This window comes from Nocardiopsis sp. NPDC058631, assembly GCF_042716955.1.
Classification (GTDB): domain Bacteria; phylum Actinomycetota; class Actinomycetes; order Streptosporangiales; family Streptosporangiaceae; genus Nocardiopsis.
Genome location: NZ_JBHXQY010000014.1, coordinates 1 through 86,586 on the forward strand (window position 1 = coordinate 1; position 86,586 = coordinate 86,586).

85 protein-coding genes and 2 pseudogenes are annotated in these 86,586 nt (G+C 71.1%); 59 read left to right on the forward strand and 28 right to left on the reverse strand.

Going from position 1 to position 86,586, the window contains the following annotated elements; all coding sequences use genetic code 11:
• The 34 genes and pseudogenes from fusA to truA all read left to right on the forward strand — a co-directional run.
• A pseudogene (gene fusA, locus ACFWTE_RS07285) lies at positions 1-808 on the forward strand (elongation factor G); the annotation flags it as partial.
• A gap of 80 nt (positions 809-888) precedes the next feature.
• Positions 889-2,082 (forward strand): elongation factor Tu, encoded by a 1,194-nt coding sequence (tuf, locus tag ACFWTE_RS07290; RefSeq protein ID WP_330089891.1) that lies wholly within the window; start codon positions 889-891, stop codon positions 2,080-2,082.
• A 253-nt stretch (positions 2,083-2,335) separates the two neighbouring features.
• Positions 2,336-2,644, forward strand: coding sequence for a 30S ribosomal protein S10 (gene rpsJ, locus ACFWTE_RS07295; RefSeq protein ID WP_013156110.1), 309 nt, complete (start codon positions 2,336-2,338; stop codon positions 2,642-2,644).
• Positions 2,645-2,656: 12 nt separating this feature from the next.
• The gene (gene rplC / locus ACFWTE_RS07300) at positions 2,657-3,307 is read left to right on the forward strand and encodes a 50S ribosomal protein L3 (RefSeq protein WP_378778461.1); all 651 of its coding nucleotides are present in this window, start codon (positions 2,657-2,659) and stop codon (positions 3,305-3,307) included.
• 3 nt (positions 3,308-3,310) lie between these two features.
• Positions 3,311-3,982 (forward strand): 50S ribosomal protein L4, encoded by a 672-nt coding sequence (gene rplD / locus ACFWTE_RS07305; RefSeq protein WP_378778462.1) that lies wholly within the window; start codon positions 3,311-3,313, stop codon positions 3,980-3,982.
• On the forward strand, positions 3,979-4,269 hold the full coding sequence (gene rplW / locus ACFWTE_RS07310) for a 50S ribosomal protein L23 (protein WP_330089888.1): 291 nt from the start codon (positions 3,979-3,981) through the stop codon (positions 4,267-4,269). Before rplD ends, rplW begins: the two co-directional genes overlap by 4 nt.
• Before the next feature lie 57 nt (positions 4,270-4,326).
• The gene (gene rplB / locus ACFWTE_RS07315) at positions 4,327-5,166 is read left to right on the forward strand and encodes a 50S ribosomal protein L2 (RefSeq protein ID WP_378778463.1); all 840 of its coding nucleotides are present in this window, start codon (positions 4,327-4,329) and stop codon (positions 5,164-5,166) included.
• A gap of 12 nt (positions 5,167-5,178) precedes the next feature.
• Positions 5,179-5,457: a 30S ribosomal protein S19 gene (rpsS, locus tag ACFWTE_RS07320; RefSeq protein WP_053616300.1), complete on the forward strand. Its 279-nt coding sequence runs from the start codon at positions 5,179-5,181 to the stop codon at positions 5,455-5,457.
• Between the two features lie 72 nt (positions 5,458-5,529).
• Entirely contained in the window at positions 5,530-5,898 is a 369-nt protein-coding gene (rplV, locus tag ACFWTE_RS07325; protein ID WP_267950527.1) for a 50S ribosomal protein L22, read from the forward strand.
• Entirely contained in the window at positions 5,898-6,710 is an 813-nt protein-coding gene (gene rpsC / locus ACFWTE_RS07330; protein ID WP_378778464.1) for a 30S ribosomal protein S3, read from the forward strand. The genes rplV and rpsC overlap by 1 nt, the downstream gene beginning before the upstream one ends.
• Before the next feature lie 3 nt (positions 6,711-6,713).
• The gene (gene rplP, locus ACFWTE_RS07335; RefSeq protein WP_330089885.1) at positions 6,714-7,127 is read left to right on the forward strand and encodes a 50S ribosomal protein L16; all 414 of its coding nucleotides are present in this window, start codon (positions 6,714-6,716) and stop codon (positions 7,125-7,127) included.
• Positions 7,127-7,381, forward strand: a complete 255-nt coding sequence (gene rpmC, locus ACFWTE_RS07340) for a 50S ribosomal protein L29 (RefSeq protein ID WP_267946685.1) — start codon at positions 7,127-7,129, stop codon at positions 7,379-7,381. The genes rplP and rpmC overlap by 1 nt, the downstream gene beginning before the upstream one ends.
• Entirely contained in the window at positions 7,378-7,650 is a 273-nt protein-coding gene (gene rpsQ, locus ACFWTE_RS07345; protein ID WP_267946684.1) for a 30S ribosomal protein S17, read from the forward strand. The genes rpmC and rpsQ overlap by 4 nt, the downstream gene beginning before the upstream one ends.
• A gap of 107 nt (positions 7,651-7,757) precedes the next feature.
• On the forward strand, positions 7,758-8,126 hold the full coding sequence (rplN, locus tag ACFWTE_RS07350; protein WP_013156121.1) for a 50S ribosomal protein L14: 369 nt from the start codon (positions 7,758-7,760) through the stop codon (positions 8,124-8,126).
• A 3-nt stretch (positions 8,127-8,129) separates the two neighbouring features.
• Positions 8,130-8,435: a 50S ribosomal protein L24 gene (gene rplX, locus ACFWTE_RS07355; protein WP_267946683.1), complete on the forward strand. Its 306-nt coding sequence runs from the start codon at positions 8,130-8,132 to the stop codon at positions 8,433-8,435.
• Positions 8,435-9,010 (forward strand): 50S ribosomal protein L5, encoded by a 576-nt coding sequence (gene rplE / locus ACFWTE_RS07360; RefSeq protein ID WP_267946682.1) that lies wholly within the window; start codon positions 8,435-8,437, stop codon positions 9,008-9,010. Before rplX ends, rplE begins: the two co-directional genes overlap by 1 nt.
• Positions 9,011-9,023: 13 nt before the next feature.
• The gene (locus tag ACFWTE_RS07365) at positions 9,024-9,209 is read left to right on the forward strand and encodes a type Z 30S ribosomal protein S14 (protein WP_267946681.1); all 186 of its coding nucleotides are present in this window, start codon (positions 9,024-9,026) and stop codon (positions 9,207-9,209) included.
• A gap of 284 nt (positions 9,210-9,493) precedes the next feature.
• A complete protein-coding gene (gene rpsH / locus ACFWTE_RS07370) occupies positions 9,494-9,892 on the forward strand; it encodes a 30S ribosomal protein S8 (RefSeq protein WP_267946680.1) in 399 nt (132 codons plus the stop codon).
• Positions 9,893-9,908: 16 nt separating this feature from the next.
• A complete protein-coding gene (gene rplF / locus ACFWTE_RS07375) occupies positions 9,909-10,445 on the forward strand; it encodes a 50S ribosomal protein L6 (RefSeq protein WP_267946679.1) in 537 nt (178 codons plus the stop codon).
• A gap of 2 nt (positions 10,446-10,447) precedes the next feature.
• The gene (gene rplR / locus ACFWTE_RS07380) at positions 10,448-10,828 is read left to right on the forward strand and encodes a 50S ribosomal protein L18 (protein ID WP_378778465.1); all 381 of its coding nucleotides are present in this window, start codon (positions 10,448-10,450) and stop codon (positions 10,826-10,828) included.
• Positions 10,829-10,877: 49 nt separating this feature from the next.
• Positions 10,878-11,480 (forward strand): 30S ribosomal protein S5, encoded by a 603-nt coding sequence (rpsE, locus tag ACFWTE_RS07385; RefSeq protein WP_267946677.1) that lies wholly within the window; start codon positions 10,878-10,880, stop codon positions 11,478-11,480.
• 2 nt (positions 11,481-11,482) lie between these two features.
• The gene (rpmD, locus tag ACFWTE_RS07390) at positions 11,483-11,668 is read left to right on the forward strand and encodes a 50S ribosomal protein L30 (RefSeq protein ID WP_013156129.1); all 186 of its coding nucleotides are present in this window, start codon (positions 11,483-11,485) and stop codon (positions 11,666-11,668) included.
• The gene (gene rplO, locus ACFWTE_RS07395) at positions 11,665-12,129 is read left to right on the forward strand and encodes a 50S ribosomal protein L15 (protein WP_378778466.1); all 465 of its coding nucleotides are present in this window, start codon (positions 11,665-11,667) and stop codon (positions 12,127-12,129) included. Before rpmD ends, rplO begins: the two co-directional genes overlap by 4 nt.
• 282 nt (positions 12,130-12,411) lie before the next feature.
• Positions 12,412-13,725 carry a preprotein translocase subunit SecY gene (gene secY, locus ACFWTE_RS07400; protein WP_378778467.1) on the forward strand — a complete coding sequence of 438 codons (1,314 nt, stop codon included), beginning with the start codon at positions 12,412-12,414 and terminating at the stop codon, positions 13,723-13,725.
• Positions 13,726-14,391, forward strand: coding sequence for an adenylate kinase (locus ACFWTE_RS07405; protein WP_378778468.1), 666 nt, complete (start codon positions 13,726-13,728; stop codon positions 14,389-14,391). It begins immediately after the preceding gene.
• Positions 14,391-15,215, forward strand: coding sequence for a type I methionyl aminopeptidase (map, locus tag ACFWTE_RS07410; RefSeq protein ID WP_378778469.1), 825 nt, complete (start codon positions 14,391-14,393; stop codon positions 15,213-15,215). The genes ACFWTE_RS07405 and map overlap by 1 nt, the downstream gene beginning before the upstream one ends.
• Before the next feature lie 71 nt (positions 15,216-15,286).
• Positions 15,287-15,751 carry a DUF1707 domain-containing protein gene (locus ACFWTE_RS07415; RefSeq protein ID WP_378778470.1) on the forward strand — a complete coding sequence of 155 codons (465 nt, stop codon included), beginning with the start codon at positions 15,287-15,289 and terminating at the stop codon, positions 15,749-15,751.
• Positions 15,752-16,170: 419 nt separating this feature from the next.
• Entirely contained in the window at positions 16,171-16,392 is a 222-nt protein-coding gene (infA, locus tag ACFWTE_RS07420) for a translation initiation factor IF-1 (RefSeq protein WP_013156135.1), read from the forward strand.
• A gap of 54 nt (positions 16,393-16,446) precedes the next feature.
• Entirely contained in the window at positions 16,447-16,560 is a 114-nt protein-coding gene (rpmJ, locus tag ACFWTE_RS07425) for a 50S ribosomal protein L36 (RefSeq protein ID WP_082206327.1), read from the forward strand.
• Positions 16,561-16,776: 216 nt separating this feature from the next.
• A complete protein-coding gene (rpsM, locus tag ACFWTE_RS07430) occupies positions 16,777-17,157 on the forward strand; it encodes a 30S ribosomal protein S13 (protein WP_378778471.1) in 381 nt (126 codons plus the stop codon).
• Between the two features lie 65 nt (positions 17,158-17,222).
• Positions 17,223-17,627 carry a 30S ribosomal protein S11 gene (rpsK, locus tag ACFWTE_RS07435; RefSeq protein ID WP_053616319.1) on the forward strand — a complete coding sequence of 135 codons (405 nt, stop codon included), beginning with the start codon at positions 17,223-17,225 and terminating at the stop codon, positions 17,625-17,627.
• Positions 17,628-17,810: 183 nt separating this feature from the next.
• The gene (locus ACFWTE_RS07440; protein WP_267946670.1) at positions 17,811-18,833 is read left to right on the forward strand and encodes a DNA-directed RNA polymerase subunit alpha; all 1,023 of its coding nucleotides are present in this window, start codon (positions 17,811-17,813) and stop codon (positions 18,831-18,833) included.
• A 70-nt stretch (positions 18,834-18,903) separates the two neighbouring features.
• A complete protein-coding gene (gene rplQ / locus ACFWTE_RS07445; RefSeq protein ID WP_378778472.1) occupies positions 18,904-19,413 on the forward strand; it encodes a 50S ribosomal protein L17 in 510 nt (169 codons plus the stop codon).
• Between the two features lie 140 nt (positions 19,414-19,553).
• Positions 19,554-20,543 carry a tRNA pseudouridine(38-40) synthase TruA gene (gene truA / locus ACFWTE_RS07450; protein WP_378778473.1) on the forward strand — a complete coding sequence of 330 codons (990 nt, stop codon included), beginning with the start codon at positions 19,554-19,556 and terminating at the stop codon, positions 20,541-20,543.
• A 177-nt stretch (positions 20,544-20,720) separates the two neighbouring features.
• Here truA and ACFWTE_RS07455 read toward each other — a convergent pair whose 3' ends face one another.
• Complete coding sequence (locus ACFWTE_RS07455) at positions 20,721-21,683, reverse strand: hypothetical protein (RefSeq protein ID WP_378778523.1); 963 nt, start codon at positions 21,681-21,683, stop codon at positions 20,721-20,723.
• Between the two features lie 1,362 nt (positions 21,684-23,045).
• On the opposite strand from ACFWTE_RS07455, the gene rplM reads away from it, so the two are divergent.
• The 8 genes from rplM to ACFWTE_RS07495 all read left to right on the forward strand — a co-directional run bounded on the left by rplM (position 23,046) and on the right by ACFWTE_RS07495 (position 31,019).
• Complete coding sequence (gene rplM / locus ACFWTE_RS07460; RefSeq protein WP_378778474.1) at positions 23,046-23,495, forward strand: 50S ribosomal protein L13; 450 nt, start codon at positions 23,046-23,048, stop codon at positions 23,493-23,495.
• A gap of 37 nt (positions 23,496-23,532) precedes the next feature.
• Positions 23,533-24,042: a 30S ribosomal protein S9 gene (gene rpsI / locus ACFWTE_RS07465; RefSeq protein WP_378778475.1), complete on the forward strand. Its 510-nt coding sequence runs from the start codon at positions 23,533-23,535 to the stop codon at positions 24,040-24,042.
• A gap of 156 nt (positions 24,043-24,198) precedes the next feature.
• Positions 24,199-25,539, forward strand: coding sequence for a phosphoglucosamine mutase (glmM, locus tag ACFWTE_RS07470; RefSeq protein WP_378778476.1), 1,341 nt, complete (start codon positions 24,199-24,201; stop codon positions 25,537-25,539).
• Between the two features lie 159 nt (positions 25,540-25,698).
• Positions 25,699-26,727, forward strand: a complete 1,029-nt coding sequence (locus ACFWTE_RS07475; protein ID WP_378778477.1) for an ROK family glucokinase — start codon at positions 25,699-25,701, stop codon at positions 26,725-26,727.
• A gap of 237 nt (positions 26,728-26,964) precedes the next feature.
• The gene (locus tag ACFWTE_RS07480) at positions 26,965-27,738 is read left to right on the forward strand and encodes an SDR family NAD(P)-dependent oxidoreductase (protein WP_378778478.1); all 774 of its coding nucleotides are present in this window, start codon (positions 26,965-26,967) and stop codon (positions 27,736-27,738) included.
• Positions 27,739-27,747: 9 nt separating this feature from the next.
• On the forward strand, positions 27,748-28,512 hold the full coding sequence (locus tag ACFWTE_RS07485; RefSeq protein WP_378778479.1) for a crotonase/enoyl-CoA hydratase family protein: 765 nt from the start codon (positions 27,748-27,750) through the stop codon (positions 28,510-28,512).
• A 232-nt stretch (positions 28,513-28,744) separates the two neighbouring features.
• The gene (locus ACFWTE_RS07490; protein WP_378778480.1) at positions 28,745-29,758 is read left to right on the forward strand and encodes a hypothetical protein; all 1,014 of its coding nucleotides are present in this window, start codon (positions 28,745-28,747) and stop codon (positions 29,756-29,758) included.
• Positions 29,748-31,019, forward strand: a complete 1,272-nt coding sequence (locus ACFWTE_RS07495) for a DUF6716 putative glycosyltransferase (protein WP_378778481.1) — start codon at positions 29,748-29,750, stop codon at positions 31,017-31,019. Before ACFWTE_RS07490 ends, ACFWTE_RS07495 begins: the two co-directional genes overlap by 11 nt.
• 323 nt (positions 31,020-31,342) lie before the next feature.
• Here ACFWTE_RS07495 and ACFWTE_RS07500 read toward each other — a convergent pair.
• The 12 genes and pseudogenes from ACFWTE_RS07500 to ACFWTE_RS07555 all read right to left on the reverse strand — a co-directional run.
• A pseudogene (locus ACFWTE_RS07500) lies at positions 31,343-32,257 on the reverse strand (polysialyltransferase family glycosyltransferase); the annotation flags it as partial.
• Positions 32,254-33,228 (reverse strand): glycosyltransferase family 2 protein, encoded by a 975-nt coding sequence (locus tag ACFWTE_RS07505; protein ID WP_378778482.1) that lies wholly within the window; start codon positions 33,226-33,228, stop codon positions 32,254-32,256. The gene ACFWTE_RS07505 and the pseudogene ACFWTE_RS07500, both read right to left, overlap by 4 nt.
• Positions 33,229-33,343: 115 nt before the next feature.
• On the reverse strand, positions 33,344-34,255 hold the full coding sequence (locus ACFWTE_RS07510; RefSeq protein WP_378778483.1) for an N-acetylneuraminate synthase family protein: 912 nt from the start codon (positions 34,253-34,255) through the stop codon (positions 33,344-33,346).
• 5 nt (positions 34,256-34,260) lie between these two features.
• On the reverse strand, positions 34,261-35,418 hold the full coding sequence (locus ACFWTE_RS07515) for a cytidylyltransferase domain-containing protein (protein WP_378778484.1): 1,158 nt from the start codon (positions 35,416-35,418) through the stop codon (positions 34,261-34,263).
• Positions 35,419-35,781: 363 nt separating this feature from the next.
• Entirely contained in the window at positions 35,782-38,517 is a 2,736-nt protein-coding gene (locus ACFWTE_RS07520; protein WP_378778485.1) for a CDP-glycerol glycerophosphotransferase family protein, read from the reverse strand.
• Positions 38,518-38,557: 40 nt separating this feature from the next.
• Positions 38,558-40,582 carry a glycerophosphotransferase gene (locus tag ACFWTE_RS07525; protein ID WP_378778486.1) on the reverse strand — a complete coding sequence of 675 codons (2,025 nt, stop codon included), beginning with the start codon at positions 40,580-40,582 and terminating at the stop codon, positions 38,558-38,560.
• Positions 40,579-42,045, reverse strand: coding sequence for an SDR family NAD(P)-dependent oxidoreductase (locus ACFWTE_RS07530; protein WP_378778487.1), 1,467 nt, complete (start codon positions 42,043-42,045; stop codon positions 40,579-40,581). The genes ACFWTE_RS07525 and ACFWTE_RS07530 overlap by 4 nt, the downstream gene beginning before the upstream one ends.
• A gap of 815 nt (positions 42,046-42,860) precedes the next feature.
• Entirely contained in the window at positions 42,861-44,447 is a 1,587-nt protein-coding gene (locus ACFWTE_RS07535; protein WP_378778488.1) for an NCS1 family nucleobase:cation symporter-1, read from the reverse strand.
• A 214-nt stretch (positions 44,448-44,661) separates the two neighbouring features.
• The gene (locus ACFWTE_RS07540; RefSeq protein WP_378778489.1) at positions 44,662-45,681 is read right to left on the reverse strand and encodes a TIGR03842 family LLM class F420-dependent oxidoreductase; all 1,020 of its coding nucleotides are present in this window, start codon (positions 45,679-45,681) and stop codon (positions 44,662-44,664) included.
• Positions 45,682-45,700: 19 nt separating this feature from the next.
• Positions 45,701-47,107, reverse strand: a complete 1,407-nt coding sequence (hydA, locus tag ACFWTE_RS07545; RefSeq protein ID WP_378778490.1) for a dihydropyrimidinase — start codon at positions 47,105-47,107, stop codon at positions 45,701-45,703.
• Between the two features lie 18 nt (positions 47,108-47,125).
• Positions 47,126-47,968, reverse strand: a complete 843-nt coding sequence (locus ACFWTE_RS07550) for a nitrilase-related carbon-nitrogen hydrolase (RefSeq protein ID WP_378778491.1) — start codon at positions 47,966-47,968, stop codon at positions 47,126-47,128.
• Positions 47,969-48,353: 385 nt separating this feature from the next.
• Positions 48,354-49,178 (reverse strand): hypothetical protein, encoded by an 825-nt coding sequence (locus tag ACFWTE_RS07555; protein WP_378778492.1) that lies wholly within the window; start codon positions 49,176-49,178, stop codon positions 48,354-48,356.
• A 185-nt stretch (positions 49,179-49,363) separates the two neighbouring features.
• Here ACFWTE_RS07555 and ACFWTE_RS07560 point away from each other — a divergent pair, with 185 nt between their 5' ends.
• On the forward strand, positions 49,364-49,822 hold the full coding sequence (locus ACFWTE_RS07560; protein WP_378778493.1) for a flavodoxin family protein: 459 nt from the start codon (positions 49,364-49,366) through the stop codon (positions 49,820-49,822).
• An 82-nt stretch (positions 49,823-49,904) separates the two neighbouring features.
• Here ACFWTE_RS07560 and ACFWTE_RS07565 read toward each other — a convergent pair whose 3' ends face one another.
• A complete protein-coding gene (locus ACFWTE_RS07565; RefSeq protein WP_378778494.1) occupies positions 49,905-51,281 on the reverse strand; it encodes an aspartate aminotransferase family protein in 1,377 nt (458 codons plus the stop codon).
• Positions 51,282-51,518: 237 nt separating this feature from the next.
• On the opposite strand from ACFWTE_RS07565, the gene ACFWTE_RS07570 reads away from it, so the two are divergent.
• The 6 genes from ACFWTE_RS07570 (at position 51,519) to ACFWTE_RS07595 (ending at position 58,866) form a co-directional block, all read left to right on the forward strand.
• Positions 51,519-52,958, forward strand: a complete 1,440-nt coding sequence (locus tag ACFWTE_RS07570; protein WP_378778495.1) for a gamma-aminobutyraldehyde dehydrogenase — start codon at positions 51,519-51,521, stop codon at positions 52,956-52,958.
• Between the two features lie 131 nt (positions 52,959-53,089).
• Positions 53,090-54,244, forward strand: a complete 1,155-nt coding sequence (locus ACFWTE_RS07575) for an ABC transporter ATP-binding protein (RefSeq protein ID WP_378778496.1) — start codon at positions 53,090-53,092, stop codon at positions 54,242-54,244.
• A gap of 106 nt (positions 54,245-54,350) precedes the next feature.
• Positions 54,351-55,616 (forward strand): spermidine/putrescine ABC transporter substrate-binding protein, encoded by a 1,266-nt coding sequence (locus ACFWTE_RS07580; protein ID WP_378778497.1) that lies wholly within the window; start codon positions 54,351-54,353, stop codon positions 55,614-55,616.
• A gap of 10 nt (positions 55,617-55,626) precedes the next feature.
• A complete protein-coding gene (locus tag ACFWTE_RS07585; protein WP_378778498.1) occupies positions 55,627-56,481 on the forward strand; it encodes an ABC transporter permease in 855 nt (284 codons plus the stop codon).
• Complete coding sequence (locus ACFWTE_RS07590; protein ID WP_378778499.1) at positions 56,478-57,323, forward strand: ABC transporter permease; 846 nt, start codon at positions 56,478-56,480, stop codon at positions 57,321-57,323. The genes ACFWTE_RS07585 and ACFWTE_RS07590 overlap by 4 nt, the downstream gene beginning before the upstream one ends.
• Before the next feature lie 118 nt (positions 57,324-57,441).
• Entirely contained in the window at positions 57,442-58,866 is a 1,425-nt protein-coding gene (locus ACFWTE_RS07595) for an NAD(P)/FAD-dependent oxidoreductase (RefSeq protein WP_378778500.1), read from the forward strand.
• Between the two features lie 342 nt (positions 58,867-59,208).
• On the opposite strand, the gene ACFWTE_RS07600 is transcribed toward ACFWTE_RS07595, so the two are convergent.
• From ACFWTE_RS07600 to ACFWTE_RS07635, 8 genes are all read right to left on the reverse strand, one after another.
• Positions 59,209-60,774 carry a polyamine aminopropyltransferase gene (locus ACFWTE_RS07600; protein ID WP_378778501.1) on the reverse strand — a complete coding sequence of 522 codons (1,566 nt, stop codon included), beginning with the start codon at positions 60,772-60,774 and terminating at the stop codon, positions 59,209-59,211.
• Positions 60,775-60,846: 72 nt separating this feature from the next.
• Positions 60,847-61,275, reverse strand: a complete 429-nt coding sequence (locus ACFWTE_RS07605) for a DUF350 domain-containing protein (protein ID WP_378778502.1) — start codon at positions 61,273-61,275, stop codon at positions 60,847-60,849.
• 71 nt (positions 61,276-61,346) lie between these two features.
• Positions 61,347-61,718, reverse strand: a complete 372-nt coding sequence (locus ACFWTE_RS07610; RefSeq protein ID WP_378778503.1) for a hypothetical protein — start codon at positions 61,716-61,718, stop codon at positions 61,347-61,349.
• Complete coding sequence (locus ACFWTE_RS07615; protein ID WP_378778504.1) at positions 61,715-62,248, reverse strand: DUF2617 family protein; 534 nt, start codon at positions 62,246-62,248, stop codon at positions 61,715-61,717. Before ACFWTE_RS07615 ends, ACFWTE_RS07610 begins: the two co-directional genes overlap by 4 nt.
• Before the next feature lie 7 nt (positions 62,249-62,255).
• Complete coding sequence (locus tag ACFWTE_RS07620) at positions 62,256-62,861, reverse strand: DUF4178 domain-containing protein (RefSeq protein WP_378778505.1); 606 nt, start codon at positions 62,859-62,861, stop codon at positions 62,256-62,258.
• A gap of 233 nt (positions 62,862-63,094) precedes the next feature.
• A complete protein-coding gene (locus ACFWTE_RS07625; protein ID WP_378778506.1) occupies positions 63,095-63,946 on the reverse strand; it encodes a sulfurtransferase in 852 nt (283 codons plus the stop codon).
• Positions 63,947-64,021: 75 nt separating this feature from the next.
• Entirely contained in the window at positions 64,022-64,438 is a 417-nt protein-coding gene (locus tag ACFWTE_RS07630; protein WP_378778524.1) for a hypothetical protein, read from the reverse strand.
• A 1-nt stretch (position 64,439) separates the two neighbouring features.
• Entirely contained in the window at positions 64,440-64,802 is a 363-nt protein-coding gene (locus ACFWTE_RS07635) for a hypothetical protein (protein WP_378778507.1), read from the reverse strand.
• A gap of 720 nt (positions 64,803-65,522) precedes the next feature.
• On the opposite strand from ACFWTE_RS07635, the gene ACFWTE_RS07640 reads away from it, so the two are divergent.
• Positions 65,523-66,110 (forward strand): hypothetical protein, encoded by a 588-nt coding sequence (locus ACFWTE_RS07640; protein ID WP_378778508.1) that lies wholly within the window; start codon positions 65,523-65,525, stop codon positions 66,108-66,110.
• 193 nt (positions 66,111-66,303) lie between these two features.
• On the opposite strand, the gene ACFWTE_RS07645 is transcribed toward ACFWTE_RS07640, so the two are convergent.
• Positions 66,304-68,193, reverse strand: a complete 1,890-nt coding sequence (locus ACFWTE_RS07645) for a hypothetical protein (protein ID WP_378778509.1) — start codon at positions 68,191-68,193, stop codon at positions 66,304-66,306.
• Between the two features lie 154 nt (positions 68,194-68,347).
• Here ACFWTE_RS07645 and ACFWTE_RS07650 point away from each other — a divergent pair, with 154 nt between their 5' ends.
• The 3 genes from ACFWTE_RS07650 (at position 68,348) to ACFWTE_RS07660 (ending at position 71,081) form a co-directional block, all read left to right on the forward strand.
• On the forward strand, positions 68,348-69,847 hold the full coding sequence (locus ACFWTE_RS07650) for an NAD(P)H-hydrate dehydratase (RefSeq protein WP_378778510.1): 1,500 nt from the start codon (positions 68,348-68,350) through the stop codon (positions 69,845-69,847).
• Positions 69,848-69,961: 114 nt separating this feature from the next.
• Positions 69,962-70,495 (forward strand): hypothetical protein, encoded by a 534-nt coding sequence (locus tag ACFWTE_RS07655; protein WP_378778511.1) that lies wholly within the window; start codon positions 69,962-69,964, stop codon positions 70,493-70,495.
• Complete coding sequence (locus tag ACFWTE_RS07660; protein ID WP_378778512.1) at positions 70,482-71,081, forward strand: DUF3995 domain-containing protein; 600 nt, start codon at positions 70,482-70,484, stop codon at positions 71,079-71,081. Before ACFWTE_RS07655 ends, ACFWTE_RS07660 begins: the two co-directional genes overlap by 14 nt.
• 10 nt (positions 71,082-71,091) lie before the next feature.
• Here ACFWTE_RS07660 and ACFWTE_RS07665 read toward each other — a convergent pair whose 3' ends face one another.
• Positions 71,092-71,658, reverse strand: coding sequence for an NUDIX hydrolase (locus tag ACFWTE_RS07665; RefSeq protein WP_378778513.1), 567 nt, complete (start codon positions 71,656-71,658; stop codon positions 71,092-71,094).
• A complete protein-coding gene (locus ACFWTE_RS07670) occupies positions 71,655-72,326 on the reverse strand; it encodes a TetR/AcrR family transcriptional regulator (protein WP_378778514.1) in 672 nt (223 codons plus the stop codon). Before ACFWTE_RS07670 ends, ACFWTE_RS07665 begins: the two co-directional genes overlap by 4 nt.
• 104 nt (positions 72,327-72,430) lie before the next feature.
• Between ACFWTE_RS07670 and ACFWTE_RS07675 the strand changes: the two genes are divergently transcribed.
• The 3 genes from ACFWTE_RS07675 to ACFWTE_RS07685 all read left to right on the forward strand — a co-directional run bounded on the left by ACFWTE_RS07675 (position 72,431) and on the right by ACFWTE_RS07685 (position 77,128).
• Positions 72,431-73,396: a hypothetical protein gene (locus ACFWTE_RS07675; protein ID WP_378778515.1), complete on the forward strand. Its 966-nt coding sequence runs from the start codon at positions 72,431-72,433 to the stop codon at positions 73,394-73,396.
• On the forward strand, positions 73,393-74,694 hold the full coding sequence (locus tag ACFWTE_RS07680; RefSeq protein WP_378778516.1) for a methyltransferase family protein: 1,302 nt from the start codon (positions 73,393-73,395) through the stop codon (positions 74,692-74,694). The genes ACFWTE_RS07675 and ACFWTE_RS07680 overlap by 4 nt, the downstream gene beginning before the upstream one ends.
• A 241-nt stretch (positions 74,695-74,935) precedes the next feature.
• Positions 74,936-77,128 carry a PrsW family intramembrane metalloprotease gene (locus ACFWTE_RS07685; protein ID WP_378778517.1) on the forward strand — a complete coding sequence of 731 codons (2,193 nt, stop codon included), beginning with the start codon at positions 74,936-74,938 and terminating at the stop codon, positions 77,126-77,128.
• 209 nt (positions 77,129-77,337) lie between these two features.
• Here ACFWTE_RS07685 and ACFWTE_RS07690 read toward each other — a convergent pair whose 3' ends face one another.
• Positions 77,338-79,665 (reverse strand): molybdopterin-dependent oxidoreductase, encoded by a 2,328-nt coding sequence (locus tag ACFWTE_RS07690; RefSeq protein WP_378778518.1) that lies wholly within the window; start codon positions 79,663-79,665, stop codon positions 77,338-77,340.
• A gap of 160 nt (positions 79,666-79,825) precedes the next feature.
• On the opposite strand from ACFWTE_RS07690, the gene ACFWTE_RS07695 reads away from it, so the two are divergent.
• From ACFWTE_RS07695 to ACFWTE_RS07705, 3 genes are all read left to right on the forward strand, one after another.
• Positions 79,826-80,773: an HpcH/HpaI aldolase/citrate lyase family protein gene (locus ACFWTE_RS07695; RefSeq protein ID WP_378778519.1), complete on the forward strand. Its 948-nt coding sequence runs from the start codon at positions 79,826-79,828 to the stop codon at positions 80,771-80,773.
• 71 nt (positions 80,774-80,844) lie between these two features.
• On the forward strand, positions 80,845-81,543 hold the full coding sequence (locus tag ACFWTE_RS07700) for a response regulator transcription factor (RefSeq protein WP_378778520.1): 699 nt from the start codon (positions 80,845-80,847) through the stop codon (positions 81,541-81,543).
• A gap of 71 nt (positions 81,544-81,614) precedes the next feature.
• Positions 81,615-83,090 (forward strand): ATP-binding protein, encoded by a 1,476-nt coding sequence (locus ACFWTE_RS07705; protein ID WP_378778525.1) that lies wholly within the window; start codon positions 81,615-81,617, stop codon positions 83,088-83,090.
• A 115-nt stretch (positions 83,091-83,205) separates the two neighbouring features.
• Here the strand turns inward: ACFWTE_RS07705 and ACFWTE_RS07710 are convergent, their stop codons facing one another.
• Together ACFWTE_RS07710 and ACFWTE_RS07715 are read right to left on the reverse strand one after the other, a co-directional pair.
• Positions 83,206-84,516 (reverse strand): glycosyltransferase, encoded by a 1,311-nt coding sequence (locus ACFWTE_RS07710; protein ID WP_378778521.1) that lies wholly within the window; start codon positions 84,514-84,516, stop codon positions 83,206-83,208.
• A 372-nt stretch (positions 84,517-84,888) separates the two neighbouring features.
• Positions 84,889-86,586 (reverse strand): S1C family serine protease (locus tag ACFWTE_RS07715; protein WP_378778522.1); only part of this gene is annotated, 1,698 nt, incomplete at its 5' end.

Consider the following 86,586-nt stretch of genomic DNA (forward strand, 5'->3'; position numbering starts at 1 on the left):
CGCGGACGAGGACCCCTCGTTCCAGGTCGCCACGGACGACCAGACCGGCCAGACCATCATCTCCGGTATGGGCGAGCTGCACCTTGAGGTCCTCGTCAACCGTATGCGTGACGAGTTCAAGGTCGACGCGAACATCGGTAAGCCCCAGGTGGCCTACCGTGAGACCATTCGCAAGAAGGTCGAAGGCCACGTCTACACCCACAAGAAGCAGACCGGTGGGTCGGGCCAGTTCGCCAAGGTCAAGATCGACGTCGAGCCCCTCATCGTCGAGTCCGGCGACGCCTCCGGCTACGAGTTCGTCAACGCCGTCACCGGTGGCCGCATCCCGCGGGAGTACATCCCGTCGGTCGACGCCGGTGCCCAGGAGGCCGCCGAACTGGGTGTGCTCGCGCACTACCCGCTCGTCGGCGTCAAGGTGACGCTCCAGGACGGTCAGTACCACGAGGTCGACTCCTCCGAGATGGCCTTCAAGACCGCGGGTTCGATGGCCTTCAAGGAGGCTGTCAAGCTCGCCAAGCCGACTCTTCTGGAGCCGGTCATGGCCGTGGAGGTCACCACCCCCGAGGAGTACATGGGTGACGTGATCGGCGACCTGAACTCCCGTCGTGGACAGATTCAGTCCATGGACGAGCGTTCCGGTGTCCGGATCGTCAAGGCCCAGGTGCCCCTCTCCGAAATGTTCGGATACGTGGGTGACCTGCGCAGCCGTACCCAGGGTCGCGCCAACTACTCGATGGTGTTCGACTCCTACGCGGAGGTTCCGTCCGCTGTCGCCCAAGAAATTGTGGCGAAGGTTCGCGGCGAGTAGTCGCGAATACGTAACCGGCCCGCTCCCCGTTCACACGGGGTGCGAGCACCAGATAGCTCTGTACGTCTAGGAGACATCCAGTGGCGAAAGCAAAGTTCGAGCGGACTAAGCCGCACGTCAACATCGGCACCATCGGTCACATTGACCACGGCAAGACCACGCTGACCGCGGCCATCACCAAGGTGCTGCACGACGCGTACCCGGACCTGAACCCGTTCACGCCGTTCGAGGACATCGACAACGCTCCTGAGGAGCGCGAGCGCGGTATCACGATCTCCGTGGCCCACGTCGAGTACCAGACCGAGGCGCGTCACTACGCCCACGTCGACTGCCCCGGCCACGCCGACTACGTCAAGAACATGATCACGGGTGCGGCGCAGATGGACGGCGCCATCCTGGTCGTGGCCGCGACCGACGGCCCGATGCCGCAGACCAAGGAGCACGTGCTCCTGGCCCGCCAGGTCGGCGTGCCCTACATCGTCGTGGCCCTGAACAAGTCCGACATGGTCGACGACGAGGAGATCTTCGAGCTCGTCGAGCTCGAGGTCCGTGAGCTCCTCAGCGAGTACGAGTTCCCCGGCGACGACGTTCCCGTCACCAAGGTCTCCGCGCTCAAGGCGCTGGAGGGCGACGAGGAGTGGGGCAAGTCCGTCCTGGAGCTCATGAGCACGGTGGACACCTACATCCCCGAGCCCGAGCGCGACACCGACAAGCCGTTCCTCATGCCCATTGAGGACGTCTTCTCGATCACCGGTCGCGGCACCGTCGTCACCGGTCGTATCGAGCGCGGCATCGTCAACGTCAACGAGACCGTCGACATCGTCGGTATCAAGGACGACAAGCAGACCACCACCGTCACCGGTGTTGAGATGTTCCGCAAGCTGCTCGACCAGGGCCAGGCCGGCGACAACGTCGGGCTGCTCCTGCGCGGCATCAAGCGCGAGGACGTCGAGCGCGGCCAGGTCGTGATCAAGCCCGGCACGACCACCCCGCACACGGAGTTCGAGGCGAACGTCGTCATCCTGTCCAAGGACGAGGGCGGACGGCACACGCCGTTCTTCAACAACTACCGTCCCCAGTTCTACTTCCGCACCACGGACGTCACGGGCGTCGTGACGCTGCCGGAGGGCACGGAGATGGTCATGCCCGGTGACAACACCGAGATGACCGTCAACCTGATCCAGCCGGTCGCGATGGAAGACGGTCTGCGGTTCGCCATCCGCGAGGGTGGCCGCACCGTGGGCGCGGGTCGCGTCACGAAGATCCTCAAGTAGTACGCATGCCGGGGGCGGCCCCCTGAGGAGCCGCCCCCGGCGTGGTGGGCGACCGTGTCAGCACGGTTCGCCCACCGCACACACAAGACGTCATCGGGCACTGTGACGGTGACGCACCGCAGGGGCAAGCCCTGTTGCGGTTTCTCAAGGGAATAGGGGCTCACGGCCACACGGCGGATTCCGTCAGGCCTGGGCTTCTGTGACCGGGACAGCTCACCGTTACGGACACTGAAGCGAAGGACAAACAGGCCATATGGCGGGACAGAAGATCCGCATTCGGCTAAAGGCCTATGACCACGAGGTCATCGACAGCTCGGCGCGCAAGATCGTCGAGACTGTGACGCGAACTGGCGCACAGGTCGCGGGCCCGGTGCCGTTGCCGACGGAAAAGAACGTTTACTGCGTTATCCGATCGCCGCACAAGTACAAGGACTCGCGCGAGCACTTCGAGATGCGCACCCACAAGCGGCTGATCGACATCATCGACCCCACGCCGAAGACGGTCGACTCGCTCATGCGACTCGACCTCCCGGCTGGCGTTGACATCGAGATCAAGCTTTAAGGACGCACTGACATGGCCACCAAGCAGATCAAGGGAGTTCTGGGCGAGAAGCTCGGCATGACCCAGGTCTTCGACGACGCGGGCAAGATGGTGCCCGTGACGGTTCTGAAGGCCGGTCCGTGCGTCGTGAGTCGCATCCGGACTCCGGACACCGATGGCTACTCGGCCATCCAGCTCGGCTACGGGCAGATCAACCCGCGCAAGGTCAACAAGCCGCTCGGCGACTACCTGCGCAAGAACGAACTGACCCCGCGCCGGCACTACGTCGAGGTCCGCACCACCGACGCCTCCGAGTACACGCTCGGCCAGGAGGTCGCCGTGGACAGCTTCGAGAGCGGCGAGGCGGTCGACGTCACGGGCAAGAGCAAGGGCAAGGGCTTTGCGGGTGTGATGAAGCGCCACGGTTTCCGTGGTCTCTCCGCCTCGCACGGTACCCAGCGCAAGCACCGCTCGCCCGGTTCCATCGGCGGCTGCGCCACGCCCGGCCGCGTTTTCAAGGGCATGCGGATGGCAGGGCGCATGGGTAACGTGCGCAAGACCGTCCAGAACCTGACCGTTCACTCCGTGGACGCGGAGAAGGGCATCATCCTGGTCAAGGGTGCTGTGCCCGGTCCCAACGGCGGTCTGGTGCTCGTCCGCACCGCTGTGAAGGGGGACAAGTAAGCCATGGCCCAGATCGAGGTCAAGAACCCCGAGGGCGCCGCCCAGGGCAGTGTCGAGCTGCCTGAGAGCGTCTTCGCCCAGCAGGTCAGCATTCCGCTCCTGCACCAGGTCGTGAACGCCCAGCTGGCCGCAGGCCGGCAGGGTACCCACTCCACCAAGACCCGCGGCGAGGTTCGCGGTGGTGGCAAGAAGCCGTACCGCCAGAAGGGCACCGGCCGGGCCCGCCAGGGTTCCATCCGCGCCCCTCAGTACACCGGCGGTGGCACGGTCCACGGACCGCAGCCGCGCGACTACAGCCAGCGCACCCCGAAGAAGATGAAGGCCGCCGCCCTGCGCGCAGCCCTCTCGGACCGGGCCACGCACGGCCGTATCCACGTCGTCAGCCACTTCGTGGCCGAGGACGCGGGCAGCAAGCTCACGCAGAACGCTCTGAAGGCGCTCCGCCAGATCACCGAGTCCGACAAGGTCCTGGTTGTCCTGGCCCGCGACGACGAGCACAACCGGCGCGCCCTGCGCAACCTCGAAGAGGTGCACATCCTCGACGCGAACCAGGTGAACACCTACGACGTCCTCTACTCGGACGACGTGGTCTTCACCGAGGCGGGCTACGCCGAGTTCCTGGCCCACGCGGCCGGCACCTCCAAGGCCGCTCAGTCCGAGGAGGACGACCAGTGAGGATCGCTGACCACCGGGACATCATCGTCGAGCCGGTGATCTCCGAGAAGAGCTACGGGCTCATGGACGAGAACAAGTACACGTTCATCGTCAAGCCCGACGCCAACAAGACCCAGATCAAGATCGCGATCGAGAAGATCTTCGAGGTGAAGGTCACGAGCGTGAACACGATCAACCGGAAGGGCAAGCGCAAGCGGACCCGTTTCGGTTTCGGGAAGCGTCCTGACACGAAGCGCGCGATCGTCGGCCTCGCCGAGGGCGACCGGATCGACATCTTCGGTCGGTGACCTTTCCGGGTCTGACCGCTACACACCAAGCAACACGTAAAGGAATGCGCGAAGAAGATGGGCATTCGTAAGTACAAGCCGACGACACCGGGTCGTCGCGGTTCCAGCGTGAGCGACTTTGTCGAGATCACGCGCTCGGAGCCGGAGAAGTCCCTGGTGCGTCCTCTGCACTCCAAGGGCGGGCGTAACGGCCACGGCCGGATCACGACCCGCCACCAGGGTGGTGGCCACAAGCGCGCCTACCGCGTGATCGACTTCCGTCGTCACGACAAGGACGGCGTGCCGGCCAAGGTCGCTCACATCGAGTACGACCCGAACCGCACCGCCCGCATCGCACTGCTCCACTACGTGGACGGTGAGAAGCGTTACATCCTGGCACCCGCCGGTCTCAAGCAGGGCGACAGGGTCGAGAACGGCCCCCAGTCCGACATCAAGCCCGGTAACTGCCTCCCGCTGCGCAACATCCCCACGGGTACGTTCGTGCACGCGGTCGAGCTGAAGCCGGGTGGTGGCGCCAAGCTGGGCCGCTCCGCCGGTTCCCAGATCCAGCTCCTCGCCAAGGAGGGCCGGTACGCCACGCTGCGTATGCCCTCCGGTGAGATGCGCATGGTGGAGATCACCTGCCGCGCCACCGTTGGGCAGGTCGGCAACGCCGAGCAGTCCAACATCAACTGGGGCAAGGCCGGTCGTAACCGCTGGAAGGGCAAGCGCCCGACCGTTCGCGGTGTCGTGATGAACCCGGTCGACCACCCGCACGGTGGTGGTGAGGGCAAGACCTCCGGTGGACGACACCCGGTCAGCCCCTGGGGCAAGAAGGAAGGCCGGACCCGGTCGAAGAACAAGGCCAGCGACAAGCTGATCGTGCGGCGTCGGCGTAGCGGTAAGAAGAAGCGGTAAGGAGCACGTCTGATGCCACGTAGCCTTAAGAAGGGTCCCTTCGTCGACGACCACCTCATCAAGAAGGTGGAAGTTCAGAACGAGAAGGGGACCAAGAACGTCATCAAGACGTGGTCCCGGCGGTCCATGATCGTCCCGGAGATGATCGGTCACACGATCGCCGTCCACGATGGCCGCAAGCACGTCCCCGTGTTCGTGTCCGAGTCGATGGTCGGCCACAAGCTCGGTGAGTTCGCTCCCACGCGTACTTTCCGTAGCCACGTCAAGGAAGACCGCCGTAGCCGCCGTTAGCGGTTGCAGCAGGAGAAAGAACCATTTCTCCACGGTGAGTGGAGATGAATTTCCGTGAGCGAGGGAAAAGCGATGGGAACGAGGGCACAGGCACGGTTCGTCCGTGTTACGCCCCGGAAGGCCCGCCGGGTGGTGGACCTTATTCGCGGGTTGCCCGCTGACGAGGCACAGGCGGTGCTCCGGTTCGCGCCCCAGTCGGCGAGCGAGCCTGTTGGCAAGGTACTGGCTAGTGCCATCGCCAACGCTGAGCACAACGACAAGCTGGACCGCGAGACGCTGGTGGTCGAGGGCGCATGGGTGGACGAGGGTCCGACCCTGAAGCGCATTCGACCGCGAGGCTTCGGCCGCGCCTTCCGGGTGACCAAGCGTACGAGCCACATCACCGTGGTCGTCGCTGAGCGCTCGGGCGCCTCGTCCAAGACGAAGGAAAGGACCCGATAGTGGGGCAGAAGGTAAACCCGCACGGGTTCCGCCTCGGCATCACCACCGACTTCAAGAGCCGCTGGTACGCCGACAAGTCCTACAAGGACTACGTCAAGGAAGACGTTGCGATCCGTCGGATGCTGACCCGTGGCATGGAGCGCGCGGGCATCTCCAAGGTCGAGATCGAGCGCACCCGTGACCGTGTCCGCGTAGACGTCTACACCGCCCGGCCGGGCATTGTCATCGGCCGTCGCGGCGTTGAGGCCGATCGAATCCGGACCGACCTGGAGAAGCTGACCGCCAAGCAGGTTCAGCTCAACGTCTTCGAGGTCAAGAACCCCGAGGTTGACGCGCAGCTCGTCGCCCAGGGCGTCGCCGAGCAGCTGAGCAGCCGTGTGGCGTTCCGCCGCGCGATGCGCAAGGCGATGCAGAGCGCGATGAAGAGCGGTGCCAAGGGCATCCGTATCCAGTGCGGTGGACGCCTGGGTGGGGCCGAGATGTCCCGCTCGGAGTTCTACCGCGAGGGCCGGGTCCCGCTGCACACGCTGCGTGCGGACATCGACTACGGCTTCTTCGAGGCCCGTACGACGTTCGGCCGCATCGGCGTCAAGGTGTGGATCTACAAGGGTGACGCGCCCGTGACCCGCGCCGAGCGCGAGGCGGCCCAGGCCGCCCAGCGTTCCGCGGGTGGCGGCGGCGGTGGCGGCGGCGGTCAGCGCCGCGAGCGTCCGCAGCGTCGCCGTCGCGCCGGTGCCGGCGCCGGTGGCGGTCAGCCGCAGAACACCGAGGCCAAGGCTCCGGCCGAGTCCGCGAAGCCCGAGGGGAGCTGACCAGTGCTTATTCCTCGTAAGGTCAAGTACCGCAAGCAGCACCACCCGGATCTGCGCGGTAAGGCCAAGGGCGGAACGACGGTCAGTTTCGGCGAGTTCGGCATCCAGGCTCTGGAGTCGGCGTACGTCACCAACCGTCAGATCGAGTCCGCTCGTATCGCTATGACGCGTCACATCAAGCGTGGCGGCAAGGTGTGGATCAACATCTTCCCGGACCGCCCGCTGACGAAGAAGCCCGCCGAGGTCCGTATGGGCTCCGGTAAGGGTTCACCCGAGTGGTGGGTCGCGCCGGTCAAGCCCGGTCGCGTGATGTTCGAGCTGTCGGGCGTGCCCGAGGACATCGCCAAAGAGGCGATGCGCCGTGCGATGCACAAGCTCCCGATGAAGTGCAAGTTTGTTAAGCGGGAGGGGGAGTGATGGCGAAGTCCGTGACTGCCCATGAGCTCCGGGACCAGTCCGTCGAGGACCTGGTCGCCAAGCTCAAGGAAGCCAAGGAAGAGCTTTTCAACCTCCGCTTCCAGGCCGCCACCGGCCAGCTCGACAACCACAGCCGGCTGCGTACCGTCAAGCGCGAGATCGCGCGGATCTACACGGTCATGCGTGAGCACGAGTTGGGCATCGCCCCGCTGTCTGGTGAGTCGGCTGAGGAGACGAAGGAAGCAGCCGAATGAGTGAGAACCAGACCGCGACCCGTAACTACCGCAAGGTGCGCGAGGGCTACGTCGTCAGCGACAAGATGGACAAGACCGTCGTTGTCGAGGTCGAGGACCGCATCAAGCACGCCATGTACGGCAAGGTCATCCGTAGGACGACCAAGTACAAGGCGCACGACGAGGCGAACTCCTGTGGCGTCGGCGACCGGGTCCGCGTGATGGAGACCCGGCCGCTCTCCGCGACGAAGCGTTGGCGCGTCGTGGAGATCCTGGAGAAGGCTAAGTAACCCCAGCCTGCGTTTGGCGGCCGACACGTGTTGTCGGCCGCCAGCGCGAGGGGTGAGACCACCTAGCCGTGCGGCAGTGGACCGCACGCATCACATCAGGAGCAGACGTGATTCAGCAGGAGTCGCGACTCAAGGTCGCCGACAACACGGGTGCCAAGGAGATCCTCACCATCCGTGTCCTCGGTGGCTCGGGTCGGCGCTACGCCGGGATCGGCGACACGATCGTCGCCACGGTGAAGGACGCCCTGCCTGGCGCTGGAGTCAAGAAGGGCGACGTCGTCAAGGCCGTTGTCGTGCGCACCGTCAAGGAGCGCCGTCGGCCCGACGGCTCCTACATCCGCTTCGATGAGAACGCTGCCGTACTCATCAAGGACGGTGGGGACCCGCGAGGCACCCGCATCTTCGGCCCGGTGGGCCGCGAGCTGCGTGACAAGAAGTACATGCGCATCATTTCGCTGGCGCCGGAGGTGCTCTGAGCGATGAAGATCAAAACTGGCGACGAGGTCATCGTCCTCGCCGGCAAGGACAAGGGTGCCACCGGCAAGGTCGTCAAGGCCCTGCCGAAGGAAGACCGTGTCGTCGTCGAGGGCGTCAACCTGGTCAAGAAGCACAGGAAGGCGAACCCGGCGGGCGGCCAGCAGGGCGAGGTCGTCACGAAGGAGGCACCGATCCACGTGAGCAACATCGCGCTCGCGGAGGACGGCAAGCCCTCTCGGGTCGGCTACCGCTTCGAGGACGACGGAACCAAGGTTCGCGTCTCCCGTCGCACCGGTAAGGACATCTGATGACGGTTACCAACGACATCACGGCCCCTCCGATGCCGCGGCTCAAGGAGAAGTACCGTAACGAGATCGTCGCTGCCCTCAAGGAGGAGCACGACATCGCCAACATCATGCAGGTCCCCGGTCTCACGAAGATCGTGGTCAACATGGGTGTCGGCGAGGCGGCTCGTGACGCGAAGCTGATCCAGGGCGCGATCGCCGACATCTCGGCGATCACCGGCCAGAAGCCGCGGATCAACCGGGCCAAGAACTCCATCGCGCAGTTCAAGCTGCGCGAGGGTCAGCCGATCGGCGCCAGCGTCACGCTGCGCGGCGACCGGATGTGGGAGTTCCTCGACCGGCTGCTTTCGCTGGCCCTGCCCCGTATCCGGGACTTCCGTGGCCTTTCCCCGAAGCAGTTCGACGGGAACGGCAACTACACCTTCGGTCTGACCGAGCAGGTCATGTTCCACGAGGTGGACCCGGACAAGGTCGACCGGCAGCGTGGGATGGACATCACGGTTGTCACCACGGCCACGACCGACGAACAGGGCCGCAGCCTGCTCAAGCGGCTCGGTTTCCCGTTCAAGGAAGCCTGAGGGGTAAGCACATATGGCTAAGAAGTCCCTGATTGCCAAGGCGCAGCGGAAGCCGAAGTTCAGCGTCCGCGCGTATACTCGATGCTCACGGTGCGGTCGCCCGCGCGCCGTCTACCGGAAGTTCGGCCTCTGCCGTATCTGCTTCCGCGAGATGGCTCACCGCGGCGAGCTGCCCGGTATCACCAAGTCGAGCTGGTAGTTTCCGGCGGGGCCGACCAGGCGCTCACTCCCTGAGGAGGGCGCCCTGGGTTCGGCCCCCCGAACAGCCACCCCCCTTGGTGGCTCGACAGTGTCCATGACCGCCCGACGCGGTCATCGGTCCAGCAACATCCAACCATCAGGGCACGGCAGTCCCGCGAGGGACAGCGGTGCCCACGACCACGCCGTAGGTCCGTTTGTGCACCTCCACGGGGAGACCCGTCGGAGGGCAGGCTCTGGGAAAGCCCGCACTCGGAAACCGCGGTGAGGAAGGGCCAGTCGGCCATGACGATGACCGACCCGATCGCAGACATGCTCACGCGTCTGCGTAACGCGAATTCGGCTTACCACGACACCGTGGCGATGCCGTATTCCAAGATCAAGGCGCACATCGCCGAGATCCTCCAGCAGGAGGGCTTCATTCAGGGCCACCGGACCGAGGAAGCCCCTGTGGGCAAGAGCCTCGTCCTGGACCTGAAGTACGGCCCCACCCGAGAGCGTTCGATCGCGGGCATCCGCCGGGTTTCCAAGCCCGGTCTGCGGGTGTACGCCAAGAAGGAGAACCTCCCGCGTGTGCTGGGTGGCCTCGGTGTGGCGATCATTTCGACGTCCGGTGGCCTGATGACTGACAAGCAGGCCAAGAAGCGCGGCGTGGGCGGCGAAGTCCTCGCCTACGTCTGGTAGAGGGAGAGACTGAAGCATGTCGCGAATCGGTCGACTGCCGCTCTCGGTCCCCAAGGGCGTCGAAGTCACGATTAACGGGCAAGACGTCACTGTCAAGGGGCCGAAGGGCGAACTGAAGCACACCGTCGCCGAGCCGATCACCGTCTCTTTCGAGGACGGGGTCGTCACGGTTGCGCGTCCCGACGACAAGCCGGAGAACCGGTCGCTGCACGGTCTGACCCGTGCACTGGTCGCGAACCTCACCGAGGGTGTCTCCAAGGGCTACACGAAGACGCTGGAGATCCACGGCGTGGGTTACCGCGTCCAGGCCCGCGGCTCCAACCTGGAGTTCTCACTGGGCTACAGCCACCCCGTCGTGGTCGAGCCCCCTCAGGGCATCACCTTCCGCGTCGAGAAGCCGACGATCCTCCACGTGGAGGGCATCGACAAGCAGCTGGTGGGCCAGGTCGCCGCGAACATCCGCAGCCTGCGCAAGCCGGACCCGTACAAGGCCAAGGGCGTGCGGTACCAGGGCGAGCACATCCGCCGCAAGGCCGGAAAGGCTGGTAAGTAGCCATGGGTATCACCGTGAGCCGCAAGCGGACCGCCAAGAGCGCCACGTCCCGTGCGCGCCGCCAGTTCCGCGTTCGGAAGAAGGTCGTGGGCACCGCCGAGCGTCCGCGCCTGGCCGTGTTCCGGTCCTCGAAGCACATCGTCGCGCAGGTCATCGACGACACCAGGGGTCACACCCTGGTCGCCGCCTCCAGCGTCGAGGCCGACCTGCGCGGTGCCGAGGGCACCAAGTCCGACAAGTCCGCCAAGGTCGGTCAGCTCATCGCTGAGCGCGCCAAGGCCGCTGGGGTTTCCGCCGTCGTCTTCGACCGCGGTGGCAACCAGTACGCCGGCCGTATCGCCAAGCTCGCCGACGCGGCGCGCGAAGGCGGGCTGGAGTTCTAGCGATGACCTCTGTACTGGGCAAGATCAACCACGAGAAGAGGAACCACTGATGGCTGCAGCACCGCGGCGCGGCGCCGGTGGCGAGCGGCGTGATCGCCGTGACGATCGCCGCGGCGGCGCCGCAGACAAGGGTGTCTCCTACATCGAGAAGGTCGTGACCATCAACCGGGTCGCGAAGGTCGTCAAGGGCGGCCGTCGCTTCTCCTTCACCGCTCTCGTCGTCGTCGGTGACGGCAACGGGATGGTCGGTGTCGGTTACGGCAAGGCCAAGGAAGTTCCGGCCGCGATCGCCAAGGGTGTCGAGGAGGCGAAGAAGAACTTCTTCCGCGTCCCCCGCATCCAGGGCACCATCGTGCACCGGGTCCAGGGCGAGGACGCCGCTGGCGTCGTCCTGCTCCGTCCGGCCGCTCCGGGTACCGGCGTCATCGCCGGTGGCCCCGTGCGCGCCGTGCTGGAGTGCGCCGGCATCCACGACATCCTGAGCAAGTCGCTCGGGTCGTCCAACCCGCTCAACATCGTGCACGCCACCGTGGCGGCTCTCAAGGGGCTCAACCAGCCCGAGGAGATCGCCGCCCGTCGTGGCCTGCCGATCGAGGACGTCGCCCCGGCCGCCATGCTGCGTGCTCGTGCTGAGGCGAAGGCAGGAGCCTGACCATGGCCAAGCTCAAGATCACGCAGACCCGCTCCAAGATCGGAGGCAAGGTGAAGCAGCACGCTGCTCTCCAGTCGCTCGGTCTGGGTCGGATCGGCAAGTCCACCGTCCGTGAGGACCGCCCTGAGGTTCGCGGGCAGATCACGATCGTCGCGCACCTCGTCTCTGTCGAGGAGGTTGCCGAATGAGCGACTACAACCCCGACGAGCTGCTCAAGCTGCACCACCTGCGTCCCGCCCCGGGCTCCAACAAGGCCAAGACCCGCAAGGGCCGTGGCGAGGCGTCCAAGGGTAAGACCGCAGGTCGGGGCACCAAGGGTACGAAGGCTCGTAACACCGTCCGTCCCGGCTTCGAGGGCGGGCAGATGCCCCTCATCCGCCGGGTGCCGAAGCTCAAGGGCTTCAGCAACGCGCGGTTCAAGACGACCTACCAGGTCGTCAACCTGGACAAGCTGAGCGAGCTGTTCCCCGAGGGTGGCGAGGTCACCGTCGAGGCCCTGGTCGCCAAGGGCGCGGTTCGCAAGAACCAGCTCGTCAAGGTCCTGGGCACCGGTGAGATCACCGTCGCCGTTCAGGTGAGCGCCAACGCGTTCTCCGCCTCGGCGAAGGAGAAGATCGCTGCTGCCGGTGGCTCCGCCACCGAGCTGTAGGGGTCTTCCCCGAGATGCGCAACTGGGGGCGTCCGCCCGGCAGGTCAGTGAAAGACCAGCTGGCGGGCGCCCCCATGTGTTGTGAGGGGTGATCGTTATGACTCACGACCGCAAGTGGCACGTGAGGACTGTTACAGTGCCATCTGTTTGAGCTCACTGCTTGACGTACTGTGAATACTTCCGAGCAACGGGCGACTGCCCGCTGCTGACGTTCTACGACGATTCAGGATCGGCCGCGATGTCTGGAACCCGTTCCGCCGCCGAAGCCGCGCAGGAGGAGACGTGCTAGGTGCGTTCGTCCGTGCATTTCGCACGCCCGACCTGCGTAACAAGCTGCTGTTCACACTGTTCATCCTGACGATCTTCCGTCTGGGGTCGGTGATTCCCGCTCCGGGTATCGACTCCGCGGCGATCCGGGACCAGATGGAGGCGGTCACGGCCGCCGACCAGAGCGGTGTGTACGCGCTCGTGAACCTGTTCAGCGGCGGCGCGCTGTTGCAACTGGCGGTGTTGGCGCTCGGAGTCATGCCCTACATCACCGCGAGCATCATCATCAACCTGCTGACGGTGGTGATCCCCCGCCTGGAGGCCCTCAAGAAGGAGGGCCAGTCGGGGCAGAGCAAGATCACCCAATACACCCGCTACCTCACGCTGATGCTCGCGGTCCTCCAGGCCACCAGCATCGTCGCGATGGCCAGGACGGGGGCCCTGTTCCAGGGTGCCATCCCGGTCAGTACCTACATGCCCAACCAGGACATCATGACCCTGGTGACGATCGTGTTCGTGATGACCGCCGGCACCAGCATCGTCATGTGGTTCGGTGAGCTCATCACCGAGCGGGGCGTCGGCAACGGTATGTCGCTGTTGATCTTCACCCAGGTCATCGCGATGTTCCCCTCCTCCATCATGGGGCTCTTCGAGGAGCGCTCCGTCTGGGTCTTCACCCTGATCTGCATCGCGGGCCTCGTGCTCGTCGCCGCGGTCGTCTTCATGGAGCAGGCGCAGCGCCGCATCCCGGTGCAGTACGCCAAGCGCATGGTGGGGCGCCGTATGTACGGCGGCAGCTCGACCTACATCCCCCTGAAGGTCAACCAGGCGGGCATCATCCCCGTGATCTTCGCCTCCTCGCTGCTGTACCTTCCGCAGCTGGTCGTCGGTCTGGTGGGGCAGGACTCCACGAACCCCGTCGTGACCTTCATCCAGACCTACTTCCTCACCGGCACGCACCCCGTGTACCTGGCGACCTTCTTCGTCATGATCATCGGGTTCGCGTTCTTCTACGTGGCTATTACGTTCAACCCCACTGAAGTCGCCGACAACATGAAGAAGTACGGTGGGTTCATCCCGGGCATCCGGCCGGGGCGTCCGACTGCCGAGTACCTCGACTACGTCCTGACGAGGCTGACGACCCCCGGATCGCTCTACCTGGGTGTGATCGCCCTTCTCCCGATGGTCGCGCTCGGTGCCACCGGCGCCAACGCGAGCTTCCCCTTCGGCGGGACGAGCATCCTGATCATGGTCGGTGTCGGGCTGGATACGGTGAAGCAGATCGAGAGTCACCTCCAGCAGAGGAACTACGAAGGTTTTCTGCGATAAATGCGAGCAGTATTGGTGGGGCCGCCTGGGGCCGGCAAAGGCACCCAGGCCCAGATCCTCGCGTCGGAACTGTCGATCCCGAAGGTGTCCACCGGTGACATCTTCCGGGCCAACGTCAGCGGTGGCACGGAGCTCGGCAAGAAGGCCAAGGAGTACATGGACCGTGGTGACCTCGTCCCCGACGAGGTCACGAACGCGATGGTCAAGGACCGGCTGGCCAAGGACGACGCCGCAGTGGGCTTCCTGCTCGACGGCTTCCCCCGCAACGTCCCGCAGGCCGAGACGCTCAAGGGCATCCTGGCCGACCTGAAGACGCACCTGGACGTCGTCCTGGAGCTGAGGGTGGACGAGGAGGAGGTCGTCAAGCGCCTCTCGGGGCGCCGTTCGTGCCCCGAGTGCGGCCGGGTCTACCACGTGGAGTACGACGCCCCCGAGTCCGAGGGCAAGTGCGACCACGAGGGTGCCGCGCTGTACCAGCGCGAGGACGACCGCGAGGAGACCATCAGGCACCGCCTGGAGGTCTACCGCGAGCAGACCGCGCCCCTGGTGGAGTTCTACGAGGGCGAGGGGCTTTTGGCCACCATCGCCGCCACGGGCTCCGTGGACGCGGTGACGGCCCGGGCCAAGGCCGCCATCGAGGCGCAGGCCCGGAAGGCCAGTTCCTGATGTTTCGGAAGGCGGAGCCGGACGTGCAGATCAAGACGCCGGAACAGATCGCCAAGATGAGGGCGGCGGGCCAGGTCGTGGCCCGCGCCCTGGACACCCTCCGGGCCGCTGTGCGGCCCGGAGTGTCCACCCTGGAGCTCGACTCCGTGGCGGAGAAGGTCATCCGGGATGCCGGTGCCGTTCCGTCCTTCAAGGGCTACCACGGCTTCCCGGGCTCCATCTGCGCCTCGGTCAACGAGGAGGTCGTCCACGGCATCCCCAGCGCGGAGCGCGTGCTGGCCGAGGGCGACATCATCTCCATCGACTGCGGCGCCATCCTGGACGGCTGGCACGGCGACTCGGCCATCACCGTCGCCGTGGGCGAGGGTCGTCCCGAGGACCTTCGGATGATGGAGGTCTGCGAGGAGTCCATGTGGCAGGGGATCGCGGAGATGCGTCCGGGCAAGCGCCTGGGCGACATCGGCTTCGCGATCGGTGGCCACATCTCCAAGAACGGCGGCTACGGAAACGTCCGCGAGTACGGCGGCCACGGCATCGGCACCGAGATGCACATGGACCCGCACGTGCTCAACTACGGCAAGCGGGGCCGCGGCCTGAGACTCGTCGAGGGCATGTGCCTGGCGATCGAGCCGATGACCACCCTGGGGCACCAGGACGTGCTCCAACTGGACGACGGCTGGACCGTGGTCACCAAGGACGGCAAGAGGGCGGCGCACTTCGAGCACACCGTCGCGGTGACCGCAGAGGGCCCTGTGGTCCTGACCGCACGGGAGTCCAACCGCGATAAAATGGCTCATATGGGGTTCGTCCAGCCAACCTGGTAGCAGCAGCCCCGCCCCACGCGCACCGCGCGCGGGTCGCGACCGCTCACGGGTGAATATGCGAGGTGCGCGCAGTGTCCGACCCGGTGCCGTCGATACGAACGTCCGACTCAGAACGCGACCGTGTCGCGCAGCTCCTTCAGGCGCACTTCGCCCAGGGGCGGCTCGACCACGAGGAGTTCACCGACCGACTCGGGCGGGTGTACAAGTCCCGCACGGCGGACGAGCTCGCCACGGTCACCCGCGACCTGCCCGAGCGCGACCTGGCGGACTTTCGCGGAGCCACCCCGAGCCCGGAGGATCCGCTGGTCGCGCCTCCGATCACCATGCGTGACCCGGCCCTGATGGTGCCGTGGATCCTGTACGCCGGGGTCAACATCCTGTGCTTCGTGATCTGGCTGATCCTCTTCTTCACGGCCGACTACGACTACCCGTGGTTCCTGTGGGTGCTGGGGCCGTGGGGCATCGTGATGGGAGTGGTGACCTTCGGGGTCCTGGCCTCCCAGCGCAGCCACCCGGGTGGGACCCACACTCCCTAGGCCGTCTCCTCCCGGCCTCGGACGCTCGGGAACAGGTTTCGGGCGCCGTTCCCGGGAGGAGGGCCGCTCCCGGAGGCGTCGGCACGAGTGCTCCCGAACGCGGGCTCCGGGGCGCGGAACGAGGCCGGTTCCCCCTGTGGGGGCGACGGTGTAGGGTTCTCTGCCCGCCGGTCAGAAGCACGTGCCCGAAGGCGATAGACTGTCACTGCCCATACGCGGGCTGTTGGGTCAGTCTGCCTTCTTTGTGCCACGTCTTCCCATCGACGTACGCTCTTGCAGTTGGCCTGAACTACCAGTGTGTCCTGGCGTCGGCGACATCCGGTTGATCCGATGTCGTCGGGGCTTTCGCGTCATGCGAGACCACTGGGGTCCGTCGGGACTGTCCTGATCAACCAATCTATGAGCGAGGCGTGGAGGACATGGCAAAGAAAGACGGCGCCATCGAGATCGAGGGTTCCGTTGTCGAGTCCCTACCCAACGCTATGTTCAAGGTAGAGCTCGACAACGGGCACCAGGTTCTTGCCCACATCAGCGGCAAGATGCGGATGAACTACATCCGTATTCTTCCCGACGACCGCGTCGTCGTGGAGCTGAGCCCGTACGACCTCACGCGCGGGCGCATCGTTTACCGCTACAAGTAGCCCGTCGTGGGCCCCACGGCCCAGGATGAGTGATGTGATGAGTTCGGAGACACCATGAAGGTCAAGCCGAGCGTGAAGAAGATCTGCGCGAAGTGCCGCGTGATCCGACGCAACCGTCGGATCATGGTCATTTGCTCGGACCCGCGGCACAAGCAGCGCCAGGGCTGATCCAGCCCCGCCGCTCGCCGCGGCTTCTGAACCGCGACAACCCGGCCAGGGAAGGTGTTCCCTCCCGGGTGCAGTAAAAACGAAAACCTGTTCCGATTCCCGGCGCCGACGTGGCCCGGGGATAACCCCCGGTCGGAGGCCGGGGCCTCGTCGATTGGGCGACGAGAGGGTGGAACGGGGCAGACCTCCGGGGCATGGATATGGAGTCTCGCCCACATGGCACGTATTGAAGGCGTTGACCTCCCCCGCGACAAGCGGGTGGAGATCGCTCTCACGTACATCTTCGGGATCGGCCGCACTCGCGCGCTCGAAACCCTGAAGCAGACCGGCGTCGACGGCAACACGCGCGTCCACCAGCTGTCCGAAGAGGACCTGGTCACGCTGCGCGAGTGGATCGGCGCGAACTACCAGGTCGAGGGCGACCTGCGCCGTGAGGTGCAGGGCGACATCCGTCGCAAGATGGAGATCGGTAGCTACCAGGGCGTCCGCCACCGTCGCGGGCTCCCGGTCCGCGGTCAGCGCACGCAGACCAACGCGCGTACCCGCAAGGGCAAGAAGAAGACCGTGGCCGGTAAGAAGAAGGCCGGTAAGAAGTAGTCCGCTCGGACTGTCGACCGCGTCCGAGAACAGCAACGGACCGATGATCTCTGGGAGTTTCGCTAATGCCGCCTAAGGGCCGTCAGGGTGCCGCGCGCAAGGTGCGCCGCAAGGAAAAGAAGAACATTGTCCACGGACACGCTCACATCAAGAGCACGTTCAACAACACGATCGTGAGCATCACCGACCCGACCGGTGCCGTGATCGCGTGGGCAAGCTCCGGACAGGTGGGCTTCAAGGGCTCGCGCAAGTCGACGCCGTACGCCGCGCAGATGGCCGCCGAGGCCGCTGCCCGTCGCGCGCAGGAGCACGGCGTCCGCAAGGTGGACGTCTTCGTGAAGGGCCCGGGCTCCGGCCGGGAGACCGCCATCCGTTCGCTCCAGGCGACCGGCCTTGAGGTGGGCTCCATCCAGGACGTCACCCCGGTTCCGCACAACGGCTGCCGTCCGCCGAAGCGCCGCCGCGTCTGATCGGCAGCGCGTGCCCGCGGCTCAGGCCGCCAGGGCACCGTGCCGTGCTTGATCCCGCGCGGTCCCCGCTGGGGCCCGCGCGGGCTGGGTAGTAATCCGAGTAGTGGACACCGCCGCACCGGCGGAACGTCCATCCGGTGGCCGTCATATAGCGGTCGGCCATGTGGAAGGGAAACACGGACCATGTTGATCGCACAGCGTCCCACGCTCGCCGAGGAAGTCATCTCGGACCTGCGCTCGAGGTTTGTCATCGAGCCGCTGGAGCCGGGTTTCGGCTACACCATCGGTAACTCGCTCCGGCGCACCCTGCTGTCCTCCATCCCCGGCGCGGCTGTCACCAGCATCCGCATCGAGGGCGTCGAGCACGAGTTCACCACCGTGCCCGGTGTCAAGGAGGACGTCACGGAGATGATCCTCAACCTCAAGGGCCTGGTCGTCAGCTCCGAGCACGACGAGCCCGTGCTGATGTACCTGCGCAAGCAGGGCCCCGGCGTCGTCACCGCGGCGGACATCGCTCCGCCGGCCGGCGTCGAGGTGCACAACCCCGAGCTGCACATCGCCACGCTCAACGGCAAGGGCAAGCTGGAGATGGAGCTGACGGTCGAGCGCGGCCGCGGCTACGTCTCGGCGACGCAGAACAAGCAGGCCGGCCAGGAGATCGGTCGTATCCCGATCGACTCCATCTACTCGCCGGTCCTGCGTGTGACCTACAAGGTCGAGGCCACCCGTGTCGAGCAGCGCACCGACTTCGACCGCCTGATCGTCGACATCGAGACCAAGCCGGCCATCCGTCCCCGTGACGCGGTCGCCAGCGCGGGCAAGACCCTGGTCGAGCTGTTCGGTCTGGCGCGGGAGCTCAACGTCGACGCCGAGGGCATCGACATGGGCCCGTCGCCGACGGACGCCGCTCTCGCGGCGGACCTGGCGCTGCCGATCGAGGACCTCAACCTCACGGTGCGGTCGTACAACTGCCTCAAGCGGGAGGGCATCCACAGCGTTGGTGAGCTGGTCGCCCGCTCCGAGCAGGACCTGTTGGACATCCGCAACTTCGGTGCGAAGTCCATCGACGAGGTCAAGCAGAAGCTCATCGACATGGGCCTGTCCCTGAAGGACTCCCCGCCCGGATTCGACCCCAGCACGGCGGCCGACTCCTACAGCTCCGACGACGACGAGGGCGAATCCTTCGTCGAGACGGAGCAGTACTAACCGACCTTCGTCGCCCACATGGTCCCCGGCCGAGTGCGGCCGCGGATCGCATCACGAGGAGAACGACACCATGCCCACGCCTACCAAGGGCGCCCGTCTGGGTTCCGGGCCCGCTCACGAGCGGCACATCCTGGCGAACCTCGCGACCTCGCTGTTCCAGCACGGCCGCATTCGCACCACCGAGGCCAAGGCCAAGCGTCTGCGCCCGTACGCCGAGAAGCTGATCACCCTCGGCAAGCGCGGTGACCTGCACGCCCGTCGCCAGGTTCTCACCAAGATCACGGACAAGTCCGTGGTGCACGAGCTGTTCACCGAGATCGGCCCGCGCTACGAGAACCGCCCCGGTGGCTACACCCGGATCACCAAGATCGGTCCGCGCAAGGGCGACAACGCCCCCATGGCGGTCATCGAGCTGGTCGAGGCGCTGAACGCCCCCGCCGCTCCGGCCGCCGCCCCGGTCGAGGAGCCCGTCGAGGCTCCCGCCGAGGAGACCGCGGCCACGGAGACCGAAGAGGTCGCCGAGACCGAAGAGGTTGCCGAGACCGACGAGGCCGCCGAGAAGAGCGCCGAGAGCAAGTAGGGCGGATGGCGCGCGGGCACTGCCTGTGTGCGACCGCTCGTCGAGTGCCCGATCCCTCCGGGGGTCGGGCACTCGTGTCTTCCCCGGGGACCGACGCGGGGCGTGCGGCCTGCGGAGGGCGGCCTGAACGGATGGGTGTGATGGACGAGAACGGGACGACGGCCGGGTCCGCGGAGGAGTCTCCGCGCGGTACGGAGCCACAGGCGCCGCCGGGGAGCGAAGGGTTCCCCGGGGACACGGCCACGGGGACCTCGGAGGCAGGCGGGGCCCCCGGAGCGGAGGAGGCCTCCGAGACGGTACCGACGGTCAGGATCCGGCTGGACATCGCCTACGACGGCACGGACTTCTCCGGGTGGGCGACACAGCCCGCGCTCCGCACCGTGCAGGGCGAGCTGGAGTCGGCCCTGGAAAGGGTCCTGCGGCTGCCGCGCGTGGCCCTGACGTGCGCGGGGCGCACGGACGCCGGCGTGCACTCCCGGGGGCAGGTGGCCCAGGCCGACATCCCGGCGGCCACCTGGGAGGCCGAGGAGGAGCGGGTGCTCCGCCGCCTCGCCGGGGTCCTGCCCAAGGACGTGCGGGTGACCGGTGCCCGGTTGGCCCCGCCCGGGTTCGACGCGCGCTTCTCGCCGCTGTACCGGCGCTACGCCTACCAGGTGAGCGACGCGCCCTACGGCGTGGATCCGCTGCTGCGCAGGTCGGTGCTGTGGCACAGGAGCCCTCTGGACGAGGGCCGGATGAACGAGGCCGCCGCGCACTTGGTCGGTGAGCACGACTTCGCGGCGTTCTGCAAGAAGCGGGAGGGCGCCACGACCGTCAGGGAGCTGCTGCGCCTGGAGTGGGAGCGGGTGGACACCCACCTGCTGCGCGGGACCATCCAGGCGGACGCGTTCTGCCACAACATGGTGCGCGCCCTCGTGGGGGCGCTCCTGGCGGTGGGGGACGGGCGCCGGGACGTGGACTGGCCGGGGACGGTGCTCGGCGCCGCCGTACGCGACTCCTCGGTGCACGTGGTGGGCCCGCAGGGGCTGAGCCTGGAGGAGGTGCGCTACCCGGGGGACGAGGAGCTGGCCGCGCGGGCGGCGGCCACCCGGCGGGTCCGGGAACTGCCGTGCCGGGGGCACTCCGCCTGAGGCGGGTGCGGTCGGGGCCGGTGGGGCGGGGCGGGCCTGTGTGAACCCGGGGACCCCCCGCTTTCCACGGTAGGTCCGGGCGGTGCGCGGGGGAAGAAGGTCCGGCGGGCTGTGGAGGGCCCCGTACGACGGAGGGGGCACCCGGCCCGGGTGCCCCCTCCGTGTGCCGGTAACGGCTCAGGCGCGGTCCTCGCTGAGGGTGCCGAAGGCCTCGTCGAGGAAGTCGTCGCCGATGGTGCGCAGCTCGGTGGCGGAGTCGCTCTCCTCCGACCCCTCCTCGGAGCCGTCGCTGTTGGTCGCCAGCGCGAAGAGCAGGTAGCGGCCCCACTGGCCGCTGCTGCCATGGCCGCCCGCGTGGCCGAGGCGCTCGGCGGGACTGCCCTCCTCGCCCGCGAGCCCCGCGAACCACTGGGCGCCGACGAGGTCCTGCGCCTCCATGGCGGAGACGGCCTCCGCCTCGGTGGGCATCGCCGCGACCCCGATGGTCACCGCGTGCCCCTCGTCCTCGCTCAGGTAGGAGGCGCGGACCATCTGGCGGCACTCGTTGTCGGCGAGGACCTGGCCGTAGTCGCCGTGCGCGCCCGCGCTGCAGTCCTCGATGTCGTCGACGGCCACACGGGTGAACGTGCCGCCCTCGACGTCCAGGCTCTCGGGGAAGATCTCCTCCGGGGCGAGCGCACCCGGGTCGTCCGACTCGTTCGCGACGGTGGTGGCGCTCGCCCCGCCGGAGTCCGTCCCCCCACCGCGTGCGAAGAGGAACGCCCCGCCGCCCGCGGCGACCAGCGCCACGGCGAACCCGGCGATCATCAGGACGTGCCGCTTCCTGGCCCGCGTGTCCGTGTAGCCGTCGTCGCCGGCCGCGTACTCGTCGTAGTCCTCGTAGTCGTTGATCCCCTGGACGTCGAACTGGGCGGTGTCGACGCCGGCGTCGTCGGGGACCTCGTCCCGGTACAGGGGGCGGTTGGCGCGGCTGCCGGGAGCGGCCGGGATCGCGTGGATGTTCTGTGTGGCCCCCATGGCCTCCGGGGGGAACACCGGGTCACCCGACCCCGGCTCCCCGCGCACGGGGCCGCGAGGGGGCGCCTGGAAGGCCTGCTGGGGCCCCACCGCCGCGCCGGGGGGGAGGGCGCCCGGGGGCAGCCCCGGTCCGCCGGTGCCGCTGGACGGTGCTCCGGGGCCGCCGTGGACGGAGTACGGACTGCCGCCGGCGGGCCCTCCGTGCGGAGGGAGGCTCCCGCCCGTGGGTGTGCCGTACGGCGGCTGCTGGGGCCCCGGGAACCCCTGGGGCCCCTGGGGGCCGACAGGGGGCTGCGGTCGGCCGGCCACCGGGGCTCCGGGGGCGGGGGGCGGCCCGGGCTGTCCCTGGACATGGGGAGGAAGGGGAGGTGCGCCCTGGCCGTGGGGCAGGACACCCGGGGGAAGCGGTTGGCCGGGGACCGGGTGGGGCCCGCCCGGGGTGAGATGTGACACGCCGGGCCTGCCGTCCGCCGGTGCGGCGTGCGGTGGGAGGTTCTGGCCGGTGGGCCCCCCGTGCAGCGGGGGGTTCCCGCCCGTGGGTGCGCCGTACGGCGGTCGGCCGGGGTGCGGGGGGGCCTGGCCGCCCGTCGGCGTGCTCGCGGGACCGCCGGGGAACGGCGGGTACTGCGGGGGGCCGCCCGGCCCGCCCTGGCCCACGGGTCCGTTCTGGCCGCTGTGGAACCCCTGTTGGGGGCCGCTCTGCGGGTACGGAGGGGGAGGCTGGGGGCCGCCCGGCTGGGTGTAGGAGTGCGGGGCGAGGGGAGGCCGGCCGCCCGTGGGCGCGCTGTGCGGCTGCTGCGGCCCCGATGTGGGATGCTGGCCCTCGGGATGGTGGGGCGCTGACCCGAGCAGGTCCTGGCCGTCACCGGCCTCCGGCCCGACGGGTCGTCCGTCGGGTCCGTACTGTGGCTGGTTCGGATGGGTACTGATGGGAGTCTCCGAAGGCTCTGGGGGTGGGGCCGGACCGCGGTTCACCGGGCTCCCGGCCTGGTCCGCTCTCTGGCGTCGGTTCCGGTTCCCGGCTGTCGGCGTCCGTGACGGGCGTCTCCCGGGTGCGTGTCGGCGCCCGTCGTTCCGGGCGGAGACCGGCCTTTCGGTGTCAAGCGTAGCCAACGTGCGGACGAGGACAGGACAAAGTACTCTCGGCACGAGGCATAATAAAAGGCGGAGAGGTCACGGATGTGACCCCGTGCCGGCGCTTTCCCGCCGAGCGTGGTCCTGCCGGTCTGCCCCGCCGCTGGCTTTGACCTGCGCTATGGTGGCCAGGTAGGATATTCCGTCGTTGTGCGTTGAGTTGCCGTGGGCCCCGAACTCCCGTATTCGGGTGCCGACCCACGCACCATCGTCTGCGCACTCACCATCGGAGAGTCCTGTGATTGGCATGGGACACCCGGCCAAACACCCCGCAACCGCGGGTGTGTATACGAGTCCCCCTTCCCACCTTCGGGATGGGGCAGCCGACTGAAGAAGCGAAGGCAAACGATCGTGCGCACATACAGCCCCAAACCAAGCGATGTCCAGCGTCAGTGGCACGTTGTCGACGCTACCGATCTCGTGCTCGGGCGTATGGCGAGCCAGGTTGCCACGCTCCTTCGGGGCAAGCACAAGCCGTACTACGCGCCCCACATCGACACCGGCGACTTCGTGATCGTCGTGAACGCCGACAAGGTCGCTCTGACCGGCAAGAAGCTGGAGCAGAAGAAGGCCTACCGGCACTCCGGCTACCCCGGCGGTCTGCGGGCCGTGGCCTACGTCGACCTGCTGGAGAACAACCCCGAGCGCGCCATCGAGAAGGCCATCAAGGGCATGCTGCCCAAGGGCTCCCTCGGCCGTCAGATGGCCAAGAAGCTCAAGGTGTACGCGGGCGCGGAGCACCCGCACCAGGCCCAGCAGCCGGTTCCGTTCGCCATCACCAAGATCCAGCAGCCCGCCTAGGCGTTCGCAGACCTTTACAGAGAGCACGAGGAAAACCGTGGTCGAGCCCACCGGCATCGAAGACGTCGAGCAGGAGATCGCTGACAACCCGGAGGAGTTCCCCTCCGAGTACACCAGCGAGTCCGACGAGACCGTCGCCGCCTACGTCCCCACCGCTTCCGGCCCCAGCGCCGGCACCGGTCGCCGCAAGTCGGCTGTCGCCCGCGTCCGCATCGCCCCCGGTTCGGGCGAGTGGAAGGTCAACGGCAAGCCCCTTGAGGTCTACTTCCCGGACAAGGTCCACCAGCAGACCATCAAGGACCCGTTCGTCTCCCTCGGATTCGACGGCGCCTACGACGTCTTCGCGCGTCTTGACGGCGGCGGCACCAGCGGCCAGGCCGGCGCGCTGCGCCACGGCATCGCCCGTGCGCTCGCGATCCTGGACCCGGAGAACAACCGCCCGACCCTGAAGAAGGCCGGTTTCCTGACCCGCGACTCCCGTGAGGTGGAGCGGAAGAAGGCCGGTCTCAAGAAGGCGCGCAAGGCTCCCCAGTTCTCCAAGCGCTAGTGCTCATGCGCCGACATCTGCTCGGCTGAGCTTCGGCCCGTACGCCGTCCCACCTTCGGGGCGGCGTGCGGGTCTTTGGTTTTTCCGGTGGCTTCCGCCACGCTGTACTTCACCGGCGCCGGACGCGGCGCCGTTTGCGAAAGGGGCTGGTCGCCTGTGGCTCGGCTGTTCGGAACAGATGGTGTACGCGGTGTCGCTGGTCGGGACCTGACCGCCTCCCTGACCCTGGAGCTCTCCATAGCGGCGGCACGGGTGCTGACACGGGACAGCGGTTCGGGACGTCGGCCCAAGGCCGTCGTCGGCCGCGACCCGCGCGCCTCCGGCGAGTTCCTGGAGGCGGCCGTGGTCGCCGGTCTGGCGAGCACCGGCGTGGACGTGGTCCGTGTGGGAGTGCTCCCCACCCCGGCCGTGGCCTTCCTCACCGGTGAGCTGGACGCCGACTTCGGCGTGATGCTCTCGGCCAGCCACAACCCGGCCCCCGACAACGGGGTCAAGTTCTTCGCCGGGGGCGGCCAGAAGCTGGAGGACGCCCTGGAGGAGGAGATCGAGGGCATGCTCGGCGTGCCCTCGACCCCCGCCGTGGGCGACCAGGTCGGCAGGGTCAGCGAGGCCACCGACGGCGCCGAGCGCTACATCGCCCACGTGCTCGCGTCGGTCCCGTACAGCCTCAAGGGCCTCAAGGTCGTGGTGGACTGCGCGAACGGCGCCTCCACCGTCGTGGCCCCGGAGGCTCTGCGCCGGGCGGGCGCGGAGGTCGTCATCATCGGGGACCGGCCGGACGGCTACAACATCAACGAGGGCTGCGGCTCCACCCACCTCGACGTGCTCCAGGAGGCCGTGCGGCTGCACGGCGCGGACGCGGGCATCGCCAACGACGGTGACGCGGACCGCTGCCTGGCCGTGGACGCGGAGGGCAGCGTGGTCGACGGCGACCAGATCCTCGCGATCCTGGCCACCGAGGCCAAGGAGGCGGGGAGGCTCGCCCAGGACACGCTGGTGGTGACGGTGATGTCCAACCTGGGGTTGAAGCTGGCGATGGAGCGGGAGGGCATCGCCGTGGTGGAGACCGCGGTGGGCGACCGGTACGTGCTGGAGGAGATGAAGCGCGGCGGGTTCGGCCTGGGCGGTGAGCAGTCCGGGCACGTGATCCTGCTGGACCACGCCACGACCGGAGACGGTGTGCTGACCGGTCTGTACCTGTTGGCGGCGATGGCCCGCCGCCAGCAGGGGTTGGCCGAGCTGGCCAAGGTGATGACCCGTCTGCCGCAGGTGCTCATCAACGTTCCGGACGTGGACAGATCCCGGGTCAAGGACTCCGAGGAGCTGTGGTCCGCCGTGCGCGCCGCGGAGGCGGAGCTGGGCGAGACCGGTCGGGTGCTGATCCGGCCCAGCGGGACCGAGCCCAAGGTCAGGGTCATGGTGGAGGCCCCCGAGCAGGCGCAGGCGACGGCTGTGGCCGAGCGGCTGGCCTCCGTGGTCCGCTCCGCCCTGGGGTAGGAGGCCCTCCGGGCCCTCGGCCACGGCCGGCCCGGCGGAACTCCCCACCCCCTGTCCCTCCTGCGCGCACCCGGGGACGTCCTCGTCCGGGTGCGCGTTCTCCTGTGTGGCGGGCCCGCCTCTCCGGTGCGGGTCCCTGGAACCGGTGAAGTGGTCACGATGGCGGACACGCGGTACGGGCACGCCCTGACGGTCGGCGTGGACATCGGCGGTACGAAGGTCGCTGCGGGCGTGGTGACGCCCGGTGGGCGCATCCTCGCCCGGCTGCGCACCGAGACGCCCGAGCGCAGCAAGAGTCCCGCTGTGGTGGAGGACACGATCGTGTCCGTGGTGGAGGAACTGCGCCGGGAGTTCCCGGTGCGCGCGGTGGGCGTGGGCGCGGCCGGGTTCGTGGACGAGCGGCGTGCGAACGTGCTGTTCGCCCCGCACCTGTCCTGGCGCCGGGAGCCGCTGCGCGACGCCCTGTCGCTGCGGCTGGGTCTGCCCGTGGTGGTGGAGAACGACGCGAACGCCTCCGCGTGGGCCGAGGTGCGCGCGGGGTCGGGCCAGGGCGTGGACCACGTCGTGGTGGTGAACCTGGGCACGGGGATCGGCGGGGCGGTGGTGCTCGACGGCCGCCTGCACCGGGGCCGGTACGGTCTGGCCGGTGAGTTCGGCCACATGACCGTGGTGCCGGGCGGGCACCGGTGCGAGTGCGGGAACCGGGGGTGCTGGGAGCAGTACGCCAGTGGGAACGCGGTGACCCGGGAGGCGCGGGAGCTGGTGGCGGCGGAGTCGCCGGTGGCCCGTGCGCTGCACCAGGCGGTGGGCGGCGACGCCCGGCTGATCACCGGGCCGCTGGTGAGCGAACTGGCGCGCAAGGGCGACCGGGCGTGCGTGGAGCTCATGGAGGACGCGGGTGAGTGGTTGGGGGCGGGGCTGGCCAACCTGGCCGCGGCGTTCGACCCGGAGCTGTTCATCATCGGCGGGGGTGTGTCCGAGGCGGGGGAGCTGTTGCTGGCCCCGGCGCGGGCCGCGTTCGAGCGGACCCTGACAGGGCGGGGCTACCGGCCGACCGCCCGGGTCGCGGCGGCGGCCTTGGGGAACGAGGCGGGGCTGATCGGCGCCGCCGACCTCGCCCGCGAGGGGCTGCCGCGGTGGCACCAGCGGCGCCGCCAGCGGCGTCTGGGGCGTTTCGGGAGGGGATGACCCGCCGGTGCCTTCACCCCGTCGAGCCCGTGCGCGGTCGGCGACCTCCGGGGGCGGTCCCCGGGCCCACCGCGATGCGGGTGCCGTCGTCGGGGGCGGGAAGGTGGAGCTCCGTGACGGCGGTGTGCGGCGTCAGAACCCCCGGTCCCGGCCGGTCTCCCGTTCACGGGAGGACTGTCCCCCATTAACCGAACCCGGTTCTAGTGTGTGGGTCACATCCTCGGTAGAGTGCGGGCCATGGATCTGAACGGAATCTCCGCCCTCGTCTCGGGCGGCGCGAGTGGCCTGGGTGAGGCCACCGCCAAGGAGCTCGCTGCGGCGGGCGCCACCGTCGTCGTCGCCGACCTCAACGCAGAACGCGGCGAGGCCGTCGCCAAGGAGATCGGCGGCGTCTTCGTCTCCACCGACGTCTCCCAGGAGGACCAGGTCAAGGCCGCGGTCAAGGCCGCCGTCGACACGGGCAAGCCCTTCCGCGTCGCGGTCTCCTGCGCCGGGATCGGCTGGGCGACCCGTACCGTCGACCGACACGGAACCCCCCACGACCTGGACAGCTACCAGAAGGTCATCCAGGTCAACCTCATCGGCACCTTCAACGTGCTGCGCCTGTCCGCGGCCGAGATCGCCAGGACCGAGCCCCTGAACGAGGACGGCGAGCGCGGTTCGATCGTCAACACCGCCTCTCTCGCGGGCATCGAGGGCCAGATCGGCCAGATCGCCTACTCCTCCTCCAAGGGCGGCGTCATCGGGATGACCCTCCCTGCGGCCCGCGACCTCGCGGCGGTCGGCATCACGGTCAACACGATCGCCCCCGGCATCCTGGAGACCCCCATCTACGGTGAGGGTCCCGAATCCGAGGAGTTCAAGACCCGCCTGGCCGCCCCGGTCCCCTTCCCCAAGCGCCTCGGCACGGCCGCGGAGTTCGGCAGGCTGGCCCGGGCCCTGTTGGAGATCAGCTACGTCAACGGAGAGGTCGTCCGCATCGACGGCGCGCTCCGCATGCCGCCGAAGTAGGGGGAGACCGTGTCCGACGAGGTTCTCTACACGACCGAGGACGGCGTCGCCGTCATCACCATCAACCGGCCCAGGGCCAGGAACGCCGTCAACGCCGCTGTCGCCACCCAGGTCGCCGAAGCCCTCGACGACCTGGACGCTCGCAAGGAACTGCGTGTCGGCATCATCACCGGCGCCGGCGGCACCTTCTGCGCGGGAATGGACCTCAAGGCCTTCATGAAGGGCGAGGTCCCGATGGTGGAGGGGCGCGGGTTCGGCGGGTTCGCCGAGCGCGGCCCGGGCAAACCGCTGATCGCCGCCGTCGAGGGCTACGCCCTGGCGGGCGGCTTCGAAGCCGTTCTGGCCTGTGACCTGGTCGTGGCCGCGGAGGACGCCGAGTTCGGCATCCCCGAGGCCAAGCGCGGCCTGGTCGCCGGGGCGGGCGGGCTGCTGCGTCTGCACCACCGAATCCCCCGCAACATCGCCATGGAGTTCGCCCTGACCGGCGACTTCGTGGGGGCCCCGCGCCTGGCCGAACTGGGCCTGGTCAACCAGGTCACCGAGAGCGGTGGAGCCCTGGAGGGGGCCAAGGCGCTGGCGGCGCGGATCACTCCGAACGGTCCGCTGGCGGTGAGGGTGTCCAAGGAGATCATCACCTCCTCGGACGACTGGTCCTCCGCGGAGATGTGGGAGAGGCAGAACGAGTTGGCGGGCCCCGTCTTCGTGAGCCAGGACGCGATGGAGGGGGCGGTGGCGTTCTCCGAGAAGCGCGCTCCCGTCTGGAAGGGCGAGTAGCCCCCACCGCTCCACGCCTCCGGTGCCACGCGCGGCGGCCGTCCCGACCGGGGCGGCCGCCGCCGTCGGGGGCGGGCCGACGGGTGCTGCGTCGTGCCTGTCGGGCCGACTCGGGCCGGTCCCGTGTGCCCGTTCCGGGCGGCGGCGAAACTTTGCTCCCGTTTCCCGGCCGCCACCGGCAATGACTTCGCAGAGTCTTTGTTTGATTACTTTCCGTGTGTAACCTGTGGATGTGTCCACACAGATCAGGACCAATGGCGCCGAGCACGGCTCGGCCTGGGTGGAGTCCCCGCTGCAGCTGCTCTCCGTCACGGAGGCGCGCTCGGCGGGCCTCCTCTTCGACGACGGACAGATCCTGCTGCGGCCCGGTGTGCGGGGGCTGGCGGAGACCGCGGCCGAACTGCGCAGGCTCTTCCCCCACGGGACCGCGCCGACCAGCCCGGCCCGGGTACCCGAAGCCCCCGCCAACGCGGCCGGGGTCTGGGCGGTGGGGGACGCCTTCTCCGGCCGGGTCCAGCGGGCCCTCCTCTCCGCACCGCGCTGCCGCATCGTCATCGTCGACGACGGCCTCGCCACCTGGCACCTCATCCGGCTCCTCAGCTCCGCCGGCCCGCGCCCCCTGCTGCGCGCCCGCGTCTGCGCCGACCCGGTGCGAGCCGCGCTGGGGACCGCCGCGGCACTGAGGCTGCGCAGGGACGCACGGCAGGGACGGCTCACGGTGTTCACGATGCTGCCCGTCTCCGCGGCGCTCCGCGCCAGGGCCGAGGCCGCCGGGGTGCACGTGGTCCGCCACGGGTTCGGCATGCTCCGCTCGCTTCCCGGACAGGGCACCCCCAGCGAACACCGGATCGTCCTCGGCACGGCCCTGGTCGCCGACGGGCTCGTACACCGGGCCACGTACCTCTCCTGGCTGGCGGCCCAGTCCGTGAGCGGGCCGCTCGCCTACTACCCCCACCGGCGGGAGGACCCCGAGGTGCTCACCTTCCTCGACTGCCACCCCCGGATCCGGGTGGTCGAACCCGGTATCCCGGTCGAACTGTCCCTGCGCGGGCTCGGCCCCGAACACACCGTCCTGGCGCCGCCGTCCACGGCGCTGGTGTCCCTGCGCACGCTCGTGCGCGGCGCCAGCGTCCGTGCGGTCGGCGTCCCCGAACACTGGTGGACCCGCCGAGCCCGACCCGGGTTGCGCGCCGACCTGTCCGCCAGCGCCACCCCGGACGCGAAGGAGACCGACCTTGGCCACTGACACACACGGTCCCGCCCACGCCGCACCCCTGACGGTGCTCGCGGTCGCGGACTCCGACTCCTACGTCAAGCTCTCGGCGGCCATGCTCGACGCCCTGCCCGAGCAGCACACGGTCGGCCTGGCCGTGGTGCGGTCGCCGATCGCGCCCTCGCCCGCGCAGACACGCGCGGCGGTGGGCGCCACCAACCAGTCCGGGCGCAGGATCCCCGTGCTCACCGCGTCCGAACTGCGCAGGCTCATCCGGCGCCGCCGCCCCGACGTCGTCATCCTCAACTGCACCGGGCCCGTCGTGAACGTCCTGGCGCACATCCTGCTGAACGGACGGGGGAGGCGGCGCGGACGCCGACCCGTCCTGGTCTCCGCGCTGCCCGGCATCTCCGTCCCGGCCACGGAGAAGGCCTGGTTCCACCGCTCACAGGTGGACCTCTTCGTCCTGCACAGCCACCGGGAGGTCGCCGAGTTCACCGCGTTGGGCGAGAAGCTCGGTGTGACCGGGGAGGTGGGGCTGGCCACGCTGCCGTTCCTGCCCCGGCCCCGGCGGCGCCCGGCCAGGCCCCACCGGGTGGTGTTCGCCGCCCAGGCCAAGGTGCCCGGGTCCAGGGAGGACCGCGAGCGCGTCCTGGTGGCCCTGGCCGAACTCGCCGAGGACCGCCCCGACCTGGAGGTCGTGGTCAAGCTGCGGGGACGCGAGGACGAGGCGCAGACCCACCGGGAGCACCACCACTACGAGGCCCTGTGGCGGGACCTGGTGGAGAAGGAGCGCACCCGCGACCACACGCTCGTGTTCCGCACGGGCGCCATGGTGGACCAGCTGGAACGCACCCGCGGGTTCGTCACCGTCAGTTCGACCGCAGCGCTGGAGGCGATCGCGATGGGGGTCCCGGTCGCCGTCCTCACCGATTTCGGGGTGGGCGCGGAGCAGATCAACACGGTGTTCGAGGCCAGCGGGGTCTTCGGCACGCTCGACGACGTGCGATCGGTCCGTTTCCGGGCCCCGCACCCGGAATGGCTGGAGCGCAACTACTTCCATCCGGCCTCGGACAACGACTGGGTGGACCGGCTCACCGCCCTGGTGGCCCGTGCGTCCAGGGGCGAGCTGAGGGCCCACCCACCGCTCCTGGACGCGTCCGCTCAGCGCCGGGCCCGGCGCCGTTCCCTGCTGAGGCTGAGTGTGCCCCCCCGTGCGGTACGCGGTATCGGGAGCGCCCGCAGGAGTCTGCGCGCGCTGCGCCGGACCGCTCCGGCCAGTCCCGTGGGCTGAGGGTCCTCGCCGGGGACCGGAAGCCCCAGCCCCCGCAGGCGCTTGCGCCTGAAGTGGGGGAGGGGGTCACCTCCGAACCCGGCCAGATGGGCCGCAGCCTCCTCCCGCAGGTGCGGGTAGGCGGCGGCCCTCATGCAGTAGGCCACCGTGTGGACGAGCGGCACCAGCTCCTCGGCGTAGGCCTCCGCGCCGATCCGGGGCGGGCGGATCTCCCCCGAGCCGAGCAGGTGGGGCAGCGCGGTGTCGGCCAGTACGAGCGGGATCCGGCTCGGGTGCTGGTAGGGGGTCAGGTCCCGGAGCAGCGGCTCGGTGCCCAGGGTCGCGACCGGGATGCCGAAGATCCGGGCGGCGGTGTCCAGCGCGGCCGAGGGGGCGCCGACCACCAGCTCCGGCGGGTGGGCCGCGTACCAGGCCTCCACCGGTACCGAGCCCTCCAGGACGCGCAGCCCGACCCCTGCCCGTTCGGCGGCGGCGCGCAGCTCGGCGACCGGGGCGAACGGGTAGTCGGGGTGGGGCTTGAGGGCCAGGGACCGGTCGCCCGCCCTGGCGCGGGCGTTGAGGGCGTGCACGGTCAGGCCCAGGCCCGACCTGGAGGACGGTCCGAGAAGGAGTGTGGCCGGGAGCGGCCCCGACGCGTCGACGTGCTCGGCGGCGTGTTTGGCCACCGCGGCGGCCGCGGAGCGCAGTGCCTCCGCGTCCAGGGGCACGCGTGCCACCCCGTACTCGCTCAGTGTCAGGGGTGTGAGCCCGGGGACCAGGTCGGGGTGGATCAGCCGTTCGATCCTGGTGGCCACGTGGCGGAGCGGGGTGGCAGGGGTGGGGCCGTAGCAGGAGGGGCCGTCCGCGTAGACGGTCACCGACGCGTCGTCCAGGAGTTCGGCGAGGCTCCGCGCCGCCCGGCCCAGCGCGGCCTCCACCACCAGCTCCGGGGGGTCGTCACCGAGCCCCAGGTGACTGCGGAGCAGGGTGCGCAGCATCCCCAGGTCCGTCTCGTGGGGTTCCCAGTGCGCCGGGTGCTGGGGGCTGATCAGCTCGTTGTAGGAGACGACCTCGTCGAACCGGTCGCTGATGGCGCCGAACCCGAGCGTCTCCGTGAACGGCAGGGCGATCTCGGGGATCTCGGTGTCGTCCACGGTCAGCAGGATGCGGCGGGTCGTGCCGCCCAGGGCGCCGGAGTCGATCGCCGCGACCAGGGACAGGGCTCCCGCGAAGCGCGAGACGAGCAGGATCTGGGTCACGCGGGCTCTCCCAACGAGGCCGTGTCGTGCAGGGTGCGGAGCCGCCGCTCGCCGTCGCCGCCCATCTCCCGGATGGTCGTGTCCAGGACCGCGGGCGGAAACCCCCGCAGGGTGCCGACCGCGCGGTCGACCAGGTGGCCGCGCAGGGCGGGGGCGAGGCGTCCGCGGTGGTCGAGGTGGTGCAGGATCAGCGAGCAGTAGGAGCGCACCGCCTTGGGCAGGAAGCGGTCGGCCTCCCGGTCGGCCGTGACCAGGGAGACGATCCGGTCGCAGGCGTCGAAGAAGTGCAGTTGCCGCTCGTCGCCCAGTCCGGTCAGCGAGCCGGGTACCTCCCGGCGGTAGTACACCCCGACCACCGGCACCCGCGCGTAGGAGGTGGCACCCAGGTGCAGCCGCCACGCCCACGGGCGGTCCTCGCAGGTCAAAAGGCTCGTGTCGAAGGTCAGGAGTCCTTGTTCGGCCAGCTTCCGCGAGTACACGCCGGTGCACGCGTTGGGGTGGTCGACGACGCTCTTGCCGTTGGTCGGCAAAATGCCGGACCGGGGGTCCAGGGGACGGTACACGCGTCCCTCGGGAACCGGGTTGGCCACGCGCCTGGACCCGAACACCCACACCTGGTCGGTCTTGACGAAGTCCACTCCTAGGCCGGAGACGGCGTCCACCGCGCGGGCCAGGTAGCCCGGTGCCAGCCAGTCGTCGCCGTCCAGGTAGGTGACGTAGCGGCCCCGGGTGGCGGCCAGCGCGCGGTTGCGCGCGGCGGACAGCCCGGTGGGGCTCGGATTGTGGAGCATACGGAGGTTGGGCAGGCGTCTGCGGAAGTCGTCGACGATGTCCGGTGTGGCGTCCGAGGATCCGTCGTCGACCACGACGTACTCGAAGTCGGCGCGGTGGTTGCGGAGAAGGCTCGTGAGCGCGGCGCCGATGTAGGGGGCGACGTCCTTGGCGGGGAGGATCACGGACAGGGAGATCATGCGGCTTCCATGTCGGAGTAGGGGAGGGTCCCGGAGGGCGGTCGGGTGGACGCGGAGGGTGGCGGTCGGCGGGCGTGCGCCGGCGCCGACCCCCCGCGGGGATCAGGTGCGCCTGTCAGGCGGTGGTGCGGCGCAGCCGCCGCCGGGGCTCCTCCTCCCCCGGGAAGACCCGCTTGACCCCGTCGCCCAGGGCCTCCTGTGCCAGGCGGATGTCCCGCACCAGGTTGCGCAGACCGCTGGGTTCCAGCGAGGCGGCGTGGTCAGAACCCCACATGGTGCGGTCCAGCGTGATGTGCCGCTCCACCGCGACGGCGCCCAGCGCGGTCGCCGCCACCGAGATCTGGATCCCGCGCTCGTGTCCCGAGTAGCCCACCGGCACCCGGTAGCGGTCACGCAGTGTCCCGATGGTCCGCAGGTTGGCCTCCTCCGCGGGCATGGGATAGGTGGACGTGGCGTGCATGATGACGAGCTCGCGGGTGCCCAGGACGGCCACCGCCGCGTCGATCTCCTCCAGGGTGGACATACCCGTGGACAACAGGACGGGTCGGCCCGTGTCGGCGAGGGCCCGGAGCAGTTCGAGGTCGGTGACCGACGCCGAGGCGACCTTGTGCGCGGGGACCTCCAGTTCCTCCAGGAACTCGACCGACGGCACGTCCCACGGGGACGCGAACCAGTCCAGGCCCCGTTCGGCGCAGTACTTGGCGACCGCCCGGTACTCGCGGAGGCCGAACTCCATCCTCTGCTTGTAGTCCAGGTAGGTCATCTCCCCCCACGGGGTCTGGCGGAGTTTGGCCCGCTGGTCCGCGGGCACGCAGATCTCCGGGGTGCGCTTCTGGAACTTCACGGCCTGGCAGCCGGCCTCGGCCGCCACCTCGATCAGCCGGCGGGCGACGTCCACGTCCCCGTTGTGGTTGATGCCGATCTCACCGATGACGTACACGGGTTGGCCGGGGCCGACGAGGCGCCCCCCTATCGCCACCGGTTGGATCGGTGCTTCCAGATGCTGAGCGGAGATGGTGTCGACCACGATGGTCATCCTTTCCGAGCGTTGAGCACGCGTTCACAGAGTTCGCGGACCGCTCCCGCCCCGCCGGAACGGGTCAGGACCACGCGGGCCGCCGCCAGCACGTCGGGGTGCGAGTCGGGTACGGCCACGGGCCAGCCGACCAGGGCCATACAGCCCAGGTCGTTGACGTCGTTGCCCGCGTAGGCGACCCGTTCCGGGTCGAGCCCCTCCTCGGTGAGCCACGCCGCGAGCGCGGACGCCTTGTCGGACAGGCCGTGCCTGACCGGGACCTTGAGCTTGTCGGCGCGGGCGCACACCACGGGGTTCTCCTCGGTGGAGAGGATCAGCACACGCACCCCCGACTCGCGTAGCAGGCGCACACCCATGCCGTCGGAGCGGCTGACGGCCACGGACTCGGCCCCGGTCTCGGTGACCGAGGCCAGGTCGTCGGTGTGCACCCCGTCGAAGTCGGTCACCACCGCGTCCACGTCCAGCGGTTCCCGCTCGGGGGCGGCGACGTGTGCCAGGGCGCGGACCAGCCGCAGGTCCCCGGGGGTGTCCACCTCGAACCCGTGGACGGAGGGGACCTCCTGGACGGCGACGCGGCCGAAGAAGCGGTGGCGGTTCCGGCGGAAGCCCCCGGCGTCCATCGCGTAGAACGCGCCCGTCTCCTGGAAGTGCGGATCCCGGTCCTGGCGGCGCGGCCGGTGGTCGTGGGAGTGGTTGACGCCCCTGGCGCCCTCCGGCCCCTCCTCCCACAGGAACGCGTGGGTCTCCACCGCCGAGAACACGCAGTCGGCGGAGCCGTCCGCGATGCGCGCCACGGCCGCGTCCAGGTCGGCGGGGTCGATGAACGGGCTCGTGCACTGCACGAACACGACCACGTCGGGTGCCCCGCCGTCCTCCTGCTCCAGGGTGTCCAGGACGTGCAGCAGGACCGCCTCGGAGGAGACGGTGTCCCCGCCCAGTGCGGCCGGCCGCTCCAGGATGCGGGCCCCGGCCGCGGCGGCCGCCGCCGCGATCGCCCCGTGGTCGGTCGACACCACCGTCTCGTCGATCGCGCGGGCCGCGAGGCAGGCCCGGACCGCCCTGGTGACGAGTGGGACCCCGCCGACGGCCTCGACGTTCTTGAGTGGAATTCCCTTTGAACCGCCGCGGGCAGGGACAACAGCCGTAACTCTCATGGGAAGGCTCCACAAGGGATGTGCGGTGAGGGGGTCGGCCCGAGGTCGGACACGGTGGAGATCGTAATGAAAAAGAACGGCCGCGCCAAAGGGGCGCGACCGTTTCCGTTCTTTTTCCTGTTTCTTTAAGGAATGCTTTTCGGTTATTGCTGGTGTGAATTGTTCATAACCGACGTTTGGCCCGCTTCCTTCCGGGGCCCGACCCCGGACGGCTGTGGGGCCCTCCGGCGGAGGGCCCCACAGCCGTGGACGGGTGCGACGGCTTCGGCAGACGTCGTCCAGAAGGTGCCCCGACCACGGCGCCGCCGGGCGGGGACGGCCCGGACGGACGCTCGCCGGCCCGGGAACCCGCGGGAGGACTCCCTAGCCGTCGCTGCCGCCGCCCAGCATGCGGTCGACGACCCGGAGGGTGGCCCGGCCGTCCGAGGGGTGGCAGAAGTCGCGGACGAACGCGTCGTACTGCTCCCGGTACTCCTCGGTGACGGGACCGATGTCCCGGATGGCGCCGATCAGCTCCTCCGAGGTCTTGATCAGCGGGCCCGGGGCCCGCGCGGTCATGTCGAAGTAGAACCCGCGCAGGGTGTCCCGGTAGTGCTCCAGGTCGTAGGTGAAGAACAGCATCGGCCGACCCGAGTGGGCGAAGTCGAAGAAGACCGACGAGTAGTCGGTGATCAGCACGTCCGTGATCAGGTACAGGTCGGCGATGTCCGGGTACTTGGACACGTCCCAGACGAACCCCTGGCCCGCGCCGGGGATGCTGTCCAGGACCTTCGGGTGCTTGCGGAACAGCAGGACGTGGTCGTCGGCCAGTTCCCGCTGGGCCGCCTCCAGGTCGATCTGGAGGTCGAGCTTGAAGCGGGTCCCCCCGTACCGCTGGTCGTCGCGCCAGGTCGGTGCGTAGAGGACGACCTTCTTGCCGTCCGGGATGCCCAGGAGCTTGCGGGTGCGCTCGGCGCGCTCCTCGCGGTCGGGGGCGTGGAACACGTCGTTGCGCGGGTAGCCCGCCTCCAGGATCTCCGTCTCGCAGCGGAACGCCCCGCGCATGATGGGCGTGGTGAACGAGTTCGGCGAGACCAGGAAGTCCCACTGCCGCGACCGGTGCGGCAGGCTCGCGATGTACGCCCGGTTCGCCTTGGGCGTGCCGAGCAGGTCGGCGCCGATCTTCTTGAGAGGGGTGCCGTGCCAGGTCTGCACGACCGTCTGCCCCTCGCGGCGCACGAACCAGTCGCCGATGCCGACGTTCGTGACCACGTACCGGCTGCGGGCCAGCGCCTCGTACCACTCGCGGCTGTGCCACTCCACGGGGACGACGCCCGGAGGCAGGGCCACCTGCTGGTCGTCGACCGCCCACAGGTGGTCGACCTCCACTCCGCGGCGCACCAGCTCCTCGTGGACGGCGCGCGGTGAGTCCGAGAACTGCTTGCCGCCGAAGCTGTTGTAGAACACCGCCTCGCGCAGCGGTCGGGCCTTCTGCTCCGCGGTGAACGCCTCGCGCAGGACCCGCTGCCGGTAGGCGCCCTTCTCGGAGTCGTCCAGGGGGTGGGCCGGGGCCAGGAACACGCGGTCGTGGAACCGGTGGTCCACGGAGTAGGAGCGTTTGGCCCCCTGGTGGAGGAGCGGCAGCCGCGGTACCAGGTCGTGCCTGATCTTCACCGGCACGTCGTGGGAGTCGTCCCAGTCCCGGGCGGAGCGGAACGACATGTACCACCGGCCCCGGCGCAGCGGCAGGGCGTCGCCGTGGGAGTCGTGGTGCTCGGGATCGACGACGGCGCGGAAGCGCCCGTCGGCGACTTCCACGGGCACGGCGACCTCCTCGAACCGTTCGCCGTGCCGCAGCACCATCACCCGGTCCCGGTCCGGCCCCGTGTAGGAGCCGGACAGGACCAGGTCGCCGCCCACCCACTCCATCGCGTCCACCACGGGCTGGCGGACGCGGTCGTGCAGGACGAGGGTGTCCACGGCGGTGACGCCCACCTCGATCTCCCGGCCGCCCTCGACGGGGTGGGCGCGGGAGAGCACCCCGTCGGCGACGGCCACCGGCACCCGGTGCCCGCCGACGACGGCGTGGGCGCGCAGTTCGCGGGTGGCCTCGGAGTCGGCCACGGACAGGTCGGACAGGGGTACGGTAACGCGGCGGCGGCCGTCCGGCCCCTCCGCCTCGGCCGCGTACTCGCGCTCCACCGGGTCGCCGGCGGGGCCGTGGGAGAGGACGAGGCGTTCGACCGGCCGTTCCTCCGGTCCGCGCAGCCCGAGGGTGAGCAGGTCGGCGTCGAGGGAGTGCCCGACGAGTTCGGCCTCGACCGCCTGGATCTCGAACTCCAGGCGCTTCTTGCGGAACGCGCTCACCCAGCGGGTGGACCCGTCCAGGCGGTGGGCGTGCTGGTGTCCGGCGGGACCGACCTCGCCCGGGACGACACCGCCCCTGTGCGGCCTGCCGGACGCCCACACACCCAGCGTCAGCGACCACGTGGAGGGGTTCCAGCCGTGGCTCCCGCGCAGCTTGGCGGGGTCGACGAACAGCTCGAACCCGGCCCAGTCGTAGCAGTGCAGCGCCTGTTTGGAGTCGGCCGTGGCGCGCGGCTCGTGCCTCGGGGCCATACGGACCACGACGCGCCGCCGCGAACCGGAGTCGGTGAGCCAGGCCATCGCGGGCACGCGCGGCGCCGTCTCGACGGGGACGTTGCGCACGTACGCGTACCCGCGCACGCGCAGGCGTCCCTCCACCCAGGTCATGTCGGTCAGCTTGGTGACCAGCGGCATCTCGGAGTTCTTGAGCCGGGTGACCTCCCTGGGCAGGGAGGCCGGTGCGATGCCGGGCACCTCGACCGACGGTGACAGGCGCCCCCGCACCAGGTGTGCCTGCGGGTTGTCCCGCTCGTACCTGATGACCGTCTCCAGGTCGCCCAACCTGTGCTCCTTGGCCAACCAGAGTTTGACCCTGGTCAGCGGGGGGAAACCGCTCAGGTCGCCGGGGGCCGAGCCGCCGACGAAGTCGTCGGCGGCGGCGAGGAAGCGTGCCCGCTCGTCGTCGTCCGACTCGGGCAGGTAGCGCATGAGGCGCTGGAGTTCTTCGGGGACCGTGCGCTTTGCTCCGGCCATGGGGTGTCGGGTTCCTTTCGTCAACGCGGTGGACCGGAGGTCACACGCGGGCGGGAGCGGTGTCCGTCGCGGACGGCGAGCCGGAGGCGGGCCCCGGCGTCGCCGCCGGGCCGACCGGGTGCTGCTCGCTCGTGCGCCGGTAGAGGTCGTCGACGGCGGCCCCGAAACGCGACTGGGAGCTGGGCTCGCCGGGGCCGAGCAGGTAGGTCTTGAGCCTGGTGCGGTCCCCGGCCAGGGAGTCGGCCGACGCCGATTGGACGGCGGCCAGCGCGGCGTCCAGGCCGCCCCCGTCCGGCGCGAGCATGTAGGCCGCGCTGGAGGTGGGGTGCTTGTCCTGGAACTCCCCGTCCGTGATGCCCTCGCAGTTGGTGATGGCGTAGGGCTTCTCGGTGGCGATGAAGTCGGCGACGACGCTGGAGATGTCGCTGATGAGCAGGTCGGCCTGGTTGAAACAGGAGTAGAGGGTCGGTCGCGGACCCTCGATGACCAGGTGTTCGGTGTCGGGGCGGCCGTCCCAGTACACCCGGTGCCACTCCTGGGACAGCTTCTGGAGCTCGGCTGCGGCACCGGGGTCGGCGGTGCCCTCCTCGCGCGAGTTGTGGGCCTCGTCGGTGGCGCCGTTGTCGGTGTCGAAGGCGGCCAGCCGCCGTTCGAGGGAGGCGAGTTCCCCGGCGGGGCGCCGCTCGCCGTTGCCCGCCGTCGTCCGGTTGGCCTCCTCGATCATCGCGACGATGCTCCGGTGCGCGTTCCGGGCGGCCGCGGACCGGACCCCGGTGAAGGGGTGCGGTTTGTAGAGGACGCGCACACGCGGCTCGGCGGCCAGCAGCGTCCGGATCAGCCCGGGGCCCGCCTCGGTCAGGGACGTGTTGCCGGGCTCGTCCGTCCACCCCTCCCAGGTCGGGGCGTACAGGACGCTGCGCACGGCGTTGGGGGCGGTGTCGGTGCGGATCGCGTCGAGCTGGGGGCGGCCGACCTCCACGATCTCGTCGCCGCGCACACCCACCCCGGCGCGGTCGTAGCGGTCGCGCCCGGCCCGTCCGGCGGTCCACACCTCGTCGTAGACCTTGCTGAACGGGTTGATGCTGGCCACCTTGTCGCTGTCGCCGTGGCCGATGAACACGTGGCCGAGGAGCGGGTTGCGCAGCATGTGGATGTTCTTGCCGGTGTTGGCCGGGTAGAGGGCCACGCGCGCCGGGCCGAAGTCCAGCGCCATCAGGTCGGTGGAGGTGGGCACGCACAGGACCGGTACCGGGGTCGGTGCGAGCTGCGCGGCGATGACCCGCTCGCGCAGGACGACCACCGACCGGCGCGGCAGCGCCGCCACCGCCTCCAGCCACATGTTGGCCTGGTAGGCGGAGTCGGCCGAACCCGAGAAGTAGAGGACGACCTCGGGCCGGTAGGAGTCGAGCCAGGACTGCGTGAACTCCATGACCCGCTCGGGTTCGGGGATGGTCCGGGCCTTCACCAGGTACCACCCGAACAGCGCCAGGGCGAGCACGGTGAGCGCCACGGACACGACCGCTCCGACCGCGACGGCCCAGACGGCGCCCGCGGCCACGTAGGCGACGGCACCGGCCACGAGGAAGGCGTCCAGCGGCAGCAGGCGGCTCATGGGTTCGCGCACGAGCGCCATGGGCGGGCTGTCGGGGATGCGCAGGGGACCCAGGTCGATGTTGCGGGTGACGATCGGCAGGCGGCGGCGGACGCGCAGCAGCCGGGCGGCGACACCGCACACCAGCTGGAGCCCGAACAGCACCAGGCAGGTCAGCAGGACCATGCCGATGCCGGTGGAGGTGGCCGTGGGCGTGGTGATGAGCAGGCCCAGGGCGAGCAGCTGGCGCAGCAGGGCACGCGGGGTGATGCCCAGACGGACCTGCTGGACGAGCTTGGCCAGTTCGGGCAGCCGGTGCAGCAGGAGGGCGTCCATCGCGTAACTGCCGGCCGCCCCGGCGAGGAAGACCCACCACAGCCCGGTGATCACACCCGCGAGCATCACCAGGTAGGTCAGGCAGAGCAGGGCGGACCAGACGACGGTCTCCCTGTGGAGGTCCTTGAACTTGCTCACTTCGCGCCCTCCGTCTCCTTGCCGGGGGTGCCGTTCACGGCGCCGGGCGGGTCCTCGCGGCGGACGTCGACGACGTGGCCGGTCAGGTCGGACAGGAGCACGTCGACGGACGTGCGGGCCACCTTCTCGGCGCTGAGGAGGCTCCCGGCCGGTTCGTCCCCGAAGGCGTTGGCGCGCATCGGGGTCTGTGTGCGCTCCGGGTTGATGCAGTTGATGCGCACCCCGTCCCGGGACCATTCGTCGGCCAGCGCCTGCGTGAGGTTGACAGTGGCCGCCTTGGTGGACGAGTACAGGCTGTACTCGCCCCGACCGCGCGTGTAGGAGCTGGAGGTGTACAGCAGCAGCTGTCCCCCGCTCTGCGCCAGGTACGGGAAGGCCGCGCGGGCGATGTGGACCGGGGCGAGGTAGTTGACCCGCAGGGCCTCCTCGATGGTCTCCGTGTCGGTCTTGTCCAGACGGCCGATCCGCAGCACGCCCGCGGTGTTGACCACGAAGTCGACCCGGCCGGTGGCGGAGTGCGCCTGCTCCAGTGCCGCGGCGACGTCGTCGGGGTTGGCGACGTTGGTGCGGGTGGTTCCGCGCGAGTAGCGGAACACGCGTGCGCCGTGCCTCTCCGCCAGGTCGGCCACGCCCGCGCCGATGCCGTAGCTGCCGCCGAACACGACGACGGTGGCCCCGGTGAGCCGTGCGGCGTAGTCCTCGTCGGAGAGTTCGGGGGTGGCGGAGGAGGCGAGCTGGAACAGCTTGTCGGCGATGAAGATGTCCACCGGCTGGGTGACCTTCATGTTCTGCTCCTCGCCCTCCACCACGTGGATCGGGACGCCGGGCGAGTAGCGCAGGACGACCGTGCAGTCGTCGGTCGCCTCGAATCCCGGGTCCTCCCACGCCTTGACGTAGGCGTCGCGGATGGTGGCGAGGCGGAAGCCCTGGGGGGTCTGGCCCCGGCGCAGCCGGGAGCGGACGGGGACGTCGGTGATGATGTCGTCGTCCACCTCGATGATCGTGTCCGAGGACGGGATCGCCACGTCCACCGCCTCGAAGGACTCCAGGGCGGTGACGCAGTCGTCGATGACGCGCTGGGACAGCATCGGGCGCACGGCGTCGTGGAAGAGCACGTTCGTGGTCTCCGCCGGAAGGTGCGCCAGGGCGTCGAGGGCGAGCTGGGTCGTGGCGTTGCGCGAGGTGCCGCCGGGCAGCACGCGGGTGACCTTGGCCAGGCCGGCGCCGCGAACGATCGCCTCCGCGTCGGAGACGAACCCGGGGTTCATCATCACGACGACCTCGTCGACCCTCGGAGCCTGCTCGAAGATCGCGAGCGTGTGCTCCAGGATCGACTTCCCGGCGATCTTGAGCAGCTGCTTCGGGGTGGCCAGACCGATGCGCTGGCCGCTGCCGCCCGCCAGGACGACGGCTACGGTGCGGTGCGCCGACGCAGGTGTCGGGCGCGCGGAGGTGTGAGGCAAGGTGATGTCTCCCGTCGAAACGCGAGATGTCGAACGACGACCCCGGCACACGGGCCCCGGTGGGGGCGGGCGTGTGGGGGCGGGGGGACGCGGGTGGGGGCAGGGCCCGCGCGGGGGATGCGCGTCACTTCATGACATGTGTGCGTTGTCTGGATGAAAGTGGATGCTTCGGCGTCACGTTGACGGCCGTGTCGGCTCCGGGGTTTACCGGGAACCGGACGAGAGCGGTAGTTCGTTCTGGTTGTTTCGGCCCGGGGTACGTGTCCTGCGGTCCTTGCCCCGGTGACATCACCCTCCCCCGGCGATGGTGTGAGGGGCCAGGCAGTGACCATGGTGTGAACGGAGTGCGGGACCCGTACCGGGCACCCGCAACGGGACTCCTCGACCGACTCCTGGGCTAACGCCCCTTCTCCGCGGAACGGTTCGCCCGAACGTCCGGTTTCGGTCACGAAATGGTGAACACACAGATGAACACTACCTAACCCGTCGAGGCGCCCTTCCCCTGTGTGATATCAGCCGTCTGCTCCCGAACGCGGATGAACGGGCCGGCGGGGCCGGCCCGGCGACCGCGTCCGGGGAGAGGCCCGTACGGTTCGTGGGCGCAGGTCGTCCACGGCGGCGCGGGACCCGGTCCGCGCAGCCGGCCCCGACAGGCCCTCCCTGGCCGCCCGGCGCTCGGCCGGGCCGCCGGATCCGGGACGCGCCCCCGCGGCCGGGAGGGTGTCCGATCCCACGGGCCCCGGTACGGCCGGTCACACGGCGAGGGGCCGCACCGTCGGCGCGGCCCCTCGGACACGTTCGGGCGAGCGGTCGGCTCAGGCGGTCGGGGGTCCGGAGGACTCCGCCGCCTCCGCCGCGGCGCGCATCTCGCGGCCGTTGCGGTCGGGGAAGGCCACGCCCAGGCCCCAGTGCAGCAGCAGTGCGCTGACGAGGCCGACCAGCCAGCCGTAGTCGGCCAGCGGGGCGAGGAACGGGATCAGGCCGTCGGCCGGGAACGGGCCCGATCCCTCGGGGGAGTGCGATCCGCCCACGGCGAGCAGGGTGCCGGCGCCGAACGCCGCGAGCGCGCGCCAGTTCCACCCGTTCGTGTACCAGTACTCCGAGCCGCGCTCGTACAGCGCGGCCAGGTTGATCCTGGTGCGGCGCAGCAGCCAGTAGTCGGCGAGCAGGATGCCCGCGACGGTGCCGAGGACGCCGCCCACGGTGCCGAGCCACGTGAAGATGTACACGTTCTCGTTCTCCAGCAGCCGCCACGGGAAGATGAGGACGCTGAGGAAGCACGTGATGACCGCACCGGTGCGGAAGCTGATCAGGCGCGGCTTCAGGTTGGCCAGGTCGTAGGCCGGGCCGACCAGGTTCGCGGCGATGTTGGTGGAGACCGTCGCGAGCAGCACGACGAAGACCGCGAAGAGCAGGCCGAGCCCGTTGCCCATCTGCGCGACGATGTCGATCGGGTTCCACAGCGGCTCGCCGTAGACCGAGGCGGTGCCCGCCGTGACCATCACGGCCAGGAGCGAGAACAGCGTCATCGTGGTGGGCAGGCCCAGGGTCTGGCCGACGACCTGGGCGCGCTGCGACGCGGAGAACCGGGTGAAGTCGCTGATGTTCAGGGTGAGTGTCGCCCAGTAGCCGATGACACCCATCAGCGAGGGGAAGAACAGCGCCCAGAAGGACGGGCCCCAGTCCAGGGGCTCGCCGCTGTCCAGGGAGAGCATCGGGGCGAGTCCGCCCGCCTCCACGGCCATCCACGCCAGCAGGGCGAGGCCCCCGATGATCATGAGCGGGGCGGCCCACACCTGGACGCGGCGCACACCCTCCATGCCCCACAGGATGATCCCGAGCTGGGCCACCCAGAACAGTCCGAAGGACAGCCACAGGGTCCACGGGTTGCCGCCGACCACGGCGGCGCCGGTCCACCCGTCGCCGAGCAGGCGGCCCACGAGGACGTACACGCCCTGGCCGCCGACCCAGGTCTGGATGCCGTACCAGCCGCACGCCACCGCGCCGCGCAGCAGAGCCGGCAGGTTGGCGCCGCGCAGGCCGAACGAGGCACGGGCGAACACAGGGAAGGGAATCCCGTACTTGGCGCCCGCGTGACCGGTCAGCACCATCGGCAGCAGCACGACGAGGTTGCCCAGGACGACGGCGAGCATCGCCTGCCGCCAGTCCATGCCGGCCGCGATCAGGCCGCTGGCCAGGGTCCACGCCGGGATGCTGACCGACATGCTCACCCACAGGGCGGTGAAGCTGCCGGTGCCCCAGTCACGACGGGAGATCGGGACCGGTTGGAGGTCGCTGTTGACGAAGGGGCTCTCGGGGAGGGTGGAACCCTCGGTCAGGGACACACGGCCGTCGGGATGGGTGACGACGACTGCTTCCGGAGACGGTGGGGAGTGGGTCACGGGACACCTGGTTTCGATGGTGCTGACGGGGAGCAGGGGCGTGGACGCGGCGCTGAGCCCACGGAGAGCGGGCCCTGCCGGAATGCGCGGAAGGTCCGGATTCTTCCTGGGCCGCCGAATATCCTCGCACGTCACCGGGGGTGTGGCGACGCGCCTTCGCATGTCCCCGTGACCGGGCCGCGGAGCAGGGACTCCGGGACCCGGGAGCGCCGGTTCAGGTGCTCCCGGAGGACAGGGCCGGGACGACGTCGCGCCCGTAGGCGTCGATGACCCCGTCCACGTCGTCGTGCATCGCGTAGACCGCGAACTGGTCCACCCCCGCGTCCTGGAGCAGCTTCAGCTTCGCGACGTGCTCCTCGACCGGCCCCACCAGGCAGAACCGGTCCACGATCGCGTCCGGGACGAACTCGGTGTCCGGGTTGTCCACCCGGCCGTGGTGGCTGTAGTCGTAGCCGCTGCGGGCCCGGACGTAGTCGGTCAGCTCCTGCGGCACCACGCCGGAGTCGCCGTACCGCGAGACCAGGTCGGCGACGTGGTTGCCGACCATCCCGCCGAACCAGCGGCACTGCTTGCGCGCGTGCGCCAGCCCCTCCGGCGAGCCGTCGGTCACGTAGGCGGGGGCCGCCACGCACACCTTCACCGCGTCCGGGTCGCGCCCGGCGTCGGCCGCCGCCGTGCGCACCGCGGCGATCATCCACTCGGTCAGGTACGGGTCGGCCAACTGGAGGATGAACCCGTCGGCCTGGCGTCCCACCAGGTTCAGTGCCTTGGGCCCGTAGGCCCCCATCCACACGGGTAGGACGCCGTCGCGGACCCACCGCAGGCGCATGGGCGTGCCGTCCACCTCCGTCTCCCGGCCCTCGGCGAGGTCCTTGATCACCCGCATCGACTCGGAGAGCCGGTCGAGCGTCGCCGGCTTGCGCCCCGCCACACGCATCGCCGAGTCGCCCCGGCCGCTCCCGCACACCGTCCGGTTCCCGTACATGTCGTTCAGGGTGGCGAACAGGGAGGCGGTCACCTCCCAGGACCGCGTGCTCGGGTTGGTCACCATCGGACCGACCACCAGTTTCCTGGTGCGTTCCAGGATGCGGCTGTAGATGACGAACGGCTCCTGCCAGAGCACCACCGAGTCGAACGTCCACCCGTGGGTGAAACCGTGGGCCTCGGCGCGCACCATCCGCTCGACCAGCAGGTCGGCGGGCGGGTCGGTCTGGAGGACGAGTCCGATGTCCATGGGGTCTCCTCTGGGGCGGTCAGATCAGGTACTGGCAGGTGGACCTGGGGACGTACCGGCCGTGTCCGGCCTCGCCCAGGTAGGAGCCGCCGTCCACGACGACGCGGCCGCGGGAGAGGACCGTGCGCGCCCTGCCCGTGACCCTTCGGCCCTCGTACGCCGAGTAGTCGACGTTCATGTGGTGGGTGTCGGCCGAAAGGACCTGTTGCGCACCGGGGTCGTAGACGACGATGTCGGCGTCCGAACCCGGCGAGATCGTGCCCTTGGACGGGTAGAGGCCGAACATGCGGGCCGGTGTGGCGCAGGCGATCTCGATCCACCGGCGCCGGTCGATGCGGCCCTCCACGACCGCCTGGTGCAGCAGGTCCATCCGGTGCTCCACCCCGGGCATGCCGTTGGGGATCTTGGAGAAGTCGCCGACGCCCAGGTCCTTCTGGCCGCTGAAGCAGAACGGGCAGTGGTCGGTGGAGACCACGGACAGGTCGTTCGTGCGCAGGGCCCGCCACAGGTGCTCCTGGTGCTCCCTCGGACGCAGCGGCGTGGAGCACACGTACTTGGCGCCCTCGAAGCCGGGCTCGGCCAGGTTGTCCGCGGACAGGAACAGGTACTGCGGGCAGGTCTCCCCGAACACGTTGAGGCCCATGTCCCGGGCCCGTACCAGCTCCTCCACCGCCTCGCGGGCGGACACGTGCACCACGTACAGGGGCGCCCCGGCGACGCGGGCGAGCTGGACGGCGCGGTGTGTGGCCTCCGACTCCAGCAGGGCCTTGCGCACCTCCCCGTGGTGGCGGGGGTCGGTCCTGCCCTCGGCGAGGGCCTGCTCGACCAGCACGTCGATGGCGATGCCGTTCTCGGCGTGCACCATGGTCAGCGCGCCGTTGGAGGCGCCGCGCTGCATGGCGCGGAGGATCTGGCCGTCGTCGCTGTAGAACACACCGGGGTAGGCCATGAACAGCTTGAACGAGGTGATGCCCTCGTCCACCAGGGCGTCCATCTCCTTCAGGGAGGAGTCGTCGACGTCGGACAGGATGGCGTGGAAGGCGTAGTCGATCGCGCACGTGCCGTCGGCCTTGGCCATCCACGCGTCCACCCCCGCGCGGACCGACTGCCCACGGCCCTGGACGGCGAAGTCGACGATCGTGGTGGTGCCGCCCCACGCGGCGGCCCGGGTGCCGGTCTCGAAGGTGTCGGCGGAGTAGGTGCCGCCGAAGGGCATCTCCATGTGGGTGTGGCCGTCGACCCCGCCCGGGACCACGTAGTGGCCGGTGGCGTCGATGGCGCGGGCCCCGCTGTCGGCCCAGGAGCGGGCGGTCTCGCCGCCGCGCAGGGCGAGGGCGGCGACCCGTTCGCCCTCGACGAGGACGTCGGCCTCCACCTCCTCGGAGGCGGTGACGACCAGGCCTCCGCTGATGACGGTGCGTTCCATGGGTCTCCTCCCCGCTCCTCAGCCCTCGACCAGCGGACCGTAGGCGTCCGGGCGCCGGTCCCGGTAGAACGCCCACTGCCGGCGGACCTCGTCGATCAGGTCGAGGTCGAGGTCGCGGACGACGAGCTCGGACGCGGTGCCGGAGGCGACGTCGCCCACGAACTGGCCGCGCGGGTCCACGAAGTAGCTGCTGCCGTAGAAGTCGTTGTCGCCGTACTCCTCCACGCCCACGCGGTTGATGGCGGCGACGAAGTACTCGTTGGCCACCGCGGAGGCGGGTTGTTCGAGCTTCCACAGGTAGGCGGACAGGCCGCGGCTGGTCGCGGACGGGTTGTACACCAGCTGGGCCCCGGCCAGGCCGAGCGCCCGCCACCCCTCCGGGAAGTGGCGGTCGTAGCAGATGTAGACCCCGACACGGCCGACGGCGGTGTCGAACACGGGCCAGCCGAGGTTGCCGGGGCGGAAGTAGTACTTCTCCCAGAAGCCCTCGACCTGCGGGATGTGGTGCTTGCGGTACTTGCCGAGGTAGGTGCCGTCCGCGTCGATGACGGCGGCGGTGTTGTAGTAGAAGCCGGGCTTCTCGATCTCGAAGACCGGAAGCACCATCACCATGTTCAGCTCCCGGGCCAGGGCGCCGAACCGCGTGACGGTCGGGCCGTCGGGCACGGGTTCCGCCCAGCGGTAGTGCTCGGCCTCCTGCACCTGGCAGAAGTAGGGTGCGTTGAACACCTCCTGGAAACCGATGACGCGGGCGCCCTGCGCCGCTGCGTCGCGCGCGTACTTCTCGTGGGCCGCGAGCATGGATTCGGTGTCGCCCGTCCATTCTGTCTGGACGAGCGCGGCACGGACGTTGTGCGGCATGGTTCCCTCGCTCCTCGGCTGGTGGGACCGCATGCGCCCTGCTCGCGCGGATGGCCGGGCGGTCGGCGCGGCGGGCGGTGCGCGTGAGAGTCGCACCTTAGAGAAGAGGGGAACGGGGGGTCAACGTTCGACATCCCGGTTCATGTGATAAGCCGGGGTTTCCTGATTTCGCGATTATGCCCAACAGGGAGACAATGTCCTTTCTCGGGCGAAATCAATTCGGAGGAAGCCACAGGTTTCCCGTTGTTTCGACGAAGAATTTCATGGGTCTGCACATGCCTGCCGCCGGGCCGGTGCCGGGGCATGACGAAGGGCCGCCGGACGTGTTTCCGGCGGCCCCGGTCGGGCTCCGCCCCCGTGCCGTGCGCACGGGGTCGGGCACGCGTCAGGGGTTGAGTTCCACCTCGATCTCGTCCCCGCCGTACGTCTCCGAGCTCAGCCCGATGTGGGTGATGTCGGAGGCCGACTCCACGTCGAAGACGATGCTCACGCTCACCGGGCTGCCGTCGGTGGGCAGGTCGTTCCACATGGAGTCGCCGAGTTCGAGGGTGGCGTCGTAGTCCTCCTCGACCGCCTCCCCGGCGGACGTGTACACGTGCTGCTCATCACGCCAGAACGTGTCGGTGCCCGCGTACGCGACGTCGAGGTGCACGATGAGGTACTCGCCGGAGGGGGTGTAGCCCTCGATCTCGTCGGTGGTCTCGGTGCCGGTGACCGTGTAGATGATGCCGTTGTGCTCGACGGACTCGCTGGAGCCACTGGACCCGCCGGACTCGCCGGAGTCCTCGCCGGGGCTCTCGGTCGTGACCGTCGTGGAGCCGCCGCCCGACTCGCCCCGGTCGTTGAAGACGAACGCGATGAGCACCACGAGGATGACGCCGATGACGAACAGGCCACCGCATCCCAGGCCGACCCACAGCCACGGCGAGGACTTCTTCGGACCCTGCGGGCCGGGGCCGTAGGGGGGCTGGGGGCCGTAGGGGCCGCCGGGACCGCCGGGGCCGTACGCGCCTCCACCCGGGTGGCCGTACGGGTCACCGCCGGGGGGACCGTAGGGTCCGGACGGGTCGCCGCCGGGAGGGCCGTAGGGTCCGGACGGGTCACCGCCGGGAGGACCGTAGGGATCGCCCCCGGGGGGACCGTACGGGCCGCTCGGATAGCCGTCGGAGGGGCCGCCGGGACCGTAGGGTCCGCCGGGCGGAGGGCCCATGGGCGGCTGGCCACCGGTCGGAGACCCCGGATACGGGCCGTTCGGGGGAGGAGGCTGACTCATGGTGGTCCTGGCTTTCTGCTGCGGGCGGGTCGGGAGGCGGCCGGGCCGTCTTGCCCGTGCTGATTGTGACGCCGACGGGAGGCCGACAGTTCCAGTCGTGTTCGACTGCCTACTGTGGGGGCATGGCACGACTGCTCATCGTTCACCACACCGTCTCGCCCGCCACCCGGGAGATGTTGGGGGCCGTGATCGACGGTGCCCGCGACGACGATATCGAAGGGGTGGAGGTCCGGTCGAAAGCGGCGCTGTCCGCGAGCGTCAGCGACCTGCTCGCGGCCGACGCGCTGGTCCTGGGGACCCCGGCCAACATCGGCTACATGTCCGGCGCGCTCAAGCACTTCTTCGACACGGTCTTCTACCCCGCCCAGGGGGAGACCGAGGGCCTGCCGTACTCCCTCTACGTACACGGGGACAACGACACGGCGGGAGCCGTCCGAGCCGTGGAGTCGATCGCGAAGGGCATCGGGTGGGAGCGTCACCGCCCGCCGGTCACCGTCACCGGCCGCCCCGACGCCGCCGCCCGCGAGGCCTGCTGGGAACTGGGGGCCGTCACCGCGCTCGCCGCCCAGGAGAGGGGCTGACACGGTGCCGGCCCCTCCCGCCCGGCCCGCCCGTGCGGGAGGGGCCCCGCCCGCGAGCCCGGAAGGAGGCGAGGAACACGGTTCACAGCTGGTTCCAGGCGTTCGTGAGGACCTTGCGCAGGATCCGCTCGATCTCGTCGAACTCCGCCGGTCCGCAGGTCAGCGGAGGTGAGAGCTGGACGACGGGTTCGCCGCGGTCGTCGGCGCGGCAGATCAGGCCCGCCTCGAACAGCGCCCCCGACAGGAAGCCCTTGAGGAGCCGCTGCGCCTCGTCGTCGCTGAAGGTCTCCTTGGTCGCCTTGTCCTTGACGAGTTCGATCCCGTAGAAGAACCCGTCCCCCCGGACGTCGCCGACGATCGGCAGGTCGAGAAGCCGCTCCAGGGTCGCGCGAAAGACCGGCGCGTTCTCGCGCACGTTGTCGAGGATGCCCTCACTCTCGAACAGGTCGAGGTTGGCGAGCGCGGCCGCGGCGGCCACGGGGTGGCCCGCGAAGGTCACGCCGTGCAGGAAGGACGCGCCCTCCTCCTTGAACGGCTCCATCAGCCGCTCACGGGCGATGAGACCGCCGAGCGGGACGTAACCGCTGGTGGCGCCCTTGGCGAAGGTGATCATGTCGGGCAGGTAGCCGTACCTGGTCGCCCCGAAGTACTCGCCCAGCCTGCCGAAGGCGCAGATGACCTCGTCGGAGACCATGAGGACGCCGTACCGGTCGCAGATCTCGCGGACGCGTTGGAGGTAGCCGGGGGGCGGCGGGAAGCAGCCGCCGGAGTTCTGCACCGGCTCGACGAACACGGCGGCGATCGTCTCGGGCCCGTTCTGGAGGATCGCCTCCTCGATCTGGTCGGCGGCCCAGCGGCCGAACGCCTCCGGGTCGTCGCCGTGCACAGGGGCGCGGTAGAGGTTCGTGTTCGGCACCTGGACGGTGCTCGGCACCAGCGGCTCGAACGGGGTCTTGATCGCCTGGAGCCCGGTGACCGACAGGGCTCCGAGACTGGACCCGTGGTAGGCGATCCTCCTGCTGATCACCTTGTGGCGCTCGGGTTCGCCGACCGCCCTGAAGTACTGGCGTGCCAGCTTCCACGCGGATTCCACGGCCTCGGACCCGCTGGTGGTGAAGAACACCCGGTCGAGGTCGCCGGGCGCCAGGCGCGCGAGCCGGTCGGCCAGCTCGATCGCCCGGGGGTGGGCGTAGGTCCAGATGGGGAAGTAGGCCAGTTCCCGGGCCTGTTCGGCGATGGCGTCGGCGATCTCGGCGCGGCCGTGCCCCACCTGGGAGACGAAGAGCCCGGACAGGCCGTCGAGGTACCGCTTCCCGGCGGTGTCGTAGACGTGGACGCCCTCACCCCTGGCGATGACGGGGACGTCGGCGTCGTCGTAGGCGGCCATCTCCGTGAAGTGCATCCACAGATGCTCCTTGGCGGCCCGCTGGAGTTGCTCCGGGCTCAGGTGCGCTGCCACGTGGTGCTCCCAAGATCGCTGGGTGGTGCGGGGACCGCGTGGGTCGACCCGCGGGTCTCTGCCAGACCCCTCAATAGAAATAGTGGCACTTAAGCGGCTTCTGTCAAGTATCCGTCGGGAAATCCAATCTTTACAACGGAATCCCTTGAGGTCCCTTGATATCCCTGATGTCGGGTGGCAGTGTGACGGTTCACAGCCGCGCGCGCACCGACACGCGCCCGACCCCGGGGAGCCCGAGTGACCGGACTGGACCACCTGCGCAACTTCGTCAACGGCGAGTACGCGGACACGGCCGACGGAATCCGCAGCGACCTCGTCGACCCGGCCACGGGGAAGGTCTTCGCGACCGCGCCGGTGTCCACCGCCGAAGACGTCGACAACGCTTTCCGAGCCGCACGGAACGCCTTCGAGGACGGGTGGCGCGACTGGACGCCCGCCGACCGCCAGATCGCGCTCAACAAGTTCGCGGACCGTGTCGAGGAGCGCGCCGACGACCTGGTGGCCGCCGAGGTCCGCAACTGCGGCAAACCCGTCGGGCTCACCCGCACGGAGGAGATCGGCCAGGTCCTCGACGCCCTGCGCTTCTTCGCGGGCGCCACCCGCAACCTGGAGGGGCGCGCCGCCGGGGAGTACCTCGCCGACCACACCTCCTGGGTCCGGCGCGAGCCCCTGGGACCGGTCGGTCAGATCACACCGTGGAACTACCCCATGGCCATGGCGTCCTGGAAGATCGGACCGGCCCTGGCGGCGGGCAACACCATCGTCCTCAAACCCTCCGACACCACCCCGGTCTCCACCCTCCTGTTGGCGGAGATCGCTGCCGAGTTCCTCCCGGCCGGGGTGTTCAACGTCATCGCGGGCGACCGCGACACCGGCCGCGCCCTCGTGGACCACCCGACCCCCCGGCTCATCTCCCTCACCGGCTCCACCCGGGCCGGGTACGAGGTCGCCCAGGCCGCGTCCAGGGACCTCAAACGCCTCCACCTCGAACTGGGCGGCAAGGCCCCGGTGATCGTCTTCGACGACGCCGACGTCGAACGCGCCGCCGCGGGCATCGCCGAGGCCGGGTACTTCAACGCCGGACAGGACTGCACCGCCGCCACGCGGGTGCTCGCCGCCCCGGGCATCCACGACGACCTCGCCGCCGCCCTCGCCGAGCAGGCCCGCGGCACCGTCACCGCGCCCCCGAGCAACCCGGAGGCCGCCTACGGCCCCGTCAACAACGCGGGCCAGCTGGAGCGCGTCAGCGGGTTCCTGGACCGCGCCCCCGACCACGCCGAGATCCTCGCGGGCGGATCTCCGGTCGGCGACGAGGGCTACTTCTACGCCCCCACCGTGGTCTCCGGGCTCCGGCAGGGAGACGAGCTGGTCACCGACGAGATCTTCGGCCCGGTCATCACGGTGCAGCGCTTCACCGACGAGGACACCGCCGTCGACTGGGCCAACTCCGTCGAGTACGGCCTGGCCTCCAGCGTCTGGACCAGGGACCACGCCCGCGCGCTGCGGGTCTCGCGCCGCCTGGACTTCGGCTGCGTGTGGATCAACACGCACATCCCCATCACGGCGGAGATGCCGCACGGCGGCTTCAAGCACTCCGGTTACGGCAAGGACCTGTCCGCGTACTCCTTCGAGGAGTACACCCGGGTCAAGCACGTCATGAGCTACATCGGCCACTGACGCGCGGGCGCGACCGCCGGTGAACGACCCGGGCGGCGGTGGCGGCTGTCGGACCGCCGCCCGGGCCTCCCCACCCCGAAGGCGCTCACGTGAGCGCGCCGAGATGACGAGCGACTGACAGGAACCCCCACATGGCCCCCACCGACACCACGCACCCCGAGGCGCCCCCAGCGGACACCACCCCTGCCCAGGAGCCCGCGATCAGCCTGGAGGGGGTGGCCAAGTCCTTCCGGTCCGGTGCGGAGACGGTCAACGCGGTCGCCGGCGTCGACCTGGCCATCGAACGCGGGGAGTTCTTCTCACTGCTCGGCCCGTCCGGCTGCGGCAAGACCACCACCATGCGCATGATCGCCGGCTTCGAGGACCCCACGTACGGGGTCGTCCGCCTCGACGGCCGCGACGTCACCGGAGTGCCCGCCAACCACCGCGACGTCAACATGGTCTTCCAGAGCTACGCGCTCTTCCCGCACATGAGCGTCGCGGACAACGTCGCGTTCGGGCTCAGACGCAAGGGGGTCCCCAGACCGGAGGCCGCGCGCCGGGTGGCGGAGATGCTCGACCTGGTCGAACTCGGCCACCGGGCGAGGCACCGGCCCTCCCGGCTCTCCGGCGGCCAGCAGCAGCGGGTCGCCCTCGCCCGCGCACTGGTCAACCAGCCCGGAGCCCTGCTCCTCGACGAACCCCTCGGCGCCCTCGACCTCAAGCTCCGCCAGTCCATGCAGGTCGAGCTCAAGCGCATCCAGCGCGAGGTCGGCATCACCTTCGTCTACGTCACCCACGACCAGGGCGAGGCGCTCACCATGTCCGACCGCATCGCCGTGATGAACGACGGCGCGGTCGAACAGCTCGGCACCCCCTCCGAGATCTACGAGCGTCCCGCCACCAGGTTCGTCGCCGACTTCATCGGCACCAGCAACCTCCTCCGGGGCGTGGTCCGCGGCGCCGGCGCCGACGTGTGGAGGGTGGAGGTCGCAGACGGGGCCACCGCCCTGGTCGCCGAGCTCCCCGGGACGGTCACCACCGGCTCCCACCTCCACCTGACCGTGCGACCGGAGAAGGTCCGCATCGCCACCGAACGCCCCGGAGGCGGTGTCAGCCGCGTCCCCGGCACCGTCACCGAGACCGTGTACACGGGTGCGGCCACCCACTACCAGGTGGACGTCGGGGGAGGGGAGGCGATCACCGTGTACCAGCAGAACGCCTCCGGCTCGGCGCCCGCCGCCCGGCGCGGCCAGCAGGTCTGGCTGTCCTGGCACCCGCAGCACTCCTACGCGCTCCCGACCTGACCGCCCCGCCGCCTGCGGTCCCCGCCCCAGCACCCTCCCCGCCCGCGGAACCCGCCCCCGCCCCCGGCGGACACCCCCCGGAAGAACCGAAGTAGGGAACGACGACATGAACGACCGACCGCGCCCCCGCCCGCACCCCGCACTCCTGCGCGGACTCACCCGGGCCCGCCGCAGCCCCCTGGCCCTCCCCGGGCCCACCCGCCGTCGCACCCTCCAGGCGGGCGGCGCCGCGGCGGCCGTGCTCGCCCTGTCCGCCTGCGGGGTCGGCGGCCAGCAGCGCGACCCCGCCGAGAGCGAGGACTTCTGGGCGGACAAGGAGCGCACCGGCGACCTGCGATGGGCCAACTGGCCGCTCTACATGGACGCCGAGCGCACCCAGATCACGCAGTTCACCGAGGCCACCGGCATCGCCGTGGAGTACAAGGAGGACGTACAGGAGGCCGCCTCGTTCTTCGGCCAGATCCAGCCCAAGCTCGCCGCCGGAGACGACATCGGCTACGACCTCATGGTCCTGCCCAACGGCTTCGAACTCGCCAGGCTCATCGAACTCGGCTACCTGGTGCCGCTGGACCACACCAGGCTGCCCAACTTCGCGGAGTACGCGGGGGAGATCTACAAGAACAGCACCTACGACCCCGGCAACAGGTACACGGTCCCCTACGCCTCCGGCATCACCGGCATCGCCTACAACCCCGAGTACGTGGACCGGGAGATCACCAGCCTCCAGGACCTGTGGGACCCCGCGTTCGAGGGCAAGGTCGGCATGTTCGCCGACCCGCAGGAGATCGCCAACTTCGGCCTCCTCGCCAACGGGGTCGTGCCCGCCGAGTCCACGCGCGAGGACTGGGAGGCCGCCGCGGAGAAGCTCCGCGAACAGCGCGACGCGGGCGTGGTGCGCGCCTACTACGACCAGGACTTCATCCAACCGCTCACCAACGGCGACCTGTGGATCACCATGGCCTGGTCCGGCGACATCTACCAGCAGAACTCCGAGGAGGGCACGAACCTGGAGTTCGTCATCCCCGAGGAGGGCGCCACCCTCTGGACCGACAACCTCATGCTCCCGTTCACCACGCAGGCCCCGGTGGACGCGGTCGAACTGATGGACTTCCTCTACGAGCCGGAGATCGCCGCGGGCCTCACCGAGTACATCTCCTACATCTCACCGGTTCCGCACGCCCAGGAGGTGCTGGCCGAGTGGGCCGAGGGCGGCTCCGACGGCGACCGCGCCGACGCCCTGAGCGCGATGTCCGGGAGCGCCCTGGTCTTCCCCACCGAGGGCGACTACCAGAACCTCCACAACTTCGTCGTGCTGGACACCGACCAGCAGGACGAGTTCTCCGGTCTCTTCCAGGCCGTCACCCAGAGCTGAGCGGCGCGCCATGAGAAACCGAGACCTCACGCCCTACGTGCTGGTGCTCCCCGCCTGGGCCTGGCTGGCGCTGTTCTTCGTGGTGCCCATCGGCGGGATGCTCTCCCTGTCGCTGACCACAGGGAACGTGATCACCGGCTTCCAGCAGACCTTCGCGGTGGGCAACTACGCCACCGCGCTCGGGGACTACTGGGAGCAGATCCTGCGCTCCCTGTCCTACGGCGCCTGCGCCACCCTCGTGTGCATCGCCGTCGGCTACCCGACGGCGTACTGGATCGCGTTTCGGGGCGGGGCGTACAAGTCCACCTACCTGCTGCTGATCCTCCTGCCCTTCTTCGTCTCGTTCGTGCTGCGCACCATCTCCTGGCGCGCCTTCCTGTCCGACAACGGCGTCGTGCTCGGACCGCTCAAAGACGTCGGGCTGCTCCCCGAGGGGTTCGCCGTGCTCAACTCCGCCCCCGCGGTCGTCCTCGGCCTCGCCTACAACTTCCTGCCGTTTATGATCCTGCCGATCTACGCGGTCCTGGAGCGGATGGACCCCCACCTGGTCGAGGCCGCGCACGACCTCTACGCCAACCGGGTGCACGCGTTCACGCGGGTGATCCTGCCGGTGTCCCTGCCCGGAGTGTTCGCGGGAGTGCTGATGACCTTCATCCCGACCAGCGCCGACTACGTCAACGCGTCGGTGCTCGGCGGAACGCACAACACGATGATCGGCAACGTCATCCGGACGCAGTACCTGGTCAACAACAACTATCCGATCGCCGCCTCGATCACCTTCGTCCTCATGGGACTGCTGCTCGTCGGCATCTTCACGTACGCCAGGGCACTCGGCACCGAACGCGTCATGGAGGTGCACGCGTGACCACGGACGTCCGCACCGCCGCAGGCCCCCCGGCCGCGCCCCCGCCGGGGAGGGCCCGGCGCCGGGGCCGCACCGACTGGGGCCGCTACTACACCTGGGCCGTCCTGGCCTGGCTGTTCGCACCGATCGCGTTCATGGTCGCGTTCAGTTTCAACGACCCGGCCGGACGGCACAACACCACCTGGCAGGGGTTCACCCTGCACTGGTACCGGAACGCGTTCGCCTACCCCGACCTCAACGACGCGATGGTCAACTCGCTGACCATCGCCCTGCTGACGATGGTCGTCGCGGGCGGGATCGGCACCCTGCTCGGGCTGGCACTGGGACGGTTCTCCTTCCGGGGCAAGCAGCTCACCAACCTGGTGATGTTCGCGGCGATCAGCGCCCCCGAGGTGGTGCTCGGCGCCGCCCTGCTGTCCACGTTCCTCATGATGAACGTGACCACCGGCTACTGGACGACCGTCGTCGCGCACGTCATGTTCTGCGTGTCGTTCGTGGCCATCACCGTGCGGGCCCGCGTCATCACCCTCGACCCGCGGCTGGAGGAGGCGGCGCGCGACCTGGGCGCCGGGCCATGGCAGACCTTCCGGCTGGTCACCCTCCCCATGCTGTTCCCCGCGATCATGGCGGGCGGGCTGCTGGCGTTCGCCCTGTCCATCGACGACTACATCATCACCACGTTCGTCAGCGGGGACGTGACGACCTTCCCGCTGTGGATCTGGGGAGCGACCCGCGTGGGCATCCCCCCGCAGGTCAACGTGATGGGGACCCTGCTCTTCGCGGTCGGGCTGATCATGGCCGCGGTCAACGTCGCCCTGGCCCGCCGCCGGGGCGGCGGGTAGGGGAGCCGGAGGGCCGCCGTCCGCGGGCGGCCCGCGTCCCGCCCGGGAGCGCCGGACGGGGACGCACGCGTCCACCGGACCGCGGCGGACACCGCCACAGACGAACGGAGTCACACCCATGTCCGACACGGCAGCCGAACGCGCGGCCACGGCCCTGGCCGGAACCCTCCCCCGGGTCTTCTGGCTCGACCCCGACATCCCCGGCCACGACGTCCCCGCCCCCGCGCCCTCCCTGGCGGGCAACGTGTTCGCCGACCTGGTCGTGGTCGGCGCCGGGTTCAGCGGACTGTGGACCGCCCTCCTGGCCAAGGAACGCGACCCCGACAGGCACGTGGTCCTGGTGGAGGCCCGCACCGCCGGATGGGCGGCCTCCGGCCGCAACGGCGGGTTCTGCGCGGCAAGCCTCACCCACGGCCACGACAACGGCGCCGAGCGCTGGCCCGAGGAGATCGACGAGCTCGAACGCCAGGGCAGCGCCAACCTCGACGCCATCGAGGAGGCGGTAGCCCGGTACGGCATCGACTGCGAGTTCGAGCGCACCGGAGAGATCCTGGTCGCCACCGAGCCCTGGCAGGCCGAGGGGTTCGCCGAGGCCGCGCGGGCCACGACCGCTCTCGGACACCCGGCCCACGTGTGGGACGCCGAGCGGATCCGCCGCGAGATCGACTCCCCCTCCTACGTGGGGGCGCTGTACGAACCCCGCGGGGTCGCCATGCTCCACCCGGCCAAGCTGGCATGGGGACTGCGCGCCGCCTGTGAGCGCCTGGGTGTGCGGATCTTCGAGAACACCCCCGTGCGCGCGATCAGGTCCGCGCCGGCCGGCCTGCGCCTGGAGACCGCCGGGGGCTCCCTGCACGCGCCCAAAGTCGCCTGGGGGACAGGCGCGTTCCCCGGTCCGCTGCGCCGGCTCAAGCACTACCTCGCCCCCGTCTACGACTACGCGCTCACGACGGAGCCGCTCACCGACGAGCAGAGGGCGTCGCTGGGCTGGCAGGGCCGCCAGGGGGTCTCGGACGCCGCGAACCTCTTCCACTACTACCGTCTCACCGCCGACAACCGCATCCTGTGGGGCGGGTACGACGTGGTCCACCACCACGGCGGCAGGGTGCGCCCGGAGTTCGACCAGCGCCCCGAGACCTTCCGCAGGCTCGCCGAACACTTCCAGGCGACCTTCCCCCAGCTGGAGGGGGTGCGGTTCAGCCACAGCTGGGGCGGGGTCATCGACACGTGCAGCCGGTTCGCGGCCTTCTTCGGTTCCGGGTACGGCGGACGGCTGGCCTACGCCGCCGGATACACGGGGCTGGGCGTGGGCGCGACGCGGTTCGGCGCGCAGGTGATGCTGGACCGGCTCGACGGGCTGGACACCGAGCGCACGCGGCTGCGGATGGTGAGGGAGAAGCCGCTGCCCTTCCCACCCGAACCGGTCCGCTCCCTCGGTATCGGGCTGACACTGCGGGCCACGGCCGCGGCGGACCGCGACGGAGGGCGCCGCAACCTGTGGCTGCGGGGCCTCGACGCCGTGGGCATGGGCTTCGACAGTTAGTGGGCTGTGGGCTGGGCCGCGTGCTCCCGGGCCGCCCCGCCCCCGGGGGCCGTCACCGCTCCCGTCGGACAAGGAGGGGTAAGTCCGGGTAAGGGCTTGGCCTGCGCCGCGCCGGGGGCGGCGTGGTGTTCGTGCCGCGTCCCGGTCCCGGGTCAGGATGGGTGCGGTCGCGATACGGCGTGGGAACGCCGGACCCGACGGCCTCCCCCGCTCCAGACCCACCGCGTGGCCGCCCACTGGCCCACAGTTCCAGGCCGCGCGGTGTTCACTCCCCGGGAGGGCACTCCCGGGGCCGTACCCGGAGCCCCCGGGCCCGGAGCGGCCCCGGTCGGCGGCCGCGCGTCAGTAGCCGCGCCAGGACCCCTGGTGGTAGGCCATCACCCGGGGGTGCATCAGGGTCGACGCCTCGGCGTCGCTCTCCCTCCGGTCCATCGGGAACACCTGCGCCGCGGCCAGCAGGGGCTCGTCCAGGAACCGCAGCGGCGGCGCGTCCCCCGGGACGCGCAGTTCGGGCGCGTCCCCCACGGACGCCAGGTAGAAGCCCCAGTTCCCGAAACTCGGCACGTCCACGTTGTACGGGGTGGTCTCGAACCCCACCTCCTCCAGCGAGCGGTCCACGCTCCAGAAGGCGTCGGGCGCGAAGAACGGCGATCCCGCCTGCACCACCAGGCGGCCCCCGTCGTTGAGCGCGTGCCGCAGGAGCGAGTAGAACTCCACCGAGTAGAGCTTCGAGGTGGCCACGTCGTCGCCGTCCGGCAGGTCCGCGACGACCACGTCGAACTCCTCGCCGTTCTCCCGCAGCCACTGGAAGGCGTCGGTGTTGAGCACCTCCACCCGCGGATCCTCGAACGAGTCCTCGTTCAGGCCGGTGATCACCGGGTCCGTGGACGCCAGCTCGACCACCGCGGGATCCAGGTCCACCAGCGTCACCGAGGACACGTCGTCGTAGGCCAGGATCTCCCGCAGGGCGAGTCCGTCGCCGCCGCCCAGCACCAGCACGTTCCCGTGCGGGCCGTCCATCGCCGGGTGGATGAGCGACTCGTGGTAGCGGTACTCGTCCAGGGTCGAGAACTGGAGGCTCCCGTTGAGGAACATCCGCACGTCCTCGCCGTCCAGGGATCGGGTGACCACGATCTCCTGGTACTCGGAGCGCTCGGCGTGCACGATCGGATCCCGGTACATCGCCTGGCGGGCGTCCACCTCGAACCGGTCCGCGTACACGTAGGCCAGGCCGAGCACCGCGATGATGACGGCCAGGCCGAGTCCCAGACCCGCGTACGCGCGCCGCGTCAGCTCCGCGCGGAACAGCCACAGCACCACGGCGACGCCCACCACCGCGTTCAGTGCTCCCACGACCAGCGCTCCCCTGGGCAGGCCCAGGAGGGGCAGCAGCAGGAAGGGGAAGGCCAGACCGCCGATCAGTCCGCCCACGTAGTCGGCCGCGAACAGGTCCGCGACCGCCTCCGAGGCCTCCTGCCTGCGGATTCGCTGGATCAGCGTCATCAGCAGGGGGATCTCCATGCCGATGAGCAGGCCGATGACGAACGACAGCACCACCAGCGCGGGCTGGTAGGCGGAGAACCAGGCGAAGGCCCCGTACAGCAGGAGCACCGACAGGCCGCCGACCAGGGAGAGCAGGCCCTCGATCACCGCGAACGACACCGCGGGGCTGGCCTGGAAGCGCTTGGACAGCAGCGAACCCACGCCCATGGCGAAGACCATCACGGACAGCACCACGGAGGCCTGGGTGATGGTGTTGCCCAGCAGGTAGCTGCCGATGGCGACGAGCGCCAGCTCGTACACCAGGCCGCAGGCCGCGCAGATGAACACCGCCAGCAGCACCAGGAACCGGGCTGCCCTGGCCGAGACCGGGAGTCCGTACCGGGTGCGAGTCGTGTTCTCAGTCAACGCGGGTGCCTTCGTGTGGTGGTGCAGGTGGGGTGATGGCCGGGGTCAGGGGGCCGTGTCGTCCCGGGAGGCTCAGGTGAGGGCGGCGGCGACGACGAGCGCGATCGCCACGTGCGCGGTGGCGCTCACCCAGGTGGCCGGGTGCGGCTCCTCGTTGCTGATGATCTGGGCGATCTTCGCGGGGATGATGAGGTCGATCAGCAGGAACGACAGGGCCATGACGCCCAGGCCGATCAGACCGTAGACGGCGGTCGAGAGCAGTCCGGCCCCCAGGCCGATCTCGGAGTCGCTGGACAGGATCGCCGACGTGACGATGATGGCCGAGCCGAGCGTGTTGGCGGACACGAGCAGCACGGCGTTGCGGTTGCGGTTCTCCCAGACCAGCTCGTGCAGCTTGCCGGGGGTGAGCAGGTCGGTGATCAGGTAGCCCGCCACGAGGATGGCGATGCCCACACCGCCGTAGGCGAGGGCTGCGAGGGAATTGAAGAGGATCTCGTTCATGGTCCTGTCCGCTGGTAGGGGGGTGAGGTGGTCAGAATGCCGTGGGTGCGGGACGCCCGGAGGCGCGGTGCCTACTTGCCGAAGCTGCTGCCTCCACCGCGGTAGCTGCTGCCGCTGCCGCCGTTGTCGCGGTAGTTGTTGCTGCCGCTGCTACTGCCGTTGTTGTAGTTATTTCCGTTGTTGTAGTTGCTGCCGCCACCGGTTCCGCCGAAGAAGAAGAACCCGCCGCCGCCGGAGGAGCCCGAGGAGGAGCCCTCGCAGTCATCGTCGTCGTAGCCCTCGATGGCGACGACGTCGTCGTCGGGGCAGTAGTTGCTGTTGCTGCTGTTGTTACTGCTGTTGCAGGCGCTGAGCAGGATCAGGATCAGGAGGATGACGCCGACGACGACGAACACCGTGATGATCTTGTTCCTGTTCTCGTGGGATTCCTCGTATGCGTTCATGGCGCCGATCTCTCCGGACTGGGGGGTGTGGTCATCGTCGAGGTGGTCGTCACCAGTTCTCCGGTCTGCGGGTAGGCGTGCCAGGTCCGCCAGCGGAGGGGATCCCCGCCGGAGGATGCCAGGTGCAGGGCGGTGACCGCCAGGGGGTCACCCGGGAAGGCGACGAGAAGTCCGCCCTGGGAGTCGGCCACCTCGCGGTGGAGCCGTTCCACCCGTCGGGACAGTTCGTCTCGCGTGAGGGACTCCACGAGGGAGTCGAACCGGTAGCCGCCCTGTTCGGGGCGCTCCGCGCGCCCGGGGAGCCCGCCGGGCAGACCGGGCAGGCAGGCGACCGTCTCCACCAGGGCCCCCACGCCGGACTCCGGTGTGACGACGACCTGGTGGGAGGCTCCCAGCACGCGCAGCTCGACCCGGACGCCCGTCGCGGTGAGGGAACGGGCGGCCAGCGCATCGGTCAGCGGGTGGCCCAGGGTCCAGACCAGGTCGTCCGCACCGGTGTCGACGAAGGGGGCGCTGATGCTCGCGCGCACGTGCGTGTCAGCTCCCCGGGTAGATGGTGAAGGTGCCTGCGGCGACCTTGGTGCCGGTGCTGGCCTCCCAGCCGCCGTGGTCGAACCGCTCGAACGACAGGAGCCTGCCGTCGGAGGACTCGTAGTCGGCGTAGTCGAGGCCGCCCTGCGCCTTCAGACCGGTGGTGCCCTCGGAACGGTAGGAGCCGCTGCCCTTCTCCTGGAGCCGGTAGGTGACGCCCTCCAGCTCGATGGTCTTGGAGTGCGGGGTCAGCTCCAGGTCGGGACGCCCGGACCACAGGGCGAGCTCCACGTCGGGGTCCTCCTCGACCGAGAGCCAGCGCTTGCCGCCCTCGACCTCCAGGAAGTGCTCGGACCAGACGTAGCCGCCCTCGGACAGGCGCAGGGTGCCGCGGATCCAGGTCCGCTCGGTGCCCCAGTCGATCATGTCCCCGGCCTTGATGGAACGGGGGTCCCCCGCGGCACTGTCGCCCTGGTCGGCGAAGGGGTCCCGGGGCGCGGTGGGCGGCTGCGGCGCCGCGTCCCGCTGCTTGGAGCGCTGGGCGTAGATCACGACACCGACCACGACGGCGACGATGACGACGATGAGTAGCAGCACGAGTTCGATGGACAATGTTCCTCGTTTCGCGGGGGACGCGGGGGTGCGGGGATAGGGGGCGAGGGCGTCGTAGGAGTGACCGGTCCGCGTCCTTCCCCGGGCCGGGCAATCCTACTGATCTGGTCAGACGCCGGAAACGGGGGCCCGGTTCCCTCCGGTGCCGGATCAGGGCGGGGCGCCACGGTGCGTGGTCGGACCGGGCCGGCGGGGCGGCGTCCGCGCGGTGGGCGCCGCGGACGGCCCGGCCGTCAGGAGCGGGGGTCGCCGGTCTCCACGGGCAGTGAGTCGTCGGCACCCCACAGGCTCCACGACCCCGGGTAGAGGCGGGCGCCGGAGTACCCCGCGTGTTCGAGGGCCAGCAGGTTGTGGCAGGCCGTGACCCCCGAACCGCAGTAGGCGGTGACGGTCCGGGCGGCGTCGGCGCCCAGGGCCGCGAAGCGCTCACGCAGCGCTTCCGGGGCGGCGAGGTACCCGTCACCGTCCAGGTTCGCGGTCCACTCGGCGCTGCGGGCCCCCGGCACGTGTCCGGGGCGGGCGTCGACGGGGGCGGGCTGTTCGCCGGTGAAGCGGCCGTACGCGCGGGCGTCCACGAGCAGGCTCCCGGAGTCGCCCGATTCCGCTTGGACGGTGGCGGTGTCCACGACCAGGTCGGCGGGCCAGGGCCGGGCGGTCCGGTGCGCGGCCGGGGGCACGGTCTCCCCCTTCTCCAGGTCGCCTGTCCACGACCGCATACCGCCGTCGAGGAACGCCGCGGGAGTGCCCAGGACACGGAGCATCCACACCAGGCGGGCAGCGACGGAGCCCCCGGCGTCGTCGTAGACGACCACGGACGCGGAGTCGCCGACACCGAGGCGGCCGAGGGCACCGGCGAAGTCGGCGGGGGACGGCAGCGGGTGGCGGCCGGCCCCGGGTTCGGCCGGGGCGGCCAGATCGGTGTCCACGTCGGCGAAGACGGCGCCGGGCAGGTGCCCGGAGCGGTAGGCGTCACGGCCGGAACGGCCGTCGAGGTACCAGCGGGAGTCGATGACGACCACCTGGTCGCGGTGGTCGCGGAGCCAGTCGGCCGACACGGCCACCGGAAGGGTCAAGGGTTCGGACATGGGCGACAGCCTAACCTTCGACCGCCCGTGGCACACGGGGCCGGGGCACGGCGCCTCAGGAGGGTTCGGGCCGGGTCAGCCCCGGTCCAGGCGGTGCACCCGCAGGATCCACCACAGTCCCAGTACCGGCAGCACCAGCGGGATGAACAGGTAGCCGCTGCCGAAGCCCGACCACACCGTGTCCTCGGGGAAGACCGACGGCCAGAACACGCTCGCCGTCCCCACGACGAGGACGCCCGCCATCTCGACGGCGCACGAGACCAGGGCGACCCGGCGCGAGATCCGCCCGGCGCGGGCCAGGCCGACCGCGGCCACCAGGTAGACGATCCCGGCGAACAGCGACAGCGCGTAGGCCGTCGGCGCCTCGTCGAACCTCGTGGCCAGCTGGTAGCTCCCCCGCGCGGTCGCTGCGAGAGCGAACACCCCGTACACGGCGACGAGGAGCCGTCCGGGGCCGGTGCGCAGGGTCTTGGCGGCGGTGGGTGCGGACATCTCAGACAACAGGGCTCCAGAGCTGTTCGAGGCGGACGAACAGCACGGGCAGGATCAGGCAGGCGAAGGCGATCACCGCGGGACCCCACTTGCTCCGCTCCATGAAGCCCCACACGGCGCACGCGGGCGGCAGCAGCGCCACCGTCGCCAGGTAGGACACGAACATGACCGTCTCGGCGGGGCGGTCGCCGCCGACCAGGGTGACGGTGGCGGCCCCCACCTGTCCCAGGACGAGCAGCCACAGAATGCCCATGCCGACCAGGTGGGGGACCACCATGGGCTGGTCGCGGAAGGTCGAGACCAGGCACCAGCCGGCCATCGCCAGCGACACCATCTGAATCGTCATGGTCAGCCAGTCGACCACGCCGCCTCCGCTCGCACTCCGTCGCGTCCGCCCATGTCAGCGGTCCGCTCTCCCACGACACTTGTCTACGACACACGGTAGTACGCCCCGCGGGCCCGTCTGCACCGGGGAGCGGCGGGACGGGGGAGCGGCGGGACGGGGGAGCGGCGGGACGGGGGAGCGGCGGGACGGGGGAGCGGGGCCGTGGGAGGCGGCGCGCAGCTCCCGCGCGACGCCCGCCCGCGGTCGTGGAGAACCTCACAGGGCAGAGCGGCATCGAACACCGTGCCGCACCGTGCTCGTGCCCGTCGCCTCTCGCGGATACGTCGGAGGCGACGGCTCTCCCACCTGTGACATCGGCCGAAACCGGTCATATCAAGCGGGGGAGCAGCGCGACCACGATGCGGGCATGTCGGATACTGTCCTCGCAGCCGCACGTGTTCCCCAGACGGTGCACGGTGTAGGCGGCGCATCCCCTTCCACCGCATCGTGTACGAGAGCCGGAGCACCCCCGTGTCCTATCCCCAATATCCCTCGGGCCCTCAGCAGCCGCCCTACGGCCAGCCGTCCGGCGGTCAGCCGCCCTATGGCGGACCTACCGGTGGCCAGCCCCCCTACGGTGGTCCCACCGGCGGTCAGCCGCCCTACGGCGGTCCTCCCGGTGGCCAGCCGCCGTACGACATGCCTCCGGGCGGTCAGCCGCCCTACGGCGGTCCTCCCGGTGGTCAGCCCCCCTATGACATGCCCCCCGGCGGCCAGCCGCCCTACGGCCCGCCGCCCAAGAAGGGCATGTCCACCGGCGCCAAGGTCGGTATCGGCGTCGGCGGCTGCCTGGGCCTGGTGATCATCGCCATCGTCGTCATCGTCATCCTCGCCTCCCTGGCGGGGGGCGGCGAGGACGCGCCCTCGCAGCCGTCGGCGCCCTCCGCATCGGAGGAGGAGACGTCGGGCGAGACCGAGTCCCCGGCCGAGGAGCAGCCCGTCACCGAAGAGGGCGGCATCGCCGCGAGCGCCACCCAGACCGGCACCACCGGTGACGTCATCGACGACACCACCTACACGGTGGTGGACGTCGAGATCACCAACAACTCGTCCGAGGCGTTGGACGTCAACCCGCTCTACTTCACCTTCGTGCTGGACGACGGCACGGAGCGCGACGACTGGGCCGAGACGATCTTCGCCGACATCACCCCGATGGAGGCCGTGTCCGTGGAACCGGGCGACAGCATCTCGGGGCAGCTCGCCACGGTGGGCGAGGTGACCGTCACGGAGCTCCGGTTCGACCCGAGCTTCGGGATGGAGGACCCGATCGTCATCCCGGTCGGCTGACCCGACCGGACAGAACACGGGGACGCCCCGGCCGCGCTTCACCGTGGCCGGGGCGTCCCCGTGTTCCCGGGTCCGCTGCCGCCGCGAGGCCTGGTCACCTGCGCCCCTCGGTGCGCACCGCTGCGCCCGCGCCGACGCGGGGCCGGTCCCGTGGGGCCGGGCCGCGCACAGTCCGGGAGGGTCTCCCCCGACCTCACTTGGGCCAGTAGAAGACCTCCGCGGTGGCCGACGTGAGCTGCGCGATCGTGTCACCGAACTGGGCGACGCGGACCCGCACACGCCTGCCCTTGGACAGGTTGCCCTTCCACGCGTAGGTGAAGTGTCCGTTCCCGGCAGCCTGCAGAGGGCTCTCGATGGGACGGTTGCGGGCGACCTTCCAGCCGCCCTCGCCGTCCGGCTCGTACTCGGTGGCGCGCAGCTGCATCTCGGTCCCCGCCCCCAGACCCTCGACGGTGACGCCCACGGAGAAGTCGTAGAGCGCTCCGTCCGGTTCCTCCGGACCCACGAGCGCGTAGAGATCGCCGGTGTGGCCGTCGTGGCGGCGGTCGAACCTCAGACTGGCCCAGGTGCCGGGCTCCAGCTCCTGTGCTCTGTCCTTCTCGAACCGACGATGTCGGGGCACGTCGTCCTCTCCCTCGGATTCGTCGGGCTTCTTGGCGAAGGTGCCGTTCTTGACGAGCGCGTAGGCCTTCTCCCCGGGGCACGAGGTGGAGATGAAGTCGCGGTGGCCGAGCACTGCGCCGGAGATGGAGGTGTCGGGTTCCATGAGCCACTGGCGCAGCTGGCGGACGGCGTTGATCTGCTCGGGCGTGATGGGGTCCTTGGGGCCGGTGGCCAGGGTCACCGAGTAGTGGGAGGTGTTGCCCCCGGGCTGGGCGGCCTGGGCGCGATACAGGCCGCGGCCCTCCAGGACGTGGCCGTGGGCACACGCCATGAACGAGTTGCCGGTGAAGTACACCGTGCCCTCGCGCCTGGCCAACCACGTGGAGTTCGGGGTGCGCACGCACCAGACCGGACCGTCATGGGCTTCACGCGTGATGGTGACCGCCGCCCCGCCGGCCGCCGCGTCCCCGGGGGCGACGCGGTCCTCGCCGTGCAGCTCCACCTGCCACGGGGGAGAGGGGACCGAGGGCGTCGGAGTCCGGCGTCGCAGGGAGGTGGCGTATCCGGCCAGGGTGGCGGCGAACTGGAACGCCTCGGCGGACGCCCGGTCCTTCCGGTCGAGGACCCGGGAGGCGTTCGCGCGGTCGCCGCGGCCGTCCCCCTGGAGGGACGCCCCGATGAACAGGTCGAGCTGCTCCTGGGGCAGCGCCCGCAGGAACGCGTGTGTGGGCACCCGCCCCGGTGCGTGTTCGAGCAGGACCCGCTCGGCGTCGGAGGACAGGGGGGACCCGGCCGGCCGGGGGCCGGCCGGGCCCGTGTCGTCGGCGGGGTCTGCGCTCCGCGGTGCGGCGTGTCCTGCGGTCCAGAACCAGGCGACCCGTTCGACCAGGTGGTCGGACCACTTGCGCTCGGTGGGCAGGTGCGCGCACGGGGCCGACAGGGGAATCCGGTCCCCCCGGGTCAGCGTGTCGGTGGTCGCCCAGCGGCGTTCGCGAGCGTCGGGGTTCTTCTCCCCCCCGGTACCGCTCCGCCCGGAGACGCGCTCCACGGGCCAGCGGTGGCCGGGGGTGGTGAGTGACGAATGCCCGCACCCCTGCATCCGGATCAGTTCGCGCGGTGCGGCGGGGAAGACGAGGACGTCCTGGAGGGGCTGCCATTCCGACAGCCCCGTCGTGTGGTCGAGGGTGAGGACGACGTCCCCCGGGGCGATCCGGTGGAAGCTCCGCCAGCCGTCCTCCGTGAGGATCTCCGTGGCTTCGTCCACGCAGTAGCCGATGTCGGCCCAGCCCCGGGAGGGGCCGGTGTGGAACGAGCGGGTGTTGCGCCAGTAGGAGACGCACGACGAGTGCTTCTTGTCGGCGAGGCCCTGGTCGGCGCTGTCGTAGTGGATGACCAGTCCGGACCGGGGGTTGGCCTTGTCCGCCGGGGAGGACCCCCAGCCGAGGTCGGACCGGGACATGTATTTGCTCGGTCGAGGCATGGGCCCATTGTGACAAGCCGACACTCCGAAGGGTAGTGAAATGATGACATTGGGTGGAGATTCCGTGACCTGGAATTCCCGGTGTGGCGATGTCCACCCCGCACGTCACTCCTGCGACACGATGGGGCAGACCCCTTGCCTCTGGAGGTAGCCGGTGCTCTCAGCACACACCGTCAGCGTCGTCCGCGAAGCCGAGTACGCGCTCATGGCGAGCGTTCCCGACGGGGCGCTCATGCGCAGGGCCGCGGCGGGGCTCGCGGCCGAGTGCGTCCGCCTCCTGCCCCGTGTGTACGGGTCGAGGGTCGTCCTCCTGGTCGGCGGCGGCGACAACGGGGGGGACGCCCTGTACGCGGGGGCCCTCCTCGCCTCGCGGGGCGCGGCGGTGCGCGCCCTGCTCGCCGGTGGAAGCGCCCATGAGGGCGGCGTCGACGCACTGCGGTCCGCCGGCGGGCGGATCCGGACGTTCGCCGACGGCGGGACCGACGGTGCCGACATGTTCGACGCCGACCTGATCGTCGACGGACTCATCGGTATCGGCGGGCGCGGTGGGCTGCGCGAACCGCACGCCACCCTGGCGGTGCTCGCCTCGAACGCCCCCGTCCCGGTCGTCGCCGTCGACGTGCCCAGCGGAGTGGACGCGGACACGGGGGAGGTGGCCGGGGCCGCGGTCCGGGCCGACGCCACCGTCACGTTCGGCACCCACAAGCCCGGCCTGTTCGTCGATCCGGGGGCGGAACGGGCGGGCAGGGTACGCCTGGTGGACATCGGGTTGGGGTCGGAGCTTCCCGGTCCCGAGCTGGTCTGCCCACAGGCTGTGGACATCGCCTCGCTCCTGCCGGCCCCCGGCGCGGAGGCGGACAAGTACCGCAGGGGCGTCCTCGCGGTCCGCGCGGGCTCCGACCCCTACCGCGGCGCGGCGGTCCTGTGCGTCGGGGGTGCGCTGCGCACCGGGGTCGGCATGATCCGCTTCGGCGGCGGGAAGGGCGTCGCCGACCAGGTGATCGGCCGCTGGCCCGAGACCGTCGCCGACCTCCGCGACCCGCAGAGCAGCACCGACCTGTCACCGGGCCGGGTCGCGGCCGTCGTCATCGGCCCGGGACGCGGCACCCACCCCGCCAACGCCGACGAACTCCGGGCGGTCCTGGACAGCGACGTGCCCGTGCTGGTCGACGCCGACGGACTGACCCTCCTCGCCGGCAACGGCGGCGGCCCGCTCACGGGGCTGCTGCGCGGACGGACGGCACAAACGCTCCTGACCCCGCACGCGGGTGAGCTGTCGCGCCTTCTGGACGCGGACCGGGCCGACGTGGAGGCGCGCCGTCTGGAGCACGCGGCCCTGGCCGCCGACAGGTTCCGGTGCACCGTCCTGCTCAAGGGCTCCACCACCGTGGTCGCGCACCCGGGCGCCCCCGCGGTCGCCAACCCGACGGGGACGCCGCTGCTGGCCACGGCCGGGTCCGGCGACGTGCTGTCGGGGTCGGTCGGCGCACTCCTGGCGTCCGGCCTGCCCGCGCGCGAGGCCGCGATGTGCGGCGCCTACCTGCACGGACGCGCCGCCTCACTGGCCCGCGGCGGCGCACCGATCAGCGCGTCCGACCTGCTGGACGCCCTGCCGCTCGCCGTGGCCGAGGTCTCCCGGAACCGCCGCGGGTGACGGTCCCGTCCGGAACCGCGCCCCGGGTGGTCCGGCCGTGTCCCCCGGAGGAGGGAGCCACCTCACCCGCGCGCGGGAGGCGGCAACCTCCCCGGGAGGGCCAGACTCGCCGTCATGACGGACATCGCAGGACCGGCGCACGCGCCGGGGACGCCGGACCCCGCCCCGGGCGGAGCGCCTGAGGGGCCCGCGGCCTCCGGAGGACGGACACGCTGGCCGGCGTACGCGCTGGCGGTGGTCTTCCTCGGCTACGCCGCGGGGAAGGCCGTCTACGCGGCACAGGGCAGGCTCGGGTTCCCGAGCGGTCCCGCGGTCTCCGCGGGCGAGCACGAGCGCTACGCCGAGCAGATGATGGACGTGGCGCTGACGCAGTGGCTGGCGGTGGCGACCGGAGTGCTGTGCGCCGCGCTCGTCGTGGCGACGGTGACCTCCGCCGGACGCCGGGTACCGCGAGTGCTCATGCTGCCTGCGCTCGCCGTCATGCTGGTCGGCATCGGCGCCGGTGCGGTGACCCTGGTCGTGGACGGGTTCGTCGGCATCGGTGTGGGTTGGCAGTGGTACCACGGCGTCGTCGGAGCCGTCGTGCTCGGCCTGATGGCGGCGACGACCGGGTCCTACCTCAGGGAGTCCCGGCGTGGCGCGGTCTGAGCGGGGCCGGCCGCGGCGGGCCGTGCGCGAGCGCCTCGGCGGCGCGCGGTCCCTGGCGGTCGCCGCCTACGGGGCGGCCCTGTGCTCCGCGGCGTACGGCGCGATGAAGCTCACGCAGGCGCTGGGCGGCAACGCGCTCGCCGACAAGGACCCGCTGCCCCCGGAGCTGCGCGACCGGCTGCTCGCCCGTGACCCGCTGTTCGTGGCCAGCCACTGGGCACTGGCCGCGGCGGCGCTGGTCGGCGTCCTCCTGGCGCTGTCCGCCGTGCGCCCGTGGGGCGCCGCCCTGCCGCGGCGGCTGGTGCCCCTGGTCGCCGGGGTGCTCGGAGCGTTCATGGTCCTGCGGTCGGTCGGCTTCTCGGGCATCGGCTTCGTGGGGGACGGTTTGACACTCGCCGGTGTCAGGGAGCTGCCGGCCGAGCATGCCGGGCTGATCCGGGAACTGGCCCTCTGGGACCTGGTGCTGTGGTCGCCGTTCTTCCTGCTCTGGGGGGTGTGCTGGTCGTTCCTGGCGTGGCGGACCGGCCGTGCGGCGCGCTCACCCGCAAGTTCGCGCGGGGGCGGGGCGGGGCTTCGCCCGGGGTGACCGGGCGCGGTCAGCTGCCCCCGGGACGGGGCCCGGCGGCGTCGAGGCCGCGCTGCACGATGTCGGTGATGAAGTAGTCGCCCGGGTCGCGTTCGTCGCGCAGCCTGTGGACGAGGGACTCGTCCACCCACATGTACTCGGTGTGCTTGCCCGGCTCCAACCGGGGCGCCGACAGGTCTCCCTCGACCCGAACCAGGTAGTCGACCTCGTGCCTGGTGACGCCGTCGCCGGGGTCCCAGTCCAGCTCGTACAGCTCAGCCAGCACGCCGGAGAGCCTCCACCCGGTCTCCTCCTCGACCTCGCGGGCGAGCCCGTCGAGCATGGTCTCCCCCCGCTCGACGTGTCCGCCGACGATGTCCCAGCAGTGCGGGAACACCTTGCGGGTCGCGGAGCGCCGCTGGGCGAAGATCCGTCCGCGGTCGTCGACGATGACCGCGCCCGCCACGTGGGTCCTGCCGTCGGAGGTGTCGGGGAAGACGATCCCCGGGGCCACCGCCACGCCCGGACCGGCCCCCGGGGCCGGTCCGCCGGCGCCCGGGTCGTGCCCGTCGGCCGCGCTGCCGCTTCCACCGCTCATGCGTCTTCCTCCTCCTGGTCCGCCGCCGACCAGCCTACGTCGCGGCCGCGGCGGGGCAGGCGCAGGGTGAGGAGCCTGGCACGCGGGGCCAGCTCGCCCGCCAGGTCGAAGACCGCCTCGGTGCGGGTGCGGTCCTCGTCCAGCACGGAGAACAGGTTGACCCCCAGGTAGAACGTGATCGCCCCGTAGGCCACCTCCCGCGCCGGCAGCAGCCTGCCGAGGGCGGACCCGCCCAGCACCCGGTTCCACTCGTGCTCGATGAACGCGATCCACGGCTCGGAGCGGTCGCGGATCTCCGTGCGCAGCTCGGGCTTGGTGACGGCGGCCGCCACCAGCTCGGAGAACTCGGTGATGTAGCCGCGTTCGAGGTCGGTCCGGTAGATGCGGGTGGCCGCCTCCACGAGTTCCTCCAGGGTGCTCGCGCGCCCGGCGATCTCGCGGTACATGGCCATGCGCTCGGCGCTGGACCGGTCCAGCGCCGCCAGCAGCAGCTGGTCGACGCCCCCGAAGTGGTAGAAGACCAGCGCCGAGTTGACCTCGGCGCGTGTGGCGATGGCACGGGCGGAAGCCCCCGAGTACCCCTCCTCGCGCAGCACCGCGCAGGCCGCGTCGAGCAGCCGTTCCTTGGTCTCCTCGCTCGTGCGCCGTCCGCCGCCGCTCCTGGCCATGGCCCTCCTCGTGTTGCCTCCCTGTCGTCAGGGGTGAGTTCATCATACGGTTTAATCAAGTGATTAAACCGATTGATTTAACCGCTTGCTCAAGGGGTGCCCCCATGTCTCGAAGCAACGAACCGGAACCGTTCCCGGGCGACGTTCCCGCCAGGGCCCGCTGGACGCTCGCCGCACTCCTCCTCGCGGCCTTCGGCGGACTCCTCACCCTGCGGGTCCACCGCTGGGGCGGCCTCGACCAGACCGCGCTGTTCTACGTCGGCCTCCCCGCGGTCCTCGCACTGATCGTCGTGTTCACCGTGAGGGCGCGGAGCGTGACGGGCATCGCGATGGCCGTCACCACAGTCGGACTCGCCCTGGCCGCGGCCCTGCTCGGCGAGGGCACGGTGTGCCTGGTGATCGCCGCGCCCCTGCTGTACGGGATCGCCGGACTGGTGGCCTGGACGGCGAAGGCCTTCGGAGCCGGCGGCCGGGGCGGACGCCACGCCCTGCTGGGCGTCCCGGTCCTCTTCGCCCTCGCCCTGGAGGGCGTCGCCGGGACGACCCTCCTGCCCAGGGCCGACCAGGGCGAGGGGTCCGTGCTGATCGACGCGGAACCGGAGCAGGTCGCCGAGGCCCTGGCCGCCCCGCCCGAGTACGCGGCCCCCGACGCCCTCTTCCTGCGCGCCGTCCCCTTCCCGCACCCCGTCCGGGCGACGGGGGAGGGGCTGGAGACCGGGGACGTCCGTACCGTCGACTTCACACCGAGACGCGTCCTGCAGATCGGCTCCGAGCCCACCCCGCGCGACCTGGAACTGGAGGTCGTGGAGAGCTGGACCGACGGGGACGGCGGCCGCGTGGTCTTCGACGTGGTCCGCGACACCACGTTCGCGAACTGGATGGACATGCGACGGGCGCAGGCCGTGTGGTCGAGGGAGGGCGACAGAACCCGGCTGACCTGGACCATCGACTACGAGCGCACCTATGAGCCGTCCTGGTACTTCGGGCCGGTCCAGTCGTACACGACCGACCTGGCCGCCGACTACCTCGCGACCACCTTCCGGGACACGGTCACGGGGGACGGGGCATGACGGCCCCGGAGGTTCCGGCGGCGCTGGTGCGCGGCGTCGGCCTGTTCGTCCCGCTGCTGCTCCTGGCCGCGCTGTGCGCGTGGCGCGCACCCCGGCCGCGCGAGGTCGCCTCCATGGTCGTGGCCGGGGCGTGGGCCCTGCTCACGCTCATCCCGCTCAACCTGTACGCGACGCACGCGGGCTGGTGGACCTTCCACGCCGAGGGCGCCGTGTGGCGCGGCATGCCCGTCGACCTGCTGCTCGCCTGGGCGGTCCTGTGGGGGTCCCTCCCCGCGCTGATGCTCCGCCTCCTCCCGGTCCCCCTGCTCACCGGCCTGCTCGTGTGGGTCGACGTGATCGTCATGCCGCTGGCCGAACCCGTGGTGGTCCTCGGGCCGCTCTGGCTGCTCGGCGAGTTCGTCGGCTCGGCGCTGTGCCTGATCCCCGCGCTCATGCTGGCCCACTGGACCCGGCGCGGCCAGCTGGTCGGTGCCCGCATGTGGGCGCAGGCCGTCCTGGCCTTCGGGCTCATGGTCGGACTGCCGCTGTTCGCACTGGACGCCGCCCCCGGCCCGGGGGACGCCCTCGTCACGGCGCAGGTCCTCGCCGCGGTGTGCCTGCCCGGCCTGGCGGCGGCCCGCGAGTTCGCGCGGGTCGGCGGCGGTACCCCGCTGCCCTACGACCCACCGTCCGCACTGGTCACCAGCGGCCCCTACGCCTACGTCCGCAACCCCATGCAGACCAGCGTCACCGCCGTCTACCTGGTCCTCGTACCGGTGACGGGGGACCTTCGGCTGCTGGTCGGCGCCCTGGTCGCGTTCGGGTACGGCGCGGGTTTCGCGGCCTGGCACGAGGGCGGTCAGCTGCACCGGGCCTTCGGCAGGGACTGGGAGGCCTACCGCGCGGGCGTGCGCCCCTGGCTGCCCCGGTGGCGGCCCTGGCCGGGCCGCACACCGGGAACCCTCTACGTGGCCGCCGACTGCGCCATGTGCCGCGGCGTCGGGGGCTGGATCTCCTCCCGCGCGCCCGTGGCCCTGGAACTCCGGCCGGCGGCGGAGCACCCCGAGGTCCTGTACCGCCTCACCTACGAGACACCCGGCGGGCTCCGCTGGAGCGGGGTGGCGGCGCTGGCGAGGGCTCTGGACCACCTCCACCTCGGGTGGGCCCTCGCCGGCTGGGCCCTCGACCTCCCCGTCCTGCGCCAGGTCGGGCAGGTGTGCGCCGACGCCTTCGGGGCCGGACCCCGGGCGTCGCGCGACGCCCACGGCGCCACGGGGGTCCGGAGGACCGCGGCCGTCCGGACCGGTGCGACGCGGTGACAGCGGGGACAGGGTCCCCGGAGGCGTGCCGGCCGGAGCCGCGGTGGACCACGCGGTCCGGCCGGGAGGGCGGGGCGGCGTTCGCGCCCCGGGGCGGGCACACCGCATGACAGCACGGCCACAATGCCCCACAGCGCCTCTTCCTCCGACACCCCTCCCCGTTATGCTCGGTCGGGTCGTTCCGTCCGGAAAGGGGCGGGACCGGCCCCCGCATCCGCCCCCGCACGGTACGAGGACGTCGATGGAAGAACAGGCCATGCTCGCGCGGGACCTCGTCCTGCGCGTCTGCGCCGGAGCGACGGAGCTCGACCCCCAGTGGATCAGGGCCGACGGCAAGGTCACCACGCCCTTCCTCGTGCCCCGGGACCGCAACCTCATCCGAGCGATCGTCGCGGCGGGACGCGCCATGGGGGTCGACCGGCTCCTGGTGTGCCGGACCCGGCCCGAGTACTCCTACGACCCCGTCACCGAGGTCCCCCTCGACACCGACACCCTGATCGACCTCATCCGGGGCTGGGGACCCGAGCCCACCGACTTCCTCGTCTGCGTGGAGGACTTCTCCGCCGCCGTCCTCGTCACCGCCGACGAGCTCACCGTCGCCGCAGGGCCCGCCGACTTCGTCCGCGAACTCGTCGGAGCCGACATCCCCCAGGCGCGGGTCCACTTCGGCAACAGGGCCCGTGTCGAGGGCGGCCCCGTCCTCACCCGGGCCGCCCTGCTCTACAACTGCGCCGACATCGGTGCCCGGCACGCCCGCAACCCGCGCGGACCCGGGCCCGACCTGCCCGAACGCCTCACGCGCCGGGGCGACCGCGCCCGTGAGCGCTCCCCGCGCGCCGTCAGCGCGCTGCGCGCCCTCCGCGGCGCCTGGGGGTGGCTGATGGTCGTGGCCCTGCTGGTCTCGCCACTGTTCGTCCCCAGCCTCGGCACCGCCCTCCCCGCCCTGGCCACGGCCTTCGTCCTGCTGTTCCAGCTGGCCTGGCCCGCCCGCTCGCGTACCGTCTCCTTCGCGACCCTGCTGCGGGTGGCCGCGCTCGGCGCAGTCCTGCTGTGGCCCCTCGCCCTCGCCGAGTCCGCCGTCGTCCGTCTCCTGGGGGTCGACCCCTACGGAGTCGTCGGCTACACCTACGTCGCGGTGGCGGTGGAGGAACTCGGCAAGCTCGCGCCGCTCCTCCTGCTCGGGCTGGTGGCCCGACGGCGCCTGCGCCGCCTGGCAGCCGTCGACTTCCTGCTGCTGGCCGCCGCGTCCGGCGCCGGTTTCCAGCTCGCGGAGCACCTGCTCACCGGGGTCTCCACCGGCGGCGGCCGGCCCGGCGCCGGTGGGTTCCTCCTGCCGGGCGGAAGCACCGTCACCGACGGGGCGGGCACCGTCCTGGCGGTCTTCTCCGGCCACGCCGTCACCACCGGCCTCGTCGGGGCGGCCGTCGGGCTCGCCGTCGTCGGCCGCCGCTACGGGGCGTGGCTGTGGCTGCTGCCCCCGATCGCTTTCACCACCGCGTTCCTGGAGCACCTCAACCTGAACGCCGTGCTCGCCAACGCGGCCCTGCACCCGGCGTCCGGGTTCGTGCACGGCCTGCTCGGCGGCGGCGTCCTCACCCCGTGGCTGCTGGTCGTGCTCCTGCTGTGCGCCGTGGCCATGGACTACCGGACGATCGGCACCGCGGCCGAGTCCACCCCGCCACTCCCCGGCCGGCCACCGCTGCCCGGGCTGCGCCGCCGGGCACGCGGCAGGTCCGTGGCGATGAGGGTGCGGATCCCCGCGGACATCGCCCCGCTGTTCCGGAGGCTGGCGCTGTCCTGGGTGGACCTGCCGGTCACGTTCGCCACGACGCTGTCCACGATCGTCCACGAGTTCGCGGTGTCGGCGATCGCCGCCCGGCGCGGCCCCGGCGCCCTCTGCGACACCTGGCGGTTCCTCCGCCTGCGCAGGGCGAACGCGATGGCCGAGGCCCGGTCGGCCGGTCGCCCCTGGCGAAGCCACCCCTCCCAGGAGGAGCTCACCCGGCAGGCGCGCTCCCTGGCCCGGCGGCTGGGCCTCGCCGCCACCGGCGGTGTCACCGCGGGGACCGCGTCGCTGGCCGCCGTCACCGCGTACGCCGTCGCCGCCCCGGCGTCCGGGTGGAGCGGGGCCGGCGCTCCGGGCGCGCCCGCCTACGCGTTCGTGGCACTGGACCGGATCCAGCTCTGGCTGGGCAGCCTGACGGGAGCCGAGACCGCGTGGGCCGTGATCGTCCTGGTCGCGGTCCTCTCCCTGCTCGTGTCCGGCAACGGGGTCCCGCACGCGCACCCGCGCATGCGCGAGTTCCTGCGTGCCCCCACCGCGAACACGGGGGCGATCCTGGGCATGCTCGCCCCCGGCCAGGTCGGCTACGCGCTCCTCGGGGTGGCCGGACTGCTCCTGCCCCGGCGGGTGGACCGCCTCCTGGTCCGCTGACCCGGTCGGCACCCGTGGTCCTCCCCGCGCCGACGGAGGGAACGGGTCACGTCCCCGTCGGATCCCGCGGCCGGTCCGGCGGGCGCCCCTTCCGGCCGGGCGCGGCCCGGCCAAGAACCTGTCAGGAGGGCAGTCGGCGGGCGCTCCCGGCCCCGGCGAGGGGAGGGGCTCCCGCGCGGTCACCACCACGGTCGTCGGTGTCCGCGCGCTCAGGGCGCGCTGATCCCGTTCGGGGGTTCGAACGCGCGCACCGGAGGCACCCGGTCCGTGAACCGCTCCACCCTCACCCGCACCGTCTGCCCGGTGCACCCCTGGCTCAGCGAGGACGTTCCCACGTCCTCCGTCAGCGCGTTCGGGTTCCCGTGCGCGCACGTCACGCCCGGCGCGGACGGGTCGTACCAGGCGCCCGTGGACAGCTGCACCACACCCGGCCGCAGCGCGTCGCTCACCACGACGCCCGCCAGGCACGAACCCCGGCTGCTCGACACCCGCGCCACGTCGCCGTCGGCCACGCCGCAGGCCCGTGCGTCCTCCGGTCCGATCCGCAGGGGCGAGCGCCCCCCGACCTTCTGCGACATGCTGTGCGCGCCCATGTCCTGCTGGCTGTGCAGCCGCCCGCTCGGCTGGTTCGCGAGCAGCACCAGCGGGAACCCGCCGTGCTCCTCGCCCACCGCCGGGCCCGGCAGCCACACAGGGTGCCCCGGGCAGTCCTCGTACCCGAACGACGCGATCGTCTCCGAGAACAGCTCGATCCGTCCGCTCGGCGTCCGCAGCGGACTCCCGTCCGGGTCGGCCCGGAACTCGCCCAGGAGCGCCTCGTCCTCCACCCGGCCGGGCATCTCCACCCGGCCGCGCTCCCAGAACTCCTCGAACCCCGGTACCCCGACGCCGTGCCGCGCCACCAGCGACCGCCACCGCTCGTAGACCGTCCGCATCCACCCGGCGCTGGTCCGGCCCTCCGTGAACTCCTCGCGCACCCCCAGCCGCTCGGCCAGGTCGGCGTACGTGTCGTACTCGTCGCGCGCCTGTCCGTGGGGGGACACCGCCCGGGGCATGGCCCGCACACTCAGGTCGCCCTGGCTGGCGGTCAGGTCGTCGCGCTCCAGCACCGTGGTCGAGGGGATGACGATGTCGGCGTGCCTCGCCGTCGCCGTCCAGTGCGTCTCGTGCACCACCACCGTCTCCGGCCTGCCGAACGCCCTGGTCAGCCGTTCCAGGTCCTGGTGGTGGTGGAACGGGTTGCCGCCCGCCCAGTACACCAGCCGCACGTCCGGGTACAGCCGTTCCTCGCCGTCGAAGTCGTAGCGCCCGCCCGGGTCCAGCAGCATGTCGGCGATCCGGGCCACCGGGATCGACGAGTCCACCGGGTTGGCGCCCTGCGGCATCCTCGGCAGGCCCAGCGGGGTCGAACCGCCGCCGTAGTTGCCCATCGACCCGTACCCCGAGGCGAAACCACCGCCCGGCAGCCCCACCTGGCCCAGGCAGCAGGCCAGCGCCAGCCCCGCCCACAGGGGCTGCTCGCCGTACCGGGCGCGCTGCACCGACCAGCCCACGTTGACGAGGGTGCGCGTCTGCGCCATGCGCCGGGCGAGAGCCCGCAGCTCACCGGCCGGGACCCCGCTGATCCGCTCCGCCCACTCGGGCGAGCGCTCCACGCCCGGACGGCCGCCGCGTTCGTCGCGTTCCCCCAGCACGTAGGAGCGCAGCACGTCCGCGCCCACCGTGTACCGGTCCAGGAAGCCGGTGTCGGCCAGACCCTCCGTGAACAGGACGTGCATCAGGGCGAGCATCACCGCCGTGTCGGTGCCCGGCGGGATGGGCACCCATTCGGCCTTGACGTCCTCGGGTGTGTCGTCGAACAGCGGCGACACCGACACGAACTCCACCCCGGACTCCGACGCGGTACGCATCGCGGGACCGGCGGTCTGGGCGGCCCGGCCCCCCGACGCCGTCCACGTGTTGGACACCCGCAGCCCGCCGAAGGTCACCAGCAGACCGGTGTGCTCGCGGATCTGCGTCCACGCGGGCGCCCGGTGCAGCAGCCGGTTCGCGGCGGGGGTGCCGATGAGCCTGGGGAACAGCACCTCGACGGCACCGTGGCTGTAGGTCGCGCGCGACCTGGTGTACCCGCCGACCGTGTTGAGGAACCGGTGCAGCTGGCTCTGCGCGTGATGGACGCGACCGGCGCTGCCCCACCCGTACGACCCGCCGTAGATCGCCGCGTTGCCGTGCTCGGTGCGCACCCGGTCGAGTTCCCCCGCCAGCAGGTCCAGGACGGTGGACCACTCCACCTCGACGTAGTCGTCGTCCGGGTCGCCCCTGCGCGGGTCCGGACCCGCGCCCCGCTCCAGCCACCGGCGGCGCACCGCGGGGCGGGCCACCCGCGACGCGTGGTGCTGGGCGGCCGGGGTGTTCGCCATCACCGGGGAGGGGGCCGGGTCGTCGGGGTCCGGGCGCACTCCGACGACCCGGTCGTCCCTGACGACCACCTGGTAACTGCCCCAGTGGGCGCTCGTCGGACGCAGCGTGTCGGACATGCTCACTCTCCCTCGGTCACTCCGGCCCGGCCTGGGGCCCGCGCCTCACTCTATGCAGGCACAGGTGGGAGGATGGGCCCCGCGACCGGTCGGGACGACGCCGAGGGCGGCGAGGCGCCGGGCGCGCGGACAGACACAGGCGAGCGGAACAGGGACGGCGATGGGTGAACTCAGGTCGCGGCGGTCGGTACTCGCGGTTCCGGGGTCCAACCCCCGGTTCGTGGACAAGGCGAGGGGCCTCGACACCGACGCCTTCTTCCTGGACCTGGAGGACGCGGTCGCCCCCGCGGAGAAGGAGGCCGCCCGCGCCACGGTCGTCCGTGCCCTCACCGACGGCGGCTGGGACGGGAGGGTCCGGTCGGTCCGCGTCAACGACGTCACCACGGCGTGGGCCTACCGCGACGTCATCGGCGTCGTCGAGGGCGCCGGCGCGGACCTCGACTCGCTCGTGCTCCCCAAGGTCACCGCGGCCCGCGACGTCGAGTGGCTCGACACCCTGCTCACCCAGATCGAGCGCGCCGTCGGCCTGCCGGTCGGCCGCATCGGGATCGAGGCGCAGATCGAGGACGCGCGCGGGCTCGTGAACGTCGACGCGATCGCCGCCGCCTCCCCCCGCCTGGAGGCCCTCGTGTACGGCCCCGCCGACTTCATGGCCTCCCTCACCATGAAGAGCCTGGTCGTCGGCGAGCAGCCGCCCGGCTACGACACCGGTGACGCGTACCACTACGTGCTCATGCGCATCCTCACGGCCGCGCGCGCCAACGGCATCCAGGCCGTCGACGGCCCCTACCTCCAGATCCGCGACGTCGACGCCTTCCGCCGCTCGGCCGGGCGCACCGCCGCCCTCGGTTTCGACGGCAAGTGGGTCCTGCACCCGCTCCAGGTGGAGGCCGCCAACGAGGCGTTCGCCCCCTCCCAGGAGGACTACGACCACGCCGAGCTGATCCTGGACGCCTACGCCCACGCCACCACCGTGGACCGGCGCGGCGCCGTCATGCTCGGCGAGGAGATGCTCGACGAGGCCTCCAGGAAGATGGCGCTCGTGGTCGCGGGCAAGGGCCGGGCGGCGGGGCTCGAAAGGACCCGCTCGTTCGTCCCCGGCGCCTGACGGGCGGGGTCTGACACGCAGCCCACCCGCCTCTTACCGCCCTCTCACCCGGATAGGGAACCATGGGCGCCATGGAAGCCACCGCCACGGTCCTGGTCGCCGACGACGACCGCGCGATCAGGGACTCACTGGAACGCGCGCTCCAACTGGAGGGCTACAGCGTCCGGACGGTCGCGGACGGGGTCCAGGCCCTCGCCGCCGTGCACGCCGACCCCGTCGACCTGCTCGTCCTCGACGTGATGATGCCCGGTGTGGACGGGCTGGGGGTCGCCAGGGTGCTGCGGGCCGAACGCGACCGCACGCCCATCCTCATGCTCACCGCCCGCGTGGAGACACCCGACAGGGTGGCCGGGCTGGACGCGGGCGCCGACGACTACCTCGCCAAGCCCTTCGAGCTGGACGAACTCCTCGCCCGGCTGCGGGCCCTGCTGCGCAGGGCCGCGCCCGTGGCCGAGGACGCCGACGACGAGGGTCCGCTGCGGGCGGGTGAGCTGCGCCTGGACCCGCGCGCCCGCCGGGTCTGGCGCGGCGACCGCGAGATCGAGCTGTCCAAGACCGAGTTCGACCTCCTCGAACTCCTCATCCGCAACACGGGGATCGTCCTGGACCACGCCACCATCTACGACCGCATCTGGGGCTACGACTTCGGCCCGGAGTCCAAGAACCTCGCCGTCTACATCAGCTACCTCCGCCGCAAGCTGGAGGACGGCGGGCCGCCGCTCATCCAGACCGTGCGCGGAGTCGGGTACACGCTCCGCCCGCAGGGGTGACCGGCGTGCGACCGCCCGCCCACGGCGGCCGCGGGGAGGCCGGGAACACCGGACCTCCCGCCGGCCCCGCCGTGCCCGGCCCCGGAGGCCCGGGCGCCCACACGGCCCTCCCGTGGCGGCACGGGGTGCTGCTCAACCCGCGCGGCTGGCGGCTGGGAACGCGCTTCGCGGCGCTCTTCGCCCTGGTCGCCACCGTGATCATCGCCCTGGTCGGCACCCTCGCCTACACCACCGCCGCCGCGCTCATCCGCGCCGACGTCGAGAACGGGTTCGAGCGCACCGTCACCGACCTGTCCGAGAAGCTCGTCGAGGTCCACGCCCAGGAGGGCGGCGAGCCCACCGGCCCGATCCCGTTCCTGTCCAGTGACAACCTCCAGGTGCAGCTCCTCGGCCCCGACGGCCGCCGGACCGTCAGCGTCGAGGACCCCGCCGAGGTCGTCTTCTTCGCCCCGTCCGAGACGGACATGGAGCTGGCCGCGACCGCGAAGCCCGGTGTCGTCGAGATGCGCGAGCAGATCGTCGAGGGGCAGGCCTACCGGTTGGCCACGGTCTCCGTCGGCGACGGGGGAGGGGCCCTGCAACTCCTCCAGCGGCTGTCGCCCACCGAGCTGATGCTCGACCAGCTCGCCACCCAGATCCTGTGGGTGGGCCTGCTCGTCGCCCTCTGCGCCGCCGCGGTGGGGTGGCTGGTCGGCCACCGCACGACCGGGCGCCTGGTCCGCCTCACCGACGCCGCCGAGTACGTCAGCTCCACGGGGCGCCTCGACCCCGTCGACTCCGGCGGTGACGGGCACGATGAGTCCGGCCATGACGAGGTCGACCGCCTCAGCAGCGCCTTCAACGCGATGCTCGCCCGCCTGGCCAGGTCCAAGGAGGACCAGCGCCGCCTCGTCCAGGACGCCGCGCACGAACTCCGCACCCCGCTCACCAGCCTCTACACCAACGTCCAGGTGCTGGGCCGGGTGGACCGGCTCAGCCCCGAGGCGAGGGAGAGCCTCATCGACGACCTGCGCGGCGAGACCCGTGAGCTCACGGCGCTCGTCAACGAGCTGGTCGGACTGGCCACCGGGGACCACGAGGACGAGGCGATGCGCGCCGTCCTCCTGCGGGAGGTCGTCGAGAGGGTCGCCGAGCGCACCCGTAGGCGCACCGGTCGCGAGATCGTCGTGGACGCCGACGACAGCGTCGTGTGGGGGCGCCCCGGCTCGCTGGAGCGGGCCGTCGCCAACCCGGTCGAGAACTCCGCCAAGTTCGACCCCGACGGCACGGCGCCGATCGAGGTCCGCGTCCGCGCGGGCGCCGTCGAGGTCCTGGACCGCGGCCCCGGCATCGACCCGGACGAGCTGGACCACGTCTTCGAGCGCTTCTACCGCGCCACCGTCGCCCGCGGTCTGCCGGGCTCCGGCCTCGGACTGGCCATGGTGAAGGAGATCGCGCAGGCCCACGGCGGGCGGGTGTTCGCCCGTAACAGGGAGGGCGGCGGGACCGTCATCGGCTTCCAGCTGTCGGAGCACACACCGGCGGGGGAGGCCGCGGCAGCGGAGTGAGCGCGCGGGTCGGCCGGTCTCGGGGGTGCCCGACCCACGGGGCCCGGGCAGCCCCACCGCGACCCGCCCCCGGGCCGCCCCTGCCGGGGCCGCCACGCGCGGATCCGCGTCCCGGTCAGCCGCGGGCGGCTCCGCCGAAACGGGGGGCGGGTGCCGTGGAGGCCAGGGGCGCCGGGGTGACCACGCCTCCCGCGGCCTCCAGGTAGATCCGCTCGAACCGCGCCAAGGAGTCCTCCCACCGGTGCCGCGAGGCCATGGCCCGGCTGTGCGCGCCCATCCGCAGGCGCTCGCCCTCGTCCTCCACCACGTCCTCGATCCGTGCGGCCAGCTCCTCCGGGCTGCCGGGCCGGTACAGGTACCCGTTGCGGCCCTCCTCCACCAGGTGCGGCAGCGCCATCGCGTCCGCCGCCACCACGGGCAGCCCGCTCGCCATGGCCTCCAGGGTCGCGATGCTCTGGAGTTCGGCGACGCCCGCGATGGCGAACACGTCCGCGCACCGGTACACGTCCGGCAGGCCTGTGTGCGGTACGAACCCGAGGAACAGCACCCGGTCCGCCACGCCCTCGGACACCGCGAGGTCCTCCAGGCGCCGCCGGTACGCACCGCGACCGACCAGCACGAGTTGGACACCGGACGTCCGAGCCGTCGCGCGCACCAGCTCCTCGGCGCGCTTCTCCTCGTCCAGCCGCCCCACGAACAGCACCGTCGTCCGGTCCGGGACGCCCAGCCGCGCGCGCAGCCGCCGCCTGGCCGCCGTGCCGCCCTCCAGGGGGCTGAACCGGGCCAGGTCGATTCCGCACGAGACCGGCTCGACCAGCTTGGTGAACCCCTGGTCCCGCAGGAGTCCGGCCGCCGCAGGGGTCGGTGTCGTCACGTGCTCGGTCCGGGACAGCACCGCCCCCAGGTCCCACCAGGCGACCCGTGCGGCGTACGGGCGCAGAGGCCCGGGCACGCGCACGTAGTCGAAGAGGTTCTCCGGCATGAAGTGGTTGGTCGCGACCACGGGGATCCCGTGGGCGCGGGCGGCCGACGCCAGCATCCGGCCGACGAGGAAGTGGTTCTGGATGTGCACGACGTCCGGCCGCAGCCGCTCCAGCAGCTGGTCGAGGTGCCCGCGGACCCCCAGCGGGACCGCGAGTCGCACGCTCTCGTGGACCAGGGAGGACATCGAGCGGAGGTGGTGTTCCACCACCCCGCCGCGCTCCACGGTGCGGGGCGCGCCCTCCGGGGAGGGGCACACCACGTGCACCCGTGCTCCGCGCCCGGCCAGCCCGTGGGCGAGGTGCGCGGTGAAGTAGGCGGCGCCGTTCACGTCCGGGGGGTAGGTGTCGGTGCCGATCAGTATTCGGGGGCGGTGCCCCGGGCCGCCGGCCGGAGGGGGAGGGCCCGCCGGCGTGGGGGAGGCGGAAGCGAAGGACGTGGACATGGGCCGGGTCTCCTGGCTGTCGGGTCGCCGCGTACGCACGAGTGTGACCCACCCGCGTTGACCGCCGCCGACCTTCCGGTGACCGGGGAGCGACTGCTCAGGTAGCACACGGCGCAGAGAAGAATACCCTGCGTGTTCAATCCTTTACCCAGGCACACCGTGATGTGGCCGATCGGTGATCTCGGGGGGAGGGAGGGGTGCGGACGCCCTCCGCGTCCCTCCGGGCGGCGACGGTGACGTGCGGGCCGGGTCGCCGCCCGCCGGTCTGGCGGCGCGTGTCCGCAGCGGGCGGGCCCGCGACACGGGAACGGGGCGGTCCCGGGCCGAAAGCCCTGGGACCGCCCCGCGGAGAGGGACCGAGACCGCGCTCGCTCAGTTCCCCCCGTCCTGCTCCGCCTCGTTCTCGACGGACTCCGAGCTCTGCTCGCCGAGCGTGACGGCGACGTCCTCCGGCGAGCCGTTGCCCCCGGACACCACACCGAAGGTGACCTCGTCGCCCGGCCGGCGGGAGCGGATCTCCGCGATCAGCTGGTCCGGCGTCGTGACGGTCTCGCCGTCCACGGACACCACCACGTCACCCGCCCGCAGCCCGGCCTCCTCCGCGGCGCCGCCGTCGGTCACCTCCACGATCTCGGCCCCGCCGCTACGGCTGTTGGTGATGGTCGCCTCGATGGCCGGGTAGCTCGCGCTACCGCTCTCGACCAGCTGCTCGGCGATGGGCCGGGCCTGGTTGATGGGGATCGCGAAGCCCAGCCCCACCGAACCGCTCTCCTGGGAAACCCCCGCGATCGCGGTGTTGACGCCGATCACCTCACTGGCCATGTTGACCAACGGGCCGCCCGAGTTGCCGGGGTTGATCGCCGCGTCCGTCTGGATCGCGTTGATCACCGTCGAGGTCTGGCCGTTGCCGCTCTCGGTCGCCCCCGTGTTCACCGGCCGGTTCAGGGCGCTGACCACACCCGTCGTGACCGTGCCGGACAGGCCCAGCGGGGAGCCGATCGCGACCACGTCCGCGCCCACGCCGATCTGTTCGGAGTCGCCGAGCGTGGCCGGTTCGAGGTCGTTGCGCCCCTCCACCTGGATGACCGCGATGTCGGAGACCGTGTCGGCGCCCAGCACCTCGGCGGGCGCGGAGGTCCCGTCGTTGAACAGCACCTCCAGAGCTCCGCCCTCGGACGCCGCCACCACGTGCGCGTTCGTGAGGATCTGGCCGTCCGAGGAGATGACCACGCCGCTGCCGCCGCCGTTGGCGGTCTGGATCGACACCACGCTGGGCAGGACGCTCTCGGCGACCTCGCCGACCGCGCCCTCGGTGGCCGTGCCGCCCTGTTCGCCGGTCAGCGAGCTGACCGGGGAGCCCAGGCCGTTCGGGAACAGATAGGCGGTGCCCAGGGCCGTCGCCGGACCGACGACCAGGCTCGTGACCAGTGCGGTCGCGGCGGCGATCGCCACCACCCGGCCGCCCCGTCTCTTCCCCCCGGGGGGCACCGCTCCGGGAACCGCGGCACCGTACGGGGGCTGGCCGTGGCCGCCTCCGACGTAGGCCCCGCCGTCACCGTAGGGCGGCCGTCCGGGGCCGCCGGGGCCGCCCGGGGCCGCGGGGCCTCCCGGGCCGTTCGGGCCGAGGGGCCCCTGCGGGCCGCCGTACGGCTGGCCGTGGCCGCCCTGGTGGGCGGCGAACTGGTCGGTCGGACCGCCCGCGGGGCCGCCGGGGCCGCCGGGGCCGCCGACGTTCGGCGGGAACGTGTACGACGCGCGATCCGCCTCGTTGGGCCCCGTGGCCCACCTCGGCGGGTGCTCGGGCGGGGAGAAGCGCGGACCAGTTCCGGCCACGTGCGTCCCCGCGTGCTGTACCGGAGGGCCGGGGTGCACCGGAGCCGGGTGCGTCCCGTACTGCGCGGGCCGCTGCTCCGCGGTGGTCGGCCGACCGGTGTGGCCCCCTGCCTGCCCGTCGTGCCGACCGGCGTCCTCGGACCCGGACCGCGCTCCCCGTAGTGCGCGCGGGGAGGCCGGGGCCTGCGGGCATACGCTAGAGGCCGTTTCCGGGACACCGTAGGAGAGGAACCTCGT

Bases quoted from the DNA above. Each gene is read 5' to 3' on its own strand.
- rpsJ (WP_013156110.1), top strand. From the start codon at position 2,336: ATGGCGGGACAGAAGATCCGCATTCGGCTAAAGGCCTATGACCACGAG.
- rplC (WP_378778461.1), top strand. From the start codon at position 2,657: ATGGCCACCAAGCAGATCAAGGGAGTTCTGGGCGAGAAGCTCGGCATG.
- rplD (WP_378778462.1), top strand. From the start codon at position 3,311: ATGGCCCAGATCGAGGTCAAGAACCCCGAGGGCGCCGCCCAGGGCAGT.
- rplB (WP_378778463.1), top strand. From the start codon at position 4,327: ATGGGCATTCGTAAGTACAAGCCGACGACACCGGGTCGTCGCGGTTCC.
- rpsS (WP_053616300.1), top strand. From the start codon at position 5,179: ATGCCACGTAGCCTTAAGAAGGGTCCCTTCGTCGACGACCACCTCATC.
- rplV (WP_267950527.1), top strand. From the start codon at position 5,530: ATGGGAACGAGGGCACAGGCACGGTTCGTCCGTGTTACGCCCCGGAAG.
- rpmC (WP_267946685.1), top strand. From the start codon at position 7,127: ATGGCGAAGTCCGTGACTGCCCATGAGCTCCGGGACCAGTCCGTCGAG.
- rpsQ (WP_267946684.1), top strand. From the start codon at position 7,378: ATGAGTGAGAACCAGACCGCGACCCGTAACTACCGCAAGGTGCGCGAG.
- rplX (WP_267946683.1), top strand. From the start codon at position 8,130: ATGAAGATCAAAACTGGCGACGAGGTCATCGTCCTCGCCGGCAAGGAC.
- rplE (WP_267946682.1), top strand. From the start codon at position 8,435: ATGACGGTTACCAACGACATCACGGCCCCTCCGATGCCGCGGCTCAAG.
- ACFWTE_RS07365 (WP_267946681.1), top strand. From the start codon at position 9,024: ATGGCTAAGAAGTCCCTGATTGCCAAGGCGCAGCGGAAGCCGAAGTTC.
- rpsH (WP_267946680.1), top strand. From the start codon at position 9,494: ATGACGATGACCGACCCGATCGCAGACATGCTCACGCGTCTGCGTAAC.
- rplF (WP_267946679.1), top strand. From the start codon at position 9,909: ATGTCGCGAATCGGTCGACTGCCGCTCTCGGTCCCCAAGGGCGTCGAA.
- rplR (WP_378778465.1), top strand. From the start codon at position 10,448: ATGGGTATCACCGTGAGCCGCAAGCGGACCGCCAAGAGCGCCACGTCC.
- rpsE (WP_267946677.1), top strand. From the start codon at position 10,878: ATGGCTGCAGCACCGCGGCGCGGCGCCGGTGGCGAGCGGCGTGATCGC.
- rpmD (WP_013156129.1), top strand. From the start codon at position 11,483: ATGGCCAAGCTCAAGATCACGCAGACCCGCTCCAAGATCGGAGGCAAG.
- rplO (WP_378778466.1), top strand. From the start codon at position 11,665: ATGAGCGACTACAACCCCGACGAGCTGCTCAAGCTGCACCACCTGCGT.
- ACFWTE_RS07405 (WP_378778468.1), top strand. From the start codon at position 13,726: ATGCGAGCAGTATTGGTGGGGCCGCCTGGGGCCGGCAAAGGCACCCAG.
- map (WP_378778469.1), top strand. From the start codon at position 14,391: ATGTTTCGGAAGGCGGAGCCGGACGTGCAGATCAAGACGCCGGAACAG.
- infA (WP_013156135.1), top strand. From the start codon at position 16,171: ATGGCAAAGAAAGACGGCGCCATCGAGATCGAGGGTTCCGTTGTCGAG.
- rpmJ (WP_082206327.1), top strand. From the start codon at position 16,447: ATGAAGGTCAAGCCGAGCGTGAAGAAGATCTGCGCGAAGTGCCGCGTG.
- rpsM (WP_378778471.1), top strand. From the start codon at position 16,777: ATGGCACGTATTGAAGGCGTTGACCTCCCCCGCGACAAGCGGGTGGAG.
- rpsK (WP_053616319.1), top strand. From the start codon at position 17,223: ATGCCGCCTAAGGGCCGTCAGGGTGCCGCGCGCAAGGTGCGCCGCAAG.
- ACFWTE_RS07440 (WP_267946670.1), top strand. From the start codon at position 17,811: ATGTTGATCGCACAGCGTCCCACGCTCGCCGAGGAAGTCATCTCGGAC.
- rplQ (WP_378778472.1), top strand. From the start codon at position 18,904: ATGCCCACGCCTACCAAGGGCGCCCGTCTGGGTTCCGGGCCCGCTCAC.
- truA (WP_378778473.1), top strand. From the start codon at position 19,554: ATGGACGAGAACGGGACGACGGCCGGGTCCGCGGAGGAGTCTCCGCGC.
- ACFWTE_RS07475 (WP_378778477.1), top strand. From the start codon at position 25,699: ATGGCGGACACGCGGTACGGGCACGCCCTGACGGTCGGCGTGGACATC.
- ACFWTE_RS07480 (WP_378778478.1), top strand. From the start codon at position 26,965: ATGGATCTGAACGGAATCTCCGCCCTCGTCTCGGGCGGCGCGAGTGGC.
- ACFWTE_RS07505 (WP_378778482.1), bottom strand. From the start codon at position 33,228: ATGATCTCCCTGTCCGTGATCCTCCCCGCCAAGGACGTCGCCCCCTAC.
- ACFWTE_RS07515 (WP_378778484.1), bottom strand. From the start codon at position 35,418: ATGAGAGTTACGGCTGTTGTCCCTGCCCGCGGCGGTTCAAAGGGAATT.
- ACFWTE_RS07520 (WP_378778485.1), bottom strand. From the start codon at position 38,517: ATGGCCGGAGCAAAGCGCACGGTCCCCGAAGAACTCCAGCGCCTCATG.
- ACFWTE_RS07540 (WP_378778489.1), bottom strand. From the start codon at position 45,681: ATGGACATCGGACTCGTCCTCCAGACCGACCCGCCCGCCGACCTGCTG.
- hydA (WP_378778490.1), bottom strand. From the start codon at position 47,107: ATGGAACGCACCGTCATCAGCGGAGGCCTGGTCGTCACCGCCTCCGAG.
- ACFWTE_RS07550 (WP_378778491.1), bottom strand. From the start codon at position 47,968: ATGCCGCACAACGTCCGTGCCGCGCTCGTCCAGACAGAATGGACGGGC.
- ACFWTE_RS07555 (WP_378778492.1), bottom strand. From the start codon at position 49,178: ATGGGCCCTCCGCCCGGCGGACCCTACGGTCCCGGCGGCCCCTCCGAC.
- ACFWTE_RS07560 (WP_378778493.1), top strand. From the start codon at position 49,364: ATGGCACGACTGCTCATCGTTCACCACACCGTCTCGCCCGCCACCCGG.
- ACFWTE_RS07575 (WP_378778496.1), top strand. From the start codon at position 53,090: ATGGCCCCCACCGACACCACGCACCCCGAGGCGCCCCCAGCGGACACC.
- ACFWTE_RS07580 (WP_378778497.1), top strand. From the start codon at position 54,351: ATGAACGACCGACCGCGCCCCCGCCCGCACCCCGCACTCCTGCGCGGA.
- ACFWTE_RS07585 (WP_378778498.1), top strand. From the start codon at position 55,627: ATGAGAAACCGAGACCTCACGCCCTACGTGCTGGTGCTCCCCGCCTGG.
- ACFWTE_RS07595 (WP_378778500.1), top strand. From the start codon at position 57,442: ATGTCCGACACGGCAGCCGAACGCGCGGCCACGGCCCTGGCCGGAACC.
- ACFWTE_RS07605 (WP_378778502.1), bottom strand. From the start codon at position 61,275: ATGAACGAGATCCTCTTCAATTCCCTCGCAGCCCTCGCCTACGGCGGT.
- ACFWTE_RS07610 (WP_378778503.1), bottom strand. From the start codon at position 61,718: ATGAACGCATACGAGGAATCCCACGAGAACAGGAACAAGATCATCACG.
- ACFWTE_RS07625 (WP_378778506.1), bottom strand. From the start codon at position 63,946: ATGTCCGAACCCTTGACCCTTCCGGTGGCCGTGTCGGCCGACTGGCTC.
- ACFWTE_RS07630 (WP_378778524.1), bottom strand. From the start codon at position 64,438: ATGTCCGCACCCACCGCCGCCAAGACCCTGCGCACCGGCCCCGGACGG.
- ACFWTE_RS07640 (WP_378778508.1), top strand. From the start codon at position 65,523: ATGCCCCCCGGCGGCCAGCCGCCCTACGGCCCGCCGCCCAAGAAGGGC.
- ACFWTE_RS07645 (WP_378778509.1), bottom strand. From the start codon at position 68,193: ATGCCTCGACCGAGCAAATACATGTCCCGGTCCGACCTCGGCTGGGGG.
- ACFWTE_RS07655 (WP_378778511.1), top strand. From the start codon at position 69,962: ATGACGGACATCGCAGGACCGGCGCACGCGCCGGGGACGCCGGACCCC.
- ACFWTE_RS07665 (WP_378778513.1), bottom strand. From the start codon at position 71,658: ATGAGCGGTGGAAGCGGCAGCGCGGCCGACGGGCACGACCCGGGCGCC.
- ACFWTE_RS07670 (WP_378778514.1), bottom strand. From the start codon at position 72,326: ATGGCCAGGAGCGGCGGCGGACGGCGCACGAGCGAGGAGACCAAGGAA.
- ACFWTE_RS07675 (WP_378778515.1), top strand. From the start codon at position 72,431: ATGTCTCGAAGCAACGAACCGGAACCGTTCCCGGGCGACGTTCCCGCC.
- ACFWTE_RS07680 (WP_378778516.1), top strand. From the start codon at position 73,393: ATGACGGCCCCGGAGGTTCCGGCGGCGCTGGTGCGCGGCGTCGGCCTG.
- ACFWTE_RS07685 (WP_378778517.1), top strand. From the start codon at position 74,936: ATGGAAGAACAGGCCATGCTCGCGCGGGACCTCGTCCTGCGCGTCTGC.
- ACFWTE_RS07690 (WP_378778518.1), bottom strand. From the start codon at position 79,665: ATGTCCGACACGCTGCGTCCGACGAGCGCCCACTGGGGCAGTTACCAG.
- ACFWTE_RS07695 (WP_378778519.1), top strand. From the start codon at position 79,826: ATGGGTGAACTCAGGTCGCGGCGGTCGGTACTCGCGGTTCCGGGGTCC.
- ACFWTE_RS07700 (WP_378778520.1), top strand. From the start codon at position 80,845: ATGGAAGCCACCGCCACGGTCCTGGTCGCCGACGACGACCGCGCGATC.
- ACFWTE_RS07710 (WP_378778521.1), bottom strand. From the start codon at position 84,516: ATGTCCACGTCCTTCGCTTCCGCCTCCCCCACGCCGGCGGGCCCTCCC.